This window comes from Plesiomonas shigelloides (assembly GCF_900087055.1).
GTDB lineage: Bacteria > Pseudomonadota > Gammaproteobacteria > Enterobacterales > CAMTGL01 > Plesiomonas > Plesiomonas shigelloides.
This window is the reverse complement of record NZ_LT575468.1, coordinates 2,245,437-2,360,779: the sequence shown is the minus strand read 5'-3', so window position 1 is coordinate 2,360,779 and position 115,343 is coordinate 2,245,437. Positions and strand designations below refer to the sequence as shown.

Annotated in this window: 94 protein-coding genes, 4 tRNA genes, 1 other RNA gene, 2 pseudogenes, 1 riboswitch and 1 other annotated feature (2 of these 103 cut by a window edge); of the genes and pseudogenes, 63 read left to right on the top strand and 38 right to left on the bottom strand. The window is 51.3% G+C overall.

From position 1 onward, the window contains the following. Positions 1–553 carry the 5' portion of an ATP phosphoribosyltransferase gene (gene hisG, locus NCTC9997_RS10450; protein WP_064978034.1) on the bottom strand. 347 nt of this gene lie to the left of the window's left edge, so only the first 553 of its 900 coding nucleotides appear in the window; the start codon lies at positions 551–553; the stop codon falls past the left edge of the window. Between the two features lie 156 nt (positions 554–709). After that, positions 710–844, bottom strand: a sequence feature (His leader region). Positions 845–1,393: 549 nt separating this feature from the next. Here hisG and NCTC9997_RS10445 point away from each other — a divergent pair. The 5 genes from NCTC9997_RS10445 to rnd all read left to right on the top strand — a co-directional run bounded on the left by NCTC9997_RS10445 (position 1,394) and on the right by rnd (position 8,452). Beyond that, positions 1,394–3,313: an ATP-dependent DNA helicase gene (locus tag NCTC9997_RS10445; RefSeq protein WP_064978033.1), complete on the top strand. Its 1,920-nt coding sequence runs from the start codon at positions 1,394–1,396 to the stop codon at positions 3,311–3,313. 164 nt (positions 3,314–3,477) lie between these two features. Beyond that, positions 3,478–4,179, top strand: a complete 702-nt coding sequence (gene tsaB, locus NCTC9997_RS10440; RefSeq protein ID WP_064978032.1) for a tRNA (adenosine(37)-N6)-threonylcarbamoyltransferase complex dimerization subunit type 1 TsaB — start codon at positions 3,478–3,480, stop codon at positions 4,177–4,179. A gap of 655 nt (positions 4,180–4,834) precedes the next feature. Next, positions 4,835–5,038 (top strand): hypothetical protein, encoded by a 204-nt coding sequence (locus NCTC9997_RS10435; RefSeq protein ID WP_156669263.1) that lies wholly within the window; start codon positions 4,835–4,837, stop codon positions 5,036–5,038. Between the two features lie 477 nt (positions 5,039–5,515). After that, a complete protein-coding gene (gene fadD, locus NCTC9997_RS10430; RefSeq protein ID WP_010864171.1) occupies positions 5,516–7,228 on the top strand; it encodes a long-chain-fatty-acid--CoA ligase FadD in 1,713 nt (570 codons plus the stop codon). A gap of 87 nt (positions 7,229–7,315) precedes the next feature. Then, positions 7,316–8,452, top strand: a complete 1,137-nt coding sequence (gene rnd, locus NCTC9997_RS10425; protein WP_010864170.1) for a ribonuclease D — start codon at positions 7,316–7,318, stop codon at positions 8,450–8,452. Positions 8,453–8,471: 19 nt separating this feature from the next. On the opposite strand, the gene minE is transcribed toward rnd, so the two are convergent. The 3 genes from minE to minC are packed head-to-tail and all read right to left on the bottom strand — an operon-like array spanning position 8,472 to position 10,280. Then, entirely contained in the window at positions 8,472–8,732 is a 261-nt protein-coding gene (gene minE / locus NCTC9997_RS10420; protein ID WP_010864169.1) for a cell division topological specificity factor MinE, read from the bottom strand. Positions 8,733–8,735: 3 nt separating this feature from the next. Continuing rightward, positions 8,736–9,548: a septum site-determining protein MinD gene (minD, locus tag NCTC9997_RS10415; protein WP_010864168.1), complete on the bottom strand. Its 813-nt coding sequence runs from the start codon at positions 9,546–9,548 to the stop codon at positions 8,736–8,738. 30 nt (positions 9,549–9,578) lie between these two features. Continuing rightward, positions 9,579–10,280: a septum site-determining protein MinC gene (minC, locus tag NCTC9997_RS10410; RefSeq protein ID WP_064978030.1), complete on the bottom strand. Its 702-nt coding sequence runs from the start codon at positions 10,278–10,280 to the stop codon at positions 9,579–9,581. 126 nt (positions 10,281–10,406) lie between these two features. Between minC and NCTC9997_RS10405 the strand changes: the two genes are divergently transcribed. From NCTC9997_RS10405 to NCTC9997_RS10395, 3 genes are all read left to right on the top strand, one after another. Further along, positions 10,407–10,700, top strand: coding sequence for a YcgL domain-containing protein (locus NCTC9997_RS10405; RefSeq protein ID WP_064978497.1), 294 nt, complete (start codon positions 10,407–10,409; stop codon positions 10,698–10,700). 118 nt (positions 10,701–10,818) lie between these two features. After that, positions 10,819–11,880, top strand: coding sequence for a lytic murein transglycosylase (locus tag NCTC9997_RS10400; protein ID WP_064978029.1), 1,062 nt, complete (start codon positions 10,819–10,821; stop codon positions 11,878–11,880). Between the two features lie 96 nt (positions 11,881–11,976). Beyond that, positions 11,977–12,636, top strand: coding sequence for a fumarylacetoacetate hydrolase family protein (locus NCTC9997_RS10395; RefSeq protein ID WP_064978028.1), 660 nt, complete (start codon positions 11,977–11,979; stop codon positions 12,634–12,636). A 118-nt stretch (positions 12,637–12,754) separates the two neighbouring features. On the opposite strand, the gene NCTC9997_RS10390 is transcribed toward NCTC9997_RS10395, so the two are convergent. Continuing rightward, positions 12,755–15,223: a YgiQ family radical SAM protein gene (locus NCTC9997_RS10390; RefSeq protein WP_064978027.1), complete on the bottom strand. Its 2,469-nt coding sequence runs from the start codon at positions 15,221–15,223 to the stop codon at positions 12,755–12,757. Between the two features lie 217 nt (positions 15,224–15,440). Here NCTC9997_RS10390 and NCTC9997_RS10385 point away from each other — a divergent pair, with 217 nt between their 5' ends. Then, a complete protein-coding gene (locus tag NCTC9997_RS10385) occupies positions 15,441–15,887 on the top strand; it encodes a YcgN family cysteine cluster protein (protein ID WP_064978026.1) in 447 nt (148 codons plus the stop codon). Positions 15,888–16,025: 138 nt separating this feature from the next. After that, on the top strand, positions 16,026–16,994 hold the full coding sequence (gene dusC / locus NCTC9997_RS10380) for a tRNA dihydrouridine(16) synthase DusC (protein ID WP_064978025.1): 969 nt from the start codon (positions 16,026–16,028) through the stop codon (positions 16,992–16,994). 68 nt (positions 16,995–17,062) lie between these two features. On the opposite strand, the gene dsbB is transcribed toward dusC, so the two are convergent. Both dsbB and nhaB read right to left on the bottom strand, forming a co-directional pair. Beyond that, entirely contained in the window at positions 17,063–17,593 is a 531-nt protein-coding gene (gene dsbB, locus NCTC9997_RS10375) for a disulfide bond formation protein DsbB (RefSeq protein WP_039045574.1), read from the bottom strand. 168 nt (positions 17,594–17,761) lie between these two features. Beyond that, positions 17,762–19,360: a Na(+)/H(+) antiporter NhaB gene (nhaB, locus tag NCTC9997_RS10370; RefSeq protein ID WP_010864159.1), complete on the bottom strand. Its 1,599-nt coding sequence runs from the start codon at positions 19,358–19,360 to the stop codon at positions 17,762–17,764. Positions 19,361–19,706: 346 nt separating this feature from the next. On the opposite strand from nhaB, the gene fadR reads away from it, so the two are divergent. Further along, positions 19,707–20,426, top strand: coding sequence for a fatty acid metabolism transcriptional regulator FadR (fadR, locus tag NCTC9997_RS10365; RefSeq protein ID WP_010864158.1), 720 nt, complete (start codon positions 19,707–19,709; stop codon positions 20,424–20,426). 211 nt (positions 20,427–20,637) lie between these two features. Here the strand turns inward: fadR and NCTC9997_RS10360 are convergent, their stop codons facing one another. The 5 genes from NCTC9997_RS10360 to gap all read right to left on the bottom strand — a co-directional run bounded on the left by NCTC9997_RS10360 (position 20,638) and on the right by gap (position 27,864). Further along, positions 20,638–22,164 (bottom strand): SpoVR family protein, encoded by a 1,527-nt coding sequence (locus NCTC9997_RS10360; RefSeq protein WP_039045606.1) that lies wholly within the window; start codon positions 22,162–22,164, stop codon positions 20,638–20,640. Between the two features lie 12 nt (positions 22,165–22,176). Continuing rightward, positions 22,177–23,448, bottom strand: a complete 1,272-nt coding sequence (locus NCTC9997_RS10355; RefSeq protein WP_010864156.1) for a YeaH/YhbH family protein — start codon at positions 23,446–23,448, stop codon at positions 22,177–22,179. A 60-nt stretch (positions 23,449–23,508) separates the two neighbouring features. Then, positions 23,509–25,443 carry a PrkA family serine protein kinase gene (locus NCTC9997_RS10350; RefSeq protein WP_010864155.1) on the bottom strand — a complete coding sequence of 645 codons (1,935 nt, stop codon included), beginning with the start codon at positions 25,441–25,443 and terminating at the stop codon, positions 23,509–23,511. A gap of 461 nt (positions 25,444–25,904) precedes the next feature. Then, on the bottom strand, positions 25,905–26,783 hold the full coding sequence (locus tag NCTC9997_RS10345) for a D-hexose-6-phosphate mutarotase (protein WP_064978024.1): 879 nt from the start codon (positions 26,781–26,783) through the stop codon (positions 25,905–25,907). Between the two features lie 85 nt (positions 26,784–26,868). After that, positions 26,869–27,864, bottom strand: a complete 996-nt coding sequence (gap, locus tag NCTC9997_RS10340) for a type I glyceraldehyde-3-phosphate dehydrogenase (protein ID WP_010864153.1) — start codon at positions 27,862–27,864, stop codon at positions 26,869–26,871. A 545-nt stretch (positions 27,865–28,409) separates the two neighbouring features. Here gap and msrB point away from each other — a divergent pair. Together msrB and NCTC9997_RS10330 are read left to right on the top strand one after the other, a co-directional pair. Further along, positions 28,410–28,814 (top strand): peptide-methionine (R)-S-oxide reductase MsrB, encoded by a 405-nt coding sequence (gene msrB, locus NCTC9997_RS10335; protein WP_039045607.1) that lies wholly within the window; start codon positions 28,410–28,412, stop codon positions 28,812–28,814. 107 nt (positions 28,815–28,921) lie between these two features. Beyond that, the gene (locus tag NCTC9997_RS10330) at positions 28,922–29,203 is read left to right on the top strand and encodes a YeaC family protein (protein WP_010864151.1); all 282 of its coding nucleotides are present in this window, start codon (positions 28,922–28,924) and stop codon (positions 29,201–29,203) included. A gap of 155 nt (positions 29,204–29,358) precedes the next feature. Here the strand turns inward: NCTC9997_RS10330 and ansA are convergent, their stop codons facing one another. Both ansA and sppA read right to left on the bottom strand, forming a co-directional pair. Further along, positions 29,359–30,372 (bottom strand): asparaginase, encoded by a 1,014-nt coding sequence (ansA, locus tag NCTC9997_RS10325; RefSeq protein ID WP_010864150.1) that lies wholly within the window; start codon positions 30,370–30,372, stop codon positions 29,359–29,361. Positions 30,373–30,589: 217 nt separating this feature from the next. Then, positions 30,590–32,440 carry a signal peptide peptidase SppA gene (gene sppA, locus NCTC9997_RS10320; protein ID WP_064978023.1) on the bottom strand — a complete coding sequence of 617 codons (1,851 nt, stop codon included), beginning with the start codon at positions 32,438–32,440 and terminating at the stop codon, positions 30,590–30,592. Between the two features lie 202 nt (positions 32,441–32,642). Between sppA and NCTC9997_RS10315 the strand changes: the two genes are divergently transcribed. From NCTC9997_RS10315 to NCTC9997_RS10290, 6 genes are all read left to right on the top strand, one after another. Continuing rightward, positions 32,643–34,658 carry an NADPH-dependent 2,4-dienoyl-CoA reductase gene (locus NCTC9997_RS10315; RefSeq protein ID WP_064978022.1) on the top strand — a complete coding sequence of 672 codons (2,016 nt, stop codon included), beginning with the start codon at positions 32,643–32,645 and terminating at the stop codon, positions 34,656–34,658. A gap of 156 nt (positions 34,659–34,814) precedes the next feature. Continuing rightward, the gene (locus NCTC9997_RS10310) at positions 34,815–35,363 is read left to right on the top strand and encodes an NAD(P)H nitroreductase (protein ID WP_064978021.1); all 549 of its coding nucleotides are present in this window, start codon (positions 34,815–34,817) and stop codon (positions 35,361–35,363) included. 105 nt (positions 35,364–35,468) lie between these two features. After that, a complete protein-coding gene (gene selD / locus NCTC9997_RS10305; RefSeq protein ID WP_064978020.1) occupies positions 35,469–36,515 on the top strand; it encodes a selenide, water dikinase SelD in 1,047 nt (348 codons plus the stop codon). After that, complete coding sequence (mnmH, locus tag NCTC9997_RS10300; RefSeq protein ID WP_039045612.1) at positions 36,503–37,606, top strand: tRNA 2-selenouridine(34) synthase MnmH; 1,104 nt, start codon at positions 36,503–36,505, stop codon at positions 37,604–37,606. The genes selD and mnmH overlap by 13 nt, the downstream gene beginning before the upstream one ends. A 34-nt stretch (positions 37,607–37,640) precedes the next feature. Then, the gene (locus NCTC9997_RS10295) at positions 37,641–39,692 is read left to right on the top strand and encodes a DNA topoisomerase III (RefSeq protein WP_071849699.1); all 2,052 of its coding nucleotides are present in this window, start codon (positions 37,641–37,643) and stop codon (positions 39,690–39,692) included. A gap of 53 nt (positions 39,693–39,745) precedes the next feature. Next, on the top strand, positions 39,746–40,240 hold the full coding sequence (locus NCTC9997_RS10290) for a DUF1496 domain-containing protein (RefSeq protein WP_010864143.1): 495 nt from the start codon (positions 39,746–39,748) through the stop codon (positions 40,238–40,240). Between the two features lie 177 nt (positions 40,241–40,417). On the opposite strand, the gene NCTC9997_RS10285 is transcribed toward NCTC9997_RS10290, so the two are convergent. Beyond that, on the bottom strand, positions 40,418–40,831 hold the full coding sequence (locus NCTC9997_RS10285) for a (deoxy)nucleoside triphosphate pyrophosphohydrolase (RefSeq protein ID WP_082935545.1): 414 nt from the start codon (positions 40,829–40,831) through the stop codon (positions 40,418–40,420). A gap of 310 nt (positions 40,832–41,141) precedes the next feature. Here NCTC9997_RS10285 and NCTC9997_RS10280 point away from each other — a divergent pair, with 310 nt between their 5' ends. The 4 genes from NCTC9997_RS10280 to NCTC9997_RS10265 all read left to right on the top strand — a co-directional run bounded on the left by NCTC9997_RS10280 (position 41,142) and on the right by NCTC9997_RS10265 (position 44,444). Further along, on the top strand, positions 41,142–41,912 hold the full coding sequence (locus tag NCTC9997_RS10280; RefSeq protein ID WP_010864141.1) for an ABC transporter ATP-binding protein: 771 nt from the start codon (positions 41,142–41,144) through the stop codon (positions 41,910–41,912). Between the two features lie 164 nt (positions 41,913–42,076). Further along, positions 42,077–42,871 carry a transporter substrate-binding domain-containing protein gene (locus NCTC9997_RS10275; protein WP_064978019.1) on the top strand — a complete coding sequence of 265 codons (795 nt, stop codon included), beginning with the start codon at positions 42,077–42,079 and terminating at the stop codon, positions 42,869–42,871. A 111-nt stretch (positions 42,872–42,982) separates the two neighbouring features. After that, positions 42,983–43,684, top strand: a complete 702-nt coding sequence (locus NCTC9997_RS10270; RefSeq protein WP_010864139.1) for an ABC transporter permease — start codon at positions 42,983–42,985, stop codon at positions 43,682–43,684. Between the two features lie 25 nt (positions 43,685–43,709). Then, the gene (locus tag NCTC9997_RS10265) at positions 43,710–44,444 is read left to right on the top strand and encodes an ABC transporter permease (protein ID WP_064978018.1); all 735 of its coding nucleotides are present in this window, start codon (positions 43,710–43,712) and stop codon (positions 44,442–44,444) included. Between the two features lie 150 nt (positions 44,445–44,594). On the opposite strand, the gene xthA is transcribed toward NCTC9997_RS10265, so the two are convergent. The 5 genes from xthA to NCTC9997_RS10240 all read right to left on the bottom strand — a co-directional run bounded on the left by xthA (position 44,595) and on the right by NCTC9997_RS10240 (position 46,200). Continuing rightward, positions 44,595–45,401: an exodeoxyribonuclease III gene (gene xthA / locus NCTC9997_RS10260; RefSeq protein ID WP_064978017.1), complete on the bottom strand. Its 807-nt coding sequence runs from the start codon at positions 45,399–45,401 to the stop codon at positions 44,595–44,597. 260 nt (positions 45,402–45,661) lie between these two features. After that, a tRNA-Tyr gene (locus NCTC9997_RS10255) sits at positions 45,662–45,746 on the bottom strand. Between the two features lie 59 nt (positions 45,747–45,805). Continuing rightward, positions 45,806–45,890: transfer RNA gene (locus NCTC9997_RS10250), tRNA-Tyr, on the bottom strand. 60 nt (positions 45,891–45,950) lie between these two features. After that, positions 45,951–46,035 (bottom strand) — tRNA-Tyr (locus NCTC9997_RS10245). Between the two features lie 80 nt (positions 46,036–46,115). Next, positions 46,116–46,200, bottom strand: a tRNA-Tyr gene (locus tag NCTC9997_RS10240). A 184-nt stretch (positions 46,201–46,384) separates the two neighbouring features. Here NCTC9997_RS10240 and NCTC9997_RS10235 point away from each other — a divergent pair. Then, entirely contained in the window at positions 46,385–46,888 is a 504-nt protein-coding gene (locus tag NCTC9997_RS10235) for a VC2046/SO_2500 family protein (protein ID WP_010864136.1), read from the top strand. 252 nt (positions 46,889–47,140) lie between these two features. On the opposite strand, the gene purU is transcribed toward NCTC9997_RS10235, so the two are convergent. Continuing rightward, entirely contained in the window at positions 47,141–47,974 is an 834-nt protein-coding gene (purU, locus tag NCTC9997_RS10230; protein ID WP_010864135.1) for a formyltetrahydrofolate deformylase, read from the bottom strand. Between the two features lie 152 nt (positions 47,975–48,126). Further along, complete coding sequence (locus NCTC9997_RS10225; RefSeq protein ID WP_064978016.1) at positions 48,127–48,678, bottom strand: YchJ family protein; 552 nt, start codon at positions 48,676–48,678, stop codon at positions 48,127–48,129. 100 nt (positions 48,679–48,778) lie between these two features. Here NCTC9997_RS10225 and rssA point away from each other — a divergent pair, with 100 nt between their 5' ends. Beyond that, a complete protein-coding gene (gene rssA / locus NCTC9997_RS10220) occupies positions 48,779–49,693 on the top strand; it encodes a patatin-like phospholipase RssA (RefSeq protein ID WP_064978015.1) in 915 nt (304 codons plus the stop codon). 105 nt (positions 49,694–49,798) lie between these two features. After that, positions 49,799–51,028, top strand: coding sequence for a response regulator (locus tag NCTC9997_RS10215; RefSeq protein WP_064978014.1), 1,230 nt, complete (start codon positions 49,799–49,801; stop codon positions 51,026–51,028). A 30-nt stretch (positions 51,029–51,058) separates the two neighbouring features. Here the strand turns inward: NCTC9997_RS10215 and NCTC9997_RS10210 are convergent, their stop codons facing one another. Both NCTC9997_RS10210 and NCTC9997_RS15250 read right to left on the bottom strand, forming a co-directional pair. After that, positions 51,059–52,195, bottom strand: a complete 1,137-nt coding sequence (locus NCTC9997_RS10210) for a peptide MFS transporter (protein ID WP_230403586.1) — start codon at positions 52,193–52,195, stop codon at positions 51,059–51,061. After that, on the bottom strand, positions 52,171–52,437 hold the full coding sequence (locus NCTC9997_RS15250; protein ID WP_197665199.1) for a hypothetical protein: 267 nt from the start codon (positions 52,435–52,437) through the stop codon (positions 52,171–52,173). Before NCTC9997_RS15250 ends, NCTC9997_RS10210 begins: the two co-directional genes overlap by 25 nt. Positions 52,438–52,873: 436 nt before the next feature. Between NCTC9997_RS15250 and galU the strand changes: the two genes are divergently transcribed. From galU to NCTC9997_RS10190, 4 genes are read left to right on the top strand one after another with little or no spacing between them, the layout of a single operon-like run. Next, complete coding sequence (galU, locus tag NCTC9997_RS10205; RefSeq protein ID WP_064978013.1) at positions 52,874–53,782, top strand: UTP--glucose-1-phosphate uridylyltransferase GalU; 909 nt, start codon at positions 52,874–52,876, stop codon at positions 53,780–53,782. Between the two features lie 22 nt (positions 53,783–53,804). Continuing rightward, entirely contained in the window at positions 53,805–54,818 is a 1,014-nt protein-coding gene (gene galE / locus NCTC9997_RS10200; RefSeq protein WP_010864129.1) for a UDP-glucose 4-epimerase GalE, read from the top strand. A gap of 32 nt (positions 54,819–54,850) precedes the next feature. Further along, on the top strand, positions 54,851–56,200 hold the full coding sequence (locus NCTC9997_RS10195; protein ID WP_010864128.1) for a UDP-glucose dehydrogenase family protein: 1,350 nt from the start codon (positions 54,851–54,853) through the stop codon (positions 56,198–56,200). A gap of 47 nt (positions 56,201–56,247) precedes the next feature. Continuing rightward, on the top strand, positions 56,248–57,255 hold the full coding sequence (locus NCTC9997_RS10190) for an NAD-dependent epimerase (protein WP_064978012.1): 1,008 nt from the start codon (positions 56,248–56,250) through the stop codon (positions 57,253–57,255). A 161-nt stretch (positions 57,256–57,416) separates the two neighbouring features. Here NCTC9997_RS10190 and NCTC9997_RS10185 read toward each other — a convergent pair whose 3' ends face one another. Then, positions 57,417–57,827: an H-NS family histone-like protein gene (locus NCTC9997_RS10185; RefSeq protein WP_010864126.1), complete on the bottom strand. Its 411-nt coding sequence runs from the start codon at positions 57,825–57,827 to the stop codon at positions 57,417–57,419. A gap of 327 nt (positions 57,828–58,154) precedes the next feature. After that, positions 58,155–58,342, top strand: a riboswitch (Lysine riboswitch). A gap of 82 nt (positions 58,343–58,424) precedes the next feature. On the opposite strand from NCTC9997_RS10185, the gene NCTC9997_RS10180 reads away from it, so the two are divergent. Together NCTC9997_RS10180 and NCTC9997_RS10175 are read left to right on the top strand one after the other, a co-directional pair. Next, entirely contained in the window at positions 58,425–60,011 is a 1,587-nt protein-coding gene (locus NCTC9997_RS10180; protein WP_010864125.1) for a Na+/H+ antiporter NhaC family protein, read from the top strand. Between the two features lie 114 nt (positions 60,012–60,125). Next, entirely contained in the window at positions 60,126–60,707 is a 582-nt protein-coding gene (locus NCTC9997_RS10175) for a thymidine kinase (protein ID WP_064978011.1), read from the top strand. Between the two features lie 140 nt (positions 60,708–60,847). Here the strand turns inward: NCTC9997_RS10175 and NCTC9997_RS10170 are convergent, their stop codons facing one another. After that, entirely contained in the window at positions 60,848–61,354 is a 507-nt protein-coding gene (locus tag NCTC9997_RS10170; RefSeq protein ID WP_047707786.1) for an exonuclease domain-containing protein, read from the bottom strand. Positions 61,355–61,569: 215 nt separating this feature from the next. Between NCTC9997_RS10170 and NCTC9997_RS10165 the strand changes: the two genes are divergently transcribed. Together NCTC9997_RS10165 and NCTC9997_RS10160 are read left to right on the top strand one after the other, a co-directional pair. Continuing rightward, positions 61,570–63,339: a SmdA family multidrug ABC transporter permease/ATP-binding protein gene (locus tag NCTC9997_RS10165; protein ID WP_064978010.1), complete on the top strand. Its 1,770-nt coding sequence runs from the start codon at positions 61,570–61,572 to the stop codon at positions 63,337–63,339. Further along, the gene (locus tag NCTC9997_RS10160; RefSeq protein WP_064978009.1) at positions 63,333–65,087 is read left to right on the top strand and encodes a SmdB family multidrug efflux ABC transporter permease/ATP-binding protein; all 1,755 of its coding nucleotides are present in this window, start codon (positions 63,333–63,335) and stop codon (positions 65,085–65,087) included. The genes NCTC9997_RS10165 and NCTC9997_RS10160 overlap by 7 nt, the downstream gene beginning before the upstream one ends. A gap of 200 nt (positions 65,088–65,287) precedes the next feature. Here the strand turns inward: NCTC9997_RS10160 and NCTC9997_RS10155 are convergent, their stop codons facing one another. The 4 genes from NCTC9997_RS10155 to tesB all read right to left on the bottom strand — a co-directional run bounded on the left by NCTC9997_RS10155 (position 65,288) and on the right by tesB (position 69,007). Next, positions 65,288–65,698, bottom strand: coding sequence for a DUF6691 family protein (locus tag NCTC9997_RS10155; RefSeq protein WP_039045627.1), 411 nt, complete (start codon positions 65,696–65,698; stop codon positions 65,288–65,290). A 24-nt stretch (positions 65,699–65,722) separates the two neighbouring features. Further along, positions 65,723–66,160 (bottom strand): YeeE/YedE family protein, encoded by a 438-nt coding sequence (locus tag NCTC9997_RS10150; RefSeq protein ID WP_010864119.1) that lies wholly within the window; start codon positions 66,158–66,160, stop codon positions 65,723–65,725. A gap of 167 nt (positions 66,161–66,327) precedes the next feature. After that, the gene (locus NCTC9997_RS10145; RefSeq protein ID WP_064978008.1) at positions 66,328–67,980 is read right to left on the bottom strand and encodes an FAD-dependent oxidoreductase; all 1,653 of its coding nucleotides are present in this window, start codon (positions 67,978–67,980) and stop codon (positions 66,328–66,330) included. Positions 67,981–68,137: 157 nt separating this feature from the next. Continuing rightward, complete coding sequence (gene tesB / locus NCTC9997_RS10140) at positions 68,138–69,007, bottom strand: acyl-CoA thioesterase II (RefSeq protein WP_010864117.1); 870 nt, start codon at positions 69,005–69,007, stop codon at positions 68,138–68,140. 339 nt (positions 69,008–69,346) lie between these two features. On the opposite strand from tesB, the gene NCTC9997_RS10135 reads away from it, so the two are divergent. The 10 genes from NCTC9997_RS10135 to NCTC9997_RS10090 all read left to right on the top strand — a co-directional run bounded on the left by NCTC9997_RS10135 (position 69,347) and on the right by NCTC9997_RS10090 (position 78,948). Beyond that, on the top strand, positions 69,347–70,081 hold the full coding sequence (locus NCTC9997_RS10135; protein ID WP_039045629.1) for a VP0952 family biofilm-associated protein: 735 nt from the start codon (positions 69,347–69,349) through the stop codon (positions 70,079–70,081). A gap of 88 nt (positions 70,082–70,169) precedes the next feature. Further along, positions 70,170–70,266, top strand: an RNA gene (gene ffs, locus NCTC9997_RS10130) — signal recognition particle sRNA small type. A 502-nt stretch (positions 70,267–70,768) separates the two neighbouring features. Further along, on the top strand, positions 70,769–72,340 hold the full coding sequence (locus NCTC9997_RS10125) for an autotransporter domain-containing protein (RefSeq protein ID WP_064978007.1): 1,572 nt from the start codon (positions 70,769–70,771) through the stop codon (positions 72,338–72,340). A gap of 370 nt (positions 72,341–72,710) precedes the next feature. Beyond that, a complete protein-coding gene (locus NCTC9997_RS10120; protein WP_010864114.1) occupies positions 72,711–73,214 on the top strand; it encodes a L,D-transpeptidase family protein in 504 nt (167 codons plus the stop codon). Between the two features lie 138 nt (positions 73,215–73,352). Then, on the top strand, positions 73,353–74,342 hold the full coding sequence (locus tag NCTC9997_RS10115; protein WP_370586011.1) for a sulfate ABC transporter substrate-binding protein: 990 nt from the start codon (positions 73,353–73,355) through the stop codon (positions 74,340–74,342). A 301-nt stretch (positions 74,343–74,643) separates the two neighbouring features. After that, positions 74,644–75,483 (top strand): sulfate ABC transporter permease subunit CysT, encoded by an 840-nt coding sequence (gene cysT, locus NCTC9997_RS10110; RefSeq protein WP_010864112.1) that lies wholly within the window; start codon positions 74,644–74,646, stop codon positions 75,481–75,483. Further along, positions 75,480–76,325 (top strand): sulfate ABC transporter permease subunit CysW, encoded by an 846-nt coding sequence (gene cysW, locus NCTC9997_RS10105; protein WP_064978005.1) that lies wholly within the window; start codon positions 75,480–75,482, stop codon positions 76,323–76,325. Before cysT ends, cysW begins: the two co-directional genes overlap by 4 nt. Beyond that, on the top strand, positions 76,325–77,449 hold the full coding sequence (locus NCTC9997_RS10100; RefSeq protein ID WP_039045633.1) for a sulfate/molybdate ABC transporter ATP-binding protein: 1,125 nt from the start codon (positions 76,325–76,327) through the stop codon (positions 77,447–77,449). Before cysW ends, NCTC9997_RS10100 begins: the two co-directional genes overlap by 1 nt. Beyond that, positions 77,446–78,402 (top strand): LysR substrate-binding domain-containing protein, encoded by a 957-nt coding sequence (locus NCTC9997_RS10095; protein ID WP_064978004.1) that lies wholly within the window; start codon positions 77,446–77,448, stop codon positions 78,400–78,402. The genes NCTC9997_RS10100 and NCTC9997_RS10095 overlap by 4 nt, the downstream gene beginning before the upstream one ends. Before the next feature lie 222 nt (positions 78,403–78,624). Next, entirely contained in the window at positions 78,625–78,948 is a 324-nt protein-coding gene (locus NCTC9997_RS10090; RefSeq protein ID WP_064978003.1) for a hypothetical protein, read from the top strand. 221 nt (positions 78,949–79,169) lie between these two features. Here the strand turns inward: NCTC9997_RS10090 and amt are convergent, their stop codons facing one another. The 3 genes from amt to NCTC9997_RS10075 form a co-directional block, all read right to left on the bottom strand. Further along, positions 79,170–80,567: an ammonium transporter gene (gene amt / locus NCTC9997_RS10085; RefSeq protein WP_369795317.1), complete on the bottom strand. Its 1,398-nt coding sequence runs from the start codon at positions 80,565–80,567 to the stop codon at positions 79,170–79,172. Between the two features lie 25 nt (positions 80,568–80,592). After that, positions 80,593–80,931, bottom strand: coding sequence for a P-II family nitrogen regulator (glnK, locus tag NCTC9997_RS10080; protein WP_010864106.1), 339 nt, complete (start codon positions 80,929–80,931; stop codon positions 80,593–80,595). Between the two features lie 610 nt (positions 80,932–81,541). After that, positions 81,542–83,068 carry an amino acid permease gene (locus NCTC9997_RS10075; protein ID WP_064978002.1) on the bottom strand — a complete coding sequence of 509 codons (1,527 nt, stop codon included), beginning with the start codon at positions 83,066–83,068 and terminating at the stop codon, positions 81,542–81,544. A gap of 402 nt (positions 83,069–83,470) precedes the next feature. On the opposite strand from NCTC9997_RS10075, the gene mscK reads away from it, so the two are divergent. Beyond that, on the top strand, positions 83,471–86,890 hold the full coding sequence (gene mscK / locus NCTC9997_RS10070) for a mechanosensitive channel MscK (protein WP_064978001.1): 3,420 nt from the start codon (positions 83,471–83,473) through the stop codon (positions 86,888–86,890). Between the two features lie 141 nt (positions 86,891–87,031). Here the strand turns inward: mscK and rsmS are convergent, their stop codons facing one another. The 4 genes from rsmS to dinG all read right to left on the bottom strand — a co-directional run bounded on the left by rsmS (position 87,032) and on the right by dinG (position 90,478). Continuing rightward, entirely contained in the window at positions 87,032–87,196 is a 165-nt protein-coding gene (gene rsmS, locus NCTC9997_RS10065; protein ID WP_064978000.1) for a pleiotropic regulatory protein RsmS, read from the bottom strand. Positions 87,197–87,239: 43 nt separating this feature from the next. Further along, positions 87,240–87,488, bottom strand: coding sequence for a GlsB/YeaQ/YmgE family stress response membrane protein (locus tag NCTC9997_RS10060; protein ID WP_010864102.1), 249 nt, complete (start codon positions 87,486–87,488; stop codon positions 87,240–87,242). Positions 87,489–87,785: 297 nt separating this feature from the next. After that, a complete protein-coding gene (priC, locus tag NCTC9997_RS10055) occupies positions 87,786–88,325 on the bottom strand; it encodes a primosomal replication protein PriC (RefSeq protein ID WP_064977999.1) in 540 nt (179 codons plus the stop codon). A gap of 92 nt (positions 88,326–88,417) precedes the next feature. Beyond that, positions 88,418–90,478 carry an ATP-dependent DNA helicase DinG gene (gene dinG / locus NCTC9997_RS10050; RefSeq protein ID WP_064977998.1) on the bottom strand — a complete coding sequence of 687 codons (2,061 nt, stop codon included), beginning with the start codon at positions 90,476–90,478 and terminating at the stop codon, positions 88,418–88,420. A gap of 563 nt (positions 90,479–91,041) precedes the next feature. Between dinG and NCTC9997_RS10045 the strand changes: the two genes are divergently transcribed. Both NCTC9997_RS10045 and NCTC9997_RS10040 read left to right on the top strand, forming a co-directional pair. Beyond that, a complete protein-coding gene (locus NCTC9997_RS10045; RefSeq protein WP_064977997.1) occupies positions 91,042–92,112 on the top strand; it encodes a porin in 1,071 nt (356 codons plus the stop codon). A gap of 734 nt (positions 92,113–92,846) precedes the next feature. Further along, positions 92,847–93,203 carry a DUF454 family protein gene (locus tag NCTC9997_RS10040; RefSeq protein WP_010864098.1) on the top strand — a complete coding sequence of 119 codons (357 nt, stop codon included), beginning with the start codon at positions 92,847–92,849 and terminating at the stop codon, positions 93,201–93,203. Between the two features lie 239 nt (positions 93,204–93,442). Here NCTC9997_RS10040 and dtpA read toward each other — a convergent pair whose 3' ends face one another. Continuing rightward, positions 93,443–94,903: a dipeptide/tripeptide permease DtpA gene (dtpA, locus tag NCTC9997_RS10035; protein ID WP_047707805.1), complete on the bottom strand. Its 1,461-nt coding sequence runs from the start codon at positions 94,901–94,903 to the stop codon at positions 93,443–93,445. A 432-nt stretch (positions 94,904–95,335) separates the two neighbouring features. Here dtpA and apt point away from each other — a divergent pair, with 432 nt between their 5' ends. The 16 genes and pseudogenes from apt to ppiD form a co-directional block, all read left to right on the top strand. After that, a complete protein-coding gene (apt, locus tag NCTC9997_RS10030) occupies positions 95,336–95,881 on the top strand; it encodes an adenine phosphoribosyltransferase (RefSeq protein ID WP_010864096.1) in 546 nt (181 codons plus the stop codon). A gap of 192 nt (positions 95,882–96,073) precedes the next feature. Next, on the top strand, positions 96,074–98,326 hold the full coding sequence (gene dnaX / locus NCTC9997_RS10025; RefSeq protein WP_064977996.1) for a DNA polymerase III subunit gamma/tau: 2,253 nt from the start codon (positions 96,074–96,076) through the stop codon (positions 98,324–98,326). An 84-nt stretch (positions 98,327–98,410) separates the two neighbouring features. Then, positions 98,411–98,743 (top strand): YbaB/EbfC family nucleoid-associated protein, encoded by a 333-nt coding sequence (locus tag NCTC9997_RS10020; protein ID WP_010864093.1) that lies wholly within the window; start codon positions 98,411–98,413, stop codon positions 98,741–98,743. An 11-nt stretch (positions 98,744–98,754) separates the two neighbouring features. Continuing rightward, entirely contained in the window at positions 98,755–99,363 is a 609-nt protein-coding gene (gene recR / locus NCTC9997_RS10015; RefSeq protein WP_010864092.1) for a recombination mediator RecR, read from the top strand. A gap of 302 nt (positions 99,364–99,665) precedes the next feature. Continuing rightward, positions 99,666–101,549 (top strand): molecular chaperone HtpG, encoded by a 1,884-nt coding sequence (htpG, locus tag NCTC9997_RS10010; RefSeq protein ID WP_064978495.1) that lies wholly within the window; start codon positions 99,666–99,668, stop codon positions 101,547–101,549. A 236-nt stretch (positions 101,550–101,785) separates the two neighbouring features. Beyond that, entirely contained in the window at positions 101,786–102,430 is a 645-nt protein-coding gene (adk, locus tag NCTC9997_RS10005) for an adenylate kinase (protein ID WP_010864090.1), read from the top strand. 313 nt (positions 102,431–102,743) lie between these two features. Further along, positions 102,744–103,727: a ferrochelatase gene (gene hemH, locus NCTC9997_RS10000; RefSeq protein WP_064977995.1), complete on the top strand. Its 984-nt coding sequence runs from the start codon at positions 102,744–102,746 to the stop codon at positions 103,725–103,727. Positions 103,728–103,961: 234 nt separating this feature from the next. After that, positions 103,962–105,272, top strand: a complete 1,311-nt coding sequence (locus NCTC9997_RS09995; protein WP_010864088.1) for an inosine/guanosine kinase — start codon at positions 103,962–103,964, stop codon at positions 105,270–105,272. 349 nt (positions 105,273–105,621) lie between these two features. Beyond that, positions 105,622–106,809, top strand: coding sequence for a dicarboxylate/amino acid:cation symporter (locus NCTC9997_RS09990; RefSeq protein ID WP_010864087.1), 1,188 nt, complete (start codon positions 105,622–105,624; stop codon positions 106,807–106,809). Between the two features lie 381 nt (positions 106,810–107,190). Beyond that, positions 107,191–108,060 (top strand): annotated as a pseudogene (locus NCTC9997_RS09985) (L,D-transpeptidase family protein); the annotation flags it as partial. A gap of 489 nt (positions 108,061–108,549) precedes the next feature. Next, positions 108,550–109,854 carry a trigger factor gene (gene tig, locus NCTC9997_RS09980; protein ID WP_010864085.1) on the top strand — a complete coding sequence of 435 codons (1,305 nt, stop codon included), beginning with the start codon at positions 108,550–108,552 and terminating at the stop codon, positions 109,852–109,854. Between the two features lie 102 nt (positions 109,855–109,956). Continuing rightward, positions 109,957–110,580 (top strand): ATP-dependent Clp endopeptidase proteolytic subunit ClpP, encoded by a 624-nt coding sequence (gene clpP, locus NCTC9997_RS09975; protein ID WP_010864084.1) that lies wholly within the window; start codon positions 109,957–109,959, stop codon positions 110,578–110,580. An 83-nt stretch (positions 110,581–110,663) separates the two neighbouring features. Continuing rightward, entirely contained in the window at positions 110,664–111,938 is a 1,275-nt protein-coding gene (gene clpX / locus NCTC9997_RS09970; RefSeq protein WP_010864083.1) for an ATP-dependent protease ATP-binding subunit ClpX, read from the top strand. Positions 111,939–112,121: 183 nt separating this feature from the next. Further along, positions 112,122–114,478, top strand: a pseudogene (gene lon, locus NCTC9997_RS09965) (endopeptidase La). Between the two features lie 242 nt (positions 114,479–114,720). Beyond that, positions 114,721–114,996, top strand: coding sequence for a nucleoid-associated protein HU-beta (gene hupB / locus NCTC9997_RS09960; RefSeq protein WP_010864081.1), 276 nt, complete (start codon positions 114,721–114,723; stop codon positions 114,994–114,996). 129 nt (positions 114,997–115,125) lie between these two features. Beyond that, positions 115,126–115,343, top strand: the start of a protein-coding gene (gene ppiD, locus NCTC9997_RS09955) for a peptidylprolyl isomerase (protein ID WP_010864080.1). The gene runs 1,651 nt beyond the window's last position; 218 of the gene's 1,869 nt are visible here — the first part of the coding sequence; the start codon lies at positions 115,126–115,128; its stop codon lies beyond the right edge, outside the window.

Sequence of the window (115,343 nt, the reverse complement as noted above, 5' to 3'; positions counted from 1 at the left end):
CTTCACGCAGGCCATTGGCTTCGAGAGTGGCTCCGGTCGACACCAGATCGCAGATGGCATCGGCCAAACCGGCGCGCGGCGCAACTTCTACCGAACCGTTAAGCAGGCAGCTTTTAAAGGCGATGCCGCGCTCATCCATGTAACGCTTGAGCAAATTGGGGTAAGAGGTGGCAATGCGCGCATTGAGTAGGCTGGCTGGGCCGTCATAACGGGTATCAATAGGCACCGCCAAAGAGAGGCGGCAACCACCGAAATCTAAACGGCGCAAGGTGCTGTATTGCGGGTCTTCCCCACGGGCTTGGCGGCTCAGCACTTCTTCTTCCAGCACGTTTTCGCCGATGATGCCCAGATCTACCACGCCATCCATCACCAGCCCGGGAATATCGTCATCGCGCACGCGCAGCAGATCAATTGGCATGTTTTCGGCAAAGGCAATCAGGCGTTGTTGTTGCAGGTTGATTTTGACCCCACAGCGGGCCAGCAGCTCGCGCGAGTCATCACTCAGGCGACCGGATTTTTGGATAGCGATACGCAGTCGGTTGGCGTTCAGCATGGCAATGTCCTTTTAGTCTGATTTTGTCCCAGCGCCGATAAGCGGGGCTGGATAAATTGCGGGGCTACTCCGATGTTGCTGGCGGCGGAGTAGGCCGTTAAATCGTTACGTCATCCGTTGACGTTTTGCCTGTGGCCAGTTTGCACCGGCGTATACAGTAAAAAGCCCCCGGAAAAGTGATCTTCCGGGGGCTGGATTGTGTACCTTGACTGTCGTCCACCGGAAGAACTCTCTGAGCGTCTTCCACGGACCAGCGTCCTGAAAGACTAATCAGGATGATGGTGATGATGGTGGTTACGAACGGTGAAAACAGTCATGGTGAAATCTCGTGTCTGGTTAATGATCGCTGCTGTTATGGATTGAGCATGTATACAGCCAGTGATGCCTAGATAGACTTAGTGTGAATTCAACTTAAACCAAAGCGCCAACCAAAAGCAACAGTAAATTTTGCTGTAGTGAATAACACGCTGAGTCAGCAAAGTTGGTTGTATTTTATGCTGCATCTAGCGTGAAAGGCTGGTTATTTGTGATAGGCATGTTTTCGCATTCTTGGGGCTTGCTGCGCATAGACAACATCGAACATGAATAGGGAAGAGTATGGCGCGATGTTCAAAGTGTCGCGAAAAGTGCAGTGATGAAAAGTCCCGTAATAAAAAGTGCAGAGAAAAACACATGACAAAAAGGATAACGGAGCCCTAACCAGACGGCGAGTGAAGCCAATATCCCCATTTTGCATAACACTTTGCACAGCAGATTGCACAGATCCGGTTGGCCGCCACGCCAGCGGACAGGCATAATGACCGCTTCACTCACTCAATTTTCGATGGCAGGCCGGCGCGCGTGACAGACAACTATTTTGCAGACGATGGCATTCTGGCCCGTAACATTGAGGGCTTTCGCGCCCGTGAACCGCAGCGTCAGATGGCGCAAGCAGTCGGTGAGGCCATTGAGCACAAATCCGCGCTGGTGGTGGAAGCGGGAACCGGCACCGGGAAAACCTATGCCTATTTGGTGCCGGCACTGGCCGCCAAGCGCAAAACCATCATCTCTACCGGCTCGAAAAACTTGCAAGATCAGCTGTTTCGCCGCGATTTACCTACTATCGAAGGCGCGCTCAATTTCACGGGCCGAGTCGCATTGCTCAAAGGGCGGGCCAATTACCTGTGTCTGGATCGCCTCGATCGGCAAATGGCGGAAAGTCATCTGACCGATAAAACGGTGCTGGCGGATCTGGTGCGGATCCGCACCTGGTCATCATCCAGTGACAGTGGCGATCTGAGCGATTGCGATGCGGTGGCCGAAGACAGCCCAGTGCTGCCGATGGTCACCAGTACCAACGAGTCTTGTCTTGGTACTGAGTGTCCACAGTATCAAGAGTGCTACGTGTTGCGGGCGCGTCGCCGTGCGCTGGAAGCCGATGTGGTGGTGGTAAACCATCACCTGTTTTTGGCTGATATGGTGGTCAAAGAGACCGGTTTTGCTGAGCTAATTCCGGAAGCGGAAGTGATCATCTTCGATGAAGCGCACCAGCTGCCGGATATCGCCAGTCAGTATTTTGGTCAGTCACTGACCTCGCGCCAATTGCTGGACTTAGGTAAAGACATGCTGCTCGGTTATCACCTTGAAGTGCGCGATGTGGCGCAGTTGAGTAAGTGTGCCGAGCGGTTAACCCAGACTGCGCAAGACTTATGCATTGTGTTGAACGGTGGCATCGGGCGAGGAAACTGGCGCGATGCGTTGAAAAATCCGCTGATCCAACGCGAATTATCACGTTTAAATGACGCGCTGGATTTTGCGGCCGAAGTGCTGCGCTTGGTGGTGGGGCGCTCTAAATTGCTCGACGCCGCGTTTGAGCGGGCTGAGCAGTTTCGCGCGCGTCTCAAGCGCCTGAGCGACACCGATGTTACCGGTTACAGTTACTGGTATGAAAGCTCGGGGCGACATTTTAGTTTGAATCTGACGCCGCTCAGTGTAGCGGACAAATTCAGTGAACAAATGCGCTTGCATCCGGCGGCGTGGATTTTCACCTCTGCCACCTTGGCGGTGGGGGAGAATTTTGACCACTATTGCCAGCGTCTGGGCATCGCCAAGGCACGCCAGCTGACGCTGACCAGCCCGTTTGATTATCCTTCGCAGGCATTGCTGTGTGTGCCCCGTTTTCTGCCGGAGCCGAATCGTCCTTATACCGCGGAGGCGCTGGTGAACTTGCTGACCCCAGTGATTGAGGCCAGCCAAGGGCGCTGTTTTTTCCTGTGCACCTCGCATCAGATGATGCGTGATTTAGCCGAGCGATTTCGGGCGCGCTTAAGTCTGCCGGTGTTGGTGCAAGGGGAAACCGGCAAGCAAAAATTGCTCGAAACCTTTGTTGAGCACGGCAATGCCTTACTGGTGGCGACGGGCAGTTTCTGGGAAGGGGTGGATGTGCGCGGTCAAGCATTGTCTTGCGTGATTATCGACAAACTGCCGTTTACCGCGCCCGATGATCCGCTGTTAAAAGCGCGCATGGAAGACAGCCAGCGCCGCGGTTGCGATCCCTTCAGTGATGTGCAGTTACCGGATGCGGTGATCACCTTAAAGCAAGGGGTGGGTCGTTTGATTCGAGATACCCAAGACCGTGGTGTGGTAGTGATTTGCGATGCCCGTTTGGTGTCGCGTCCTTATGGGCAGGTGTTTTTGGAAAGCTTGCCGCCGCTGCCGCGCTCGCGTGATGTCGGACAGGCAATTGCGTTTTTGCATCAGATTGCGCCGCACGGGGAATAGCCCGGATGGGCAATCGCCTGTATCGGAAAGTGCCCGTATCGGAAAGAGCTGTGGTATGAAAGCGCAATGGTATGGGGATGAAAGTGCTGTGGTCTGAAGGTGCTATGGTATGATGTTGGGCTACTCTGAATTAGCTCGTTGTTATTGATTGATCCGAGGTCTGGATGTCAACCCGAATTCTGGCGCTAGATACCGCCACTGAAGCCTGCTCTGCTGCCCTGTGGGTAGACGGAGAGGTATATGCCGTTTCCGAAGTCTGTCCGCGTGAGCATACGCAGCGTATTTTACCAATGGTGCAGCAGATGCTGGCTGAAGCCGGCTTGAGTCTGAATCAACTGGATGCGCTGGCTTTTGGCCGTGGACCGGGCAGTTTTACCGGCGTGCGGATTGGCGTTGGCGTGGCGCAAGGTCTGGCGCTGGGCGCGGATTTGCCGATGATCGGGGTTTCGAACCTGCTGGCGATGGCGCAGGGTGCGTACCGTGTACAGCAACATCAGCAAGTGCTGGTGGCGATTGATGCGCGTATGGGCGAAGTTTATTGGGGTCAGTATCTGCGTGCCGATAATGGTCAGTGGCAGGTACTGGGCGAAGAAGCGGTGCTCGAGCCTCAAAATGTACAGGTGATCATTGCGGGTGAGTCTAACCAATGGGCGACGGCTGGTACCGGTTTTACTGCTTATCCGACCTTGGCCCAACAAGACGGCGTGGTACTGACCGACAGCGGTATTTTGCTGCCTGAAGCGCGCGATATGTTGCCACAGGCACTGGCTTGCTGGCAGCGCGGTGAAGTGGTGGCGGTCGAGAATGCTGCGCCGGTATACCTGCGTAACAATGTGGCCTGGAAAAAGCTGCCGGGCCGCGAATAAGCGGTGAGTGGTGCTTGTCTTATCGGGTGAGTGTTATTCGCTCCCCTACGTATGCGGCGGTCCTGGTGGCCGCCGTATTGTTTATGCGGCATCTGTATAGCCGTCTTTTTGGGCTACATTTGGTCTTCGTGTTATCTCTGTTGCGCGCTATTGTTCTTATCCCTTATCCCTTATCCCTTATCCCTTATCTCGTTGTCGCTCATGTTTGTGTAGTGTTGGTTGGTTTGTCGCTCGTGTCGGAGAGGTTGTATTAGCAACTTCGAGTTGGTGAGAGAGTGCGGATAAGTATATTAGCGCACGTTGCAAAGAACATTTGAGCGTGAGGCGTGCGCTGCAAGGCAGCAACTCAGTGCATACACTATGCTCATAGTAGATACCTACCGCGCGGGGTATCGACGCTGCGATGTGGCTGGTCGGCGTTGGCGATGGACCCACTGATATAGCCGTGGGTTACATCAAGTATGTGCGCTATCGCGTTATCGCGGAGGCCATTATGCGGATCACCTCAGGGCACCGGCTAACCACAACCCGCACAAGTAAAGTTGTCGCTGCCGATGCTATCAACATGCGCTCGGTGATATTGCCCGCGCCGCGAGTCGAACGATTAGGTGCGGTCAATCTTCCGGTTGCGGCCGTGCGGGCAAGTCCCGCACTTATGCCATCAGATGATCACCCCGTGCCGATGCTGTTAGGGGATGCGGTACGCGTATGTGAAGGCGAGTGGCTTCCGGCGGGCTGCGCTGATACAGGATACGCACAACATGGCCAACCGAGCGCCATTCAGCATTATCAGCAAATGTTAGCTTTGGCTCGTACAGGTGGGCGACGTTGGACGCCGTCGATTGATGAACGGGTGTAGGCTATGCCGCGCTGAGGCTCTTCAGGTTCAGAGTCCTCACACATAATGATTTTGTACAAAGTTCGCACACAGTCGGGTTTGCACAAAGTCTGGCTGGTGCGGTTATTTGTCATATAAAACGCTGTGATTTTCGGCAGCTGTAAATCATTACCGAATATATCCGGATGTAAATTCAGCATAAGATACCGCTCTTTGCCGACAACATGCTATTATCTCCGACCTTTGTCGCAGAATCTCTGATAAATACGGCAACACCATCATCCTATACAGGCGGTCGCTGAGCGCCGAATGGCAATAAATAAACGCCTGTTTGAAAATGTGTTGTTAATCCATTGTTAATAATGCGGTGGCGATGTAAAGTAGTCTTGCTATTAGAGCATTTATCCTACGTACCCGTCATACCCGTATTCGTAAGGCCGGCCCGGGGTGCTCCTCCTGAGGTGTGGCATACAACAAAATACATTGAGGAGACTTACCGTGGAAAAGGTTTGGCTTTCCAGTTATCCGGCTGACGTGCCGGCTGAAATCAACCCTGATCAATACTCATCTCTGGTAGACATGTTCGAACAGGCCGTGCAGCGTTATGCCGATCAGCCGGCGTTTATCAACATGGGCCAGGTGATGACCTTCCGTAAGCTCGAAGAAAGCAGCCGTGCCTTTGCCGCTTACCTGCAAAATGAACTGAAACTGCAAAAAGGGGAGCGGGTGGCGCTGATGATGCCAAACCTGCTGCAATACCCGATTGCACTGTTCGGTATTTTGCGTGCCGGTCTGATTGCCGTGAATGTTAACCCGCTGTATACCCCGCGTGAGCTGGAGCATCAGCTGAACGATAGCGGTGCTAAGGCGATTGTGATTGTCTCCAACTTTGCCCATACCTTGGAAAAAGTGGTGTACCAGACCAGCGTCAAGCATGTGATCTTAACGCGCATGGGCGATCAGCTGTCGATGGCAAAAGGCACCTTGGTGAACTTTGTGGTTAAGTACATCAAGAAGATGGTGCCAAAGTACAATTTGCCGGATGCGATTTCGTTTCGTGGTGCGCTGCGTAAAGGGCGTGCCCAGCAATACGTGAAACCACTGATCACCGCGCAAGACATTGCCTTTTTACAGTACACCGGGGGTACAACTGGGGTGTCGAAAGGGGCGATGCTGGCGCACAGCAATATGGTGGCTAACGTACTGCAAGCCAAAGCCGGTTATTCACCGATTTTGGAAGAAGGCCGTGAGCTGGTGGTCACAGCGCTGCCGCTGTATCACGTGTTTGCGTTGACCGTGAACTGCTTGCTGTTTTTGGAGATGGGCGGAAGTAACCTGCTGATCACCAACCCGCGTGATATTCCAGGCTTTGTTAAAGAGCTGGCGCGTTATAAAGTGACCGCGATCACCGGTGTGAACACCCTGTTTAATGCGCTGATCCACAACGAAGATTTCCGTGAGCTGAATTTCAGTACCCTGCGTTTGACTGTGGGCGGTGGAATGTCAGTACAGCGCGCCGTTGCCGAGCAGTGGCAAAAGCTGACTGGCACCAAGCTGCTGGAAGGTTATGGCTTGACCGAATGTTCTCCGCTGGTTGCTGGCTGCCCGTATAATCTGGCTGGTTATAATGGCGCGATTGGTTTGCCGGTGCCGTCTACTGACATCAAGTTGGTGGATGATGACGGCCACGAAGTGGCGCACGGTGAAGCTGGCGAGTTGTGGGTTAAAGGCCCGCAGGTGATGCAGGGTTACTGGCAGCGTCCAGAAGCCACGGCAGAAATTCTGCAAGATGGTTGGCTGGCGACCGGCGATATCGTGCGCATCGATGATGAAGGCTTTATGCGCATCGTGGATCGCAAGAAAGACATGATTCTGGTGTCGGGTTTTAACGTCTATCCGAATGAAATCGAAGACGTGATTGCCCATCATCCGAAAGTGTTGGAAGTGGCCGCGGTGGGTGTGCCGAGTGAAGCGTCTGGCGAAGCGGTGAAGATTTGCGTGGTCAAAAAAGACCCGTCATTAACCCGTGATGAGCTGATGGCGTTTTGTCGTAAAAACCTGACCGGTTACAAATGCCCGAAAATTGTTGAGTTCCGGGATGAGCTTCCGAAGACAAATGTGGGTAAAATACTGCGGCGAGTACTGCGTGAAGAACAGCAGACAGCCGAACCTGCCGCCGCTGAGGTGAGTGTGCAGGCCAAAGCATCCTAATTCGGATGCCCCGCTGACTGATGAAACGCCGGCTGCTGCCGGCGTTTTCTTTATGTGTTGTTGAAAAGTTTTAAAGAGAAGAATGTTGTGGATTACCGACTGATTACCACTGATGAAGCCTTGCGGCAGGTTTGTCTGCGCGCATCCGGAGCATCACGGGTTGCGATTGATACTGAATTTGTACGCACCCGGACGTTACATCCACAACTCGGGCTGGTACAGCTGTATGACGGACAGGATGTATCGCTGATTGACCCGATTGCCATTTCCGATTTGAGCCCGCTGCGCGATCTGCTGTGTAACCCGCAGGTCGTCAAAATTTTGCATGCGTGCGGCGAAGATCTGGAAGTGTTCCAGCATGCGCTGGGGATTATGCCGTCACCGATGTTAGATACCCAAGTTATGGCCGCCTTCTTAGGCCACCGCATCTCGACCGGTTTCGGTGCATTGGTTGCCGAGTATTTGGGTGTTGAGCTGGATAAAGGCGAAGCGCGTACCGATTGGCTGGCGCGTCCGCTGACTGAAAAACAGTGTCACTATGCGGCGGCGGATGTGTATTACTTGTTGCCGATGTATGAGCGGTTACAAGAAAAACTGACCGCAGCCGGTTGGCAAGATGCTGTGGATGCAGAGTGTCATCAGATTGTGGTGCGTCGTTCGCACGTAACGCCACCCGATGAGCTGTACTGCGATATTGGCAACGCATGGCAATTGCGTCCGCGTCAGCTGGCCGTGCTCAAATTGCTGGCTAAATGGCGTTATCACGAGGCTGAACGTCGCGATCTGGCACTGAACTTTGTGGTAAAAGAAGCGAACTTGTGGAAAGTGGCGCGCTATATGCCACAGTCGCTGAGCGATCTGAATAATCTGGAGCTGGAAAATCCGGAAATCCGCTTTCACGGCAAAACGATGTTAGCGATGGTGCAAGCCGCCAAAGCGCTGCCGGATAGCGAATGCCCTGCGCCGCTGAGTCGTCTGGTGGATAACCCAGAATACAAAGCGACCTTAAAGCGCGTGAAAGCCTTTATCACCGAGCAAGAAGGGGTGACCGGCTTGAGCAGTGAATTGTTGGCGTCGCGTCGCCAAATTCACCAGCTGCTGAGCTGGACGTGGAATTATACGCCTGAAGAGAGACAGCACCACGAGCAACCGGAGTTGTTATCCGGCTGGCGCGGTGCTCTGATGGGTGAACGTTTGCAACAGCTACTGGAACAGCCGGCCTAAGCCGGCAGTTGCCGACTGTTTATTTGGCATCTTCCGGCAGGGTGACGTTCAATTCCAAGATGGAAATGTCGTCACCCTTTTGCTCCAGCTGAACGGTGACATGTTCTGGGTCAATTTGCACATACTTGCAAATCACCGCCAGAATGTCTTGCTTCAGTGCCGGCAAATAGTGCGGTTCACTATCGCCACGGCGACGTTCAGCAACAATAATCTGCAAACGCTCCTTGGCGATACTTGCCGTCTGTTTTTTACGGGACAGGAAAAAATCGAGGAGCGCCATGAGTTATCCCCCAAACAGTCGTTTTAAAAAGCCTTTCTTCTCTTCCTCAAGGAAACGGAAAGGTCGCTCGGTACCCAGCAGGCGTTCGACCGTATCAAGATAGGCCTGACCTGCTTCAGATTCCTTATCAAGAATGACCGGTTCACCTTGGTTCGATGCACGCAGCACCGACGGGCTTTCCGGGATCACCCCTAACAGCGGGATACGCAGGATCTCTTCCACGTCCTGCACACTCAGCATATCGCCACGGGTCACGCGGCCAGGGCTGTAGCGAGTGAGCAGCAGGTGCTCTTTAATCGGATCTTGGCCTTTTTCGGCGCGGCGAGATTTGGAGGACAATATCCCCAAGATGCGGTCAGAGTCACGCACTGAAGAGACTTCAGGGTTCGTGGTCACAATGGCTTCGTCGGCAAAATAGAGTGCCATCAGGGCGCCGGTTTCGATACCTGCCGGTGAGTCACACAGCACGTATTCGAATTCCATTTTATCCAGCTCTTCCAGCACTTTTTCGACGCCTTCACGGGTCAGTGCTTCTTTATCACGGGTTTGGGATGCGGGCAGGATGTATAGATTGTCGACGCGCTTATCCTTAATCAGAGCTTGGTTCAAGCTGGCATCGCCATGGATGACGTTTACAAAGTCATACACCACGCGGCGCTCACAGCCCATGATTAAGTCCAGATTACGCAGGCCGATATCAAAGTCGATCACGACCGTTTTCTTTCCCTTCAATGCTAAACCGGTGGCAATGGCTGCGCTTGAAGTGGTTTTGCCAACGCCTCCTTTACCAGAGGTTACAACGATGATACGTGCCATGAGGGGGTTCCTTGTCAAAAAGGGTCTATATCAAAGGGCTTCAAAATGAATGTTATTATCTCGTAATACCACGCGGGTGGCTTTTTTCCAGACTTCTGTCGGAATTTGCTCACTGAGAGCATATTGTCCTGAAATCGACAGCAACTCGGCCTGCATATTGAGACAGAAGATGCTGCTGTCTGGTCGACCATCTGCGCCGGCAGCGGCGCGTCCGCGCATGATTCCGTAGACATGGATATGACCGTCCGCTATCAGCTCGGCACCCTCGCTGACATGGTTATTCACGATCAAATCGCAATTCTTGGCATAGATACGTTGTCCTGAGCGAACCGGGGTATTAATGACCTTGGTGGCAACCGCCGTCATCATGGGTTCGGGCTCGATAGCTTCCGGGGCCGGTTTGCTTTCGGGCTTTGGCTCTTTGGTTTTACCTTCGGTGAGAATAGGCAGACCCGCTTTGCGGACTGTCTCGCGCTGTTTTTCATTAATACAGCCACTGACACCCACCAAAAATAAGCCGGCTTCTCGGATCACTCGCTTTAAACGACGAAAGTCTGCCTGCTCTGCCAGATCAGCGACATTCAACACCACTGGCGCGCCCTGAAAAAAAGCAGGGGCTTGCTGCACTTTGGCAGACAATGCTTGTTTGAGTTGATTCGGATCTGAAGTGTGTGGATGAACCACCGTAAGAGTAAAGTTGCTTCCCTTCAGATCGACAAGGTGTTGTGACATAAGTCGGATTCGTTTCCCCGGTGCGTCCTGGCAATATTCGGCACGACAAGAATATAATTTATTTATCCTTAACATGTTATAGTCACAACCCTGCTTACGCAAGAGAACATGAGGGATTCAGTCGAGATGTGGTGCGCAATCTACAAAAGTTTAAGACGCGAAGAAACCTATTTATATGTAGAGAAAAGAGACGACTTTTCTCGTGTTCCTGAGGAATTATTGCGAGGTTTTGGAAAGCCGCAATTAGTCATGCTTTTTCCTCTGGATGGATCAAAGCGTCTTGTTAATATCGATTTAAATAAATTGAAAACCTGTCTGACTGAACAGGGTTTTTATTTACAGTTACCGCCGCCAAAAGAAAACTTATTAAAACAGCATTGTTTAGAAAATAATCACACTGAAAAACAACACGACGACTAGACGACGCCTAAAAAACTCAGTGAACTGATTCATTCAGGCATAAATCTCCGCGTGCCGGAGTAGGATCTCTTCGCGGCCGCGGATATTGCTCACCATCGAGCTGTGAGGACGGCTGCACATGAGAAGAACGATTCTGTCTGTTATGGCTTTGAGCCTGATCTTATCCGGCTGTGCGGCGACCACGGCGGCTGAAAATACGGCCCAACAGCGCGCGCCAGCCACCACCAATGCCGGTAAAACCAATTCCTCATCGGCTGAACAAATGCCCGTTCCCGAAGGATTTGCCCCTTTTATCGAACAACTCAAACAGCAAGCCATTGCCGAAGGGCTCGCGCCGGAGACCGTGGAGCGCGGGTTTGCCAACGTGTATTTTCTGGAGCGTGCGGTGCAATCTGATCGCGGCCAGCCAGAATTTAAGCTGACCTTATCGCAATACCTGCAAAAAAGCCTGACGCCGGCCAAAATCAAAAAAGCCCGTGAGATGTATCAGCAATATCAACCGCTGCTGACGCGCATTGGCCGTGAATATGGCGTACAGCCGCAATACATTGTGGCGTTGTGGGGCTCGGAGAGCAGTTTTGGCCGTTATACTGGCAACGAAGATGTGATTTCGGCGCTCTCCACACTGGCGTTTGAAGGGCGTCGTCAAGCGTTTTTTACCAAACAGGTGATGGCTGCGCTCAAAATTCAGCAACAAGGTCATATCGCACCGGAGCTGATGAAAGGCTCATGGGCGGGGGCGATGGGGCAGTGCCAGTTTATGCCGACCTCCTTTTTGACCTATGCCGCAGACGGTGATGGCGATGGTCACAAAGATATCTGGAACAATGTGGCTGATGTGTTTGCCTCGACCGCCAACTATCTGGCCACCGAAGGCTGGAACGATCAGCAAAGTTGGGGGATGAAAGTGCGCTTACCGGCGGGATTATCATCGGCATTGGCAGGCACCAAGACTGAGCAGGGGAAAACGGTGGCCAAGTGGCAGGCTCTCGGCGTGCGTTTAGCGGATGGTGCGGCCTTGCCTCATCCACAGCGAAAAGCGTGGTTAGTGATCCCGGATGATGACAGCGCCCAAGCAATGCTGGTATACAACAATTATCGCACATTGATGCACTGGAACCGCTCGTACTATTTTGCCACCAGCGTTGGCATGCTAGCCGATGCGATTGTCGCGCCTTAAGCGGCACTGTTATCGGTTCAGTTAGCGTTAAAGCACGTTGGGCATGACATGCATGCGGCGTAAGGTTGCAACGGCCACATCATTTAAGGAGGCATGATGTATCAGCATACGGACTGGCAGGGAAATCCGATTGATTTTCCGGTCGGCAAGGTGGTTTGTGTCGGGCAAAACTACGCCGCGCATATTCAGGAGATGGGCAGTGTTGCAGCAGCTGAGCCGGTCTTGTTTTTAAAGCCGGATACCGCGCTGTGTGATTTGCGCCATCCGCTGACCTTGTTGCAAGGGTATGGCGAGGTGCACCATGAAACTGAGATGGCGGTATTGATTGGCGCGACTTTACAGAAAGTTACCCCTTCGCAAGCAATGTTAGGCGTTGCCGGTTACGGGTTGGCACTGGATTTGACGCTGCGCGAGCTGCAAAGCGAATGTAAGCGCACCGGCCGACCGTGGGAAAAGGCCAAAGCCTTTGATGGCTCTTGTCCTGTATCGGGTTTTATTCCCGCCTCAGATATCAGCGAGCCAATGGCCGTGGCGTTTTCCTTAACCGTTAACGGCGAGCTGCGCCAGCAAGGCAATACCGCGCGTATGCTCACTCCAGTGGCAGAGCTTATCAGTTATATGAGCCGTTTTTTTACCCTCAAAGCGGGGGATGTGATTTTAACTGGCACGCCTGAAGGGGTGGGGCCATTGCTGGTGGGGGATGTGCTGAATTTCACCTTTGCCGGACGCACATTACAGACCCGCGTGCGAGCCTAAGCTCTGGCGGTATGTTCCGTCTTGCCGGTTAACCCGTAAGCTAGCCGACAATAAAAAAGCCCGCAACTGCGGGCTTTTTTGTGTGCTGAGTTTGTCGCTCACTCCGGCTAATCTGTGCTTAGGCGCGGCCTTGACGACGTTGACCTGCGGCACCTTTAGCGGCCGGCTTACCACCTTGACGGTTGGCCGGTGCTGACTTGCCATTCTTGCTATTGGCGCGTGCGCCATTGGCATTGCGTGGCGCTTGACCCGCAGACTGCGCGCCTTTTCCGTGTGACGCGCCTTTGCCTTGCGGTGCGGGCTTGCCAGACTGTCCGACCGGTTTACGTCCGTTCGCGCCTTTGGGTGCTGCTGATGCACCTTTCGTGGACGCAGATGCGCCATTGGCCGGACGGCCTTTACCGGCTTGCTCTTGGCGGTTACCACGTTGCTGGCTATTACCGGCTCCGTTACTGCGCTGATGGCTGATATCGGTATGTTTGGTCAGCGCGGTACGCACCCCTTTGGCGCCAGTTTTGCCGTTTTGCTGGATCTCACGCGCGGAAGCCGGCGGGATCAAATGTTGTGGACCGGTACCAATCAGACGCATCAAGCCCATTTCACGCAGCGCTTCGCGGATCATCGGCCAGCCGGCAGGGTCATGATAGCGCAGCAGCGCTTTGTGCAGGCGGCGCTGACGCTCACCACGCGCTACGGCAACATCTTCACTCTTGTAATCCACTTTCCCTAACGGGTTTTTACCGGAGTAATACATGGTGGTGGAGTTAGCCAGCGGTGATGGATAGAAGTTTTGCACCTGATCCAAACGGAAACGGTTCTTCTTCAGCCACAGCGCCAGATTGACCATGTCTTCATCGCGGGTACCTGGGTGCGCCGAGATAAAATACGGGATCAGATATTGCTCTTTACCGGCTTCTTTGGAGTACTGTTCAAACAGCTCTTTAAAGCGGTAATAAGAGCCCATCCCCGGCTTCATCATCTTGGACAGCGGGCCTTCTTCGGTATGCTCCGGGGCAATCTTCAGATAACCACCGACGTGGTATTTCGCCAGCTCTTTAACGTAGCGCGGATCTTGTACTGCCAGATCGTAACGTACCCCTGAGGCAATCAGAATTTTCTTGATGCCTTTCAGATCGCGGGCGCGGCGATACAGCTTAATGGTCGGCTCATGGTTGGTATCCATGTGCTGACAAATATCCGGGTAGACGCAAGAGGCGCGGCGACAGGTTTGTTCTGCGCGCGGGCTTTGGCAGCGCAACATATACATGTTGGCGGTCGGGCCACCCAGATCGGAAATCACGCCCGTAAAGCCCGGCACTTTATCGCGGATCTCTTCAATCTCGGAAATGATGGAGTCTTCCGAGCGGCTTTGAATGATGCGACCTTCGTGCTCGGTAATAGAGCAGAAAGAGCAACCACCGTAGCAACCACGCATAATATTGACCGAGAAACGGATCATGTCATAGGCAGGGATCTTGGCCTTGCCATACGCCGGATGCGGAATCCGCTGGTAAGGCAGGGCAAATACCCAGTCCATCTCTTCGGTGGTGAGTGGAATGGCTGGCGGGTTGATCCACACATAGCGGTCGCCATGTTTTTGCATCAGCGCGCGGGCGCAGCCTGGGTTGGTTTCATGGTGCAAAATCCGCGAGGTGTGAGCGTACATCACTTTGTCGCTCTTCACCTTTTCGTAAGACGGCAGCAGGATATAGGTTTTTTCCCACGGTTTTGGCCGTGGCGGCTGTACGACTACGGCTTTGGCCTGAGGCTGCGCGGACTGCGCACTGTTATCTGCGCCGTTATCGCTGCAAGGCGCATCTTCCATATATGGATTAGGAATAGGATCGATATGACCTGGTTTGTCGATGCGGGTTGAGTCGACACCTTTCCAGTCATACAGCGCTTCTTTGCGCATTACCGCGCTGCCGCGGATATCCTGCATCTGCTCGATGGTTTCACCGGCCGCAAAGCGGTGGGCGATATCAATCAGTGGGCGCTCGGCGTTACCGTAGATCAGCAGGTCAGCTTTGGAGTCGACCAATACGGAACGGCGCACGGTATCAGACCAGTAATCATAGTGTGCGATACGGCGCAGGCTGGCTTCGATACCGCCAATCACGACCGGCACATCTTTATAGGCTTCTTTACAACGCTGGCTGTACACCAATACCGCGCGATCTGGGCGCTTACCGCCTTCATTATTTGGCGTGTAGGCATCGTCATGACGCAGTTTGCGATCGGCGGTGTAACGGTTGATCATCGAGTCCATGTTACCGGCGGTCACCCCGTAAAACAGGTTCGGTTTGCCGAGCTTCATGAAATCGTTTTTATTGGTCCAGTCCGGTTGTGCGATAATACCGACGCGGAAACCTTGCGCTTCCAGCATTCGGCCGATAATGGCCATGCCGAAGCTCGGGTGATCCACATAGGCATCACCGGTGACGATAATGATGTCACAACTGTCCCAGCCTAGCTGATCCATCTCCTCGCGGGACATGGGAAGAAACGGTGCGGTTCCATAACACTCCGCCCAATAACGTGGGTAAGAGAATAAAGAACGTTCCGGCTGGATCAAACTGGTACTCATGGTGACTTATCGCTCCGGTTAGTCAAAGACGTGCGGCGTATGCAAAGCGCGCGATTATACTCTGTTTATTGCACAGGCGCGAATCACCTTTTGGCCTTGGGCGTGGAATCTCGGGCAATGGCTTGCAACTTGGCAGCCAAGCCGTTATAAACGTCCACCCGGCTGAGCCTGAGTAATTTTTCATCTGATTAAAGATAAACCATAAGTAATTAAAAATATGACTGAGCAAGCGTTCTGGCAAACCAAAACCCTCGATGAAATGACCGACGCAGAGTGGGAAGCCCTGTGTGACGGCTGTGGGCAGTGCTGCCTGCATAAGCTGATTGATGCGGATACGGATGAGCTGTATTACACCAACGTGGCCTGCGATCAGCTGGATCTGCATACCTGCCAGTGCCGCAACTACGCCACCCGTTTTGAGCTGGAGCCGGATTGCATCAAGCTTACTCGTGAAAATATGAATACTTTTGAGTGGCTGCCGGCAACCTGTGCCTATCGTCTGTTGGATGAGGGGAAAGGGCTGCCTGCGTGGCATCCACTGGTCTCCGGTACCTCGGAAAGCATGCATGATGCCGGTATTTCGGTGCGTGACCAGTGTGTGTATGAAATTGATGTGATTGATTGGGAAGAGCACATCACGAATAAGCCTAAATGGGTTCGTTAAGTTATGCACGGCTCACTCACTGAGCGTTCGTTAACAGAGCGCTCTTTAACAGACGGTTCTCTAACAGGCAGTTCTCTAACTGACAGCCCGCTCACGTCAACTTGCACGGGTATTGACGCAACGCAAGAGACAGCATGGATGCAGGATGAGTTCATCAGCGTTGGGCGCGTGGTGTTGGCCCCGATGGAAGGGGTACTCGATCCGCAACTGCGAGATTTGCTGACGCGGCACAATGATTACGATCTGTGTGTCACCGAGTTTGTGCGCGTGGTGGATTCGTTGCTACCGGAGCATGTCTATTATCGCTTGTGTCCCGAGCTGCATCAGGGCGGGTTTACCTCATCGGGTACACCAGTGCGGGTGCAGCTACTCGGTCAGTCACCGCAATGGCTGGCGGAAAATGCGGCGCGCGCCGTCGCGTTGGGCTCACAGGGCGTGGATTTGAACTGCGGCTGTCCGTCGAAAAAGGTCAACGGTAGTGATGGCGGTGCGTCATTGCTCAAAGATCCCGACCTTATTTATCGCGCGGCCAAAGCGATGCGCGAGGCGGTGCCGATGACTCATCCGGTGACGGTAAAAGTCCGTCTGGGGTGGGATAGCACGGCGCACAGTCTCGAAATCGCCGATGCAGTGCAGCAAGCCGGTGCTACCGAGATTGCCGTGCATGGACGCACCAAAGCGGATGGCTATAAAGCGGATCGCATTGATTGGCCGGCGATTGCTCAGATCCGTCAACGGCTGTCGATCCCGGTGATTGCTAACGGTGAGATCACCGATTACGCCAGTGCCCAGCAGTGTATGCGGGTGAGCGGTTGTCGCGATCTGATGGTTGGACGTGGGGCGCTGAATCTGCCTAATCTGGCCAATGTCATTAAATATGATGCGCCGGCTTTGCGCTGGGTGCAGGTGATCCAGCTTCTGCTAGCGTATACCGCCTTGGAGAAAGCGGGCGATAAAGGCTTTTATCACTCGGCCCGCATTAAGCAGTGGTTTAGCTATTTACGCCGGCAGTATCCACAAGCTGATAGCCTGTTTAGCCAGATCCGCACCGCGCAAAGTGTCGGTGATATGAGTCAATTACTGCAAGATGCACTGCACGCGCAGTAATCCAGCGTCTGGTAGACATAAAAAATGCCGCATTTAGTGCGGCATTTTTTTCATCGCAGAGTCAGTGATTAACGCCACATGGAGCGTTTTTCTTTGCCAATGGCCATGCCCAGTGCAATCACAATGGCTACAATCAGGTAAGCGGCAAACACCACAATCAGCCAGCCCGGCATCGTCAGACCTAACCAGTGCCACTGATCTTGCGCGCAATCGCCGTAGGCTTCAAAGATCCCCGGCATCCACTTATTCAGCGGTAACCAGCTCGGGAAACGCACCATAAAATCACAAGTCTGGAATGGGGAAGGGTTTACTTGCAGCTGATTGTGCTCCCAAGCCAGCAGTAATCCCTGCCATGCACTGTAAATCCATAACACTAATGCTGACCAGCGAATAGCCGGTTGTTTCGGGTTACACAACCCCAGCAGCGCCGCACCCATGATGCCGAACAGGGCAACCCGCTCATAAATACACATCACACACGGCTCCAGCAGCATGATGTGCTGGAAAAACAGCGCGGTCAATTCCAGCCCGAGCGTGGTTAAAAACATCAGAAACCATGCCAGACGACCGGTAGAAAAGCGGTATAAACTATCCCACATTGTTGTTGATTCCGTCCGAAGAGATGGCAGCAGTTTACACATAAAAAAGGCTCTGAAAACAGAGCCTTTAGATAAAATATTGTGCGAATCTGCCTGTGGGGCAGGTTTTCCCTACCTGATGCTAGGCGCTCAAGCTATGCGCTAGCGCCTCGCGGTAAGCTTTCGCCATTAATGACCGCTGACAGCCGGCGCGGCATTCAGCAGCAGGCTGGCCGCTTCGTTAGACAGCCATCCCCAGTGATAAAACAGTTCGGTCATTGGTTGTAGAGCAAACTCCACGCAGAACAAACCAACCAGTGTCAGTACGATGGTATACGGCAGCGCCATGACTACCATCCGGCCATATGACAGTTGGATCAGTGGCGCCAGTGCAGAGGTCAGCAGGAACAAGAACGCGGCTTGTCCGTTTGGTGTGGCCACTGACGGCAGGTTAGTACCGGTGTTAATGGCGACCGCCAGCAGCTCAAACTGCTCCAGATTCACTACACCGTGTTGCAGCGCCGCTTTCGCTTCGTTGATATACACCGTACCCACAAACACGTTATCAGAAACGGATGACAGCAAACCGTTGAACAAATAGAACAACGTCAGCTGGTTAGACGGTGAGGCTTGCAGTACGAAGTCGATAATCGGCTTGAAGAGATCTTGCTCGATAATCACCGACACCACAGCGAAAAACACGGTCAGCAGGGCAGTAAACGGCAGCGACTCTTGGAATGCCTTACCCAGCGCGTGCTCATCGGTGATACCGCACAGTGAAGTGGCCAGAATAATCACCGACAGGCCAATCAGTCCTACGGCCGCCAGATGCAGCGCCAGACCCAAAATCAACCAGACCCCGATCAATCCTTGTACGATCAGTTTCATGGTGTCTTGCTTGGTGCGGCGTTCATCTTGCTGGTGGGCGTAATCGGTCAGGATTTGACGCACGCTTGCTGGCAGCTCTTCGCCGTAGCCCAGCACTTTAAAGCGCTCGACCATGTAGCAAGTCAGCATCCCACAAAAGAATACCGGTACGGTCACGGGGGCCATACGGATCAGGAACTCACCAAAGTGCCAACCTGCGCGTTCAGCAATAATCAGGTTTTGCGGTTCACCCACCATGGTCATTACGCCACCAAGGGCGGTACCGATGGCCGCATGCATCATCAGGCTACGCAGGAAGGCACGGAAGCGATCCAAGTCGGCCTTACGTTCTGCGGTAGTCAGTTGACTGTCATTGCTGGTGTCGTGTTCGCCAGAAAAATTGTCGCCTGATGCCACGCGGTGATAAATCGAATAGAAGCCGACCGCCACACTGATAACCACCGCAACCACGGTCAGTGCATCGAGAAAAGCAGATAAAAATGCCGCTACAAAGCAAAATGACAGCGAAAGCGTAATTTTTGATCTGATATTCAACAGCAACTTAGTAAACACAAACAGCAGCAGCTGTTTCATGAAGTAGATACCGGCCACCATGAAGACTAGCAGTAACAGGACTTCAATATTGGAAACCAGTTCGTGCTTGACACTGTCAGCACTGGTCATGCCGATGGCTACCGCTTCAATGGCCAGCAAACCGCCTGGCTGCAACGGGTAGCACTTCAGCGCCATTGCTAGGGTGAAGATAAATTCGGCAATCAGCGCCCACCCAGCAACAAACGGGTTAACGAAGAAGAACAAAATCGGATTTAGGATCAGGAAGCAAATAATGGCTAACTTGTACCAGTCAGGAGCTTTGCCTAAGAAGTTCTTAAGGAATGCTCGAGAAAACGTGATTTCCATTGATATTTTCTCGTAATCAAACGGTGCGTAAAAAGGGTCAGATGAAAAAATGTAACAAGGGTTAATTGTATAACGTTATTAGCATGGCAAATTGACATAGCTCAGTCTAGCGGTGTATTGGACAGGAGGTTAATAAAAACAAATTGTTACATTGTGTTTTGCGGGATAGGCGAGGTAGAGGCAGTGACTTGCACTCATCATGATGCATAAGTAGTCATTTACCACTGAACCTGCGGGATAATGCATAAATCTTGTACTTTTCGTATGCAGAATAGCTATTACATTCGCCGTCATCTGGTATGATGAGATGGTAAGCAAAAAATATAATAGATGGATAACGCATATCATGGTAATTAAGGCTCAAAGCCCCGCCGGATTCGCAGAAGAGTATATTGTTGAAAGCATCTGGAACAACCGTTTTCCGCCCGGCTCGATTTTACCGGCAGAGCGCGAGTTATCTGAGCTGATCGGGGTCACCCGTACCACACTGCGTGAGGTATTACAGCGGCTGGCGCGTGATGGCTGGCTGACTATTCAGCATGGTAAACCCACCAAGGTGAATAACTTCTGGGAAACCTCCGGCCTGAATATTCTGGAAACATTAGCTCGGCTTGACCATGACAGTGTCCCGCAACTGATTGATAATCTGCTGTCTGCCCGCACTAACATTTCATCCATTTATATCCGCAGTGCACTGCGCAATAACCCTGAGCGCGCATTAGAGCTGCTGCGCGAAACCGATACGACTGCCGATACGGCGGATGCCTATACCGATTTGGACTACCGTATTTTCCAAGGTTTAGCATTTGCATCCGGTAACCCAATTTATGGTCTGATCATCAACGGCCTGCGTGGGTTGTATACCCGTGTTGGCTTGTACTACTTCTCTAATGTGGATGCCCGTCGTCTGGCGGCCAAGTTCTACGGTGAGCTGGCGGACATGTGTGAGCGCAAAGAGCTGGAAAGCATCTTTACGCTGGTGCGTCAGTATGGCATCGACAGTGGCTTGATTTGGCACGGTATGCGCGCTGATATCCCATCAGATATCGCGGAATTGCGCCGTTAAACAACGCGGAATCAGTAAACTGCGCCAGAAGATGCAAGACCGATAAAGAAGAAAGTTAAACAAGAAAGCGAAACAAAAAAGGTGAGTCACAGACTCACCTTTTTTATATTTTACGTTTTATGCCGGTCAGTGACGATGTTCGCGAATCTTTGCGATAAGCTGCTTACAGCGTTGCTTGCACGCGATCTATTAGCTTGGCATTGGTCTCAAGTTAAATCTGAAACCCGCTTTCACCGGTACGTGGCGGACAGCGTTCGATAATATCGGCTTTACCATCTAGCCCCACTTCTTCCAGATAGACATCAAAGCCCCATAATCGGTAGATATGCTTCATCACCTCTTTGCGACTTTTCGCCAGTGGGATCCGATCGTGCATCACATGACGCAGGGTGAGTGAACGATCGCCGCGCAGTGCCACATTCCAGATTTGCACGTTCGGCTCCAGATTGCTCAGGTTGTATTGCGCCGATAATGCCTCGCGAATATGACGATAACCTTCATCATTGTGGATCGCTGGGATCTCCAGATAGTTATTGCGATCGTTATCCAGCACGGCGAAGAACTTGAAGTCACGCATCACTTTCGGGGACAAAAACTGGCTGATAAAGCTCTCGTCCTTAAAGTTGTTCATGGCAAAGTGCAGGGTTTCCAACCAGTCACTGCCGGCAATGTCAGGGAACCAGCGTCGATCTTCCTCGGTCGGCTCCTGACAGATGCGTTTGATATCTTGGAACATGGCAAAACCGAGCGCATACGGGTTGATGCCACTGTAGTACTTACTGTTGTAGGGCGGTTGATACACCACATTGGTGTGGCTGTGCAAAAACTCAAACATGAAGCGATCAGTGAGTTTTCCCTCATCGTACAGATGATTCAAAATGCTGTAGTGCCAGAATGTGGCCCATCCCTCATTCATCACTTGCGTTTGTTTTTGCGGATAAAAATATTGGCTGACTTTCCGCACGATCCGCACGATTTCACGCTGCCATGGCTCTAGCAGTGGGGCGTGCTTTTCAATGAAGTAGAGCAGGTTTTCTTCCGGCTCGGGCGGGAAGCGTGTTTGAATCAGTTCACTGTCTTTTTCCCGCCGCGGAATAGTGCGCCACAGCTCATTGACCTGACTTTGCAGATACTCTTCGCGGTTTTTCTGGCGCGCCTTTTCCTCTTGCAGAGAGATTTTCTGCGGTCGTTTATAGCGGTCGACCCCGTAGTTCATCAAGGCATGACAGGAATCGAGGATTTTCTCTACTTCATCGACGCCATATTTCTCTTCGCAATCAGAAATATAGTGTTTGGCAAACAGCAGATAATCAATGATAGAGCTGGCATCCGTCCAAGATTTGAACAGATAGTTGTTTTTGAAAAACGAGTTATGTCCATAGCAGGCGTGAGCAATCACTAATGCCTGCATAGTGATGGTGTTCTCCTCCATCAAGTAGGCAATACATGGATTGGAGTTAATCACGATTTCGTACGCTAACCCCATATAGCCGTGCTTATAGTTTTGCTCGGTTTCGATAAATTTGCGCCCGAATGACCAATGGTTGTAGTTAATGGGCATACCGATGCTGGAATAGGCATCCATCATCTGTTCGGCCGTAATAATCTCAATCTGGTTAGGATAGGTGGATAGCCGATACAGCTTAGCCACCCGATCAATCTCTTGGTGATATTGCTCCAGCAGATTGAATGTCCAGTCCGGCCCGTCGGACAGCGGTTGTTCTGTATAGTTTTGCATCCGCACCCCCTGTTAAGCGGCTTGCTTGCGGAAGAGCTCCCGGAATACCGGATAAATGTCTTCAACTGCCCGGATATGCTGCAGCGCAAAGTTCGGAAACTGAGCGTGCAACTGTTCGTATTCGCGCCACAAGGTTTGGTGAGCGCGCCGGGTAATTTCGATGTAGCTGTAGTAGCGAACAAACGGCAAGATTTTCTGCTGCAACAGCTCACGGCAGTGCGGCGAATCATCGGCCCAGTTATCGCCATCCGAGGCTTGGGCGGCATAGATGTTCCACAATGACGCGGGATAGCGTTTTTCCATGATTTCCTGCATCAGGCGCAAGGCACTCGAAACAATGGTGCCGCCGGTTTCTTGCGAATAGAAAAACTCGTGTTCGTCCACCTCTTTGGCTTGGGTGTGATGGCGGATATACACCACCTCCACATTTTTATAAGTCCGCGATAAAAACAGATACAGCAGGATATAAAAGCGCTTGGCGATGTCTTTGGTGGCTTGGTCCATCGAACCGGAAACGTCCATCAGGCAGAACATCACCGCTTGGCTGGAGGGTTCAGGACGGCGCTCGTAGTTTTTGTAGCGCAGGTCAAAGGTATCGATAAAAGGAACGCGGCGAATTTTATCGCGCAGCTCGCTAATCTCGCGCCGAACTTGCTCTTCCTCCAGTGGACGTGCTGGTTCAGTGCGCTCCATGTCGTCGAGCTGTTGCTCGAGCACGCGCAGCTGCTGGCGTTTTACCGCAGTCATAGCAGTGCGCCGAGCCAGTGAGTTACGCAACGAGCGGATAATACTGATATTGGCCGGTACGCCGTTGGCAGTAAATCCGGCGCGATGCGTTTTGTATTCGATCATTTGATTGATCTGGTTTTTCTGCAAATTCGGCAGCTCCAGATCTTCAAACAGCAGATCTAAATACTCATCTTTGGAGATTTGGAAGACAAAATCGTCCTGACCTTCGCCGTCTGGACTGGCTTGCCCCTCACCACCGCCGCCGCCACCTCCGCCGCCTTGTGGACGGTCAATGTGGTCGCCGGCAATAAATTGGTCGTTGCCGGGGTGCACGCGCTCGTGCACCCCGCCTTTGCCTTGGTGTAAAAACGGTTCGCTGATGTCGCGCGACGGAATCGAGATCGATTCTCCACTGTTCACATCAGTGACCGAACGTTTGTTGACTGCGTCTGAAATCGCTTCCTTGATTTGCGACTTGTAACGGCGCAAGAAGCGCTGGCGGTTCACCATGCTCTTGTTTTTGCCGTTCAGTCGGCGATCAATAAAATGCGCCATACGTTCCCCCAACCTTATTCCGCATACGAATTAAGCGGATTTATTAAGCGTAGCTGGTGATCAGGATGATTTGCGTACCCGCAGATACCATTCGCAGAGCAGGCGTACCTGTTTCTTGGTATAGCCTTTCTCCATCATACGGTGCACAAAGTCATCGTGTTTCTTCTGCTCTTCGGTCGAGGTTTTGGTGTTAAATGAAATCACCGGCAACAGCTCTTCAGTGTTGGAGAACATTTTCTTCTCAATTACGGTGCGCAGTTTTTCGTAACTGGTCCAGTTCGGGTTGCGACCACCGTTATGCGCGCGCGCCCGCAGTACGAAATTGACTATCTCGTTACGGAAATCTTTCGGGTTGCTGATACCGGCCGGTTTTTCAATCTTCTCCAGTTCTGCATTTAAGGATGAGCGGTCAAACAGCTGGCCGGTTTCAGGATCGCGGTACTCTTGATCTTGAATCCAGAAATCAGCGTACACCACATAGCGGTCAAAAATGTTCTGGCCGTATTCAGAGTAGGACTCCAGGTAGGCGGTCTGGATCTCTTTGCCGATAAACTCGACATATTTCGGGATCAGGTAGCCTTTGAGGTGCTCCAGATATTTCTCAGCAATTTCTTGCGGGAACTGTTCGCGCTCGATTTGTTGCTCCAGCACGTAGAACAGATGTACTGGGTTGGCGGCCACCTCGCTGTGGTCAAAGTTGAACACGCGAGACAAAATCTTGAACGCAAAGCGGGTCGACAGGCCGTTCATCCCTTCATCGACACCGGCGTAATCGCGGTACTCCTGATAGGACTTGGCTTTCGGATCGGTATCTTTCAGGCTCTCACCGTCATACACCCGCATTTTCGAGTACAGGCTGGAGTTTTCTGTTTCTTTCAAGCGCGACAGGACAGTAAAGCGCGCTAAGGTTTCCAATGTGCCCGGGGCGCAAGGTGAACTGGTCAGCTCGCTATTACGCAGTAATTTGTCATAAATCCGTATCTCATCGGATACACGCAAGCAGTACGGCACCTTGACGATGTAGACACGGTCAAGGAACGCTTCGTTATTCTTGTTGTTACGGAATTGCACCCATTCCGATTCGTTGGAGTGCGCCAAAATAATGCCTTCAAACGGCAGCGCTGACAGACCTTCGGTGCCGTTGTAGTTACCTTCTTGGGTCGCGGTCAGCAGTGGGTGCAGCACCTTAATCGGCGCTTTGAACATCTCCACGAATTCCATCAACCCTTGGTTTGCTCGGCACAGTGCGCCTGAGTAACTGTAGGCATCGGGATCGTGCTGGGCAAAGTGCTCTAACTGGCGAATATCCACTTTACCGACCAGTGAGGAGATATCTTGGTTGTTCTCATCTCCCGGCTCGGTTTTGGCGATGGCGATTTGATCCAAAATGGACGGGCGCACTTTGACCACTTTGAAACGGGTGATATCTCCGCCGAACTCATGCAGGCGTTTAGCCGCCCATGGCGACATGATGTTGCGCAGGTAACGCTTCGGAATGCCATATTCTTCCTGCAAAATGCGGCCATCTTCGTTCACATCAAACAGGCAAAATGGGTGATCGTTGACAGGGCTGCGCACCCCGTTGGCCGTCAGCACATAAATCGGTGTTTGCTGCATTAAGCTCTTTAAGCGCTCGGCCAGTGAGGATTTACCACCACCGACAGGACCCAATAAGTAGAGGATCTGTTTCTTCTCTTCCAGACCTTGCGCTGCGTGTTTGAGATAGGACACGATCTGCTCGATCGACTCTTCCATCCCATAAAACTCTTCAAAAGCCGGATAACGCGCGATCACGCGGTTGGAGAATAAGCGCGACAGGCGTGAATCGGCCGAGGTGTCGATCATGGTAGGCTCACCGATAGCCATCAGCAGCCGTTCAGCCGCATTGGCATACGCACTGTGGTCGTTACGGCAGATATCCAGAAACTCCTGTAAGGAGAATTCTTCATCTTTAGCGGCTTCATAGCGTTGACGGTAGTGATCGAAGATACTCATGGCGATACCCCTCAAGGATGGATGCGAGATGGGAACGCTCTGATTCACTCGCTCTGATTCACTATTGTTACGTTCCCTTCACTAAGCTTAGACGGGTCTGCCGGAATTTCATGCAAATAAAACTAAGTTTTTTAACGCGTTTTTAACACTGTGCTTTAACCAGCGTTATCAGCTGCTTTGGTACAAAATGCAGGCGCGGTCAGAAAACTGCCATAAAAATGTCAGATTGGCAGTAAATCCAAGCATAAAAATGATGTGACGATGAGTAATAAAATCTTCGGCTACAGAGCAGAGCCTGCGATAAAACAGAAAATAGCTTATGAATGACTGCGACAGCTAAACGTGGCAGCTAGATGAGGGTGATGTGTGCGTGGTTCAAGACGGTGGCGGGGAAGTACTAACATAACGCTGCCGATACCTGTGGGTTAAGCAGCGTTACTGAGAAGGCGATATTCGGCCAGTTAGGCGATGCGAATACGTGCCAGCAGCTGGTGGCTATGCTGCGCATTGATGATGGTTGGTGTACCGGCCAGAACGGTTTCCACACACAGCATGGTTTGATAACCGTCATCGGCCATATCGGCCATACCGCGCGCCCCTTCTTTGCCAGGGTTCCACGCTACCACACAGTTATTGCCTTGGTGCTCAACCACAATGACACGCTGGTTGGCTTCATCGTGGATGAACGAGGCTTCTTCGGCGGCCGTGTAGATGCGGTCAATGGCTTCACCCTCTTCGATGGTCAGAACCGGTGCATCTTCCACTTTCTGGCCTTTATTCAGGCTATCAGTGTATTCGCTACCGAGCGCTTCTACGCTAGTTTTACCGATATCACCCACCGCAAAATAGGTGTGCAGAGCACCGGTCAGACGGACTTCTTCATTACTGCTACTGTTCAGACTCAGCGTCAGTTGCTCGCCCACAGAGATCTCTAAGGTCAGCGAGAACGCATGTGGCCAGTAGGCATCGGTTTCTGCGCTGTCCGTCAGGTTTAAGCTCAGGCTCAGCGTCTCATCGCTTTCCTGATGCTGTTGTAATTGCCACGGCAAGTTACGGGCAAAACCGTGCGCCGGTTGGGCAACACGACCAAACCACGGCCAACAGATAGGAATACCGCCACGCAGGGCTTTACCGCTGACAAAAGCTGCCTTTTCGCTTAGCCAAATTACCGGTTGTTGCCCTGTTGGTTGCCACAACAGCAACTGTGCGCCTTGCAGACTTACGGCCGCTTGGGCTTTGGGGTGATCAATAACCAGGATATCCAGCTCCGCATTACGGCGCAGGCTTAACGACGGGGAGAGTTGTTCAATAACAGGCAAAGATAAGAAACGATCCATCATCACATTTCCGTCAGTACAGGGTGTGAGAAAAACCTATAAAAAAAGGCGGCCAGCGCCGCCTTTTTTTCGCTCAATCAAGTATAGATTACTTGGAGATGTGAGCGATCAGATCCAGAACTTTGCTGGAGTAACCCATTTCGTTGTCGTACCAAGATACAACTTTAACGAATTTGTCGGTCAGCTGGATACCAGCTTTAGCGTCGAATACAGAGGTCTGACGCTCACCCAAGAAGTCAGTAGAAACAACTTCGTCTTCGGTGTAGCCCAGAACGCCTTTCATCGCGCCTTGAGAAGCAGCTTTCATTGCTTCACAGATTTCTGCGTAGGTAGCAGCTTTCTTCAGGTTAACGGTCAGGTCAACTACAGATACGTCTGGAGTTGGAACACGGAACGCCATACCAGTCAGCAGGCCTTTCAGCTCAGGGATTACTACGCCTACTGCTTTAGCAGCACCGGTAGAAGATGGGATGATGTTTTGAGCCGCGCCGCGGCCACCACGCCAGTCTTTCGCAGATGGACCGTCAACAGTCTTCTGAGTAGCAGTAGTCGCGTGAACGGTAGTCATCAGACCAGATTCGATACCGAAGGTGTCGTTCAGTACTTTAGCGATTGGTGCCAGGCAGTTAGTGGTGCAAGATGCGTTAGAAACGATGTCTTGGCCAGCATAAGTGTCGTGGTTAACACCCATTACGAACATTGGGGTAGCGTCTTTAGACGGGCCAGTCAGAACAACTTTCTTAGCACCAGCAGCGATGTGCTTACGTGCAGTTTCGTCAGTCAGGAACAGACCAGTTGCTTCGGCAACAACGTCAACACCGATTTCGCCCCAACGCAGGTTAGCAGGATCACGCTCAGCGGTAACGCGAACAGTTTTGCCGTTTACAACCAGGTTGCCGTCTTTAACTTCAACGGTACCGTTGAAGCGACCGTGGGTAGAGTCGTACTTCAGCATGTAAGCCATGTACTCAACGTCGATCAGGTCGTTGATACCAACAACTTCGATGTCAGAACGCTCACAAGCCAGACGGAATACGAAACGACCGATACGGCCAAAACCGTTAATACCTACTTTGATAGACATATGCATTCACCAACTAAAATGTTCGTTGATTAAAAGATGGTTGTAAACTTACAAAAACCCTACAAACCGTCAAGAGGAAATGTGTCAAACTTTGCAGAAACTCATAAAGAAAGACAGATTTCTTCTTTTCCATCTCATTCATTCCTTGCTTATTTAAGCATGCTGAATCGATAGAGCTACCTAGTATAGTCAGTTTTGATTTGTTTATTGTGATTACAATCACGTTTCTTGGCGTGATAAGCAAATGTAACTCACTTTCACCTTATTTTTCAGTAAATTTAACCGCCAGTAATCGCGGGTAATGCGAGCGGGCATGCGCTTTCTGCCACGGTGTTGGGGTTACTCTCTGGGCTTCACAAGAAGCCATCAAAGCGCACCTATGGCAGCGGCGGGTAACCAGTATTTGCCGCTTCGCGTTGCCGAGCACATATCGCGCTTAATTTGCATCTTACGATGGGGCACTACGCGGCTGAGCCGACGGTCAAAAAAAGATAACGCTTCATTATGTACTATAAAATTCGATGAGTGAAAGTATGAGGGAAAATATGGCAGATAAGAGATCACCTTTGCGCAGCTTAACCCCGGAGCAACATCGGGTATGTCGCGAGCAGGGGACTGAAGCGCCGTTTTCCGGACGCTTACTGCATAATCGCAAAAACGGCGTATACCACTGTGTGTGCTGTGATCGCCCCTTGTTTACCTCGGATGCCAAGTTTGATTCCGGTTGCGGCTGGCCAAGTTTTAGTGCGCCGTTCAGTGAGGATTCGGTGCGCTATGTGAATGATTTTAGTCACGGAATGCAGCGGGTAGAGATCCGTTGCCGGCATTGTGATGCCCATTTAGGGCATGTGTTTACCGATGGGCCGGCGCCGCGCGGTGAGCGCTATTGTTTGAACTCGGTGGCACTGAGTTTTGTCGATAAAGATACCGGTGAAGTGACTGAAGGCTAAGCCACGGTTTTGCTGACAGTACCGCGTCGGCGATGTCAGCGCTGTATATCGGCCATGACGGATGTAAAGGATTTAACACAACAATCAGTGATTTCAGGAGTGAAAACATGCATGTGGACAGTCTGATTTCGGCGATGACGCCGGAGGTGTATGAACGCTTGCGGCAGGCGGTGGAAACCGGAAAATGGGCCGACGGTACGGCGCTGACCGAGGTACAAAAAGAGACCAGCTTGCAAGCGGTGCTGATTTGGCAGGCGCGCAACAACCCCGACCCACAGCACATGACCATTGGCCCGGATGGCTTGCTGGTGATGAAATCCAAGGCCGAGTTAAAGCGCGAATTTACGCCAGAGCAGGTGATCCCGACCTGTTCGGTGTCGGATGAGTAATTGATTACGGCGCGATTGTGTCGCCGTAAGTTGTTAATTGCAAGAAGCCGGTTAATGCCCTTAACCGGCTTCTTGTTTGTGCGGCGCTTTTACCTTTTCAATACGCAGAACTTCAACACGCGCAGCGGAAAGATAAGGCTTAGCGAGGTAGGGGATTAATCTGCGCTTAGCTCACCACGCAAATCTTGTTGCATCAGGTGGCGAATCTCATCGGCACTGAACTCTTGGCTTAGCAGGAAATGCAGTTTGGCCAAGGCCGCTTCCATGGTCATGTCATAGCCACTGATCACGCCCGCTTGCGCCAGCGCATTGCCGGTCGCGTAGCCTTCCATATTTACTTTGCCGGAGAAGCATTGGGTCAGGTTGACCACGATAATGCCGCGTCGCGCCGCTTCATGCAGTTCATCTAACAATTGGGCGTTTTGTGGCGCGTTACCAACACCGTAGGAGCGTAGAATCAGTGCTTTTACTGGCTGGCGTAGGAAGTTACGCACCACTTCATGTGAAATTCCCGGATAGAGGGATACCACTCCAATGGGTTGCGGCGTAATCGGGTGCAAACTTAAGGTGCTACCGCTGACCGTCAGGGTACTTTTGGTGATCTGACGGATGTTGATTCCCACTTCGGTTAAGATAGGGAAGTTTGGTGACGCAAAAGCATCAAAGCCATCGGCGTGGGCCTTGGTGGTACGATTACCGCGAAACAGCTTGTTGTTGAAAAAAAGCGTCACTTCATTGATTGGGTAATTGGCGGCCAGATACAGGGCGTTGAGCAGGTTGGTTTGGCCATCGGAGCGCAGCTCGGCCAGTGGGATCTGTGAGCCGGTAATGATCACCGGTTTATTCAGATTTTCCAGCATAAATGAGAGCGCTGAGGCGGTGTAGGCCATGGTATCGGTGCCATGCAGGATCACGAAGCCATCGTAGTTATCGTAATTGGCATAGATATCATCGGCGATCCGCTGCCAGTCAGCCGGAGTCATGTCAGATGAGTCAATCAGCGGACAATACTCATGGATACTAAATGCTGGCATTTCACTGCGGTGAAACTCCGGCATCTGTTCCAGTTGTTTTTGCATGTAACCCGATACCGGAATATACCCGTGATCAGAACGCTGCATACCGATAGTTCCGCCGGTATAGGCTACATAAATCGATTTCTTCTGCATAAAAATCCGCTGCTAACTTCTGCTAGGTAAACAGGCATCTGCTGCCTGCCTTAAGGGCTGACCTGATAATGTTCAGGAGAATACGCTTATTATCTGCCTGATTATAGAAGAGTCTATGGTGAAAAAAAGCCCGGAGAGTCCGGGCTTTTGCATTTATTGTGCGGGTCTTGCGGTGCGTCAATTAACGCACGCGAAAAGACCAAAGAATCGCACTCACTTAGGTCAAATTACCGCAGTTGAGGCAGAACGCATAGCGACCGTATGGATCGTTAAACTCGGTCAGCATGCGGGTTTGCTCTTGCCACATTTTTAGCGTCTGCATCAATGGGGCGGGTACACCGCTGGCTGACGGCAGCACGGCCTGCAGTTGTGCGGTGAATTGCGACAAAATCAGATCGCGAGTCGATGGCTGCTGTTGGATCCAGCTCAGCTGCACTTTATCCAGCTTAGCCAGTTCGGCAGCTTTTTCGATCGCGGTGTCGAAGTCACCGAGCTCATCGACCAGTCCGTTTTGCTTGGCATCCACACCCAGCCAGACTTGGCCTTGCGCGATTTTATCGACATTCGCCACGCTCATCTTACGGCCTTGCGCTACCAAGCTCAGGAACTGGCTGTAGCCACGGTTAATCGACATCTGGATCAGCTCACTCACTTGTGGATTGAGTGCTTTGGTCACTGAAAGGTCAGCTAACGGGCCGGTCGCGACACCATCGGTATTGACGCCGATACTGCCGAGGGTGTTTTCAAAGGTATTGAGCACCCCGAAAATCCCGATGGAGCCAGTAATGGTGTTCGGGTTAGCGACAATGTAGTTGGCATCGGCAGAGATCCAGTAACCGCCAGAGGCAGCCATTGAGCCCATGGAGATCACCACTGGCTTGCCGGCATTTTTCAGCGCAACCACTTCGTTACGGATGATTTCGGAGGCAAAGGCGCTACCGCCAGGGCTGTCAACGCGCAGAACCACAGCTTTGATTTTGCTGTCGGTGCGTGCTTGGCGCAGCAGATCGGCAGTACTGTCGCCGCCGATGGTCCCCGGCTGTTGGATACCATCCATGATGGCACCGCTGGCGATGATCACAGCGATATTACCGTCACGCGGGGTGCGATCCATTGGGTTCGCGGCCAGATAATCATTCAGCGTGGTGTAGTTGAAGTCCTGCGCCGTTTTGTCCAAGCCAAAGGTTTTGGTCAGAAGCAGATTCATTTGCTGACGGGTAACCAGCTTATCCACCAGCTTGTGTTGCAACGCGTATTCAGCTTGATCGCCGCCAAATTGGGCCAGATTTTTGATCAGCGTATCGGCATCCGGCACCAATGTAGACGGATGTTGATTACGGTTACCGGCAATGTCTCCGCGGATGTTTTGCCACATCAAGTTCAACCAGCGGCTGGTATTTTCGCGCGCTTCTGGCGACATATCGCTACGGATAAAAGGCTCCACGGCCGATTTGTAGGTGCCGACGCGGAAAACATGGGTGCTGACTTTGAGCTTATCCAACAAATCTTTGTAGTACAGGGCATTCATGCCAAGGCCATTGAGGGCTACGCCGCCTTGTGGCGACATATACACTTCGTTGGCATAACTGGCTAAATAATATTGAGTTTGCGAGTAGGTATCGGCGTAGGCGTATACCTTCTTACCGCTTTCGCGAAACTCTTTCAGAGCCTTACCGATGTATTCCACCGATGGCACGCTGGCCGCGTTAAGGTTATTCAAAAACATCACAATCCCTTTGATGTTTTTGTCATCTTTGGCTTGGCGAATTGCATCGACAATATCAAAGACCGAATTTTCTGCCAGCGGTGTGCTGCTACCCAGCAGTTCGCGACTCAGTTGTTGGAAGGGATTGGAAAAGCGCGGCTCTTCCACAATCACACCAGACAAATCCAGCAGCAGCGCACCTTGCTTGACTACTGGAGTACTAGGTTTGAGAAAGCCGTAAATCGCTACGCCGATCAGTACCACTACGACCAGCATCAGATTCAGTGCGGCCTGACGGATAAAGTTAATAATCCGCCAGGTCCAGGTAAACAGGTTGGCAACCAGTCGCCACAATAAGCGCATGGAGTCTCCATCAGGGTTAACATGAGGTATGAAGTGGCTATCCTATCGCTTTCTCACGTAAAGATCAGCTGACACGGCAGTGCTCACGTTTTAAGTAAGCATAGTCATACAGTGATTTGTTTAACGAATGTAAACAAAATGTTTGCCGTTATTCATTGCCTTTCGTAGACTGGTCAGACCATGACGAAAAGGACCCGACATCATGTCTCACTATCCTCATCTGCTTGCTCCCCTTGATTTGGGATTTACTCAGCTGCGTAATCGCGTGCTGATGGGCTCCATGCACACTGGGCTGGAAGAGATGCGCGGCGGTTTTGACAAACTGGCTGCCTTTTACCGGCGGCGCGCAGAAGGGGGTGTTGGCTTGATTGTAACGGGTGGCATGGCACCTAATTTTCGCGGCCGTTTAGTGCCGCACGGGGCGCAGCTGAGCTTCCCGTGGCAAATCAGTAAACACCGCCGCATTACTCAAGCTGTGCATGAGGGCGGAGGGAAAATTTGTCTGCAAATTCTGCATGCTGGCCGTTATGCGATGCATCCGTTTGCGGTTGCGCCGTCGGCGCTGCAAGCACCGATTACGCCGTTTAAGCCCAAAGCGATGTCGGAGCGACAAATCCGCGGCACCATCCGTGATTTTGCCATGACTGCGTTGCTGGCTCGTGAGGCCGGTTACGATGGGGTGGAAGTCATGGGGTCGGAAGGCTATCTCATCAATCAATTTTTGTGCACGCGCACCAATCAGCGTCAGGATGAGTGGGGCGGGAGTTTCGCCGGTCGTAGCCGTTTCGCGGTAGAGATTGTCAAAGCGATCCGTGAACGGGCGGGGCACGATTTCATCATCATCTTCCGCTTATCGATGCTGGATTTGGTCGAGCAAGGCAGCAGTTGGAGTGAAGTGATTGCGCTGGCCAAAATGCTGGAGCAAGCAGGCGTGACCTTGCTGAATACCGGTATTGGTTGGCATGAAGCGCGGATCCCAACCATTGCCACCAGCGTGCCACGGGGCGCGTTCAGTTGGGTGACCGCACGTCTGCGATCGGAAGTGTCTATTCCACTGATCACCACCAACCGAATTAACACGCCGGAAGTGGCGGAGTCTATTTTGCAGCGCGGCGATGCCGATATGGTGTCGATGGCCAGACCGTTTTTGGCTGATCCTGATTTTGTTAAAAAAGCCGCACAGGGCGAAAGTCAGCGTATCAATACCTGTATCGCCTGTAATCAGGCCTGTTTGGATCATATCTTTGCCGGTAAGCGCGCGACCTGTTTGGTCAACCCACAAGCTGCCTATGAAACCGAGTTGGTGTATGTGCGCAGCGCAAAACCGAAAAAAGTGGCGGTGGTTGGTGCCGGTCCGGCGGGATTATCCGCCGCCTGTGTAGCGGCGGAGTGTGGTCATGCGGTGACCTTGTTCGAGCAAGACAGCGTGATTGGCGGGCAATTTAACTATGCTAGCCAAATCCCCGGTAAAGAAGAGTTCAAAGAAACATTGCGCTACTTTGCCCAGCGCGTGCAAGAACTCGGCATTGATGTGCGCTTAGGGCAACGGGTCTTAGCCGAAGCCCTCAGTGATTTTGATGAGGTGATCATCGCCACCGGTATTGTGCCGCGCATTCCGAAAATTGCCGGGATCGCGCATCCGAAAGTGCTGAGCTATCTGGATGTGCTGCGCCACCATCGCCCGGTCGGACAGAAAGTTGCCATCATCGGTGCCGGAGGTATTGGCTTTGATGTCGCGGAATATTTGGTGTCGGGCGGAGATTCGGTGACCTTGAGCCCGGATCGTTGGCTACGTGAGTGGGGGGTGGATAAAGAGGTGCGCGAGCGCGGTGGTTTGCTACCGGCCGAAGCGCCACATCCTGCGCGCGAAATTTGGCTCTTGCAGCGTAAGAGCAGCAAAGTCGGTGCGAGCCTTGGTAAAACCACCGGCTGGATCCACCGCGCTAGCTTGCAAAAGTATCAGGTCAACATGCATTCGGGTGTCGAGTATCAGCGTGTGGATGATGATGGGCTACATGTGGTGATGAATGGCCAAGCGCACGTGTTGCCGGTCGATAATGTGATTTTGTGTACGGGGCAAGAGCCGTTACGCGAGCTGGCCGATCAGCTGATCATGCTTGGCGGTAGACCACATGTGATTGGTGGCGCGGATGTAGCGGCTGAGCTGGATGCTAAACGCGCAATTCGCCAAGGAGCGGAAGTGGCGTCGCGTTTGTAACGGTTCGGACAGCGGTGGCGATAGGGTGCTGGCGCGGTAAAAATGACGCTGGCTGATGCTAGTAAGAACTATTCGTACTGGTGGTTATTCGTGTTAAGCTGCGAATCATTATCATCAAGCATGTATCGCTTTCATTTTTGAAGCAGGGAGTATTCTATGCTGGCTCTGGATTTGCTGCTTAACCGTCGTTCTTCATCACGCCTGCAAGCGCCGGCACCGTCGGGGGAAGCGCTGGAGAATATTATTCGCGCCGGTATGCGCGCGCCGGATCATGGCGCATTGCAGCCGTGGCGTTTTACCCTGATTCAAGATGCGGGATTGCAGCGGTTCAGTGATTTATTGGTACAGATAGCGCAAGAAGATGGCGAGCCTGCCGAGGTGATCGATAAATCGCGTAATGCGCCGTTTCGCGCGCCGCTGATTATTGCCGTGGTCGCCCACTGTACCGAACACCATAAAGTGCCGCATTGGGAGCAGGTTTTATCAGCTGGTTGCGCGGTACAAGCGATGCAGATGGCCGCCTTTGCGCAAGGTTTTGGTGGGATCTGGCGGAGCGGCAAGTGGTGTGAAGATGCTCGCATTAAAGCGGCGTTTGATTGCCGCGAGCAGGACGAAATTGTCGGTTTTTTGTATCTCGGTACTCCGCTGATTGCCCCGCAAAAGGTCAAATCACCAGACATTAGCCCGTTTATCAGACAATTCTAGTCATCATTTTTGAGCATCTGACGCGGTGCGCGCTTATAATGGGCGCATTGCGTGTTTGCACACGCCTGTCATTATTGGTCTTTTTGGTGATAGGACGCCTTTCCCATGGAAAAAATCCGTTTAACCCAGTACAGCCACGGCGCGGGCTGTGGGTGTAAAATCTCGCCTAAAGTGCTGGATACCATCTTGCACTCGGAACTGCAAAAATTCACTGACCCTAATCTGCTGGTCGGTAACGAAACCAAAGACGATGCCGCCGTGTATGACATCGGTAATGGGGTCGGCATTATCAGTACCACTGACTTTTTCATGCCGATTGTCGATGATCCGTTTGATTTTGGCCGCATTGCTGCCACTAACGCCATCAGTGACGTGTATGCCATGGGCGGTAAGCCGATCATGGCTATCGCCATTCTTGGCTGGCCAATTGCCAAACTGCCGGCGGAAGTCGCGCAGAAAGTGATCGACGGTGGTCGTCATGCTTGCCAACAGGCAGGTATTGCCTTGGCCGGTGGTCACTCTATCGATGCGCCAGAGCCCATTTTTGGTCTGGCGGTGACCGGTATGGTTGATACGGCGCTGGTGAAGAAAAACTCCGCCGCAGAAGCCGGTTGCCAGCTGTTCTTAACTAAACCGCTGGGCATCGGCGTGCTGACGACCGCAGAGAAAAAAGGTCTGCTGCGTCCTGAGCATGTGGGTTTGGCCACTGAAACCATGTGCCAGATGAACAAGCCGGGCGCTGATTTTGCGCACATTGATGGCGTTACCGCGATGACCGACGTCACCGGTTTCGGTCTGTTGGGTCATTTAAGCGAAATCTGCCAAGGCTCTGGCCTGCAAGCGACCGTATGGTTTGATGCCGTACCTAAGCTGGATGCAGTAGAAGAGTACATAACTGCCGGTTGTGTACCGGGCGGTACAACCCGCAACTTTGACAGCTATGGCCATCTGATTGCCCCGATGACCGATATGCAGCGCAGCTTGCTGTGCGATCCACAAACCTCCGGTGGTTTGCTGCTGGCGGTGCGCCCAGATGCGGTGGAAGCGGTACAGAAAGTGGCTGCGCAACATAACCTGACGCTGAGTGCGATCGGTGAAGTGCATGCGGGTCAAGGTGAACATCTGATTGAGGTCACGTCATGCCGCGGTTAAATGCAGCCGAAGTGGATTTTCGCGCGCTGTTTTTAGCCGATACCCCGCTGATGGATGTGCGGGCTCCGGTAGAGTATTTGCAAGGGGCATTTCCGACTTCGGTCAATTTGCCGCTGATGAACGATCGCGAACGTGAAGCGGTCGGGATTTGTTATAAAGAAGAGGGGCCGGATGAGGCCCTGCGCCTAGGTCACAAGCTGGTTCGCGATGATGTGAAAGCCGCACGTCTGGCGGCGTGGACGGCGTTTTGCCATACCCACCCGACCGGTTACATGTACTGTTTCCGTGGCGGCCAGCGTTCGCATATCACCCAAGCGTGGCTCAAAGAAGCCGGCGTTGACTACCCGCTGATTGAAGGGGGTTACAAGGCGCTGCGCCGCTTTCTGATGGAGCAAACCGTGGAAGCCGCTAAGCTGCCGATGATGCTGATTGGCGGTAATACCGGTAGCGGTAAAACCCGACTGATCAAGGCGCTGCCAAACGGCGTGGATTTGGAAGGGGCGGCACGCCATCGTGGTTCGTCGTTTGGTCGTATGGTGGCCGAGCAAGCCACGCAAATTGGTTTTGAAAACCAGTTGGCGGTGGATCTGCTCAAGTGTCTGGATCGCGGTCTGGGCTCGCTGGTGCTGGAAGACGAAGGCCGTATTATCGGCTCGGCGCATGTGCCGCTGGAGCTGTATCAGTCGATGACCGAAGCCAAGATTGCGGTTATTCACGATCCGGTGGATGTGCGTTTGATTCGTCTGCGCGAAGAGTATGTCGATTTCATGCTGGACGGTTTTTGTAAAGTCTACGGCGAACAACACGGCTGGATGCAGTTTGCCGATTACTTGCGCCATGGTCTGTTTGGCATTCGTAAACGTCTGGGCATGACTCGTTTCCAAGAGATCACCGAGTTGCTGGAATCGGCGCTGGTCGAGCATCAGCAAGGGCAGTCCGCCGATGTTCACTTGCGTTGGCTGGAGCCTCTGCTGGTGGAATATTACGATCCGATGTACCAGTATCAGTTGTCGAAAAAAGCCGATCGGATCGGTTTTACCGGCACCTATCAGGAAGTAGAAGATTTCCTGCGCAGTAATACCGCTCCGTAAGCGGCCTTGTACACCGATACCGATAAGGAAGTGAATGCGTCTTTTCATTGCAGAGAAACCGAGTCTCGGTCGGGCAATTGCGGATGTGCTGCCCAAGCCGCACCGTAAGCAGGATGGTTACATTGAGTGCGGCGAGGGCAATGTGGTCAGCTGGTGTATCGGTCACCTGCTGGAGCAAGCTCCGCCAGATGCCTATGGCGAGCAGTACGCGCGCTGGAATCTGGCGCATCTGCCGATTGTGCCGCAAAAATGGCAACTGTTGCCGAAAGCCTCGTCGCGCAAGCAGCTCAATGTGCTTAAGGCTCTGGTCAAAAAGGCCAGTGATATCGTGCATGCTGGTGACCCGGACCGCGAAGGGCAACTACTGGTGGATGAGGTGCTGGAATATCTGGCGTTGCCGCAAGAGCAGATGCAGCGCATCCAACGCTGCTTGATTAACGACCTCAACCCGTCGGCCGTGACGCGTGCGATTGGCCGTTTGCGCTCTAACCGCGAGTTTATTCCGCTGTGCGTTTCCGCACTGGCACGCGCGCGGGCCGATTGGCTGTACGGCATGAACATGACCCGCGCCTATACCCTGCTGGGCCAGCGCGCCGGTTACCAAGGCGTGTTGTCGGTTGGTCGAGTGCAAACCCCCATCTTAGGCTTGGTGGTGCGCCGTGATGAAGAGATAGAGCATTTTGTCCCGCGTCCGTACTATGAAGTGCGGGCGCACATTATTACGCCGGCCGAGGAAACTTTTACCGCGCAGTGGCAGCCTAGTGAAGCCACTGAGCCGTATCAAGATGAAGACGGCCGGATCATCAGCCAGAAATTGGCTGAGCATGTGGCGCAGAAAATTAGTGGCCAACCGGCGATTGTGGATGAGTATGAAGACAAGCGGGAAAAAGAGCTGCCGCCGTTACCATACTCATTGTCGGCGTTGCAGATTGATGCGGCCAAAGCGTTTGGCATGAGCGCCCAGCAGGTGCTGGATGTCTGCCAAAAACTGTATGAAACCCACAAACTGATCACCTATCCACGTTCTGATAGCCGCCACTTACCGACCGAGCATTTTGCCGATCGGCATAGCGTATTGGGGGCGATGGAAGTGCATGCGCCAAGTCTGAAAATCGATGGCGCCGGTTTTGACCCATCGCGCCGAGGGCGTTGCTGGGATGACAGCAAAGTGGATGCGCACCATGCGATTATCCCGACTTCGCGTAACAAACCGGCGTCCTTAAGCTCGGATGAGCATAAAATCTACACGCTGGTGGCACGTCAGTATCTCATGCAGTTTTGCGCCGATGCAGAATATCGCAAATGCCGGATCCGGTTATTGATTGATGGCGGCCGCTTTCAAGCGCAGGCGCGTAACTTGCAAATTGCTGGTTGGAAGACCTTGATTGGCAAGCAAGATGACGACGGAGATGAAGAGAGCAGCGCGCCATTGCCGCAGGTGAGCAAAAACGATGAGCTACTGTGTCAGCGTGGTGAAGTGCTGAGCAAAGAAACGCAGCCGCCGCGTCCGTTTACCGATGCTACCTTGCTCTCGGCCATGACCGGGATTGCCCGTTTTGTGCAGGATAAAGAGCTGAAAAAAGTGCTGCGCGCTACCGATGGCTTGGGTACGGAAGCGACCCGCGCAGGGATCATCGAGCTGCTGTTTAAGCGTCAGTTTCTGCATAAAAAAGGGCGGGTGATCAACTCCACCCCTGCCGGACGGGCGCTGATCCACAGTCTACCGGATGTTGCCACGCGGCCAGATATGACGGCGCACTGGGAATCGAAGCTCACTGCCATCAGTGAGAAACAGTGCCGCTACAGCGATTTTATGCAGCCACTTGAGCAGCAACTGTATGCCATGATTGAACAGGTGCGTCATGCCTCTCCACCGGCAGCGATGCGGGTCTTGGCCTCGGTGTCTGCAGCGTCATCGGCCGGGAAACGCCAGACCACCGCTAGTCGGCGCACCAGTCGCACGAGTACGAGTCAACATTCTGCCTCGGCGGCCGATACCGATAAGAGTGATAAGGCGATAACGAGCGCCGCAGCGAAAAAAGAGAGCGTTAAGCGTCCTCGTAAGCGTCGGGAGCCCAAACAATAACACGCTGTTGGCGCGATATTCTCAGTCGGCCAGCAACCGTTAAGGAGTTAGGAATGACAATGCGGCAGAGCAATACTCGAAACAACGTGCTGTCACGTGGATTGGCCTTAGCGTTGATGCTAGGCGGCAGTGTGCTGGCTTCGGCACATGCAGAGAGCACGGTGATCAGCACCGGTTCATTGAGCGATGGCGGCGTGTCGGTTAGCAGTGGCGCATCGGGTACTACGATTATCACGTCGGGTAATAGCACCATCTCCTCGGACGGTACGACTATCAGTACATCTGGCATCACTAGCTCGGGGATCAGTACCGGTTCGTTGACTAAACCCGGTCAACCGAGCTGGAATAATGACAACACTCGGCTGAAAGTCGATGTGGATGCCGGAGCCTTGATGCAAGGGCAAGCCTGTTTCTATGCCGATCAGCGTTACTCGCAAGGGGCGGTGTTATCGGTGGGGAATATTTTGATGCGCTGCATCCCGCAAGACCCACAATTTAATAACAGCCCACTGGAATGGCAGGTTTTTACGGGGAATAAAGCACGCTAATTATGTGCTTATCAAAAGCGGTCATTGGGCTTTTGGCTTTGCGTGCTTCAGCGAGCCGGCATCGCCTCAGTGCATTAGTGCTCCAGTAAATTAGAGCATCAGCTAAAACAAACCAGCCTCGTGGTTAATGGCGACTACGAGGCTGGTTTATTTTCAGCTGGAATTATTATTCGTTCTTTATTGGGGATCCGCCTGCATATACTGGCGCAGTGCCGCCACCAGCGGAATATCTGCTGCCGGCATGGCGTAGTCCGCTAATTCGGCGTAGCTGACCCAATGCGCCGCATCATGGCAATGCAATACCGGAGTAATAGCGCTTGGTAAGGTGGCGATATAGCCATGCAGGCGGATAATGCAGTGCTCTTTTTCCACCTCCGCGCAGCCCAGTGATACGCCAATTTCACAGGTTAACGCCAACTCTTCTTGCAGCTCACGACGTAGCGCCTGCTGATGACTTTCGCCTGCCTCAACTTTACCGCCGGGTAGCTCCCACAATCCGCCATCTTGGGCATTTGCAGCGCGCTGTGCCAACAGAACTTGGTTCTGAGCGATGATAGCGGCAGCGACCACTTCAATAATCTTTTTCTCCACCGTACGGCCTTATATCTCCAGAAAGAGGCGGTAATGGTAAGAGATAAAATTAAGACAGAAAATCTTAATTTCCTCCCATCCTTAAATCGTAGTCGACATTAATGGTGAGCGGGCAGTAATACCCACGCCTGATGTGCGTGCTTAATAGTGCAATATGCTGTTACTCGACGGCCAAAATAGCCCAAATGTTTTACCTGATATTAACAAACGATAAAACATACAGTAGTTTTAATAGCGATGGTATCGGGAAGCGAGACGCCCCGTTACCTTAGGATTCACTGCAAGCCCGTAAATGATAAGGATGTTCCGGATGTCTGACGTACCGGCCTTACAGGTTGATGATTTATATAAATCTTTTGGCGCTAATCAGGTGTTGTCAGGAGTCAGTCTGACGGCGCACAAAGGCGATGTGATTTCGATTCTCGGCTCATCGGGGTCTGGCAAGTCGACGTTTTTGCGCTGCATTAACTTATTGGAAATTCCTTCAGCGGGTGAGGTGCGCATTGCCGGTGAATTGATTGCCATGCGAACCAATCGCCGAGGCGAACGACTCCCCGCCGATGACAAACAGGTGCAGCGTTTACGCGCCAAACTGGCCATGGTTTTTCAGAGTTTTAATCTGTGGTCGCACATGACCGTGCTGCAAAACATCATCGAAGCACCGGTGCATGTGCTCGGGGTTCCGCGAGCTGAGGCGATCAGCCGCGCTGAAGCCTTGTTGCAGCGGGTTGGTCTGTATGAGCGACGCGATTACTACCCAGGCCACTTATCGGGTGGACAACAGCAGCGTGCGGGTATCGCTCGCGCCTTGGCGGTGGAGCCTTCGGTATTGTTGTTTGATGAGCCAACCTCGGCATTAGACCCTGAGTTAGTGGGGGAGGTGCTCAGTGTGATGCGTTCGTTGGCCGAAGAGGGGCGCACCATGCTGGTGGTTACGCACGAGATGGCTTTCGCGCGTGAGGTATCCAGTCAGGTGGTCTTTTTGCATCAAGGGCGTATTGAAGAGCAAGGCACGCCAGAAGAGGTTTTTTTACAGACCCGCTCTGAGCGCCTGCGCCGTTTCTTATCGCCTAAGTATTGATTCAAGAACGAAGAACAACGGCGCGCAGGAAATATCCGCAACACAAAAAACCAGCAGACGCGTTGGCAGCATAAGACGCGTCTGACATGTATGACACCGATGCGCTGTGTTTTACCTATTTATGTATGGCGTAAACCGCGCGAGTAAGGGGAAGGAGACGCACGATGGCATGGCTGAATAACAATACTCGACAATCCAAAGGGTTGGTAATGGCGCTGGCGATCGCCGCCACAATGAGCAGCGGTGCGGCGCTGGCTAAAGACTGGAAAGACGTGCGCATTGCGGTGGACGTACCGTATGAGCCTTTTGAATATAAAAAGCCGGATGGCACTCTGACCGGTTTTGAAATTGATTTAGGCAATGCGGTATGTGAGCAAGCCAATCTCAAGTGTGAGTGGGTGGTGCAAGCGTGGGATGGCATTATCCCCGGTCTGCTGGCGCGTAAATACGATGTGATTTTCTCATCCATGTCGATCAACGAAGAGCGCAAAGCCAAAGTGGCGTTCTCTGAGCCGTATTACAACACCCCAAGCGCTTGGTTTGCGGCGAAAGGCTCATCGATTGATCCTGCTAAGCCAGATACGCTGGCTGGCAAACGCATTGGTGTACAGCGCGGAACCATTCAAGACGGCGCGGCGACCAAACAATTTGGCAAAACTGCGCAAATTGTCCGTTATAACACCGGTGACGAAGTGGTTATGGATCTCAAAGGCGGACGCTTGGATGTCGTGCTGCTCGATTTCCCGGTGGGGGAAAGTACGTTGCTGAAAACCGCTGACGGCGATCAGTATGCGCAAGTTGGCGAAAAACAGCAGCTAGGTGACGGAGTAGGCGCGGCGTTTCGTAAAAACGATAACGAGTTGCGCGAGAAATTTAACCAAGCTTTGCAAGCGGTTAAAGATAACGGCACCTACGACAAGATCATGAAGCAATACTTTGATTACAGCGTCAAAAAATAACGCGCGGTAGCGGTTAAGTATTTCACGTAAATGTATCTCATGTAATACACCACGTAAGCCGGGCGGGATGCCCGGCTTTCCACGTCGTCCGTCAGGACAGGGAGACGCAGTATGTTGGATCTCCACGGCTACGGGCCGTCTATCTTCGCCGGTGCCTGGCTGACGCTTGAGTTAGCGTTCCTTTCCTTAGTGATTGCACTGTTACTTGGTTTGCTGACGGCCAGCGCGAAACTCTCGAGGCAGCGCGGTTGGCGTTGGCTAGGCCAGCTCTATACCACGGTAATCCGTGGCGTGCCGGATCTGGTGCTGATGTTGCTGATTTTTTTCGGGATCCAGATTATCGCCAACAGCATCGGTGATTGGTTGTATGCGCAGTATGACGTGGAGTGGTACGTCAATATTGATGAGTTTACGGCTGCGGTGATGACCATCGGTTTTATTTTCGGTGCCTACATGGGGGAGACGTTTCGCGGGGCGTTCTTGGCTGTTGAGCGCGGACAGCTAGAAGCTGCGCGGGCCTTTGGCATGAGTGGTGGACAGGTGTTTCGCCGCGTATTGTTCCCACAAATGATGCGCCATGCACTACCGGGAATCGGCAATAACTGGCAGGTGCTAATCAAGACCACCGCGCTGGCGTCAGTGATTGGTTTGACGGATATGGTGAAACTGGCTAAAGAAGCGGCAGGCGCGGTGCATGAGCCGTTTACTTTTTTCATTCCGGTGATCTTGGTGTATCTGGCGCTGACCACCGTCTCGGAAATCGGCTTGTATTATCTGATGCGCTATTACAGTGCTGGCGTTGTTCGAGAGTAGTGCGAGAGTAGCGCGGGAGTCAGTCATGATGGAAAAATGGTCGCTTACGATACAGCAGTGGTTGCAAGGCAACACAATTTTTACGTCAGAAACGCTGCTGCATTATTGGGATGGATTTGTCACCACGGTGCAGTTGCTGATTGTCTCGGTGTGGGTCGGGTTGTTACTCGCCATTCCACTGGCGATTATCCGTTGTAGCCGTTCACGCATCGCCTCATCATTGGTCTGGATGTTTACCTATCTGTTTCGCGGTACGCCATTACTGGTGCAGCTGTATTTGGTTTACTACGGCCTGACCATGATTGAGGGTATTCAGCACACGGTTTGGTGGCGTTGGCTGCAAGATCCGATTTATCCGTGTTTACTGGCCTTTGGTTTAAATACCGCGGCCTATACCACCGAAATTTTGCGCGGCGCCATGCAAGCCACTTCGCGTGGTGAGCGTGAGGCGGCGCGTGCCTTTGGTATGTCACCTTGGCAGATGACGCGGCGGATTATATTGCCCTCGGCGTTTCGCCGTGCACTGCCGGCTTATGCCAATGAAGTGATTTATATGCTGCATGCCACGGCGTTAGCAAGTGTGGTGACCGTGATTGATATTACCGGCGCGGCGCGTGATGTGTATGCGCAGTTTTATGCACCGTTTGAAGCGTTTAGCTTCGCTGCGTTGTTATATCTTGGCCTGACATTTTTGTTGGTGTGGGGATTTCGGCGTTGGGAAGATCATTGGCAGCGTCATTTACGGCCACTGGCGAGCTGACATCAATCGTTATCGGCAAGTAAGCTGGCATCTAACAACAAAACGGGTCGCATCAGCGACCCGTTGCTATTTAAGGCGATTATGTACTCATGCGGATCTCGCATATCAGCGAAGGGAAAAAGTCCACATGAGATCACTCGATCGCAGCGATTAGAGCGAAAAATTAGCCCAGATAGGCGCATGATCAGACGGTTTTTCCATCCCACGCGTTTGATAATCAATACCGGCTTCGTTGCAGCGCTCGGCCAGCATCTGGGTGGCCAAGATCTGGTCGATGCGCAGACCACGGTTATCATCAAAGCCCTTCGAGCGATAATCAAACCATGAATAGCGATCATGGGTATCTGGATGCAGGGCGCGGAAGGTATCCACCAGACCCCATTGCAGCAGGGTATCCATCCACTCGCGCTCTTCTGGCAAGAAGGAGCATTTGCCGGTACGCAGCCAGCGTTTACGATTCTCTTCACCAATGCCGATATCCAAATCGCTGGCACTGATGTTCATATCGCCCATGATCACAATCGGTTGATCCGGTGAATGATGCTCGCTGAGATAATTCATCAGATCGGCGTAGAATTTTTGTTTGGCCAGAAACTTAGTTGGGTGATCGCGGCTTTCCCCTTGTGGAAAGTAGCCGTTTAAGACGGTCAATGTACCGGCTGGCGTTTCCAGATCTGCCATGATCATGCGGCGCTGGGCGTCTTCATCATCGGTCGGAAACCCTTTGCGCACTGCCAGTGGCTTGGTTTTGGTCAGCAACGCGACGCCATAATGGCTTTTTTGGCCATGGTGGAAGACGTGATAGCCCAGTTTAGCGACGTCTTCCAGCGGAAACATGTCATCGTGAACCTTGATCTCCTGCAGACCAATTACATCGGGTTGATGTAGCGTGACTATTTCTTCCAGCTGATGTGGTCTAGCCCGTAATCCATTGATGTTAAAGGAGATGAACTTCATATTCTGCAGTCACTTATCGTCAGGCATAAAAAATGAAGCTTCGATGCTAGCAACTCAGCGGTGAGTTTGAAAGCGAGAATTCGCTGAAAATCAGCGATGAGCATGTGAGGTGTTCGATTGGGTTTACGCGATAGCAGAAACCGATCAGGATGAGAAACAGAAACGCACAAAGCAATAGAGGATTTAAAAATCGAGGAAGCTATATGAAAAAAACTAGATGAGAAAAGCGATACGAAGAGGATATGAAAAAGAAGGAAGAATGGTGGAGAGAGAAGGATTCGAACCTTCGAAGGCTGAGCCGTCAGATTTACAGTCTGATCCCTTTGGCCGCTCGGGAATCTCTCCACACGGGTATTGCGTATATAGCAGCGTAATGAAAACTCATCACGATACATTGTAATAAATGGTGGAGAGAGAAGGATTCGAACCTTCGAAGGCTGAGCCGTCAGATTTACAGTCTGATCCCTTTGGCCGCTCGGGAATCTCTCCACACGGGGTATTGCTTATATAGCAGCGTAATGAAAACTCATTACGATACGTTGTAATAAATGGTGGAGAGAGAAGGATTCGAACCTTCGAAGGCTGAGCCGTCAGATTTACAGTCTGATCCCTTTGGCCGCTCGGGAATCTCTCCACACGGGGTGTCGCTGAGTATTACTAAATTGTATGCTGCTTTTGCATTATCTACACCGCTTAGCGCCGTGTAAAGCAAGATGGTGGAGGGGGAAGGATTCGAACCTTCGAAGGCTGAGCCGTCAGATTTACAGTCTGATCCCTTTGGCCGCTCGGGAACCCCTCCTAAGCAAGCGGGGCGCATCATATCAAATGACCGCATTCTGTAAAGGTTAAATTGCGAAAAAACCACTTAGGAGATGTTTTTTTATGCGGAGTGCTGAAAATAGCTGCAATCAACATCAAAACGCTAAAGAAAATGCTTCAGATGTCGTTATAAACAATGTTGATAACACAGGACATTCTTTGTTGTGATTGATCGTATTGATACCCGCGTACTAACGGATGAGCTGCAGCTAAACGGCCGCCTTCCGACAGCTATCGAGCAGGGACAGCGTAAAGACTTTGCGCTGCTGCTGGCGATGCTGTCTGCTAACGTGTGCGATCAAGCCCAATTTCAGATGCCTGCGCCAGAAACGCAGACGGCCAGTTTAAATCTGCCAGTGCCACCGAAAAGCCGTCTGTACGGTCATAACGTGGATATGCAGTGGGCCGATCAACGAACCCAAGCTTTCCATCAGGGCGGATTAGCATCGACGTGGTTGCTGGAGTGCTTGCAGCCAGATCCACTGATTTACCCACCGCAAAATACCGCCGGTCTGAAACCAGAGGTGTATCACAACCTGTCATTGACTGAGCGCGATGAAGTGCAAGGCAAGAAAAGCCGTGCGCCACTGGATAGCCGTACACAATTGTTTGTTTCTTGTATGCAAGCGGCACGCACTCAAGCTGAGTTACTGCGCGCAGCCGCGTAACGTCACACTGACGTTGATTCTCTTTTTCTTATCTCTTATTGCTTCATTTTTCTTTTGCCTATTTTCTTCTGTCTATCGATTGTGTTTTATCTCGTCTTCTTTTTATGTCTTGTGGCTTTTCCCTGTCGAATTGTTTTTTGCTGGCAATAAAAAACGGCAACCACTGAGGCTGCCGTGAAGAATACAGATTGGCGAACGAATACCGGTGATACCACAAGCGATACGTATGAGTGACTGACCATCGGTGCGGGATTACAAAATAATCGTCCGATTGCCGTGTACGAAGACGTGCTGATTGAGCACCAAACGCAGGGCACGACTGAGTACGTTTTTTTCCACATCACGACCGGCCAGCATCATGTCGTCAGCAGAGTAGGTGTGATCCACGTTAATCACGCTTTGCTCGATAATCGGGCCTTCATCCAGATCGTTATTCACAAAGTGCGCGGTAGCACCGATGATTTTTACCCCACGCGCATAGGCTTGATGATACGGCTTGGCACCGATAAACGCCGGTAAAAACGAATGGTGAATATTGATAATCTGATTTGGATAGTGGCCGACGAACTCGGGTGTTAAGACGCGCATGTATTTGGCCAGAACCAGATAATCTGGCGCATAGCTGTCAATTTGTTCGCACATTTTGGCATCGTGCTCCGCGCGGCTTAAACCTTCGTGGCTGACGCAGTGGAAAGGAATATCAAAGCGTTCCACCAAGGTGCGCAGGGTTTCGTGGTTGCCGATCACCGCGGCGATATCCACTTCCAGTCCGCCGTAATAAGCCTTCATCAACAGATCGCCGAGGCAGTGCGCCTCTTTGGTCACCAAAATAACGATTTTCTTACGACTTGCCGAGACCAGTTGGCGCTTGGTGCCTTCCGGTAACGCGTCATCCAGATCGGCCAGTAAGGTGGTGTCGTTAAAAATCCCTTCCAGCTCGGTACGCATAAAGAAGCGACTGCTGCGATGATCCACGAACTCGTTGTTCTGAATGATATTAAGCTGGTGCTTGTAACAAATGTTGGTGATCTTGGCGATCAGCCCTTTGGCATCAGGGCAGTCGGTTAACAGAATTTTGCGTTCCATACTGAATCCGTGTCGTTAACATGAGGCCGGTTAAGCGGTTTTACTCCGAAACCTTTCAGCCGTCAAAGTGAATCCTTGAGCGGCTATGATTTACGTGAGCTGACTGCTCACGTAGGGGATTGCAACTGGTGATGATTGTGTGGCCGCCGCGGTTAGCCGCAGCACTTCTTGTATTTTTTCCCCGAACCGCATGGGCAAGGATCATTACGGCCCACGTTGACACTGTTGCGTACTGGCGTTTGCCGTTCCGCAGGCTGCGTGGTTTGCGATGTATCATGCTGATTCATCGTGCCATCAATATAGCGCCAAAGACCTTGTTCACGCACAAAGCGCGAGCGTTCGTGCAGCTGGCCTGGATGACCTTCTTCGCTAAAGTGGGCAATAAACTCAACCCATCCTTCTTGATCATCATCGGTGATCGCGCGGCTGGCCGGCGTGGTCTCGACAATCTCTAAGGATTGCCAGCACACATCATGGCAAGCCTGCTCAATATCCTCACGAAACTCTGCAGCGTGGCGGCTGCTGTGATAAGTTGCAATCACATACTCAGGATTTCCCGTGGCGTGCGCGCTGTAGCGTGAACGCATCAACGCTTCGGGGGTGGCGGCCTGCTGCGCACCGCTTAGCAGCGGTTGGCAACAGTCAGTAAAGGCGCGTTGACTGCCGCAAGGGCAGCGATCCGGCGTGGCTTGATGTTCGGTCATGATATTCAGACTACGTATAGTGATAAGTACAGTGATAACGGTAATGCGAATTTCTCTGACGCGATTGTAGGACACACAAAATAAGGGTGTATAGCAGAAAATGGAGAAGATCAAAGTAGGCGTAGCACTCGGTGCGGGGGCGGCCAAAGGCTGGGCACATATTGGTGTCCTGCGGGCGCTCACGGATTTAGGCATTGAAGCCGATATCGTGGTGGGAACCTCTATCGGCGCCTTTGTAGGCGCGGCGTATGCCAATAACCGCTTGGCTGAGTTGGAAAACTGGGTCAAAGAGTTCAGTTATTGGGATGTGTTGCGACTGATGGACTTTGAGTGGGGCAAGGGCGGCTTGATCCGCGGCGAAAAAGTGTTTGATATCGGCGCTGGCATGATTGGGCGTAAAAACCTCGAAGAGTGTGTTCGGCCGTTTGCCGTGGTAGCGACCGAGTTAGAAACCGGTCGTGAACGTTGGTTGATGAAAGGCGATCTCAAGCAAGCGGTGCGCGCTTCTTGCAGCATGCCTGGGTTGCTGTCGCCGGTGCAGCTTGATGGTAAATGGATGGTTGATGGCGCGGTGGTCAATCCGGTGCCGATCTCTCTTGCGCGTGCCATGGGCGCAGATTTTGTGATTGCGGTGGATTTGGGCCGTGAACATCACCTGGCGCAAATTGATTTGTTGTCTGCCTATCCGCTCGATTTACCGCACCCAGAAGATCACAGTTGGCAGGCCAAATTGAAGCAAAAGCTGGAGAATCTCTGGCCGTCACGCCGCCGTCAGGTGCCATCGGTGCTGGATGTGATGACATCTTCGATGCAGATTTTGGAGCATCGTTTGAAAAAAAGCCGGATGGCTGGCGATCCGCCAGATGTCTTGATTCAGCCGGCAGTGGCGCAAATTTCGACGCTGGATTTTCATCAAGCAGCGGTGTCTATTGAAGCAGGTTACCGCGCCGTCGAGCGAGTGGCGGACCAATTAGAACCGATTGTTACTTTTTTGCAAATGCAGGCAGAAAAATAAGAAGCGGTCACAAAAATTGGGGTAAAGATGGGGAGAAAAAGGGCATAAATCACGATTGTGCATCACACTAGAGGCAGAGCTTGATATTTCGATGAGGACAACAGCATGCAGCCGGAAGAGGGCAGTTTCAGCGGATACCGTTTTATGTTGGTGGACGATGATCCAGTATTCAGGCAGCATCTGATTCACTTTTTGACTCACTATGATGGCACTGTCATCGAAGCACAAAATGGCCAATATGCGCTGGATAAGCTGGCGCATTATCAGCCCGACATCATCTTGTGCGATCTCAATATGCCGCAAATGGGTGGCATTGAATTAGTGACCATTTTACGAGCCCACGGTAATCAGACCCCAGTCATTGTTATTTCTGGCTCGGAGCGCTTTTCGGATGTTGCCGAAGCGCTGCGTGCAGGTGCGACGGATTATTTGCTCAAACCGCTGGATGATTTGTATGTATTGCATAGCACGATTAACGATGTGTTGCAGGCCCGTAAAAATCACGCGTTGGAAGTGGAAGAATTAGGCGAATATTTCCAGCAGCTACAGGCCGAGCCGGAAGGCGCGCTGCAGTTGATTCGCGCTTTACTGCCGCCAGCGCAGCAGATCATCAGCCACGCTCGCGTCCGCTATCGACAATTAGGCAGTAGCACCCAAGCAGGCTTGGTATTTGACTTAGCGCCAATGCATTCGCACCGCTTCGGATTTTATGTGTTTGATATGGGCGCCGCCGGTCGACATGGGCCGATTGCTGCACTGCTACTGCGCACCTTGTTCAATGGATTTCTCAGTCAGCCGGACAAGATTAACTATGTGCTGACTCATCAAGATATTCTGCGCAAAATCTACCAAACGTTCCGCCAAGCGGGTCTGACATTCAATCCGCGTTTACTGATTGGCTCTTATGACAGCGAACAACGGCAGTTGCAAATTTCGGTTGCGGGGTTGAGTGCGGAAATCGAAACATCTGCGGGGATCCAGCGAGTGCATTCGTTATATCCCTTGGGAATGCAAAGTGGGTCTCAAGGCAGTTCGCAGCAAGGCATTTTGCAAGTCGAGACGGTTCGTCTAGAAACAGCACAGTGGAATGCGGTGGTAACCTCCCAGCGTCAAGGGCAGATGGTGCTTCATGTCCAATCCGAGGTGCAGCAAGCGCAAGCAACAAGCGCGGTATCAGCGGTTGCGGCAAACCAAGCGCTCAATTCAGTGTCCGAAAAAGACATAAATGGAAAAGAACGTTCAGGTGAAAAAAATACCGGCGGGGAAAACCTGCCGGCATCAGTAGTCAACTTATTTGCTCCTGAGTTCCATTGCGGTACGGATACCTTGAGCTAATAGAGCCTGAACTAATCGATATCGATTTAATTAGTTGGCCTGAGGTTTGATATCCACTTTTTCCAGTGTTGGACGTTTACCTTCAGCGCCATGCATCCATGTCAGCAGTTTACCGGCGCTCAGCAGCAGGATGATCCCCGCGATAGTTGCGGCGATTGCGATACCACCAAAGATAGCCAGTGGGCCGGCCTCTCCGACAAAGGAGCCAATGATCCCTGCGGTATAGTTCGCCAGCGCGTTAAAGCCAAACCACGCCCCCATCATCAGGGAAACCAGACGCATCGGCGCCAGCTTGGTCACCATGGACAGACCAATCGGTGACAAGCACAGCTCACCTAAGGTATGGAACAGGTAAGCCCCAACCAGCCAAACCATACTGGCCTTACCGGTCTGCTTAGCTTCAAATACAGCACCAATCATGAACAGGAAGCCGAGCGCCAGCATAAACATCGCCATAGCAAACTTCACTGGTGAACTCGGTTCACGTGGACCCATCTTCACCCAGATAGCGGCAATCAGTGGTGCTAAGGTGATAATGAAGAACGGGTTCAGGGATTGGAACCAAGCGGTCGGCACCTCAAAGTTACCAATCATGCGGTTAGTGTGCTCGGCCGCATAGATGTTCATCAGACCGCCGGCTTGTTCAAAGCCTGCCCAGAACACCACGGTAAACAGACCCAGAAACAGGATAACCTTCATGCGGTCAGCTTCTTCGGCAGTCAGCGGCGTTTTACGGTTGGTGTTGAGTGCTTTATCACGTTTAGCTGCCGGCACTGTACCGATATCACCCAGCAATTTACGGGCAAACGTCAGCTGAACCACCAGCGCTATCAGCATACCGACACCGGCACAGAAGAAACCGGCTTTCCAACCAAAGCTGGCAGACACAGAGCCTGCAACCAGACCGGCAATCAGCGCACCTAAGTTGATCCCCATATAGAAGATGGTGAAGGCACCGTCACGGCGATGATCGCCATCATGGTATAAATCACCCACCATGGTAGAAATATTTGGCTTAAACAGACCATTACCACAGATCAGCAAACCGAGACCCGCATAGAATGTCACCAGATCGGAGCCACTTAGCAAACCGTGTGGCAGAGCGAGGGTAAATTGCCCCAGCGCCATCAGCGTACCACCGATCAAGATAGCCTTTCGCTGCCCCAGAATATTGTCAGCCAGCCACCAATCAGTGGAGTGATATATACTAAACCGGTATACAAACCGTAGAGTTTCAGAGCGTCTTGGGTTGACCAGCCTAAACCACCATTGATTGTTTTATCAGTGAGATACAGAACCAAGATGGCTCGCATCGCATAGTAGGAAAAACGCTCCCACAGTTCAGTACTGAACAGAAGGAACAGTCCTTTGGGATGACCCAAGAAAGTTGATTGTTGTGTGTTGTTCATCACTTACCTTTATATTGTTCTTTATAAGCACCCGCTAATTTTTATATACACTTTAGTGATTTCATCTGCAATCTAAAACATTTCAGACACAATTGGTTGTAACGCTAACTTGTTGTATCTTCAGCGGCTATTGCAATAGGTTGTGGTGCCATTAGTGCTTTTCGAACATATAAAAACAATGTTAAACATTAAAACTGTGGATTTTTATAGTTTTTTTATCTAATTATTCAGGTCATGTTTAGACGATCCGTTTAAATGTCAGCTAAAGTGCGATGTTGACTAAATGTGATCTGGATTAACATGTGTGGTGTAGAGCATATTCTGCTAGCAGCTGCTGCTGACGCAGTGGTTCGGATTTCAGCTTAATTACCTGATATAATTACAAGAGAACCAGCATCTTGGCTGGTAAAGCAACATTTTTATGCGAGGGTGCAGCATGTCTCAATTCCAAGTTCATAAAGCCGTAATCCCAGTGGCGGGGCTGGGAACCCGAATGCTTCCTGCGACGAAAGCCATTCCCAAGGAAATGTTGCCAATTGTAGATAAGCCGTTGATTCAATACGTTGTGAATGAATGTATTGCGGCAGGGATTACCGAGATCGTGCTGGTTACCCACTCCTCCAAAAACTCCATTGAAAACCATTTTGATACCAGCTTCGAGCTGGAAGCGACCTTGGAAAAGCGGGTAAAACGTCAGTTGTTGGCCGATATTCAGTCTATTTGCCCAAAACACGTTACTATCATGCACGTGCGACAAGGGCACGCTAAAGGTTTGGGGCATGCGGTGCTGTGCGCTAAACCGCTGATTGGCAACGAGCCGTTTGCGGTTGTGCTGCCAGATGTCATCATCGACGAATATGACGCTGATCTGCACCGAGAGAATCTGGCTGAGATGTTGCAGCGCTTCGATGATACCGGTGTTAGCCAGATCATGGTCGAGCCTGTACCGCATGAAGAGGTGTCGAGCTACGGGATTGCCGATTGTGGTGGTGCGCAGTTAGAGCCGGGCGAATCGCATGCTATGCACGCCGTAGTTGAAAAACCGGCCCGTGAAGAGGCGCCATCGAATTTAGCGATTGTTGGTCGTTACGTGCTGCCTGCACGAATTTGGCCATTGCTGGAAAAAACCCCTGTGGGTGCCGGCGATGAGATTCAGTTGACCGATGCGATTGCTGCCTTAATGGAAGAACAACCGGTGGATGCTTACCATATTCGCGGGCGTAGCCACGATTGCGGTAGCAAGCTCGGCTATATGCAGGCCTTTGTTGAATACGGCATGCGTCATTCGGAGCTGGGAGAAGAGTTTACTCGTAATCTCAAAGCATTGCTGGCCACAGCCAAATAATTGATTGAAGGATACCAAGAGCATGGCCATTCTGGTTACCGGTGGTGCCGGTTATATTGGCAGTCATACCGTGTTGGAGCTGCTAAACAGCGGCAATGATGTTGTAGTCATTGATAACTTGTGCAACTCCAGCCGCGAATCATTACGTCGTGTGGAAGCGCTAACTGGCCGTAGCGTGACGTTCTATGAAGCTGACGTATGCGATCGCAGTGCACTGCAGACTATTTTTGCGCAGCACGCGATCGATGCGGTGATCCATTTCGCAGGATTGAAAGCGGTAGGGGAATCGACCCAAATTCCGCTCAAGTATTACCAGAATAATATTGCGGCAACACTGGTGCTGTGCGAAGAGATGGAGCGCGCTGGCGTGTTTCGCTTGGTGTTCAGCTCATCGGCGACCGTGTATGGCGATCCGCACACCGTACCGATTCAAGAACATTTTCCGACCAGTGCGACCAATCCGTATGGCCGCTCTAAACTGATGGTTGAAGAAATGTTGCGAGACATAGTTGCCGCGGATCCGCGCTGGTCAGTGGTCTTGTTGCGTTACTTCAACCCAGTCGGGGCGCACATTAGTGGCCAGATTGGTGAAGATCCGAATGGTATTCCGAATAATTTACTGCCATACATTGCTCAAGTAGCGATAGGTCGTTTGAAGCAGTTGTCAGTGTTTGGGAATGATTATCCAACGCCGGATGGTACTGGGGTGCGTGATTATATTCACGTGGTGGATTTATCTCTTGGCCATTTGAAAGCGCTGCAATACATTGCCGATCGTCATGGGGTGTTTACCTTTAACCTCGGCACAGGGCAGGGCTATTCTGTTCTGGAGATGGTGAAAGCATTTGAACAGGCAAGTGGCCGAGCGGTGCCGTATCAGGTGGTTGCTCGTCGTCCGGGTGATATTGCCGTGTGCTATGCGGAGCCTGACTTGGCTGCACAAGAGCTGGGATGGCGTGCCGAGCGTGGGTTGCCAGAGATGATGGCAGATACCTGGCGCTGGCAAAGCCAGAACCCTAATGGCTATAAAGATTAATTTTTCGTAGTTCGATTTACAGAGAGACAGTAATGAAGGTTACCGTATTTGGTATCGGGTATGTGGGGCTGGTTCAGGCAGCCGTACTCGCTGAGGTCGGTCATGACGTGATGTGTGTCGACGTTGATGCCCGCAAAGTTGAGAATTTGAAAAACGGCATTATCCCAATTTATGAGCCGGGTCTAACTCCGCTGGTAAAGAGTAATTATGCTGCAGGTCGCCTGACCTTTACTACCGATGCCAAATCCGGTGTCGATCATGGCGAGATTCAATTCATTGCTGTGGGTACACCGCCTGATGAAGATGGTTCAGCAGATCTGCAATATGTGTTGGCGGTAGCGAAAACCATCGCCACTCACATGCAATCACACAAAATTGTGGTGGATAAATCCACGGTTCCGGTCGGTACCGCAGATAAAGTGCGTGCCGCGATTACCGAAGTTCTGCAAGCGCGCGGTTCAGAGCTGGCCTTTGATGTGGTATCTAACCCAGAGTTTCTCAAAGAGGGCGCAGCGGTTTCTGACTGCATGAAACCCGATCGCATAGTGATTGGTTCTGATAACGCCGATGCGGTTGAAATGATGCGTGAACTGTACGCGCCATTTAACCGTAACCACGATCGTTTGATCTGCATGGATGTGCGCAGCGCCGAGCTGACCAAATATGCAGCCAACTGCATGTTGGCGACCAAAATCAGCTTCATGAACGAGATGGCGAATCTGGCAGAGCGTCTGGGCGCCGATATCGAAATGGTACGTAAAGGGATCGGCTCTGATCCGCGTATTGGCTACCACTTTATCTATCCTGGTTGTGGCTACGGCGGCTCTTGCTTCCCGAAAGATGTGCAGGCTCTGGTGCGGACTTCCGAATCAATTGGCTATCAGCCACAGTTGCTGCAAGCGGTTGAGGCGGTGAACAATCGTCAGAAATACCGTTTACCAACTCTGATTAAGCAGCACTTTGGTGAAGATCTGCGTGGCAAAACATTCGCTCTGTGGGGGCTGTCTTTCAAGCCGAACACGGATGATATGCGCGAAGCTTCTAGCCGCGTATTGATGGAGGAGTTGTGGCAAGCCGGCGCCAAGGTTCAGGCCTATGATCCAGAAGCGATGGAAGAAACGCAGCGCATCTACGGTCTGCGTGATGACTTGCTGCTGCTGGGAACGAAAGATGCTGCGCTGAATAATGCCGATGCACTGATCATCTGTACCGAATGGCAGAATTTCCGGGCGCCAGATTTTGATTTGCTCAAAGACAAGCTGCGTCATCCAGTCATTTTTGATGGGCGTAACCTGTACGAGCCAGAGCGTATGCAAAAACGTGGTTTCACCTACTACGCCATTGGTCGTGGGGCGTCAGTACAGGCCGGTCCATCCGCATAAGGGCGATGGATAGGTGACATAGTGAGTTTTATCAGTAAGGCAAGACAATGAAATTTCTGGTTACCGGCGCGGCCGGTTTTATCGGAGCTAGTCTGAGTGAGCGTCTGTTGGCGCTCGGTCATCAGGTGGTCGGTATTGATAATCTTAACGATTATTACGATGTGAGCCTGAAACAAGCGCGCCTAGCTCGCTTAACCCCACATGCACAGTTCAGTTTTTATCCACTGGATTTGGCTGATCGCGATGGTATGGCGACGTTGTTCGCCCGTGAGCAGTTTGATCGCGTGATTAACTTAGCGGCGCAAGCCGGTGTGCGTTATTCGCTGGAAAAACCGATGGAGTACGTAGACTCCAATCTGGTGGGCTTTGCCAATATTCTGGAAGGTTGCCGACACAATAAGGTTCAGCATCTGCTGTATGCATCCTCCAGCTCCGTGTACGGCTTGAACCGTAAGATGCCGTTCTCGACGGATGATTCGGTCGACCACCCGATCTCGCTGTATGCGGCCACTAAAAAAGCCAATGAGCTGATGGCGCATACCTATTCCCATCTGTATGGGATCCCAACTACAGGCCTGCGTTTCTTTACCGTGTATGGTCCGTGGGGACGCCCTGATATGGCGCTGTTCAAGTTCACCAAAGCGATTTTGGCCGGTGAACCGATTGATGTGTATAACTACGGTAATATGCAGCGTGATTTCACCTTTATCGATGATATCGTGGAATCGATTGTGCGTTTGCAGGATGTGATCCCACAACCAAACCCAGAGTGGACGGTGGAAACCGGTTCACCAGCTACTAGCTCTGCGCCGTATAAAGTGTACAACATCGGTAATAATGAACCGGTGATGTTGATGGAGTATATCGAAGCGCTGGAGTCGGCACTGGGTATGGAAGCACAGAAAAACATGCTACCAATTCAGCCCGGCGATGTGCTAAATACCAGCTCTGATACGTCTGAGTTGTACAAGACTATCGGCTTTAAGCCGAAAACGACGGTACGTGATGGCGTTCAGCAGTTTGTTGACTGGTATCGTGAGTTTTATCAGCAATAAATATAAATAGAGTAGGTTTGAGTCAGACAGAAAGCACAGAAACTGAAAACGCCAAAAATGCAGTCTGACATAAAAAAAAGCGCCGATTATCGGCGCTTTTTTATTGGAGTCATGACTCTCGAATCCATCCGCAGTGAAAAGCGTGATGGGCCGAAATAAACTTAAGCGGTGATGGCAAAGCTTTCCAGGCTAGCACCTTCTTCCAGTGCTTTTTTGATCAGCGCTGGCGTGCGGCCTTGGCCTGTCCAGGTTTTTAACTCACCATTTTCATCACGGTATTCGTATTTGGCTGGGCGAGCTGCGCGCTTAGATTTTTTCGCTGGTGCATTATCAGCCAGCAGATTCAGCAGTTCGTTAGGATCAATGCCGTCAGCAATCAGCATTTCGCGGTATTGCTGCAATTTACGCTGACGCTCTTCATTTTCAGCCCGATTTTGTTCGGCTTCATGACGGCGCTCTTCCACCACAGTGGTCAGCTTTTCCAGCATATCATCCAGTTGTTCCATAGGAAGCTCGCGGGCCAGAGCTCGCATGTTACGAATATTGGTTAACAGCTTAATCATGTCGCTCATCGTATTTATCTCGGAGAAATTTATTGTTTCTTATGCTGTATTAAATGCGCACAGCAAATCTAATTGGATCAGTAATCAAAGATAAATAAATGCGATTTAAAAGTACATCATTAAAAGATGAAAAATAAAATTAATAACAAATATTCGGATCTGTCATCAAAAAATCTATTTAATGTCCCTGTTATCCATAAGTAGATTGCAAACAGAATCTGAATATCTGTCATTCTTTCTTATTTAATTGTGTGATTTTTAAGTGAAAAATTCTTGGCGGAAAACCGAATTTTTGCATTGCATCACTGAAATAAATTGTTACTATGGATTTCGCTACAGAAAAGTAGAGGTGCGCTGTTTATCAGTAACTGTCAGGAGGGTGATGCCAGAGATTGACAGCGAAAGGAGCCAGCGCCGAAGTCAGAACCGCTATCGAAGCCTTCTGGCTGGTGCAATTCTCGAACAGGGCTTGCACTGCCATAGTCATAAGTTTGTTTATTACACTATGGAGCGCTACTGGTTGGTTTTGGTGCACATGTTCGTTGTTCCGTACCTTTAGTCATTTGACTGTCAGTAGATCTTCGCCGTACTTTTAAGGTAAAGATCATGAATATTGTTGATTATTCCAATTCATTTTGGGCGGTTTTGCCCCCTTTCACTGCACTGGTTCTCGCTGTTGTTACCCGCCGCGTTCTTTTTTCGCTAGGAATGGGGATTGTTCTGGGTGCGCTGCTATTAACGCAATTCTCACCATTAAATGCACTGGGCTATTTACAACAAAAAGCCACGGCATTGGTGTGGGATGATGGCGCGCTGAACTGGTGGAACATTCATATTCTGCTGTTTTTATTCTTGCTGGGCGGAATGACCGCGATGTTAACGCTTTCTGGTGGTAGCCGCGCTTTTGCGCAGTGGGCCAGACAGCGGATTAAGACACAACGTGGCGCTAAGTTGCTGACCGTATTCTTAGGTGCCTTCATCTTTATTGATGACTATTTTAACAGTTTGGCCGTAGGCTCGATTGCTCGCCCAGTAACCGATCGCGCTCATATTTCGCGTGCCAAGCTGGCCTATATTCTGGACTCCACCGCCGCACCGGTGTGCGTGATGATGCCGGCGTCTAGCTGGGGGGCGTACATTATCACCATTATTGGTGGTATTTTGACCACACACGGTGTGACCGAATACACCCCGTTGGGCGCGTTTGTTGCTATGGTGCCGATGAACCTGTACGCCATTTTTGCGCTGGTGATGGTGCTGGTGGTGTCTTGGTTGTCACTGAATATCGGTCCGATGCGTCGTCATGAGCGCATGGCCAGCGAAGGGATCTCCCTGACCGGCCGTGAGATGGAAGAGCAGAGCAACGATCACGGCTTTAGCGTGCGTGAGCTGGAGTCCGGTCGAGTTTCTGATCTGCTGATCCCGATTATTGCGTTAGTCGTCGTGACCGTTTCGGCGATGCTGTTTACCGGTTATCAGGTACTGGCCGCCAATAATCAGCCATTTGGCATTATCGGTGCGTTTGAAAATACCAATGTTGGCCTGTCACTGGTGAGCGGTGGCTGTGTGGGTCTGTTGTTATCGGTGTTGACCACCGTGCGTCAGCGTGTGGCGATGGCCGATCTGCTGCAAGCACTGCTCAGCGGTATGCGCTCAATGTTGCCTGCAGTCTATATCCTGCTGTTTGCTTGGACTATCGGTGCGGTGATCAAGGATATGTCGACCGGTAAGTACCTGTCGTCGTTGATTCAGGGCAACTTGCCACTGAGCCTGCTGCCGGTGCTGCTGTTTATGGTGGCGGGTCTGATGGCGTTTTCCACCGGCACTAGCTGGGGTACATTTGGGATCATGCTGCCGATTGCGGCGGATATGGCGGCTGCGGCGGATATCGCCATGCTGTTACCATCCATGGCTGCGGTTATGGCGGGCGCGGTATTTGGCGATCACTGTTCACCGATTTCCGATACCACTATCTTGTCCTCCACTGGCGCGCACTGTAATCACTTAGATCACGTGACGACGCAGTTGCCATACACCTTAGCGGTTGCGGGGGTGTCGGCGGGTGGCTTTATTGCGCTGGGCATGACGCAGTCAGCGTGGGTCGGGTTGGCCGTGACCGGTGTCCTGTTCACTACCATGATTGGCATCTTTTATTTCCTGCAGCCACGACCTGTGGCGATAAAAGCAGTATGATAAGAAGGGGCGGGTAACCGCCTCTTTTTTTATCTGTGTGTTGTGGTTTTATTTTCCGCTGCTGTTCGTTCTTTGGGTTTGAATTTTTAGTGTTACACAGGAGTAGTTTGGCGCATGGCGCAGCTCTATTTTTACTATTCAGCGATGAATGCGGGGAAATCGACCGCGTTGTTACAGTCGTCTTATAACTATCAGGAGCGTGGCCTGCGTACCCTGATTTTCACCGCCGAAATTGATAACCGCTTTGGTGTAGGGAAAATCAGCTCCCGCATTGGTTTATCGGCTGATGCGTTACTGTTTTCTCCGCAGACAGATCTGTTGGCCTGCATTGATGCCGAGCATCAAACGCAGCCGATAGATTGCGTGTTGATTGACGAATGCCAGTTCCTCAGTCGTGAACAAGTCGAGCAGTTGACCGATGTGGTCGATCGTTTGGACATCCCAGTATTGTGCTATGGCTTACGTACTGACTTCCAAGGTGAGCTGTTCCTTGGCAGTAAATACCTGTTGGCGTGGGCAGATAAGCTGGTTGAGCTGAAAACTATCTGCTATTGCGGACGCAAGGCCAATATGGTGCTGCGCCTCAATGCCGATGGCGTGGCGATGCGTGACGGTGAGCAGGTGCAGATCGGCGGTAATGAAAGTTACGTTTCGGTGTGCCGCAAACACTATAAAGCCGCATTCGATAACAAGTAATCGCCTCTGCTCTACGGCATGTATGTAGTGCGCGGTTGGTCCCTTGTGTGCTGCTGATGTTAGATTGAGATAAAAATGCCGGTCATGAAGATGTCCGGCATTTTTGCTTTTATTTTTATATAGTTAATGCGGATCGCCTGTTAGTTCGCCAACATGTGCGGCAATAAGGCTACCAACGCATCGATACGCGTTTGTATTGGCGCATTGGAAGATGGCATCTGGCCGTTATTGCCCATCACCCAGCGGCGCGCATCCAGGTAGGCTAAGTCATCAGGCAGTGGCCACGGCGCATCGGTTCGGGCGCAGTCGGCGCTCAGCAGCACAGCATCGGTTTTTCCCCAGCTCATCCAGCCACTCACCGGATAATCTGCCAGCCAGTGCATCAATTGCTGCATGACATCGGGAAAGGTGTCCGCATCGTCAATCTGCTGCTGACTCAGGCCGGAGTGCTGTATACACTCTTCGCTAAGCTCCGGCTCCAGTTTAGGCTGGATGAGGGCATGGAAAGATGCAGTGGATTGTCCTTCAGGCGTCACAATCTTTGCCATCAATTCAATGATTTCATTATCAATTTCACAGGAGAAATCCTGCTCGTGGCAGGAAACCTGCAGGGCGATGGCAAGGTAGCAACTTGATGGTGCGCTCATGGTGTGATCCACTCTGTTTTGCATACAATGGAAGGCCGGAACCCGAAGTGCCGGAGACGCAGGATGCTGCGTTTTTACGCAAACACATAACTCGCCGCCCTGATTTTAAATGAAAATGGTTATCATTTCATTGTGGCTGTTATATGCTATCCGGCTCTCGACAATACATATATTAACGTATTGATTTCTGATGTGAAAAAAATAAAGGATGTCGTGTGGGATTGTTCAGGCAACTGAGCTGGTTTTTTCGTCAGCAGTGGCGACGTTATGCTGGGGCCATCGGGCTACTGGTTTCTATCGCGTTGCTCGAATTATTGCCGCCAACCATTGTCGGGCGGATTGTCGACGGTATTGATAAACAGCAGATGGATGCTGCGCATCTGCTGCGTTGGATTGCTCTGCTGCTAGGCTGTGCCGTGTTGGTATACGGCCTGCGGGTGGTGTGGCGAGTGTTACTTTTTGGTGCTTCTTACCGGTTGGCGGTAGAGCTGCGCCAGTCGATTTATCAGCAGCTCAGTCGTCAACACAGCCGTTTTTATCTGCGTCACCGTACTGGCGATCTGATGGCGCGCTCCACCAATGATATCGATCGCGTGGTGTTTGCCGCGGGGGAAGGGGTGCTGACGCTGGTCGACTCCATGGTGCAGGGATTGGCGGTGCTGTTCATCATGAGCACTCAGCTCAGTTGGCAATTGACGTTACTGGCGTTGCTACCGATGCCGATTATGGCGTGGTTTATCAAAGGCTATGGCGATCAGCTGCATCATCGGTTCCGTCATGCGCAAGCCGCGTTTTCCAGTTTGAATAACACGGTGCAAGAAACCCTGACCAGTATTCGGATGGTGAAAGCATTTGGCTTAGAAAAACGCCAGCAAGGACATTTTGCGCAGGCGGCTGCCGATGCGAATCAGCGCAATATGTCGGTGGCCAAAGTCGATGCGAAGTTTGACCCGACTATCTATGTGGCTATCGCGATGGCCAACCTGCTGGCGGTAGGCGGCGGTAGCTGGATGGTAGTGCATGGCAGCATGACGTTGGGTCAGTTGACCAGCTTCATCATGTATCTGGGCTTGATGATTTGGCCGATGTTGGCGATGGCGTGGATGTTCAATATTGTTGAGCGTGGCAGTGCGGCGTATGTGCGGGTTCAGGCGCTCTTGGCCGAAGAGCCGGATGTGCCGGATGGCCATCTGGATCTGCCTGCCGAGCGCGGTGTGCTGGATGTTAACGTCCAGCGCTTTGCGTATCCGGAAGGCAAGCACCCCGCGCTGCAAGCGGTGCAGCTGCAAGTCAAACCGGGCCAGATGCTGGGGATTTGTGGCGCGACTGGCTCGGGAAAAAGTACGTTGCTGGCCTTGATCCAGCGTCAATTCGCGTTGACCGATGAACAAGGTACTATTTGCTTTCACCAGCTTTCGTTAGCCGATCTAAAGTTGCACGCGTGGCGTGAACGGCTGGCGGTGGTGAGTCAAACTCCCTTTTTGTTTTCCGCTTCGATTGCGGAAAATATCGCGTTTGGGCGTCCGCAAGCCAGTATGGAGCAAATTCGCTATGTCGCCGAATTGGCCTGTGTGGCGGAAGATATTGAGCGTTTACCACAGGGCTATGATACGCCGGTGGGGGAGCGTGGGGTGATGCTCTCGGGCGGACAGAAGCAGCGTATCGCCATTGCACGCGCCTTGTTACTGGAAGCTGAGATCTTGATTTTGGATGATGCGCTGTCTGCCGTTGATGGCCAAACCGAGCACCGCATTTTGCATAATCTGCGGCAATGGCGCCAAGGGCGTACCTTGTTGGTTACTGCGCATCGTCTTTCCGCCTTGGCAGAAGCCGACGAGATTGTGGTGTTGCAACAAGGTCAGGTTGCGCAGCGTGGCACCCATGCGGCGCTCAGTCAGCAGTCAGGATGGTATCAGGAGATGTACCGTTATCAGCAACTAGAACAAGCGCTGGAGCGGGACGATGAGGAAGACGTGGTATGTTAAATCGTTCCGAACAGTGGCCGACTCTCAAGCGTTTATTAGGCTATGGTCAGCCTTATCGCCGCGATTTTATTCTGGCGACCGCGATGCTGTGGTTAGCGTCTGCGGCGGAAGTCGGTGGGCCGCTGTTGGTCAGCTATTTCATTGATCATTTTTTGGCGGCTGGACGTTTACCCCTATGGCCGGTTTTAAGCTTATTGGTGGCGTTTTTATTGCTGCAAGTGGCGGCGGGGACGCTGCACTATTTTCAATCTCTGCGCTTTAACAAAGTAGCGTTGAAAGTGGTGCAGGATATTCGGTGTGATGTGTTTAATGCCGCAGTCATGCAGCCGCTGGCCGTATTTGATACTCAGCCGGTCGGGCAATTGATCTCGAAAGTGACCAATGACACCGAGGTGATTAAAGATCTGTACGTTACGGTGTTGGTGACATTGCTGCGCAATATCGCGCTGATCAGCGTCATGTTGGTGGCGATGTTCTCGCTGAACTGGAAGATGGCGCTGGTGGCCTCAGTGATGTTCCCTGTGGTGTTGACCGTGATGGCGGTGTATCAAAAGCGCAGTATTCCGGTGGTGCGTGCGGTGCGGGAACGGTTAGCGGGGATCAATGATGGCTTTAACGAAACCATCAGCGGGATCCATGTGATCCAGCAAATGCGACAAGAAGCGCGCATGGGTGAAAAACTGGCGGCGCAAAGTCATGCCCACTATCGCTCGCGTATGCAGGCTTTGCGTCTGGATGCGGTGTTATTGCGCCCACTGTTAAGCCTGATTTCTGCCTGTATTCTGAGCGGCCTCCTGATGGTGTTTGGCTTTTCAGCAGCCGGCAGTGTGGGGGTTGGCGTACTGTATGCGTTTATCAGCTATTTGGGGCGCATGAATGAGCCGCTGATTGAGCTGACCTCACAGCAATCCATGTTGCAGCAATCAATTGTAGCGGGTGAGCGGATTTTCTCGTTGATGGACGCTCCAGCGCAGCACTACGGTGAGCATGCGCAACCGCTGCCGGACGGGCGTATCGCCATTGAGGATGTCTCTTTCGGTTATAAGCCGAATGAACCGGTGTTGCAGCAGATCTCGTTGCAGGTGCCGGATGGCGATTTTGTGGCCTTGGTCGGTCATACTGGCAGCGGTAAAAGTACCTTAGCCAGCTTGCTGATGGGCTATTACCCTGTCGCGCAGGGGCAAATTGCCTTAGGTGGACAGCCGATTGCTCAGTTATCCCATGACGTGCTGCGGCGCGATATCGCGATGGTGCAGCAAGATCCGGTGGTGTTGGCCGCCTCGGTACGTGATAACGTCACCTTGGGGCGCGAAGTGAGCGATAGCCTGATTTGGGAGGTACTGGAGCAGGTGCAGCTCGATGGCGTGGTTCGCGCCATGAATGCAGGACTGGATACCTTGCTGGGCGAGCAGGGCAACAATCTGTCGGTGGGGCAAAAACAGTTGCTGGCGCTGGCGCGGGTATTGGTACAGCAACCGAAGATTCTGATCCTCGATGAGGCGACGGCCAATATTGACTCCGGTACTGAGCAGGCAATTCAAACCGCGCTGGCTGTGGTGCGGAAACATACCACCCTAGTGGTGATTGCCCACCGTTTGTCGACTATTGTGGAAGCCAGTCAGATTGTAGTGTTGCACCGTGGCCGGATTGTCGAGCAGGGTACCCATGAGGCGCTGTTGGCGCGTAATGGCCGCTACACCCAGATGTGGACGTTACAACAAACGGGGACGTCAATGTCGGTTGCATGATTTGTATGTGGTGTGCGCTGATTTTTGGCCGTGCTTTTTTGCTCATAAAGATTTTTTGCTCATAAAGTCGCCCGATAGAATAGCTTAATATAAAGCTCAATATAAAAAGAAGCGCAGATATCCAGTGTTCGGGTATCTGCGCCTCTTTGTCTTGTTAGCTTACAGTCAAAGACGGTGTTGACCTGCGTTGTGGGCGATGATCAACGCGCCATCCAGTCGCCAACCCACAAGCCTATCAGCATAGCTGCGACAAATAACAATACGCCAAGCGAGGGCGCGGCCAATAAGGTGATGGCCGGTCCTGGGCAGATCCCTGCCAGTCCCCAACCAATACCGAATACCGCAGCGCCGCCAATCAATTTTACATCCAACTTTTTAGCCGGAACGGGCGGAATGGGATCGCCACACAGTGCTTGTGGACAGCTTTTCACCCACCGGAAATAACCGATACCGAACACCACTAACGCGCCGCCCATCACGAAGGCCAGTGTTGGGTCCCACGGTCCGGCCAAGTCTAAAAAGCCCTGTACCCGTGCCGGCTCATTCATTCCGGAAACAGTCAGTCCGCTGCCAAACAACAGGCCACATAACAGGCTGAACAGATAACGCATGATATCTCCTTAAATCCGGCCGGATTAACCGCCAAATACATGCTTTAACAGATACACAGTGATAAAACCGGTCAGCATAAAGGTGCTGGTGGCGATGATGGAGCGTACTGAGAGGCGTCCCATGCCGCAGATCCCGTGGCCGCTGGTACAGCCATTGCCTAAGCGTGCACCAAAACCGACCAGAAAACCGGCGATGATCAGCAGTGGCCACGATGCGCTTAACGTTGCACCTAAGGTGATCCCCATCAGCTTGGCGGTGTAGCCCCCACCGGCGACCATGCCGACAATAAACAGGGCGCGCCACAACCAGTTTTTATCGGGATGCAAAAGGCCGTTCAGGATCCCACTGATCCCCGCGATCCGGCCTGCACCTTTGAGCAGCAGCAGTGCTGATAAGCCGATCATCGCGCCGCCCGCGAGTCCTAGCAGGGCACTAGCAAAAGTAAAGCTCTCAGAAAGCATACTTATATCCTTGTTAGTAGCGTCGTTATTCGTAGGTGGCTGTTACGTTTATCCCTCGCCAGTGGATTATGCTGACTGGCAAGGGATGTAAGGCGCACCTCTGGTGCGGTTGGCACCATACTTTTCACGCGGCTTAACGCTTTACGTGGTTTAACGTTTCACACGGCTTAAAAGCGGCGCGTAGCGGCTGCAAATTGAATATAGCCACCGCTTAAGTTACGGCAACGTAAGCCATGATGTTGCAAGATGCGGCAAGCAACGGTGCCACGCAAACCACTTTGGCAGATCACCAAGATCTCTTTGTCCTGTGGCAGCTCATGCAGGCGTTGGCGCAGATCATCAACCGGAATATTCATCGCACCTGGGATCGCCCCAATGTTAGTCAGCTCGGCCGGATTACGCACATCCAACAGGAACTGCTCGGCCGTTGGGTTGAGAATATCGGCAGGATGGCAAACCGGTACATCGCCTTTGAGCTGGTTGGTAGCGACAAAAGCTGCTTGGTTGATGGCGTCTTTGGCTGAGCCAAACGGTGGTGCGTAGGTCAGCTCCAGATGCTGCAAATCATACACGCTCATACCCGCGCGCAAGGCAACGGCGAGCACATCGATACGCTTGTCGATCCCATCACGCCCCACCGCCTGTGCACCCAACAGGCGTCCACTTGGCACTTCATAAATCAGCTTGAGGCTCACTGGATGTGCGCCGGGATAATAGCCGGCATGACTGCCGGTATGCACATGCACCGCTTCGATGTTAAAGCCATTGTTGCGTGCCAGTCTCTCGCTCAAACCGGTACTGGCGGCGGCGAGGGTAAAGATTTTGCAAATGGCCGTGCCTTGGGTGCCGCGATATTGCTCGCTGTGCCCTAACATATTGTCGGCGGCCATGCGACCTTGACGGTTGGCCGGACCGGCCAGAGGGATCAAACCGGCTTGGCCGGTCACTAGATGACGGGTTTCCACCGCATCACCCACTGCATAAATATCCGGATCGGAAGTCTGCATCGTGTCGCTGACCTGAATACCACCACGCGCGCCGAGCTCGAGCCCTGCTTGGCGGGCTAATTGGGTATCCGGTGACACACCGATGGCGGCGATCACCAGACCGGTTTCCAAACGCTGCCCATCAGATAATTGCAGCAGCAGGCTATCGCCTTGCTCTTCTACCGCGCTCAGACCTGTGCGCAGACGCAGGTCAATACCGTGGTTGACCAGATCTTGGTGCAGAAAGCCGGCCATGTCCTCGTCCAGACTGGTCATCACTTGCGGTGCCAGCTCCAGCAGTGTCACGGGGATCTGGCGTTCACGCAGCGCTTCGGCCACTTCCAATCCGATAAACCCTCCCCCAACCACGGTCACATGCTGACGTGACAGCGTGGTGAGGGCGGCAATGATTTTGTCCATATCCGGAACATTGCGTAGCGTCAGCACTTTAGGGTTGTTAAAGCCAGGAATCGGCGGACGAATAGGCGACGCGCCTGGGCTGAGCAACAATTTATCGTAGCTTTCTTGATAGGTTTCGCCCGTTTGCAGGTTGCGTACAGTTAACTGTTTCGCCTCACGATCAATGCTCATCACTTCATGGCGCACGCGCACTTCCACATTGAAGCGGCGCTTGAAGCTTTCGGGTGTTTGCAGCAATAACGATTGGCGCTCAGGGATGGTGCCGCCGATATGGTAAGGCAACCCACAGTTGGCAAACGAAATATATTCACCACGCTCGAGCATGATGATTTGCGCCTGCTCACTGACCCGGCGAGCTCTGGCTGCTGCGGAAGCGCCACCGGCGACACCGCCGACAATCACAATCTTGGTCATGGGTTACCCTCATAATTTAGGTTTATTTAAATTAGTATTATCTAAAATAAAGCCGATAACAATACTTATGAGGATAACGAGGTGAAAATAAAAAACCGAACCTAAGGTCCGGTTTTGATGATTCGTGCGGAAAAAGAGTGGTAAACCCCGTCAGGTTTCAGGATTTCTGTGGCCGTTGACGAATTAAGCCTTCTTGAACTGTAGTGGCGATCAATTTGCCGTCGCGGGTAAAGAAGCGGCCACGAACCAGCCCACGGGCACCGGATGCCGATGGGCTTTCCACGGCGTACAGCAGCCAGTCATCCATTCTAAATGGGCGATGGAACCACATTGAGTGATCCAGCGTAGCCACTTGCATATCCGCTTCAAGAAAGCCTTTGCCGTGTGGCTGTAGCGCTGTCGGCAGGAAGTTAAAGTCAGAGGCGTAAGCCAGCAGATATTGGTGTACCCGCAGATCATCGGGCATTGTCCCGTTGGCTTTAAACCACACATAACGCACCGGCTCTTCCACATCGCCTTGCAGAGGGTTGTGGAATTTCACGGGGCGCATTTCAATGGGGCGTTCACACAAGAATTTATCGCGCACGCTGGCCGGTAGTAGATGGGCCATCTTGCGCGCAATATCCAGCTCTGACATCAACTCTTCCGGTTGTGGTACGGCAGGCATCACATCTTGATGCTCAAAGCCTTCTTCTTGTGTTTGGAAAGAGGCGGTCAGATAGAAAATAGGGCGACCATTTTGGATAGCGCTGACACGGCGAGTGCTGAAGCTGTGGCCATCGCGCAGATTTTCCACGTCGTAAACAATCGGTTTATGGCTATCACCGGGCAGCAAAAAGTAACTATGGAACGAATGCACCAAACGTTCGGCCGGAATAGTTTGCTTGGCGGCGTGCAGGGCTTGTCCGATCACTTGGCCACCAAATACTTGGCGTAACCCCAGATCCTGACTCTGACCGCGGAATAATCCTTCTTCAATTTTCTCCAGATTCAGCAGCTGAAGCAGCCCTGCTAAAACATCACTCATTGCTCTACCTCTTATAACACTGCGAGACAGACAGCATTCTTTGTCTCTGCGCTGTGGTATGTGATTTGATGAGCAAAGGATAGCATCAACCGGCCGCACTCCGGTAAACCGCTATGCAATGAGCGAACAATCGGCTGCCGAAAGGCCATCATTTTTTATCAGAATCTGTCGAAATGTGACCAATTTGCCGTGGCTGTTGTCGTTTAACCGCACAATTTCAGGATTAGGGCAAGAATGCGGCCTAGGCAGTTTGACAAAAGTCGCATTTATTAACATAAGTAAAAAGAATCAACTGATAAGGTGAACGATGTACTGAGGATTTAACACGGGAGGTGAAGTATGCGCGGAATCATTCTGTCACTGGTAGCGTTAGCGCTGGCAGTTATTTGTGTAATGGCCGGAACGCATTCTGTTACTGAGTTTAATCCTGTGTTAGCCATCTTGCTGGTGGTCTGGTTGCTTCCGCAAGCCGGGCTGCGCGGTGGGTTGCTGGTGGCGGTGATCACCTTATTTGCCGGCACCTTGGCCGAGCAGCCGATTAGTCTGACCGCCGCTACCTTGATGGCGTATCCGATGTTGGCTGTATTATTTTCGCGCCATGCCCCACTGAGCTTGAAATTTGGCCTGTTTATCCCTTGGGTGGCGATGCCGAGTGCCATAATGGCGTTGCAAAATGCCGGTGGCATTCCTGGCTCACCGTGGGTCACGCTGTGCCAATTTTTGGCCGTGGCGGCGGTGTGGCTGATTTGTCGCGGTTGGCGTGCGCCGGCCGGTAATTTCATGGCGCTGCTGGTGGTCGCGATCCCATTTAGTTTGTGGCTGCCGATGCAGACGTTGGCGGTGTTGTCGCTGATCGGTCTTATCGCGGCGGTACAAATGCTACAAAAAGGCCATTATGCGGTGCATTTATACCGTTTAGGTTGGTTACTGCCGACCCTGCCGTTTGCGGTTCTGGCACTTTATCCGGTCGAGCAGATCTCTTTGCCCATCTTGATGATGTGGTTAGTTTTATTACTGGTTGAGTTGATGGGCGAATCTTTATTGGAGGAGAATGAGCAAGAAAACAACATCTAAACCGCTAGGGGGTTGCATTCTCTGCTCGCATCTCCGATAATCACCGCGCTTTCACGGCAACACGGTGAAAGTTTGTCAATGGAGGCTCTATTGGTCCTCCCGCATTGATACTATGTCGACCTGGTCAGGTCCGGAAGGAAGCAGCCAAGGCATAGGACTCGAGTGCCGGGATGTGGCTGGTAGGGCCTCCACCCGTTTTAGCGCCTACCAATCCTACCTGTCAAAACTCTCCAGTTAAAAATCGTCCAAATCCACAGTTATCTGAGTCGGTGCTGTTGGTTTTTTGTTTTTATCCATACACGCTTATTTTTTGTTTTTCCGCAGCGATGAACACTTCCAATAAATAGACAATCTTGTCAGAGGTTGTTTTGTTATTACCTGATAAAGATAGAGCAATAGAGCCATTCCCTGCGGCAAATAATCTTGCGCTTTAGACGTTGCCCCTAAGATGGCAATTATTCAATTTCCTCTCATAATTGCTGTGATAGAGCGCGTCGCATGTTCTTTACTCGAGTGGGTATCCTTTGTTTTTTGATTAGGCGTTGGTGTAAAAGCAATAAGAAAATGTTTAGGGGTAACTAGTTAGGATTGATGTACTCAAGTGGCAATACTTGGGGCAGCATCAGCAGTTTGTGTGACTAGTGAAATAACTATATGTATTTCATAGAATAATAGGGAGCCATTCCCATGAGTCACAGAGCTAAATATTCAGCTATAACGTGGTATCACCTTATTCTGGTTACTATCGCCGGAGGTATTGTTCAGCCATCTCAAGCTGCAGATTGTCCGGATAGATTTGAATCGACAGCGTTAGATTATTTAGGGCGCAATGCCGATAGCTCCAAGTCATATTGGCTTATTTTAAGTAATCGCCCAGACTCATTTCGCCTCAGTGCGCCGGGAGTGGCATCTATCGATCAATGGCAAACGGAGAGTGCTTCAATTCACATCAGCGCTTCTGACATTGTACGGGATGATGTGAATGGTACGCATAAATTAGATCGGTTGAAGGCCGATGGCTCTTTTGATTGCTTCTTGCAGTCGCGTAATCAATTAAATCCGCTCTTGCCGCCCACATGGCGACCTCCGGTGAAACCCGAGCGTCCTGAAGTTGTTCGGCCAGAAAAGCCGAGTTTGCCCGAAGTCATTCGACCAGGAAAACCAGAGTTACCGGTTGCGGTTAGGCCTGAGTTGCCACAGCGACCCGTGGTGGTGTTACCGGCTCGTCCGGAGCTACCCAATGTCGTCTTGCCTGAGCTGCCAGAACTGCCGATTGTGAACAAGCCTACGCCGATTCAACCGATCGAGATTAAGGTGAATGAGCAGTCGTATATGGTGGCTAAAGCAGATTTGCTCCAGTACTGCCCCATGTTACAGCCAGATAGCAAGGGAGGCTTTAGTGCCGAATCCCTATCGCGTTGTGAAAATCTCAATGCACTGTTAGCGCAGGCTCCACTAACGCCTGGACGTGACTTGCTTGAGCCTACCGAATGGAATTCGTGGGTTGATTTTCAAGTCGTACATTCTTCGAATCAGCGCGGTTTTAGTGAAATTGATGAGCGAGTGAAAACGGTCACATTGGGGGCGGATAAACAAATATCCCCCGATGTGGCATTGGGATTGATGTTATTGGTCAGCGACCAGAAAAACGAGAGCTTTTCCGGGCAAATTAGCCGTGATAGCCGGAATATCATGGCCGGCCCCTATCTGGCTTATCGTCTGTCAGACCACTGGTCTGTATTTGGCCAAGCCACGGTAGGTGAAGTACAGCATCGCTACAAACTTCTGGCCCTTTCAGGGGAAAATAATCCGGTTCAGTATGGTGCTGGTGTCAATGTGCTCGGTGAATATCCATTGAGTGAAAACACTACATTACGACCCAAACTAGGATTTTCCTACTTGTATGAGCAAGGAAAATCCTACCGACTGTCTGGCAACTTACGCAATACACCGTTAGCCATATATGTTGCAGGCCAAAGCAGCGAGTCAGGTCAATTGCAGGCAAGCACGGAAATTAACACTCGATTGGAAACCGCAGATGGGCATCTGTTGGTACCGTATGGCGAGCTTGGTGTTTATTACAATACGATAAATCAAAACAGTGACTTACAGCCTGATGCGCAAGGATTTGTGCGGGGAGGTGTGAGAACCTTGGCTGGCAAGAACTGGCAAATTGATCTCAATGTGGGTTATCAAAGTGTGGGGGTTAATCAGTTGGATACGTGGGATTACGCGCTTTTCATCGCTTATTCGTTTTGAACAGTAAGCCCGCGCGTGAAGCGTAATATTTATGCTTGCTGTAGCCATGAATGCTGATGTGTTTACAGTTAATGCTTGGAACGCTGCCTATAACACAGGGAAGCACACTAAAAGTTGATCGGGTTAACGAACTGGAAATAGAGTTAAATGCTGACTCATTGTGTATTTGCTGGATAGAAATACTGGTAAGTAATTTTAATTCAACAGGATATGCATCTATGCAAATAAAACAGCACGCAATTTAATGATCACATAAAAACATGACAATAAAACGCCTATTGCAAGTTTGATACGGCTCTTTATGATACGCACAAAATATCCCCTATTTTACGTTTCGCCTTATTAAATCGTTAGAGAGTAAAGAGTCAAAATGCGCTTGTTGTCTGTGTTGTGCCTGTCGGTGGCTGGCTTGTTATCTGCTGCCCCGGCCGCTGCCAGTTTGTCGCAGGAGCCGGCGAAAGCCGATCTGGTAGTGGTAAAAAAATCGCAGTACCGTCTGGCATTAATGCGGGACGGCAAAGAGATCAAAAGTTTTTGGATCGCTCTCGGGGCTAACCCTGTGGGACCGAAACTGATGAAAGGGGATAACCGCACCCCTGAAGGTCGTTATCTTCTTGATTATAAAAAGGAAGATTCACAGTATTATCGAGCTATTCATATCTCGTATCCCAATGTGGAAGACATGAACCGCGCGCAGCAAATGGGGGTTCACCCCGGCAGCATGCTGATGATTCATGGTCAGCCGAATGCGGTGTTGAATAGCAAAGTACAGCGCTCTAACTGGACTAACGGTTGTATCGCGCTGCTAAACCATGACATGGATGAATTATGGCGCTCGGTTGAGCCGGGTACACCAATCGAAATTTATCCGTAATTGCGCGGTCACGGCTATTTCAGTTTTTTAGCTATTCATAGCACCTTTTCTTGTTTTTTATTCCGGCGTGCTCCGTTTACAACATGACGTATTACTTCGTCAGTGGAACACGCAGGAGCAAACAACATGAAATTACGAGTGCTGTCATGGATGATGGCTGCCGGGCTGGTATTGAATACCGCGTCGGCAGCTGAAATTACCTTACTGAATGCCTCATACGATCCCACCCGTGAATTATTCACCGAATACAATGCGTTATTTTCCCAGCATTGGAAAAAACAGCACGGTGATGAGGTGACTGTTAAACAATCTCATGGCGGTTCCGGCAAACAAGCCCGCGCGGTATTAGACGGCTTGGAAGCCGATGTCGTCACGTTGGCGTTGGCCTATGATATTGACACCATTGCTAAACGCGGCTTGGTGGCCGATAACTGGGCCGAGGCTTATCCGCATCATGCCACTCCGTTCAACTCCACCATTGTCTTTTTGGTGCGTAAAGATAACCCTAAGCAGATTAAAGATTGGAATGATCTGATCCGAAACGATGTTGAAGTGATCACGCCCAATCCAAAAACTTCCGGCGGAGCGCGCTGGAATTATCTGGCAGCATGGGGTTATGCGTTGAAGAACAATGGCCAGTCACAAGAGGCGGCGCGGCAATTCGTCAGTCAGCTGTATCGCAATGTCAAAGTACTGGACTCCGGTGCGCGCGGCGCGACCACCACGTTTGTGGAGCGCGGAATTGGCGATGTGCTGATTACGTGGGAAAACGAAGCCTATCTGGTACTCAAAGAGCTTGGCAGTGATCGCTTTGAGATAGTCACGCCATCAGTCTCGGTGTTGGCTGAGCCGCCGGTGGCGGTGGTGGATAAAGTGGCGCAAAAACGTGGGACTGAGGCAGTCGCAAAAGAGTATTTAGCCTATCTCTACTCGCCAGAAGCCCAGCGCGTGGCGGCCAAAAATTACTATCGCCCAACTGATCCGCAAGTTGCCAAAGAAACCGCGAACCAATTTGGTACCGTTAATCTATTTACGGTGCGAGACCTGTTTGGCAATTGGGAGCAGGCGCAAAAAGTGCATTTCGCACGCGGCGGCGTTTTTGACCAAATTTATACGCCGGGAGGTTAACGGCAGTTCGTTTCTTCCTTTTCGGTCAACTAACAAACGCAAGGTTCTCTGTCAGGCATACACGATAGGTATACATTGCTGGCGTAAGTAGCATTACGTCAGCCAGTGTTTGAACAACCAAATCGTTATATCTCATTCCACGGCGCGATAACGCGCCGTTTTTTATGGCGATTCCCGCCTTTAGCTGAAAACAGGGAAAAGAAAGATATTTTCCTTATTTCTCCCCCGATAAGCCGCGCGCGATAGTAGCGTGACAGGAGCAGGGGCCACAGGGTGTGGCAGCATAGCGCGGGAGAGTTTGATGGCCGTTCGTTCATTTACCGTAATTCCAGGGATGGGGCCCACACTGGGTTTTACCTTGTTGTATCTGGGGCTGATAGTGCTGTTACCGCTGTCAGCGTTGGTGATCTATAGCTTTACACACCTGTCATTGAGCGAATTCTGGGCGGTAGTAACCGAACCGCGCGTACTGGCTTCCTATCGACTCAGTTTTAGCGCTGCATTTATTGCCGCCACCCTCAATACCCTGTTTGGGGTTTTATTGGCGTGGGTGTTGGTGCGTTATGAATTTCCCGGCAAGAAGCTGGTGGATGCCTTAGTGGATTTACCGTTTGCGATGCCAACGGCGGTATCTGGCATTGCATTGACCGCGGTATTTGCGGGCAATGGTGTGATTGGTCATCTGCTGGAGCCGCATGGGGTGAAATTGACCTTTAACCCAACCGGCATAGTGATTGCACTGATTTTTATCGGGCTGCCCTTTGTGGTGCGCACCTTACAGCCGGTGCTGCGCGAGCATGAAGCCATGTTAGAGGAAGCGGCTTCTTGCTTAGGGGCTACCCGCGCTCAAACATTTATCCGCGTGATCTTCCCAGCCTTGTTACCGGCCATTATTACCGGTTTTACCTTGGCGTTTGCCCGCGCCATTGGCGAATACGGCTCGGTGATTTTTATTGCAGGGAATATCCCGATGGTATCGGAAATCGCCCCGCTGATGATCATGAGCCATCTGGAAGAATATGACTATGCAGGGGCCAGTGCCATCGCCGTAGTGATGCTCGGTGTGTCGTTCATCCTACTGCTGCTGATCAATCAACTGCACGCATGGAGCCGTAAAGGGATCAAGGAGGATCGTTTATGAGTGCGCGCCAATCTGAATCACCGTGGGTGCGTTATGCTCTTATCGGCATCGCATTACTCTGGTTTACGTTGATCTTGGTGATCCCGCTGGTAACCATTTTTGTCTCGGCGCTGAGCAAAGGGCTGGGTAATTATTGGGCCGCGTTAAGTGACAGCGATGCGATATCTGCTTTGCTATTAACGCTTTCGGTGACGTTACTGTCGGTACCGCTGAATATTGTGTTTGGGGTGGCGGCGGCATGGGCGATTGCGCGTTTTAGTTTTCCGGGTCGACAAGCACTGCTGACGTTGATTGATCTGCCTTTTTCAGTCTCGCCGGTAGTGGCTGGCTTGATGTTTGTGATGCTGTTTGGCAGTCAAGGCTGGTTTGGTTCCTGGTTGGAATATATGGATTGGAAAATTATCTTCTCCACCCCAGGGATCGTACTGGCGACCACCTTTATTACGGTGCCTTTTGTGGCGCGTGAAGTGCTGCCGTTACTGCAATCACAAGGCGTGGACGAAGAAGAAGCGTCCATCATGTTGGGTGCCAACGGTTGGGTGATGTTTTGGCGCGTTACCTTACCGGGGATCCGCTGGAGTTTACTGTACGGCGTGTTGCTCTGTACGGCCCGTGCGGTGGGTGAGTTTGGCGCGGTGTCAGTGGTTTCCGGCCATATTCGCGGCATGACCAATACCATGCCACTGCATATCGAAATTTTATACAACGAATACCAGTTCTCCGCTGCCTTTGCGGTGGCCAGCTTGTTGGCCGGATTTGGCCTGATTACGTTGGCAGTAGAAACCGTGATTGATCGGCTGCGTGAGCGGCAAAAAGCCCAGTTGCTCAAAGGAGCGCAATGATGAGCGTTGAAGTCAGACATATTCAAAAAGCGTTTAATGGTTTTGCTACGTTGCATGATATCAACCTGACCTTTCCCTCCGGTGAATTGGCTGCGTTACTGGGGCCATCTGGGTGCGGGAAAACCACGTTATTGCGCATTATTGCCGGCTTAGAGCAAGAAGATAGCGGCCAGATTCTGCTCAATGGGCAGGATGTATCGGCGTTGACAGCTCGTGATCGCCAAGTGGGGTTCGTTTTTCAGCACTATGCGCTGTTCCGTCATATGTCGGTGTTTGAAAACGTGGCGTTTGGTTTGCGCGTTAAGCCGCGTAAATTGCGTCCTGATGAAGCAACGATTCGGCGTAAAGTGAATACTCTGTTAGAACTGGTGCACTTGGGCCATTTGGCAGGGCGTTATCCGAATGAATTATCGGGCGGGCAACGTCAGCGTGTAGCTCTGGCGCGTACCTTGGCGGTTGAGCCGCAGGTTTTGTTGCTGGATGAGCCGTTTGGTGCACTGGATGCGCAGGTGCGCAAAGAATTACGCCGCTGGTTGCGTCAACTGCATGATGAATTGCATGTCACCAGTTTGTTTGTGACTCACGATCAGGAAGAAGCGTTGGAAGTGGCTGACCGCATCGTGGTGATGAATAAAGGGCAGGTGGAGCAGATCGGCTCACCGGAAGAGGTGTATGAAACACCGGCTACACCGTTTGTGCATCAATTCCTCGGTACGGTCAATCTGCTACCGGCGCAAATTCAGGGCCAGCAGATCCACTTTGATGGTCATGTGTTGCCTGCCAGCAGTGCCCTTGATTATGCGTTTGGCTCGCAAGCGGTGGCGTTTGTCCGGCCACATGATATTGAAGTTTTACCGGCAGATGTTAACGTAGGCACTCCGGCGCGCGTCAGTCGTTTGTTGCGTTTGGGCGCTGTGACTCGGGTGGAATTTATCACTGAGGTAACAGACAGCCGTCAGGCGGTGATTGAGGTCGAGATGAATCGCGATCAGCTCAGCCGCCTCGGTTTGGCCTCGGGGAGTCGGGTGCGTTTATGCCCGCAGCGAGTACATATTTATCCGGACAGTAACGCTCAGGATGTGAGCCGTTCTGCCGCTGGCACACAGGGAGAAAAAGCCGCATGAATTTCCAGCAACTCAGGATCATCCGCGAGGCGGCCCGTCGTAATTACAATCTGACCGAGGTGGCCAATTCGTTGTTCACCTCGCAGTCTGGTGTTAGCCGTCATATCAAGGATCTTGAGGAAGAGCTGGGGATCGAGATTTTTATCCGGCGCGGTAAACGCCTGCTCGGCATGACCGATCCGGGTAAAGAGCTGTTGGTGATTGTCGAGCGCATGTTGACTGATGCCGGAAATATCCGGCGTCTGGCTTCGTCGTATTCAGCTACCGATAGCGGTTATCTGCGTGTCGCCACTACGCACACGCAAGCCCGTTTTTCATTACCTGGGGTGATTAAAGAGTTTCGTCCGCTGTTTCCGAAAGTGCAGTTGGGCGTCAATCAAGCTAGTCCTGATGAGATAGTCTCATTATTGCTAAGCGGTGAAGTGGATATTGGCATCGCCAGTGAACGGGTTAATGAGCATCCTGATTTGGTGTGCTTTGAATATTATCGCTGGTATCACTCAGTGGTGGTGCCGAAAAACCATCCTCTGGTGCATGAGCCGGTACTGACTCACGAAGTGCTGGCAGCGTATCCGTTGATCACCTATTACCCCGGTCTAACGGGGCGTTCCCGTATTGATGCGGCATTTGCCCAAGCTGGCGTAACCGCCGATGTGGTGCTCAGTGCGCAAGATGCCGATGTCATCAAAACCTATGTCGAGCTGGATATGGGGGTTGGGATTATGGCCTCGATGGCCTTTGACCCACGTAAGGATATCGATCTGGTGCAGCTCAATGCCAGCCACCTGTTCACCCCAAATACCGCATGGTTAGCGGTACGCCGCGCGCAGTATCAGCGCGCTTATGTGCTGCGCTTTATGCAGATTTGTAATCCGTCGTTAAGTATCAGCGATATCAAAGAAGCTATCTGGAAAGAGCCGCAAGACGAGCACGTTTTGCAGTTTGATATTTAACCCGTCATTTAAGACGAAATATTCAACGCTTAAAACCTCATAACCTCACCGCTGCCGTAAGCTTGTGCTACGGCAGCGAGACCGTGAACGCCTGCGTGGCCCAGATAAATCCGCACATCATCACTTATCATTTATAACAATTCACAGAGTCTAAGAGTGCACTCCGGCGGCGTATACTGCTTATAGAGTCAATGATGAGTGTAAATACGAGCATAAGTGCCGATGATGTTAACTATCGAGTTGGAAGACAATAAGTACCTGCAGCGTTTTTTCAGAAAATATGCGCAGTACGAAGCGGCCGTAAAACACAATGTGCACACGGTATTACCGGAGATCATTTTGCATCGTCCGCATAAAATAAAACCGGCTTACGATTTGAAAAGACACCAGCTGACCATTCAGGAATATAAAGTGGTGGTCGATAAGGTCAACTTTCGTGCTGCCTACATCCAAAGCGGTGATACCGTGACCGTGTTCTACATTACTCCGACCACCATCAAACGCGAATTTGTGCGTGAGTTAGCATCAACTTCGCTCTGCGACTAGCGGTTACCTGCAATGGCAGTGTGCGCGAGTGATATGCGTACCAGTGGAATAGTAGATAGAGTCTGAGCTGCAAAATAGAGCAGAGATGCCGGATAGGGCATCTCTGCAGGTAGAGCGAAGCATAGATTTCGCTTAATGAAACATCATGTAAGGTAACTGAAAGCGCGTCGCTGGTAAGTCACCACTTACATACAATCTTACGCCCTCCATGACCGGTTAAATCACTGGTTATAAGCATTCTCGCCATGGGTAGTGACATCAAGCCCAATGCGTTCGTCTTCTTCTGCCACGCGCAGGCCTACCACCAAGTCGACCAGTTTGTAGCAAATCAGAGCCACTACGCCAGACCATAAGATAGTGATGCCAACACCCAGTGCTTGGATTTTCACCTGCTCCCACATTGCATATGGGGCAACGCTATTAGTGACATAATCCCACACACCGGTTCCGCCAAGTGCAGGATCTGCAAACACGCCCGTTAAAATAGCGCCCAGAATACCGCAAACACCGTGCACGCCGAACACATCCAGCGCATCGTCCACACTCAGCCAGCGTTTGAGCGCATGGACACCCCAGTAACCGGCAATACCAGCCAGCAAACCGATAATCAGCCCACCACCGACACCGACGAATCCGCAGGCCGGTGTAATTGCGACCAGACCAGAAACTGCGCCTGACGCTGCGCCCAGTAAAGAGGGTTTGCCCTTTAATATCCACTCAGCAAACAGCCATGACAGAGTAGCCGCGGCGGTTGCACCCCATGTGTTCACAAAGGCCAAGGTTGCGGTGCCATTCATTTCCAGTGCTGAACCGGCGTTGAAACCAAACCAGCCAAACCACAGTAAAGAGGCTCCAATCATGGTCATCGTCAAACTGTGTGGCTTCATGGCTTCACGCCCGAAACCTACGCGCCGTCCGACCATGTAAGCGCCCACTAATCCAGCCACTGCAGCGTTGATATGTACGACCGTGCCTCCGGCAAAATCCAGCGCGCCATGACGGAACAGATAACCGGCCGTTGCGGTTGCGGCAGTCGCCGCTTCTGCGCTGGTATAGGCATCAGGACCCGCCCAGTACCAGACCATGTGCGCCATCGGCAGATAAGAGAGGGTGAACCAGACTACGCAAAACAGCAGTACCGCGGCAAATTTCATGCGCTCGGCAAACGCACCGACAATCAGACCGCAGGTGATTGCGGCAAACGCGCCTTGGAATACCACATACAGCAGTTCATGTACGGCGACGCCTTTGCTGAAGGTTGCCGCCAACGAATCCGGCGTGACCCCTTTAAGTAGCACTTTATCGAATGAGCCGAAAAAGCCATTGCCTTCGGTAAAGGCAATCGAGTAGCCGTACACAATCCACAGTACGGTGATCGCAGCAAACACGGTAAACACTTGTGCCAGTACCGATAACATATTTTTAGAGCGCACCAGCCCACCGTAAAACAGGGCCAGACCGGGCAGTGACATCAGGATCACCATCGCACTGGCGACCAACAACCAAACATCATCGGCCTTATTAATCACTGGCGCGGCAGTTTCGGCCATGGCGGCCGGTAGGGTGAGCAAGCCGGTGAGACCGGCGGTCGCTGTGAGCATGCGTGTAGAGAGCGTCATCATCTTTTTCTCCTTAACAGCGCACTTAAAGTGCAGCGTCGTCAGTTTCACCGGTACGGATCCGGATCACCTGTTGTAATTCGCAGACAAAAATTTTGCCGTCACCAATTTTTCCGGTGTAGGCCGATTTTTGAATGGCATCCAGCACCGCATCCAGCTGGTCATCGGAGATGGCGATTTCAATTTTTGCCTTTGGCAGAAAATTCACCACATACTCGGTGCCACGGTACAACTCGGTATGGCCTTTCTGACGACCAAATCCCTTAACTTCAGTGATAGTTAGCCCTTGAACTCCTAATGCAGAAAGAGCCTCACGGACATCCTCTAATTTGAACGGTTTGATGATCACAGTAATAAGTTTCATGCTGTTCCCTTCTTGTTAACAGGATGACCTGACTACGGTGATATACGCACAATGTATGCCAAAGATGAACGTGGTGTTAAATATGTTTTATTTATGAGTGGCGACCTGTTCAGATGCAAAGGCAGTTAAGCGGATAAAAGATGGAGTAGCAGACATTCTTGCTCTGTCATGCCGGTGAATGTGTGGTAAATATCGCCATAACCCAACTCACGCGAACATCATGGCGTAGCCCATTTTGAACTACGTAGACATTATGTTGAGCTGAATGGCGGGCTGATTTTATCTGTGTTTAAGTGGGGAGAGGGTTGAACTGGCTGGATAAGTGAAGTCTGCTTGTGTGAGAGCGGTGCTGATGATCACGCCTATGCACCTTTATGGTGCATACATGCAACACATTGCACCATCTATACAGGTAGCACGCTATTGCGCCTACCTTTTACAAGCGCGTGTACATATCACTTATCTGTTGGTGAAATTCATCGTCGAGAGCTAATCAAACGTTGAATCATTAAAGAGAACAAAATAGAGCAATATAAAGATGGATGAGAGGAAAACATAAAGGCCGCATGAGCGGCCTTTATCGTTAGCTTAGCAAGGGCAACACGTACACTTATTTGGTCGCGTTGCTATCCACAGTGTGTGGTTGCTCACTTTGTGGTTGCACCGCACGTACACCTGGGAAGCGCATATCTTCGTAGCGTACCAAGCGGCTCTTGTTCTTAATCCGATAAATCAGCCATACCAGCACAAACAGCGGGATCCCGATATAAGTGGCGGCCAAGCTTTGTACGTCGACATGCGTCGCGCTGAAGGCCTGGTAGTCTTGGCCTAAGGTGACGAACAAGCACAGGGCAAAAGCGAAAATCGGACCAAATGGGAACCATTTTGCTTTGTACGGCAGTTCATCTAAAGAATGGCCTTGAGCCAGAAAACCTTTACGGAAACGGTAGTGACAAATTGAGATCCCTAGCCAAGCGATAAAGCCACTCATGCCGGAAATATTCAGCAGCCACAAGTAGACTGTTTGGTTACCGAACATGGAGCTGAAAAAGCACAGACCCGCGACCACCGTTGTGGCATACAGCGCATTACGTGGTACACCGTTCGGTGTCAGTTTGCCGAAGACTTTCGGTGCCATACCGCTCAGAGCCATGTTGTACAGCATACGGGTGGAGGCATACATCCCCGAGTTACCGGCGGACAGAATAGCAGTCAGAATCACTGCGTTCATCACACTTGCCGCGAATGCTAAACCCGCATTTTGGAATACCAGAGTAAATGGACTCATGCCCACATCTTGTACGTTATTTTGCAGCAGGCTTGGGCTGGTATACGGGATCAAACAGCCAATCAGGAAAATGGCCAGCACATAGAACAGCAAGATCCGCCAGAAAATTTGTTTGATGGCGCGAGGAATATTGCGGCCTGGATTATCAGATTCACCGGCGGCAACCCCAACTAACTCGGTGCCTTGGAAGGAGAAACCGGCAATCATCGCAACACCGATAATCGCAGGCAGACCACCGGCAAACGGGGCATCGCCCATGGTGAAGGTCGCCCAACCGGCATCGGCGCCACGGTCAGTCAGAATGCCGAAAATCATCAGCAGACCCACGATAATAAAGATAATGACCGTAGCCACTTTTACCATCGAGAACCAATATTCCCCTTCACCGAATCCTTTTACGGAGAAGAAGTTTAGGAAGAATATGATGGCCAAAAAGATCCCACTCCAGACTGTGCCGGGGACCGATGGAAACCAATACGCCATCACTATCGAAGATGCTGTTAACTCAACCGCAATGGTCACTGCCCAGTTGTACCAATAGTTCCAACCGAGCGCGAAACCCATGGCCGGAGAAACAAACTCAGTGCCGTACGTCGAAAAAGAGCCGGAGACGGGCATAAACGCCGCCATCTCACCCAGACTCGTCATTACAAAGAAAACCATCATGCCGATTACGGCATAAGCAACTAACGCACCACCGGGACCGGCTTGCGCAACCGTGGCCCCCGAGGCAACGAATAACCCGGTACCAATTGCACCACCAATAGCAATCATGGTCAGGTGACGTGCTTTTAGATCACGCTTTAGACCGGTCCCAGGTTCTTCTTTTGTAGTGTTGACGTCGTGCATGGCTTGTTAGCACTCCTCTTAAAACGTTGTAGCTTGTGGCTCTTTAAAGACGCATATAAAACGAATTTGTGATGCCCAACACAAGTGTTAATTATCGTAATTGAATAGATCCCCATAAAGACAGGATATTTTTGTGTGATAAAATGTCTCATCTTTTTGATTTTTAACATTATTGCTTAACGCTTAAAAACGTAACTGGATATTTCGAGTGTGGGGCTAAATTCGCACTGCATTACCATGCCTAATACTGCCTTTAAGTTTACATCGTGTTTTGATTTCGCGGCGGTTTTGTTGCCATAACATAGCGGTCACGGTGACACAAAATGATTACCGGATGTCCGATGAGTTCTGGTATTCTACGTAGTCATTCTTTGTTTGTGTTGATGGTGTTCTGAAGAGGCTATGACCTTGAATCTCCGCCCTTTTTCTCTATCGGATACCCGTGCGCTACGCTATGGCGCTGGGATCATGATTATGCTATTTGCGCTGCTGTGGAGTGCTGGCAGCGTTGCTGCATCAGTCACTGCATCAGTGGCATTTGAGTTACCCAAGGAGTCTGAAGTCCAGACCAAACTAGACGCTTTGTCTAAAAAGGAAAAGCTGACGCCAGCGCAAACTGCTCAGAAAACGGAGTATGAGCAGGTTTTGTCATTTTTGGACAAAATAGACAAAGAAAAAGAAAAGATCCGTGATATCCAAACCCAATACGACAAAGCGCCGGCACAGATTAAACAACTGATGTCTGAGCTGACCGCATTGCGCAGTGGCATGGATAAAGAAGAGCAGCAAAAGCAGCTTGAGCGCATGAGCTTGTCTCAATTAGAGAAAAAGCTCACCAGTACCTTGAGCGATACCCAGCGTGACCAAGAGCAGCTGTCGGCGGTCAATAGCCAGCTGATCTCTATGCAGACGCTGCCAGAGCGGGCGCAGGCGGCCATGAGTAAGGCCTACCAGCGAATTCAGGATATTCGTAACATCCTCAATGGCGTATCTGCCGATCAAGAACAGCTGTCGAGCAGCCGCAAACTGCTGCTGAATACTGAAATGGCGTTGTTGAACGTTCAGTTGGAGCGTCGACAAAAAGAGCTGGATACCAACACTACGTTGCAAGATATCGCGCAAAAACAGCGGGATATCTTTACAGAAAAGCTCAACCAGTATGAAGCTCTGGTGCAGTTGTTACAGCAGCAGATTAACAGCAATCGCCTGACGCAATCTGAGCAGACTGTGGCGGATGCCGGTGTGACTGACAATGCCTCCGCTAAAGCGCTTAATCCGTTGGTGGTAAAAGAGCAAGACAAAAACCAGCAACTGAGCCAGAACCTAATCAGCGCAACCCAGCAAGTTAATACCATGGTGCAAGAGAACATCAAGGTTAAAAACTGGCTGGATAACGTGACTCAGACTGAGCGCAACCTCAACGAGCAAATTTCGGTTCTGAAAGGCAGCTTGTTGTTATCCCGTATTTTGTACCAGCAGCGCCAAATGCTGCCAGATGCCGCATTGGCGAAAAACCTGGAAGAGAAAATTGCAGATTTGCGTTTGCAACAGTTCGAGGTTAACCGCCAGCGTGATGAGCTGTATCAACCGAAAACCTATGTTGATCAGTTGCTGCAGCAAAACGGTGATGCCAACGCTAACGAAGTGATCCGCAAAGATCTGATGATGGTGCTGGATGCGCGTAAAGAGCTTCTGGACCAACTGAATAAGCAACTGGGTAATCAGCTGAATCTGGCGATTAACTTACAGCTTAATCAGCAACAGCTGATTCGCGTGAACAGTAGCCTGCAAAACACCCTGCAACAGCAAATTTTCTGGGTAACCAGTAATAAGCCACTGGATTGGGCCTGGATATGGGGTCTGCCGGCGGCCATGTTCTATCAGGCGCAGGGCATTATTGATGATGTGCATGTGGGTAAATGGATAAGCCAACAGTTACCGCTGCTGTTTATCGTGATCCCGATGTTGATCATGGCGGGCTTGATCATTTGGCGACGTAAAGACATCGTCAAACATCTGCAAGGGTTGGAGTCTGACATCGGCCAGTTACGGCGCGATACTCAGCTGCACACGCCAAAAGCCTTGTTGTTGACGCTGCTGCAAGAGATCCCTGGCACGCTGATTGTTCTTAGCATCGGCATGCTGTTTATCTACAGTAATCTGGCCAGTCCGCAGATTATCTGGCACCTGACGTTGCGTTTTGCCCTGGCCTATCTGGCCTTTGGGATGTTGGCGCGGATTTTAAAGCCGGGTGGAATTGCCGAGACACACTTCAATCGGCATGAGTCGGAAATCAATCACTTCCGCCGTTCATTGCATTATATCGCGATGGCTGTGGTGCCGTTGATTTTGGTTTCCACCATTGGTGAATTGGATCCGTCAACGCTGGCCGACGATGCGATTGGACAGGTGATCACTATCTCGATGCTGATCGTAATGGTGTTCCTGATCTATCCAATCTCCCGTTCGCGCATTGATGAAAATGGAAATAGCCTGCTGCGCTTGTTGGTGATGTTCGCCATCATGCTGGCGCCAGTAGCGCTGATTGCCTTGGTTGCGTTGGGTTACTACTACACCGCGCTGAAACTGACCGCCAAGCTGATCGATAGCTTCTATCTGGTCATGTTGTGGTGGGTGGTACACGAAACTGCGCTACGTGGTTTGGCCGTTGCGGCTCGCCGTTTGGCCTATCGCCGTGCGATGGCGCGTCGTCAGCAAAAAGTGCATGAAAATGCGGAAGGCGGCGAAATCATTGATGAACAGCCAATGGCGCTGGAGCAAATTAACCAGCAGTCATTACGTTTGTCTAACATGGCGCTGTTCTTGGTTTTCCTCGGCGCGTTTTACTGGTTATGGTCCGATTTGGTGACCGTGATTTCCTACCTCGACAGCGTGACCTTGTGGCATAACGGCGTTGACGCGAATGGCGTGGCAGTGTCGATCACATTGCGTGATGTGCTGATTGCGATAGTGTTTGCGGTGGTGGCCTACGTCTTGACCCGAAACTTACCGGGCTTGCTAGAAGTGCTGGTGCTGTCCAAATTGCAATTGGGGCAGGGCGCGTCTTACGCCATTACGACCATGCTGTCGTATGTCATCACTGGCCTTGGGGTGATGCTGTCGCTGTCCGCGATTGGTATGTCGTGGGATAAGCTGCAGTGGATTGCAACCGGTCTGTCGGTTGGTCTGGGTTTCGGTTTGCAGGAGATTTTTGCGAACTTCGTGGCCGGTCTGATTTTGCTGTTTGAGCGTCCGATCCGTATTGGCGACACCATCACCATCGGTAACTTCTCCGGCACAGTAAGCAAAATTCGCATTCGTGCGACCACAGTGACGGACTTTGATCGTAAAGAAGTGATCATCCCGAATAAAAACTTCGTGGTTGAGCGTCTGCAAAACTGGTCTCTGACCGATACCATTACGCGCGTGATTGTGCGTGTTGGGGTCGCGTATGGTTCAGATTTGGAGTTGACGCGCAAGTTGCTGCTGCAAGCGGCACGTGAAAATCCACGGGTGATGAATGAGCCTGAGCCAATGGTCTTCTTCCTGACCTTCGGGGCTAGCACATTGGATCATGAATTGCGGGTGTATGTACGTGAACTGCGCGATCGCAGCTTTGCGGTTGACGAGTTGAACCGCCGTATTGATCAGTTGTTCCGTGAAAATAACATCGAGATTGCCTTCAATCAGATGGATATTTACGTGAAGAACTTGAACTCACCGGCTCAAGAAGAGGTGAAATTCCATTCCACCACAGAGTGTTTGCCTCAAGGCAACCCTGCGAAAAAGGTAGATGGAAGTCAGGATTCAGCGGCACTCTAAAGCGTCTTACGGCGTATGGCGTATGAAGTGCGCATAGAGATATACCGTTAAACGCTAAATGTAAAACGGCCAGCAATCATCATGCTGGCCGTTTTTGTTGATACCGATTGTCAGATACCGCTATCACTCAGTGTTGGATGATTAAACCGTTGATGTCGCTGAAGTGACGGCCAGTTTGGCCAACAAATCTTTTTTCACAAACTCCAGCGCGGCCAGCGCAGTTTTGGGATCGACCTCATTGGTTTCCAGCAGATAAATCAGATCAACTGCCAGTTGGATCTCTTCCGGTGCGTTTTCCAGACTCATTGTTGCTCCCTGTCGGCTGGCAATCGGAGCTTGCCGGCCAAAATTAACCTTTAACTTTGCGGTAGATAAACAGTACTAACAGCGCACCTATCACGGAGAATATCAGGCTCTTGATATTAAATCCGGTCATGGTGGCGATGCCGAGAATTTGGCTCAGATAGCCACCGACCAGCGCGCCGATGATACCCAAAACCACGGTAATGATAAAACCACCTTCATCTTTCCCTGGCATAATCCATTTGGCCAGAATACCGACGATCAAGCCGAGAATAATCCACGAAATGATGCCCATGATGAACCTCGCAACCACAAATTAAGTCACTATACCCTTCCTACTTGAAGCTGCAGCGGTGTTGGCTACGTTCGTTCACCCCAATCACATCGTTTGCCTATGCTCATGGGGATGCACTCACTTGCCGCCTACCTGCAACTTCACGTTGTTTGGGTATACAAATCGATAGGCTATGCCATTGATGTTGTAGATCGGCGTAATGCGTTGATCTCGCAAGCGCCAATGGCAAAGGAAATAGCCTTAGGCTATAGGCTGTAAGTATAGTTGCTGATGAATAAATGTGAGGTGCCTGTCAGGTTAAGGCATCAGTTTTTCTTCGCGGCGTTGAATGCGTAATTCGATTTTTTTCAATGCTTGTCGGCAGCGAAATAGACGACCTTCATACGCTGCAATCTCCTGCTGCAGCGTTTGCTGTTGTTGCAAGGTCACGCAGCTACCTAATTTGGTTTCCCGTACTCGGATCATGTCATTGAGCCGGCGTTCATAATCTTGATGACGTGCCAACTCATCATACAGATCAATATGTTTGCCGGTATTGGTTCGTTTAGCCGCTGCGACCTCTTTTTTACGCAGTGATTGCGTCGACAGCTCCCGTTGTAATGCCGAGAACTGTGCTGTGATGGTTTCAGCTAAAAATCCTGCTTGTTGCGCAGAGTGCAGCTGTTCCAGCTGATTTAAATTCTGCTCCAGCTCACGCACACAATCGGTCAGACGTGGGCTGTGGCATTTAAATAGTGCTGGTGCAAAACGTGGACGCTCTGTTTGCAAGCGATCGGCTTCGATGGCGGCCTTTTCAAGCTCGGATAACGCATTTTTCAGGCGGGCTGTTAACGACATACCGTCACTCTCTTCGCATTCAGGTCAGCATAATAAAGAAGCCGTATGGTAGCCTCTGCAACACAGCGACCACCGCATGTAATATTCCACTATTAATATTCTACTACGCGCTTTAATGGTGGTAAGGCATCGAGCAGGGCTTTACCGTAGCGGCGCGTGATCACCCGCCGGTCGAGCAGGATCACCCGTCCGCTATCTTCTTCGGTGCGGATCAGGCGTCCGACCGATTGTACCAGCTTGCGGCTCGCTTCTGGCACGGTGATTTGCAAAAACGGATTGCCGCCTTTATGCGTGATGTACTCGGCATAAGCCTGCTCCAGTGGTGATGTGGGCACAGCAAACGGCAGCTTAGTGATAATCAGGTTCGTCAGATAATGGCCGGGTAAATCCAGACCTTCGGAGAAACTGCCCGTGCCGAGTAAAATACTGGGTTTGCCGCCATCACACTGCATTTTATGTAAGGTTAATAGTGCATCACGGGATGCTTCACCTTGAACCAGCAGGCTCAAACCTTTGTCACGCAAACCGGCGGCCACTTGATTCATTTGCCAATATGACGCGAACAAAATCAGACTGGCCGATTGCCCATTAAGGTAATTTGGCAGCATCTCAATCAGCATTTTGGTGAAGTTTTCATCCGCAGGATCGGTGGTGATATTGGGGATCAGTAACTGACTACGATTAGGGTAGTCAAACGGTGATGCCAGCGCCAAATGCACCACATCGTGGGCATTACCTAATCCGGCCTGACGGCAAAAATAGTCAAATTTTCCTAATGCACGCAGGGTCGCCGAGCACAGTACGGCCCCCGCGCAGCGGCTCCATAATAAGCCGTCTAACTTGCCACCAATTTCTAGCGGAGAGGCGGCCACCAAAATGTCATGATTTTCGGTATCACGTGCTAGCCAACGGGCAAAAGGTGCGGCTGAAGGATGCTCTTCTTTATTCATGGCCGTCCAACAGCGTTCCAGCATATTCATCCGCTCTAGATAAGGCGAAAACTCCGCTAATATCGGCTCTACACGGGCATTTTGTGATGCGTCATTGCGCACCAGCTCTGTGGCTTGATCGAGTAAAATACCGAGCGTCTGATTTGCTTTGCGGCTAGAGAGTTTGAGCTCGTCAAATAGCGGCCGAAACCCTTCCGGTACTTCTCCTAAAGGAAAGCGCCAAATGTTATCTGCACTAAATTGCTGCTCTGAATGCTCAATAATTTGCATAAGCTGACGTAATGCGGGGATCATGTCGGTCAGGCTTTGCCGCAGTCGATTCACTAGCTCTTGAGCTCGGCCAGTGGTTAGGATGCTGAGTAATTTACTGCTTTGCTGATTGAGCCGCTCAGCCCATAGCGCACTTTGGCGCAGTGGGAGCTGTACAGCAAAAAACTCACGCGCCACATCAGGTAAATGATGTGCTTCATCAATGACATACAGGGTATCTTCTGGCTCAGGCAAAATTGCGCCGCCGCCCAGATCCAAATCAGCCATCAGTAGACTGTGGTTTGCCACGATCACATCGTGGGTAAGCAGATCGGCGCGTGCGCGCTGAAACGGGCATTGACGGTGCGCCGCTAGTGACATGTTGCAATGATGGCGCTCCGAGGCTATTTGTTGCCACAAACTGTCTGCTACCGGTTCAGGCCAGCTATCGCGATCGCCGTTCCAACTGCCATCTTGCAATGCATCATGCATCGCTTGCAGTTTTTTCACCTCTTCTGGCTGCGGTGGCGTTTCCCACATCGCGAGTTGAGACTCGGCTTGGCTGCTGTTGGCGAGCTTGTGGGCGCAGCAGTAACGCGTCCGACCTTTTGCCAACGTGTAATGAAACGGTAACTTACTGTACGTAGCATAAAACGGTAAGTCCTTGTTAACCAGCTGTTCTTGTAGCGCAACTGTAGCGGTTGAGATCACCAATTTTTTATTATTGGCTTGCGCGTAGGGAATAGCCGCGACCAAGTAAGACAGCGATTTACCAATACCGGTAGCCGCTTCGGCGACCAAAATTCGTGGTTTAGGGGCATGTTCGCCGGCCAGCGTTTTGGCAATTTCAGCGATCAGTTGTAGCTGCCCTTGGCGCGGTTTAAAGCCGGGCATCGCGCTAGATAAGGCGCGATAAACATTACGAATAGTAGCTTTGGTATCAGGGCTTAGCATGCACAGGTACTCCGTCATTGAGCCGCTAGTTTAGCAAAAGTGAGCCGTATCACGTGTATGAAATGAGAGAGGCTGCATCGGGTGGCTTTTTCCCGAGCTAAGTTCGACTTTTGAATGGATATGTGAAGTTCGTCACGACTCATTCAATGGGTGCAATAAAAGCCCTGAAAATGTGTTCATTTAGTGAATAAATAGTGAGAGTAAATTATTGTAAATGAATTACTCGATATAATATCCTATATAGGATAGGAAAAATAATGATAATACGAATAATGTTCTGCATTAAAAGTTCCTGACGAACTTCAAAAAATTTGATTTTTGTATGACGCCAACAGGGCTTTTAATGCAGGGGATTTGGATTATCTAAATGAATTTAAAACGATTTTTCGATTTTTCTGCAGGGGTTTGACAGGAAAAATCCTTTCTGTCAGCATTGCTCGCGAACCAAAGAATGGTGTTGCATGCTCAGCCTTGGAGCTTGTGACAGGGATCATCCGGTGACGGTAAAAATACCGCGCTGAGATATAAAAATTAACCAAAGAAAAGGCAGTGGACTAAATAATATGAAAAAGACAATTCTGGCTCTGGCAGTTCCAGCTCTGCTGGCTGCAGGCGTAACCAACGCAGCAACCGTATACAACAACGACGGCACCAAGATTGACCTGAAAGGTTCTATCCGTCTGCTGGCTGAAGATGGCGCACGTCGTGATGCAGATCTGAGCGATGACAGCTCCCGTATCGGTCTGGGCATCAACCACGATCTGGGCAACGGTCTGAGCGGCCTGGGCTACATCGAAATGGGTTATGACACCCAGATGCCTGAAACTAACTCCAAGTCTACCATCAAGAACCGTCAAGCTTACGCTGGTCTGTCTCTGGATGGCGTTGGTACTATCACTGCCGGTCGTATCACTGCTCCGTTCGATGACGTAGCGGTATCCGACTATACTTGGACTTACGGTGGTGTAATGGATTTCGGTAAAATGCAGGATTCTGCAGACCGTGGTCCATTTGGTCAAAAGAACACTTTCCTGGCTCGTACTTCCAACTCTGTGAAAGTTGAGTCTGCTGAATTCAACGGCTTCAAAGCTGCTGGTTCTTACACCATGCAAACTGGTGACAACACCAGTGATGTTAAGAATGCCTATACTCTGGCAGCATTCTATACTTCTGACTTCGGTCTGACTTTTAACGCTGGTTACGGTCACGGTAAGTCTGTAGGTCAGGAAGCTAGCCTGAATACTGCAGCAATCAACGCTGTTGATGCTGACATCTGGGGTATTGGTGCGCAGTACCAAATCGCAGACTTCTCTATCGGTCTGGACTATGGTCAAGCTAAGCTGGACTGGAACACTGCTGGTGAGTCTAACTCCAAAGCTGACCTGCTGGGTGTTGGTGTGAAGTACCAGATCATCGAGCAAACCAAAGTATACGCGGGTTACTATAGCCGCGATTACAGCGATTACAAAAACTGGGACCGTCATGACCTGTACGTAGTTGGTACTGACTACGCGTTCTCTAAGAACGTCGTGACCTTCTTGGAATACGCGCATGACGACTACAAGTACGTTAAGCCAACTACTGACGTGAAGAACGACGACCGTATCGGTCTGGGCTTCCGCGTATACTTCTAATTTGAAGTTATACCCGTCTATAAAAAACCGGTGCTTGCACCGGTTTTTTTTATGTCTGTTGCTGAGCTTATCTTCTCATTTTTTGCTTACTTTTCCGACGCTCGATGCGTTGTACTACTGCTTTTCTCGCTATCCCTTCCTTCGATGCTTTTCTGCCGGTGGTAAACGGCCAAAATATCTACGCTGTGGAGTGCGAATAACCTTACGCTTTGTCGGTTGTTATTCGGTGGCTGCTCCGTACAATCCTCTGACAGAGGCTGTGCGATTCTGCTTCGTGGCTATAGCTGGGCGACCATATCAAGAGACATGCGGCAATATGACGTTGTAATATCACGCAGCTAAGGCACGCGTACCGAGCCAATTCGGCTTATGCTTATAGAGAGTACTAACGCGCTCTTGTGGATAGGATGAGCCATCCATGTTTGCACGTGATTGTTCTATTGGCTGTTCTATTCCCAAAAGCGCGCAGAGCGCGTGATATTGGCTATCATGCGATTTAGTCACTCATTTAGCATTAGTAACGCTCACCGAATAAACCAATCAAGGTCAAAGAGGGCTGGTGTATGGGTTCCGAATTTAAAGATCCACTCAATGCATTGTATGTCGTGGTCTTTTTGCTGCTATTTTTAGCCACTATGCTGCCCGCTTGGTTGGCATGGATGAAGGTACTGGCATAAACGTCTGGCGATGCGGTGTGAGGGCATTGTGCGTGTATTGACCACACAGGAGAGCCTGTGCGCTGGGTGTATTTGATTGTTGGCTGGCTGGCAATAGTGTTAGGGGCGTTGGGCGTGGTGCTGCCTTTGCTGCCGACGACACCGTTTTTATTGTTAGCGTGTTTTTGTTTTGCGCGTTCATCCCCGCGTTGGCATGAATGGTTGATGTACCGCTCGCCGTTTGCCGCTTTATTACAGCAGTGGCATGCACGGCGCAGTATTCCACGTAAGGCGAAACAACGGGCGACCTTGTTTATTATCGTTAGTTTTGCGGTCAGTATTTCGCTGGTGACATACTGGTGGCTGAAAGTGGCACTGCTCGTGATGATGCTGGTGTTGTTACTGATGTTTCGCCGGATTCCGGTTGAAGATTAGCTTTTTTATATCGCCTCTTTATCACATCAATAATGCCTTACTTTTTACTCATCCTCCGAGATTCTTGGTGAGTGCATATGGATGAGAGTCATAGAGATAAAAAAACGCCGGTAAAATACCGGCGTTTTTGTTGTGGTCGTTTGTCTCTATCCTTTCGCTTATTCGCCCTTTCCTTATCAGAACAGCGCTCGTCATAAAAAGACTTGAAAGGATAAAGTCGAGAAGCGTTTACCTACATCTTAGGCGGCTTTGACTTCCTCGGCGGTGCTGTGAGTCATGCGGTTCAGACGCGGTGCTGTGAGCACCATCAGTACAGCAATGACTGCGGTGACAATACCGATTTGCAAGAACACATGGCCGTAAACATGCAGTGACACCAGTGGATCTTTCACTTCACCCGGAGTAGCAGTCAGGCTTGCCACATAACCGGCAATGACCGATGCACCCGCTGAAGTCAGGAACCATGCCCCCATGATAAAGCCCATCAGACGCTGTGGAACTAATTGTGCCACCATCGCCAAGCCTAAGCCGGAAATCAGCAATTCCCCAACACTTTGCAGCAAGTAGCTCAGTACCAGCCAGTTGGCGGAAACCAGACCGGCGGCATTGGCGTACAGAGTACTCATGTACAGGATCAGGAACGCACCGGAGCACAAGATCATACCGATTGCGAATTTGTGTGGCATCGGTAATTTATCGCCTAAGCGGTGATAAATGATGGCTAAGATTGGGCTGGCCGCCATGATCCAAAATGGGTTCAGTGACTGGAACTGCTCAGGCTCAACGGCAATACCGAACAGACTATGCACGGTGTTGTGAATGGCAAAGAAGTTCAACGACAGCGGCATTTGGCTATACAGCACAAAGAAAATGACCGCTTCCAGCATCAGCACAAAGGCCACGATCATTTTGCGGCGCGCCGCACCGGTCAGTGCAAAGGTTTCACGGATGAAAATCAAGATGATACCGGCAGAAACCAGTGCCAGCGCAATGTGCGCCACAATGATGTGCTCCAGTACCCAACCAGAAACGAAGCAAGCAATCACAGTACCGATAATCACATACAGCAGGTGACGACGGTTAACTGGTGCGAAATCCGGTGTTGAGCCGTATTGCTTAACCCAACCTTTCATCAGCAAGAAGTTGATGATGGTAAGCAGCAGACCCAATACGCTGAGCGAGAACGCCACATTCCAGCCATAGCGAGAGGCCAGATACGGGGTGATCAGCATAGAGACAAAGGAGCCGATGTTGATCGACATGTAATACAGGGTGAAAGCACCGTCGAGACGCGGGTCATGCTTGTCATAACATTTGGACAGCAAAGACGACGGGTTGGCTTTAAATAGCCCGTTACCAACGGCAATGGTACCCAGGCCAAGATAAACCCACATCAGATGATTTCCAGAAAAGGCAATCATCGCGTAGCCAACCATCAGGGTGAGTGCACCCAAGATAATCAGACGTTTAGTGCCCAGCACTTTATCACCCAACCAGCCACCAACGGCAACCAGACCGTACACCAGCGCGATGAAGGATGAAAACAGTGCAAATGAATGCGTTTCACTTAATTTCAGTTCTTGGACCAGATAAACAGCCAGAATGCCCTGTAAGCCATAAAAGCCGAAGCGTTCCCAGAGTTCGACCGAAAAAATCAGATAAAACGATTTGGGTTGTTTGAGTGATTCGCTGATCGACACGTTAACCTCTGTGTATAAATTATTGTGTTGTGCAGGACGCGTATTTTTTTTTAGACACCATCGTTTACACGTATGAGACCCAAATCACAACCTGCTGCAAGATAGTGTTACAAATCAACTTTCGGCGCGCGTTAATGAGGTTGCGCGTAATGGTGGTTTGTTGCGCCATTGTGGCGTTGGTTATCTGAAAGCGATCAGGTCGCAATCAAAGTTTAGTTGCTATGGGTAAGATGTAGACAGAAGGCCGGAGATTTAATTTAACCCATTGCAATCTGCTTCCGGTTTGTCTAGATTCTGCTCTTTTGAAATTCATTCTGCGCGCACGCGGTCAGGCTCAATGGTGTCAACGGCCTCTTTTGTCAGGGGACGGGGCGGGAGCCGGCATGCCGAGTGTGGTTTTGTGGATCCCTCCTGTACAGCGGACTAACTGATATGACCGAGCAAACACGTCAATTAATTAAAGACAGTATTAAAACTATTGCGGATTACCCGAAGCAGGGCATTTTGTTCCGTGATGTGACCAGCATGCTGGAAGTTCCAGAGGCATTTGCTGCCAGTATCCGTCTGATTGTTGACCGCTATCGTGATCAAGGCTTCACCAAAGTGGTGGGCACTGAGTCACGCGGTTTTATCTTCGGTGCGCCGGTAGCGTTGGAGATGGGTGTTGGTTTTGTTCCTGTGCGTAAGCCGGGCAAACTGCCACGTGAAGTGATCGCGGAAAGCTATGCGCTGGAATACGGCACTGACACACTGGAAATGCACGTTGATGCCATTGTTCCGGGTGATAAAGTGCTGGTGATTGATGATCTGCTGGCGACTGGCGGTACCATTGAAGCGACCGCGAAGCTGATCCGTCGTCTGGGCGGTGAAGTGACTGATGCTGCATTCATCATCAACCTGCCAGATCTGGGTGGCCAGAAGCGTCTGGAAGGCATGGGCATCAATACCTTCAGTCTGGTTGACTTCGAAGGTCATTAATCCGGATATGCGGCGGTAACTAAACCGTGCGCGTTAGGATAAAAATCTAGAAAACAGGGGCTTTCGCGAGAAAGTCCCTGTTTTTTTATCGTGAATATCACTTGAGTGAGAAGCCTGTCTGCGGTTGGGACACGGTTTTTCCGCTTTCTGTGATAGTATTACTGTCTCGTTTTATTCAGTCTTCCGGTGCCGATGAGTTATCAGGTTTTAGCCCGTAAGTGGCGTCCACATAATTTTGCAGAAGTAGTGGGTCAGGAGCACGTACTGACCGCGCTGGCGAACGGTTTATCGCTGGGCCGTCTGCACCATGCATATCTCTTTTCCGGTACGCGCGGGGTAGGGAAAACCTCTATCGCCCGTTTGTTCGCCAAAGGGCTGAACTGCGAAACCGGTATCACGGCTACGCCATGTGGCGTGTGTGAAACTTGCCGCGAAATTGATGAAGGGCGTTTTGTTGACCTGCTGGAGATTGACGCCGCTTCCCGCACCAAGATCGAAGATACCCGTGAGCTGCTAGATAATGTGCAGTACACCCCGGTGCGAGGCCGCTTCAAGGTCTATCTGATCGACGAAGTGCACATGCTCTCGCGTCACAGCTTTAACGCGCTGCTTAAGACGCTGGAAGAGCCGCCGGAGTACGTGAAATTCTTGCTGGCGACCACGGATCCGCAAAAATTACCGGTGACGATCTTATCGCGCTGTTTGCAGTTTCATCTAAAAGCACTGGATCCGGATCAGATCCGTGCCCAATTGGAAAAAGTTCTGACCGCCGAAGCCATCCCGTTTGAAGCGCGTGCATTGCTGCAACTGGCGCGCGCAGCGGAAGGCAGCATGCGTGATGCGCTCAGTCTGGCTGACCAAGCCATTGCCATGGGCGGTGGTGATGTGACCGCCACGGGTGTTTCCCATATGTTGGGCACCTTGGATGCCGATCAGCCGTTGGCGTTGGTGGAAGCCTTGCATCGCGGCGATGCCGAGCAGGTTATGCTGCTGTTGCAGCAAGCAGCCGAGCGAGGTACCGATTGGGAAGCTTTGCTGGTGGAGACATCAGCGATTTTACATCGCGTGGCGATGGCGCAATTGCTGCCAGGTACGCTGGAAGAGGCCGACCCGTATGCCGTTCGCTTGCGTGAGTTGGCGCGAACCGTTTCGCCGCAGGATATTCAACTGTTTTATCAGACCTTGCTGGTGGGCCGTAAAGAGCTGCTGTTAGCGCCGGATCGTCGCAGTGGCACTGAAATGACTTTCCTGCGCGCATTGGCTTTTCATCCAAAAAAAGTGAGCACGCCGGTAGCGTCTGGTACTTTTGATGCCATGGCGGCAGCCGGTCAGAGTCCAAGCCGTGCACCGGTATCCAATGCCGCACCTACTCACATTGCGCCAACGAATGCAGCGCCAGCGCATCACTCCGCACCAGTGAACACGGCCGCCATGCCAGCCGCATCGGCGATGCAAAGTGGGCATATGCCTGCGCAAGCGCCAATGCAAATGCAGCAAACGCAGCAAGCACCTATGCCACCCTCACAAGCGCCGTCGTATCCAGCATCGTCGCATGTCGCTGCGGGGCGTGTAGCACCGAGTATGCCACCAGCGGCTGCGCCTGCGGCAATGGAGCCTAGCGCTACCGTACCTGCACCAATGGGAGATAGCGCGCCAGTTGCTGGCTTCCCTGCAGGGAGTGCTGATTCGCCAGCGTTACAGGCCTTGCAAGCCCGTGCGCAACTGCGCCGTCAGCGGCATGCCGAGCCTTCGGCGGGTGAGGGCACTAGCACAAAAAAAACGACGCCGGTTGCAGCAGCCGTAACCCTGCGACCGGCCGGGAATAAACCTTCGCCACTGGAGCGCTTAGCCGCCGCCGGTGAGCAACGTGTGCGTCCGAGTGCGGGGCCGCGAACGGCAGATAGCGCCGTGAGCAGCAAAGCCAAAAAGCCGGAAGCTTATCGCTGGAAGCCGGTTAATCCAGTAGAAGAAGCACCAGAGGTGGTGACACCCGATGTCGTGCGCTCGTCACTGGAGCACGAAAAAACGCCAGAAATGGCGCTGAAGCTGGCGCACGAAGCCTGTGAGCGTGATAGCTGGTCGGCGCAAATTGAAAAGCTGAACGTGGCGAAATTGGTGGAACAGCTGGCCTTAAATGCGGTAAAAGAGGAGCCTGCACCCGGGCAGGTTCGTTTGTTACTGCGCTCATCGCAGCGGCATTTGAACACCGATCGCGCCAAAGAACAGTTAAGCGAGGCGCTGAGCCAATTGGCGGGCGCACCGGTAACGCTTGAAATTATCGAAAATGATGATAAAACCCGTCTGACTCCGCTTGAGATTAGACAGGCGATTTATGATGAAAAGCTGGCGCAGGCGCGTCAGTCGTTACAGGATGATAAAAATATCCTGCAACTGCGCCGTTTATTCGGCGCAGATTTGGAAGATGACAGCATCCGACCGTTGTAAGCTTACAGCGGTAATGTGGCTATAATTTCGCAATTTGTAATTCTGCCGCTTTTGGCTTAACCCCTGATTAAAAGAGAGAGCACTATGTTTGGTGGTAAAGGTGGTCTTGGCAACCTGATGAAGCAAGCCCAGCAAATGCAAGATCGTATGCAGAAAATGCAAGAAGAGATTGCCCAGCTGGAAGTGACCGGTGAATCTGGTGCCGGTCTGGTCAAAGTCACCATCAACGGCGCACACAACTGCCGTCGCGTGACCATTGACGAAAGCCTGATGGAAGACGACAAAGAGATGCTGGAAGACCTGATCGCAGCAGCATTTAATGATGCCGCTCGTCGTATCGAAGAAACCCAGAAAGAGAAAATGGCGCAGGTTACTGGCGGTATGCAACTGCCACCTGGCTTCAAGATGCCATTCTGATTGGCGGACTGATGGCAAATACCAGCCCGCTTTTAGATTCACTGATGGAAGCCCTGCGTTGCTTGCCCGGGGTGGGGCCGAAATCCGCACAGCGGATGGCGTTCCACCTGTTGCAGCGTGATCGCAGTGGTGGCATGCGTTTAGCGCAGACGCTCACTCGCGCGATGTCGGAAATTGGCCACTGCAACGATTGCCGGACCTTTACCGAAGCGGATGTGTGTACTATCTGTAGCAATCCGCGTCGGCAAAAGAGCCAGCAGATTTGCGTGGTGGAAAGTCCGGCCGATATTCAGGCGATTGAACAGACCGGGCAATACTCCGGTCGTTACTTTGTGCTGATGGGCCACTTGTCGCCACTTGATGGCATTGGTCCAGACGATATTGGTCTGGATCGGCTGGAAGAGCGTTTGGCGCAAGAGCAAGTCAGTGAAGTGATCTTGGCAACCAATCCGACCGTGGAAGGGGATGCGACAGCGAACTTCATCGCCGAGCTTTGTGCGATGCACGGCGTCTTAGCTAGCCGGATCGCCCATGGCGTGCCGGTGGGCGGCGAGCTGGAAATGGTGGATGGCACTACGCTGTCCCACTCTTTAGCCGGACGTCATCCCATCAAGTTCTGATTGTGTTGATTATGTAAAAGGAAGACTTCGGTCTTCCTTTTTTCTTGTCTTATTTTCTTGTCGGTATCTATACCGGCTTGCTTACCCCGTACTCGTCACGCGCCGGCAAAATTCTGCAAATCTGTACGCCATATCTTTACGCTATAGTGCGTTAGCGCGTATTAATTCGCCAATTGCAGATGAAATTTAATAATCCAGCAAAATTAGCCCCTTGAAATTGATTTTCCTGTCCCCACTTATTTCACATCGAGGTTTTTTGCTATCTGTTGATACGAGGATTTGCAATGTCACAAGATACCACCATGAAAGCGCAAGAAACGCGCGGTTTTCAGTCAGAAGTTAAGCAACTGCTGCAACTGATGATCCACTCACTCTATTCCAATAAAGAAATCTTCCTGCGTGAGCTGATCTCCAACGCCTCCGATGCGGCGGATAAATTGCGTTTCCGTGCGCTGTCTCAGCCCGATCTGTATGAAGGTCAGGGCGACTTGCATGTACGTTTGTCAGTAGATAAAGACGCGGGCACCATCACTATCAGTGATAACGGCATCGGTATGACGCGTGCTGAAGTGATTGATCACTTGGGCACCATTGCCAAGTCCGGCACCAAAGCGTTTTTGGAGTCTATCGGCTCTGATCAAGCGAAAGACAGCCAGCTGATTGGTCAATTCGGTGTGGGCTTCTACTCTGCCTTCATTGTGGCCGACAAAGTAACCGTACGCACCCGCGCTGCCGGCGCTAAGCCGGAAGAGGGCGTATTCTGGGAGTCTAGCGGTGAAGGTGACTATACCGTTGCCGATATCACCAAAGCCGATCGCGGTACTGACATCATTCTGCACCTGCGTGATGATGAAAAAGAGTTCTTGGATGACTGGCGTCTGCGCACCATCATCGGCAAATACTCTGATCACATCAGCCTGCCGGTTGAGATCCAAACTCGCGAGCATAACGAAGATGGCAGCGAAGGCGAGCTGAAGTGGGAGAAAATCAACAAGGCACAAGCCCTGTGGACCCGCAGCAAAGCCGACGTTTCTGACGACGAGTACAAAGAATTCTACAAACACATTTCGCACGACTTCTCCGAACCAATGATCTGGAGCCACAACCGTGTGGAAGGTAAGCAGGAATACACCAGCTTGCTGTATATCCCATCGCACGCACCGTGGGATATGTGGAACCGTGATCATAAACACGGCCTGAAGCTGTACGTACAGCGCGTGTTTATTATGGATGACGCTGAGCAGTTCATGCCAACCTACCTACGCTTCGTGCGTGGTCTGATTGACTCTAACGATCTGCCGCTGAACGTATCGCGTGAAATTCTGCAGGATAACCGCATTACTCAGAACTTGCGTAGTGCTTGCACCAAGCGTGTACTGCAGATGCTGGAAAAACTGGCCAAAGATGATGCTGAGAAGTATCAAACCTTCTGGAACGAGTTTGGTTTGGTGCTGAAAGAAGGCCCAGCCGAAGATTTCAGCAACAAAGAAGCGATTGCTAAGCTGTTGCGCTTTGCCTCTACCCACAACGACAGCGATGTACAAAATGTGTCACTGACCGATTACGTCAGCCGCATGAAAGAAGGTCAGGAGAAGATCTTCTACATCACTGCCGACAGCTACGCTGCCGCGAAACACAGCCCGCATCTGGAGCTGTTCCGTAAGAAAGGTATCGAAGTTCTGCTGCTCTCCGATCGTATCGACGAGTGGATGATGAGCTACCTGACCGAGTTCGATGGCAAGCAGTTCCAGTCTGTTACTAAAGCTGATTTGGATCTGGGCGCACTGGCGGACAAGGAAGAAGAAGCGAAGCAGAAAGAAGCCGACGCTGAATTCAGCTCCTTTGTTGAGCGCGTGAAGGGCTATCTGGGCGAGCGCGTGAAAGACGTGCGTCTGACTCACCGTCTGACCGATACTCCAGCGCTGGTTACCACTGAATCTGATGAAATGACCACTCAGATGGCAAAACTGTTTGCCGCTGCCGGTCAAAAAGCGCCAGAGATTAAATACGTGTTCGAGATTAACCCAGAGCACGCATTGGTGAAAAAAGTGGCGGATACCGCTGACGAAGTGCAGTTTAATGACTGGGTTGAGTTGCTGCTGGAGCAGGCCATGCTGGCTGAGCGCGGCAGTCTGGAAGATCCAAGTGCGTTCGTGCGCCGCATGAACCAACTGCTGATGGCATAATAGCGCCAACTTGCTGGATTAAATCCGTATAAGCTGAAAAACGCCGCTTGTCTGAGGACGGGCGGCGTTTTATTTTAAAGGGATGCTGAATATTTCAGCAAACTAACCGCTTTTCTATCCCCCTGAGCTGCGATAGCAGGCTTCGTTCTTGAGATCCGCTTGCTGGGAGTGGTATGGTTTATCCCTAAAAAATTACTACCCTTCACTGAATTTATTGCTAATTAGAGGAATCATCCATGCGCATCATTCTGCTCGGTGCTCCAGGTGCAGGTAAAGGAACTCAGGCTCAATTCATCATGGAGAAGTACGGGATCCCGCAAATCTCCACCGGTGACATGCTGCGTGCTGCAGTAAAAGCGGGCACTGAACTGGGTCTGCAAGCAAAAGCCATCATGGACGCCGGTCAGCTGGTTACTGATGAACTGATCATTTCTCTGGTTAAAGAGCGTATCGCGCAAGAAGATTGCCGTAACGGTTTCCTGCTGGACGGTTTCCCACGTACCATTCCTCAGGCTGATGCCATGAAAGAAGCCGGTATCGATGTTGATTTCGTTCTGGAATTCGACGTGCCGGATCAAGTGATCGTTGAGCGTATGAGTGGCCGCCGCGTACACCCAGCTTCTGGCCGTGTGTACCACGTGGTATACAACCCGCCGAAAGTGGAAGGCAAAGATGATGTAACCGGTGAAGACCTGATCATCCGTGCGGATGACGAAGCGGAAACCGTGCGTAAGCGTCTGGCCATTTACCACGAGCAAACCGAGCCATTGGTGGCTTACTACACCAAAGAAGCTGATGCGGGTAACACCCGTTACTTCAAGCTGGACGGTACCCGCAATGTTGACGCGGTAAGTCAAGAGCTGGCGCAAATTCTGGGTTAATCCCCTAGTGCGCTTGAGCCTCTACGCGTGATTGACGCGTTATCGGGGAAAAGCCGCAGCGTAAAAAAGTAGCATACCAACGGCCTGTCAAATGACGGGCCGTTTTTTTGTTTACAGCACCACCTAAGTCACCGCAATTCCCGTCATCAACACATCGAATAAATACAGCCTTAGCCTTTCGAAAATCAGAATAAAACCCGTGAAAATATAGGGATATCAACGTACTAATAAATTGCCGCGTCCTTAGCGGTTTGTGCTGCATCCGCCTAGCCGGCAGGGCATAATAGCCATAGACCTATGACAAGGAGTGGCAATGAGCGAGAAACAGCACGGTATCTTACTGGTTAACCTTGGCACGCCGGATGCACCAACTCCAGCGGCCGTCAGACGTTATCTGAGCGAGTTTCTGCATGATCATCGTGTGGTCGACATGAGCCGTTGGCTGTGGTGTCCGCTACTACATGGGATCATTTTGCCGTTGCGCTCCCCGCGCGTGGCGCGTTTGTACCAATCGGTGTGGACAGACGACGGCTCGCCGTTGTTAGCTTTTTCCCGTCGTCAACAAGCGGCGCTGATTCAGCTCTTGGCCGAGCGAGAGATGGCCTGTCCGGTGGAACTTGGCATGACTTACGGTCAGCCTTCAATCGCACAGGCCTTAGATGCGTTGCAAGCGCAAGGTGTCACTCATCTCACGGTGTTACCGCTATTTCCGCAGTATTCGAGCTCAACCACCGCTGCAGTGTGGGATGGGCTGAGTAAGGCGCTGCGTACGCGTCGTAATCTGCCTGCGATTCGTTTTATTCGCGATTACCACGATAACCCGCACTATATTGCTGCGTTAGCTGAAAAGTTGCGTCGCAGCTTACCGGCGCAAGATTCGGGGGATTGGCCGGATAAACTGCTGTTTTCGTTCCACGGTTTGCCGCAGCGCTATGTTGATGAAGGTGATGAGTACGCACGTCAATGTGAAGTGACGGCGCAGGCGGTCGCCGATGAGTTGGGGTTGACGCCAGAGCAATGGCAGCTGAGTTACCAATCACGTTTTGGCCGCGAAGAGTGGTTAAAGCCCTATACTGATCAGACTCTCACCGCTTGGCCAGCGCAGGGCGTGCGCAAGATTGCCGTAGTTTGTCCGGGTTTCGCGGCGGACTGTTTGGAAACCTTGGAAGAGATTGCTGAGCAAAATCAGCATACGTTTTTGCAAGCCGGCGGCGAGCAGTTTACTTATGTGGCGGCACTCAATGATGATCGGGCACACATTGAGCTGATGTATCACCTCGTACAGAACGAGATGTAGTGTAAAAACGGTATCGCGCAGCCCTAAGTGCGGTATAGGTGAACAATCAAGCGTTGGGGATTAAAGTGAAGAGGGGATGTGAGCGTCCCCGTATCGGGTCTGACAGCGTCTGTACGGCCTTTGCCTTGGTTTAGCTTGTTGCGCGATCCGTGCTTTCATCATTTTGTTTGCAGCTTTCTGTGATAGAATTCGCGTTCTAGCTGATTGTCCAACGCCTCTTTCTGGATCTGAACGATGAAATTTCCCGGTCAACGTAAATCCAAGCATTACTTTCCTGTCAGTGCCCGCGATCCGCTGTTAATCAACCAGATGCGAGCTGCTGAAAGTGAAATCAGCACCGCCTATGTGGTCGGTATTGACCAGACGCTGGTTGATATTGAAGCGCGAGTCGATGAGGATTTTCTTAGCCGTTACAACCTGAGCAAAGGTCACTCTTCACTGATTGAAGATGATGTTGCTGAAGCCCTGTACAAAGAACTGAAAGAGCGTGATCTGATCACCCACGAATTTGCCGGCGGCACGATCGGCAATACGCTGCACAACTACTCCGTTCTGGCCGATGATAAATCCATCATGCTGGGCGTCATGTGCAGTCACATCGAAATCGGTGGCTATGCGTACCGTTATCTGTGCAACACCTCCAGCCGCTTGGATCTGGACTACCTGCAACCGGTTGATGGCCCTATTGGTCGCTGCTTTGCGCTGATCTCCGAAAATGGCGAACGTACATTTGCGATCAGCCCAGGCATGATGAACCACCTGAATCCAGAAAGCATTCCTGAGGAAGTGATTGCTGGCGCTTCAGCGCTGGTACTGACCTCTTACTTGCTGCGTTGCAAGCCGGGTGAGCCGATGTCTGACGCTACTATGCGTGCTATCGGTTATGCCAAGCAGTACGGTGTGCCAGTGGTATTGACGCTGGGCACCAAGATCTTGATTGAAGAAAACCCTCAGTGGTGGCGTGACTTCCTGCGTGATCACATTGATGTGGTGGCGATGAATGAAGAAGAAGCGGCAGCGCTGACCGGTATCGAAGATCCGCTGGCGGCCTCAGATAAGGCGCTGGATTGGGTTGATCTGGTGCTGTGTACTGCCGGTCCTGTCGGCCTGTACATGGCCGGTTATACCGATGAAAGCACGCTGCGTCAGACTCAGCATCCGCTGCTGCCAGGGGTGATCCCTGAGTTTAACCTGTACGAGTTCAGCCGTCCGATGCATCGTGAGGCGTGTGAAAATCCAAAGCGGATTTACTCGCACATCTCCCCGTACATGGGCGGCCCAGAAAAAATCATGAACACCAATGGTGCCGGAGATGCCGCGCTGTCATCGATTTTGCATGACATGGCCGCAAATCAGTATCACCGTAATAACGTTCCGAACTCCAGCAAGCATATGCGCACCTTTATGAGCTATTCCTCACTGGCTCAACTGTGTAAATACGCTAACCGCGTGAGCTATCAAGTGCTGAACCAGCACTCACCACGTTTGACTCGTGGTCTGCCAGAGCGCGAAGACAGCTTGGAAGAGTCCTACTGGGAACGTTAATCGACATTTAGATTGTACGCATCCCACCGATCAGGCCAGCATAGTTATGCTGGCTTTTTTTATATTCATGCTGGGTTCGTACATCGTGTTACATATGAAGCTGTTTTATATGACACGGTGACTAGCGATGGCCTATGGGGCGGCCAGCCGGCCTTTTTTAAATGCAATATAAACACGGTTTAAAATCTTCATAAATTTGAGCTGAAACGTTCATATTTAGCGTTTAGTGATAAACTTTATGATTAAACCGAATTTTTTCACTATTTAAGGCAGATTTAATTTTTCCTGCATGCTAAAAAGGCGCCCTAAATCCGATGCCCCACATGCTGTTATTATTAGAGAGGGAACGATGAAGTTGATTTTACGCTTGCTGGCAGGTATTGCTTTCGGTGTACTTTGCGGCCTTTTTGCACCAGATCTGTTTATCCGTGTACTGATCACCGCCAAGGTGCTGATCAGCCAGATGATTGGTTTTACCATCCCGCTATTGATCCTGTTTTTTGTTACCAGCGGTATTGCCAGTTTGCCGAAGAACTCCGGTAAATTGCTCGGCAAAACCGTTGGCTTGGCCTATGCCTCCACGGTAGGTGCGGGTTTCTTGGCTTACTTTGCTTCAATCCAGATCCTGCCATCATTGCTGAGCCATGCTGGTACGCTGGCGGAGCCGGTACGTAAGTTAGAGCCACTGATGACTCTGCAAATCCCGCCAGTGATGGGCGTGATGAGTGCACTGGTGCTGGCATTCGTGTTCGGTCTGGGCATTGTGTCCACCGGCAGCAGCGAAATGAAAAAGCTGAGCGACCAAGGCCGTGACATCATTGAACTGCTGCTGAGCAAGTGCATGATCCCGGCGCTGCCGTTCTATATCGCCGGTGTTTTTGCCGATATGACCGTACAGGGCACCGTGTTCGCCACATTGAAGACATTCAGTCTGGTACTGGTGCTGGTGGTTGTGCTGCACTGGTTGTGGCTGGCATTCCAGTTCATTACCACTGGCGCTATCGTTAAGCGTTCACCGCTGTTCCTGCTGAAAAACATGATGCCGGCTTACTTTACCGCGCTGGGAACCATGTCTTCGGCGGCAACCCTGCCAGTAACGCTGCGCCAAGCGCAAGTGGCCGGAACCAGCAAAGGCATTGCGAACTTTGTGGTGCCACTGTGTGCAAATATCCACATGGCGGGCTCTGCTATCAGTATCGTGACTGTAGCTTGTGCTGTGATGCTGATGAGCGGTTATGCTCACCTGCCATCTTTGAGTGAGATGCTGCCATTTATTATGATGCTGGGTATCACCATGGTGGCTGCACCAGGTGCGCCGGGTGGTGCGGTGATGGCGGCGCTGGGTCTGCTGGGTACCATGCTCGGCTTTAGCGAAGCGATGCTTGGTCTGCAGATTGCGCTGCACTTGGCACAAGATGGTTTCGGTACTGCATGTAACGTAACCGGTGATGGTGCGCTGGCGATGTGTGTCGACAAGATGGCTGCTGGTGACAGCGTGGAAGATGCTGAGCCGGAAGTGGCGGAAGATATCGCCTAATTGATGTCAGGTTGTACTGATTAATCCTTCTGATTCAGTGGATCAGAGATACAAAAAGCCCGCTTAGCGGGCTTTTTTACGTCGGTTAGGCCGGATAGGGGCGCAGTGTTGCGTAATCACATGATGTAAAAGCAAAGATCAAAAAAATCTGAACAAAAGGTTTATTGTTTTTTGTAGACATAATTTAATATGTGCCCCTGATGTTGTTAGCCGCAGACCGGTTCAGGTCTGATCCTATGCTACGCCTCTGGTTACAATCTTGTTAATTTCGCACTAGCCATATGGTATGGATTGTCCATACTGATATGAAACTAGGCTCTTTTGGGGTCATCAATGAAAGCTGTTCGTGTATTTGCCGGCCTGCTGGTGTCTGCGCTGGCAATGATGACAGTGCCTTCGGCACTGGCTGCGTCTTATCCTTTGCCGCCAGCGGGTAGCCGTCTGGTTGGTACTGAAGAAACCTATGTTGTTCCAGGTAACGGTGAGTCGCTCGAAGCGATTGCCGCACGTTATCAAGTAGGTCTGATTGCGATGTTGGAAGCGAATCCTGATGTGGATCCGTTCCTGCCACAAAAAGGGATGACCCTGCGTATCCCAACTCAGATGCTGCTGCCAGATACGCCACGTGAAGGTATCGTTCTTAACTTGGCAGAACTGCGTCTGTTCTACTATCCAAAAGGCTCTAATACCGTTGAGGTTTACCCAATTGGTATCGGCCGTGTGGGCCGCTCGACACCAACCATGGTGACCAGCATCATCTCCAAGCGTGCAAACCCTACGTGGACGCCAACAGCGAATACTCGTAAAGAGTACGCAGCCCAAGGTATCTCCTTGCCAGCCGTAGTACCGGCCGGTCCAGAAAACCCAATGGGTCTGTTTGCCCTGCGTTTGGCGCACGGTAAAGGCGAATACCTGATTCACGGCACTAACGCTAACTTCGGTATCGGCATGCGCGTGAGCGCCGGCTGCATCCGTCTGCGCCCAGATGACATCGAAACCCTGTTCAACACCGTACCAGTAGGTACCCGTGTGCAGGTGGTGAACGAGCCAATCAAAGTTTCTGTCGAGCCAAATGGCCAGCGTTATATCGAAGTACACCAGCCGCTGTCTAAGAATGAAAGCGATGACCCACAGACTATGGTGATCCCATTCACCAAGCCGGTTCAATCTTTCATTCTGAGCCCACTAACTAACAGCACTGATGCTGAGAAAGAAGTGGCGCGTCGCTCTGGTATCCCAGTGAATGTGACCGCAGGCGAAAGCAACTGAGAATAATTTTTTCTTTCTTGGTGGCTGTTAGCGCGAGCATACAGTTTTGGAAACCCCGCTTATTACCGCGGGGTTTTTTATACCAATGGTGCAGCGATAACGCTCAGTGAATATGCACAGAACAGCAGAGATAAACCGTTAATTTCTGTAAATCACAGTGTATCTGATATTCACATTCCCTCTGCGTGTTAATAACTGATGCGTTTAGACAAGTTTACAGACAATTAAACTGCGACAGGTTGCGGGAAAATTGAGCGCAAGCACATCTGTTGCCCTCTGTTAACTCGACTCCCCCCCCTAGCACCGCTATAATGCCCCGTCTAGTTTTCCAAACTGTACTCGGGATGTTCCGATAACAGGATATATCGGTTGTGTTCGGCGACTGATTGTGTCGTTGAGTTTTATTGAGTGTAACGCTACAACCACACCGCTCAGCAATTCCGAGCACTGAGGATTTTTTTGAGGTAAAAGATGCAAGTTTCCGTTGAGACTACTCAAGGCCTTGAGCGCCGCATGACCATCACTGTAGCAGCTGATGCTATTGAAACTGCTGTTCGTAACGAACTGCAGCGCGTTGCAAAGAACGTACGTGTAGATGGCTTCCGTAAGGGTAAAGTACCGATGAGCCTGGTAGCCAAGCGCTATGGTCAGTCCGTACGCCAAGATGTACTGGGTGAAGCAATGCAACGCAACTTCATCGAAGCTATCATCAAAGAGAAAGTAAATCCGGCTGGCGCGCCAACTTTCGTTCCAGGTGAAGCGACTGAAGGTCAGGATTTCACTTTTACTGCTACTTTTGAAGTGTACCCAGAGATCGCTCTGCAGGGTCTGGAATCTATCGTAGTTGAGAAGCCGGTAGTTGAAGTGACCGACGCTGACGTTGACAACATGATCGACGTTCTGCGTAAGCAGCAAGCGACTTGGAAAGCAGCTGATCGCGCTGCAGAAGCTGAAGACCGCGTAACCATCGATTTCACCGGCTCTGTAGACGGCGAAGTATTCGAAGGCGGTAAAGCGACTGATTTCGTACTGGCAATGGGCCAGGGCCGTATGATTCCTGGCTTCGAAGAAGGTATCGTAGGTCACAAAGCGGGCGAAGAGTTCACTATCGAAGTGACTTTCCCAGCTGAATACCACGCTGAAAACCTGAAAGGTAAAGTTGCTCAGTTCGCTATCGTTCTGAAGCAAGTTGAAGAGCGTGAACTGCCAGAACTGACTGCAGAGTTCGTTCAGCGTTTCGGTGTAGCGGACGGTTCTGTGGAAGGCCTGAAGGCTGAAATCCGTAAGAACATGACCCGTGAACTGACCAACGCAGTGAAAAACCGCGTGAAGACTCAGGTTCTGGAAGGTCTGCTGGAAGCAAACCAGTTTGACATTCCTGCTGCTCTGATCGATGGTGAGATTGATGTTCTGCGTCAGCAAGCGGCTCAGCGTTTCGGTGCTCAGGCTAACAAAGCATTCGAACTGCCACGTGAACTGTTCGAAGAACAAGCTCGTCGTCGCGTACAAATCGGCCTGCTGCTGGGTGAAGTAATCAAGTCCAGCGAACTGAAGGCTGATGATGAGCGCGTTAAAGCACTGATCGCTGACATGGCTTCCGCATACGAAGATCCATCAGAAGTCGTTGCTTACTACGAGAAGAACGAAGAACTGATGAACAACATGCGCAATGTTGCTCTGGAAGAACAAGCAATTGATGCCGTTCTGGCAAAAGCAAAAGTTTCTGAAAAAGCAGCAACTTTTGATGAGCTGATGAACCAAGCACCGGCAGCCTAAGAACTATGGGCCGACCTAAGTATTTGACTTAATTTCGGCTCTTCTGCTATCTATGGCTCGGGTGAAGCATCACTCGGGCCATTTTTCTATGGGGAGAAGGCAATGTCATACAACGCAAAACAGGATGATTTCACCACCCGTATGGCTTTAGTGCCGATGGTTGTTGAGCAGACATCACGCGGCGAACGCTCCTATGATATCTATTCCCGCCTGCTAAAAGAGCGCGTCATTTTTATGACCGGTCAGGTGGAAGATCATATGGCGAACCTGATCGTGGCTCAGCTGCTGTTCCTTGAGTCAGAGAATCCGGAAAAAGATATCTACCTGTACATCAACTCACCAGGTGGCTCGGTGACTGCCGGTATGTCTATCTATGACACCATGCAGTTCATCAAGCCAGACGTGAGCACCGTATGTATGGGACAGGCCTGTTCGATGGGCGCATTCCTGTTAGCCGGTGGTGCTAAAGGGAAACGCTTCTGTTTACCGAATGGCCGCGTTATGATCCACCAGCCTCTGGGCGGTTTCCAGGGACAAGCTTCTGACATTCAGATCCATGCGCAAGAGATTCTGAAAACCAAACAGAAACTGAATGAAATGCTGGCCGCGCATACCGGACAGCCACTGGACAAAATTGAACGCGATACTGACCGCGATAATTTCATGTCGGCTGAAGAAGCGGTGGAATATGGTCTGGTTGATGCAGTACTCAGCCATCGCGAGTAATAGCGGCAACATTCCGGGGGCTGATATACACTGAAAACAGGTTTATCAGGTTCCGGGGCTGAGCCCCGATAAGAGGTTTACGAATGACAGATAAGCGCAAAGACGGGTCAGGCAAATTGTTGTATTGCTCCTTCTGCGGCAAGAGCCAGCATGAAGTGCGCAAGCTGATTGCCGGGCCGTCCGTGTATATCTGCGATGAATGTGTCGATCTGTGTAACGACATCATCCGCGAAGAGATCAAAGAACTGTCACCACGCCGTGATCGCAGTGCACTGCCTACTCCCCACGAGATCCGTAACCATCTGAATGATTACGTGATTGGGCAGGATCATGCCAAGAAAGTTCTGGCTGTTGCGGTATATAACCACTACAAGCGCCTGCGTAATGGCGATACCAACAATGGTGTGGAACTGGGCAAGAGTAATATCCTGCTGATCGGTCCTACCGGTAGTGGTAAAACTTTGCTGGCCGAAACGCTGGCTCGTTTGCTGGATGTTCCTTTCACCATGGCCGATGCCACTACACTGACCGAAGCCGGTTATGTGGGTGAAGACGTAGAAAACATCATCCAGAAATTGCTGCAAAAATGCGATTACGATGTGGCCAAAGCCCAGCGCGGTATTGTCTACATCGATGAAATTGACAAAATTTCCCGTAAGTCTGACAACCCGTCAATCACCCGTGATGTATCCGGTGAAGGCGTACAGCAGGCCCTGCTGAAGCTGATTGAAGGTACCGTTGCGGCCGTTCCACCACAAGGTGGTCGTAAGCATCCACAGCAGGAGTTCTTGCAGGTTGATACCTCCAAGATCCTGTTCATCTGTGGCGGTGCATTTGCTGGCTTAGATAAAGTGGTTGAGCAGCGTCTGAATACCGGTACGGGTATCGGTTTCGGTGCGCAGGTGAAAGGTAAAGATGACAAGATTGGTCTGAGTGAGCTGTTTACTCAGGTCGAGCCGGAAGATTTGATCAAGTTTGGTCTGATCCCGGAATTCATCGGTCGTCTGCCGGTTGTCGCCACGTTGACTGAGCTGGATGAAGCGGCACTGATTCAGATCCTGCAAGAGCCGAAGAACGCACTGACCAAGCAGTATCAAGCGCTGTTTGATCTGGAAGGCGTACAGCTGGAATTCCAGCAAGATGCGCTGATCGCCATTGCGAAGAAAGCACTGGCGCGTAAAACCGGTGCGCGTGGTCTGCGCTCTATCGTTGAAGCCGTATTGTTGGATACCATGTATGACCTGCCGACATTGAGCGGTGTGGAGAAAGTGGTTATCAACGACGCGGTTATTAACGGTAACGCTTCACCGATCCTGATTTATTCCAAACCGGAAGCTCAGGCATCGAATGCAGATTAATCCCGCTTGACGGTGATTTAGACAGAAAATGTCTGCAGAAACAGCGTAATATAGAGGGAAGGGTAACCTTCTCTTTTTCTTTACTAAGTTATAGTGTCAGACGTTGAATCTGGTTTTTCCGTCCCCATATACTCAGATAACAACTAAATTTTGGCGGAAGCTAAGTCTTTAAGAGAGAGTTCTATGAACCTGGAGCGTTCCGAGCGAATTGATGTTCCCGTTCTTCCGTTGCGTGATGTGGTGGTATATCCGCATATGGTCATTCCCCTGTTTGTAGGGCGGGAAAAATCCATCCGTTGTTTAGAAGCAGCAATGGAAAATGACAAGCAGGTCCTGCTGGTGGCGCAAAAAGATGCGAGCACCGAGGAGCCGACTGCGGCGGATCTGCATCCGGTCGGTACGGTTGCGACCATCTTGCAGATGCTGAAACTCCCTGACGGTACCGTTAAGGTATTGGTTGAAGGTCAGCAGCGCGCCAAAATTAATTTGGTATCTGACAGTGATGAGTTTTTTGTCGCGCAGGTTGATTTCCTGACGACGCAGCCGGTCGACGAAGCTGAGCAGGAAGTGCTGGTACGTACCGCCACCGCTCAGTTTGAAAACTACATCAAATTGAACAAAAAGATCCCGCCTGAGGTGCTGACTTCTCTGGCCGGTATCGACAATGCTGCGCGTCTGGCGGACACCATTGCCGCGCACATGCCATTGAAGATGAAAGACAAGCAAGCGGTGCTGGAAATTACCAGCGTCTCTGAGCGTCTGGAATATCTGATGGCGATGATGGAATCTGAAATCGATCTGCTGCAAGTGGAAAAGCGTATTCGCAACCGCGTGAAAAAGCAGATGGAAAAGAGCCAGCGTGAGTACTATCTGAATGAGCAAATGAAAGCGATTCAGAAAGAACTCGGCGAGATGGAAGATGTTCCTGATGAATTTGAAGGCTTAAAGCAGAAGATCGATGCGGCAAAAATGCCGAAAGAGGCGAAGGAAAAAACCGAAGCCGAACTGCAAAAGCTGAAAATGATGTCACCAATGTCGGCCGAAGCCACCGTTGTGCGCGGCTACATTGATTGGATGCTGCAGGTGCCTTGGCATCAGCGTAGCAAAGTGAAAAAAGATCTGGCGAAAGCGCAACAGATTCTGGATCAAGACCACTACGGTCTGGCACGTGTTAAAGAGCGCATCTGGAATATTTGGCGGTACAAAGCCGAATCAACAAGGTGAAAGGTCCAATCCTGTGTCTGGTTGGTCCGCCAGGGGTAGGTAAAACCTCTCTGGGGCAATCCATCGCGCAAGCGACTGGCCGTAAATACGTGCGTATGGCGCTTGGCGGCGTACGTGATGAAGCTGAGATCCGCGGTCACCGTCGGACTTACATCGGCTCCATGCCGGGCAAGCTGATCCAGAAAATGGCCAAAGTGGGCGTGAAAAACCCGCTGTTCCTGCTGGATGAGATTGACAAAATGGCGTCCGACATGCGTGGCGATCCGGCCTCGGCATTGCTGGAAGTGTTGGATCCAGAGCAGAACTCAACGTTCAACGATCACTATCTGGAAGTGGATTACGACTTGTCCGATGTGATGTTTGTGGCGACCTCGAACTCCATGAACATCCCAGGTCCTTTGCTGGATCGTATGGAAGTGATCCGTCTGTCTGGTTATACCGAAGACGAGAAACTGAACATCGCTCAGCGCTATCTGCTGCCAAAACAAATTGAGCGCAATGCGCTGAAGCCAAACGAGCTGACGGTAGAAGAGAGTGCCCTGATTGGCATTATTCGCTACTACACCCGTGAGGCCGGCGTGCGTAGCTTGGAGCGTGAAATCTCCAAACTGTGCCGTAAAGCGGTGAAGAACCTGTTGCTGGATAAGAGCCTGAAGAGCATTACCATCAACGACAAGAACTTGAAAGAGTACTTGGGCGTGCAGCGCTTTGATTATGGCCGCACCGATGGTGAAAACCATATCGGTCAGGTCACCGGTTTGGCGTGGACCGAAGTGGGGGGCGATCTGCTGACCATCGAAACGGCCTCTATGCCGGGCAAAGGCAAGCTGACCTATACCGGTTCGTTGGGTGAGGTGATGCAAGAATCCATTCAGGCCGCGATGACCGTGGTGCGGTCACGTGCCGAGAAGCTGGGCATTAACCCAGACTTCTACGAAAAACGTGATATCCACGTCCACGTGCCAGAAGGGGCAACGCCAAAAGACGGTCCAAGTGCTGGTATTGCCATGTGCACCGCACTGGTATCTTGCTTGACCGGTAATCCGGTACGCGCTGATGTGGCGATGACGGGAGAGATCACCTTGCGTGGTCAGGTGCTGCCAATCGGTGGTTTGAAAGAGAAACTGCTGGCCGCTCACCGTGGTGGCGTGAAAGTGGTGCTGATCCCAGAAGAGAACCGTCGCGATCTGGAAGAGATCCCAGAGAACGTGATTGCCGATTTGCAGATCCATCCGGTCAGCAAAATTGATCAGGTTCTGACTCTGGCGCTGGAAAATAACCCGTTCGGCGCAGAGCTGCCAGCGGCGAAAGCGTGATCTGCTGCAAGAAGCGTAGATAAATGTGAGACTGGCAGGGTCAGATGACCTTGCCAGTCTTTTTTTGTCCCGTTACCGTATTACAGTCAAAGCTGCTCAGCCCTTGTGCTACGTGGCTTGCAACTTAAACAGACCGGCGTGATGTCAGCTTGCCAAGCAGTATCAAGACTGATATAAAAGCGCCATCGTAGCCCTGAAGGACATCACCGGGCACGATATGAGATTCTTAGAGGGGATGAAGAGTGAATAAGTCTCAACTGATTGACAAGATTGCGGCGAATGCTGACATTTCTAAAGCCGCAGCAGGTCGTGCGTTAGATGCTTTAATTGAGTCTGTAACCGAATCACTGCAGGCCGGTGATGATGTGGCTCTGGTAGGTTTCGGTACTTTCGCCGTGCGTGAGCGTGCAGCCCGTACTGGTCGTAACCCACAGACAGGCAAGGAAATTGCCATCGCTGCTGCTAAAGTGCCAGCGTTCCGTCCGGGTAAAGCACTGAAAGATGCCGTTAATGGCTAATTAATCTCAATGCCGGGTGTTGGCGCGTCAATTAACAACCAACATACAGTGGCACTGATTTCAAGGCGCATCCTATGATGCGCTTTTTTTCTTATTTGACAGCGTAACAAGACGGAGCATTGTCAACTCATGATGGACAAATTGCGCAGCGCTCAACATAGCATCGCGCTGAAAGTTGTGCTCGGTATCATTATTCTGTCGTTCGTTCTGACCGGTGTGCAGGGCTTCCTCAGCTCCTCCGGCAACTATGTTGCTAAAGTGGATGGCCAGGAAATTACCAACCAGCAGTTCGAGCAGGCGTATCAAAGTGAGCGTAATAACTTACAACAACGCCTCGGGGATAATTT

Coding starts and splice junctions, on each gene's coding strand:
- glnK (WP_010864106.1), bottom strand. CDS start 80,931: ATGAAACTTATTACTGTGATCATCAAACCGTTCAAATTAGAGGATGTC.
- selD (WP_064978020.1), top strand. CDS start 35,469: ATGGAAAAAATCCGTTTAACCCAGTACAGCCACGGCGCGGGCTGTGGG.
- tig (WP_010864085.1), top strand. CDS start 108,550: ATGCAAGTTTCCGTTGAGACTACTCAAGGCCTTGAGCGCCGCATGACC.
- nhaB (WP_010864159.1), bottom strand. CDS start 19,360: ATGGAAATCACGTTTTCTCGAGCATTCCTTAAGAACTTCTTAGGCAAA.
- cysT (WP_010864112.1), top strand. CDS start 74,644: ATGGCCGTTCGTTCATTTACCGTAATTCCAGGGATGGGGCCCACACTG.
- dinG (WP_064977998.1), bottom strand. CDS start 90,478: ATGCTAAGCCCTGATACCAAAGCTACTATTCGTAATGTTTATCGCGCC.
- minE (WP_010864169.1), bottom strand. CDS start 8,732: ATGGCGCTCCTCGATTTTTTCCTGTCCCGTAAAAAACAGACGGCAAGT.
- msrB (WP_039045607.1), top strand. CDS start 28,410: ATGGCAGATAAGAGATCACCTTTGCGCAGCTTAACCCCGGAGCAACAT.
- amt (WP_369795317.1), bottom strand. CDS start 80,567: ATGACGCTCTCTACACGCATGCTCACAGCGACCGCCGGTCTCACCGGC.
- NCTC9997_RS09995 (WP_010864088.1), top strand. CDS start 103,962: ATGAAATTTCCCGGTCAACGTAAATCCAAGCATTACTTTCCTGTCAGT.
- galU (WP_064978013.1), top strand. CDS start 52,874: ATGTCTCAATTCCAAGTTCATAAAGCCGTAATCCCAGTGGCGGGGCTG.
- NCTC9997_RS10075 (WP_064978002.1), bottom strand. CDS start 83,068: ATGCACGACGTCAACACTACAAAAGAAGAACCTGGGACCGGTCTAAAG.
- dnaX (WP_064977996.1), top strand. CDS start 96,074: ATGAGTTATCAGGTTTTAGCCCGTAAGTGGCGTCCACATAATTTTGCA.
- dusC (WP_064978025.1), top strand. CDS start 16,026: ATGCAGGATGAGTTCATCAGCGTTGGGCGCGTGGTGTTGGCCCCGATG.
- NCTC9997_RS10045 (WP_064977997.1), top strand. CDS start 91,042: ATGAAAAAGACAATTCTGGCTCTGGCAGTTCCAGCTCTGCTGGCTGCA.
- NCTC9997_RS10435 (WP_156669263.1), top strand. CDS start 4,835: ATGCCATCAGATGATCACCCCGTGCCGATGCTGTTAGGGGATGCGGTA.
- mnmH (WP_039045612.1), top strand. CDS start 36,503: ATGCCGCGGTTAAATGCAGCCGAAGTGGATTTTCGCGCGCTGTTTTTA.
- NCTC9997_RS10160 (WP_064978009.1), top strand. CDS start 63,333: ATGTTAAATCGTTCCGAACAGTGGCCGACTCTCAAGCGTTTATTAGGC.
- NCTC9997_RS10180 (WP_010864125.1), top strand. CDS start 58,425: ATGAATATTGTTGATTATTCCAATTCATTTTGGGCGGTTTTGCCCCCT.
- NCTC9997_RS10390 (WP_064978027.1), bottom strand. CDS start 15,223: ATGAGTACCAGTTTGATCCAGCCGGAACGTTCTTTATTCTCTTACCCA.
- fadR (WP_010864158.1), top strand. CDS start 19,707: ATGGTAATTAAGGCTCAAAGCCCCGCCGGATTCGCAGAAGAGTATATT.
- NCTC9997_RS10275 (WP_064978019.1), top strand. CDS start 42,077: ATGGCATGGCTGAATAACAATACTCGACAATCCAAAGGGTTGGTAATG.
- hemH (WP_064977995.1), top strand. CDS start 102,744: ATGAGCGAGAAACAGCACGGTATCTTACTGGTTAACCTTGGCACGCCG.
- NCTC9997_RS10185 (WP_010864126.1), bottom strand. CDS start 57,827: ATGAGCGACATGATTAAGCTGTTAACCAATATTCGTAACATGCGAGCT.
- NCTC9997_RS15250 (WP_197665199.1), bottom strand. CDS start 52,437: ATGAACAACACACAACAATCAACTTTCTTGGGTCATCCCAAAGGACTG.
- NCTC9997_RS10020 (WP_010864093.1), top strand. CDS start 98,411: ATGTTTGGTGGTAAAGGTGGTCTTGGCAACCTGATGAAGCAAGCCCAG.
- NCTC9997_RS10395 (WP_064978028.1), top strand. CDS start 11,977: ATGTATCAGCATACGGACTGGCAGGGAAATCCGATTGATTTTCCGGTC.
- ansA (WP_010864150.1), bottom strand. CDS start 30,372: ATGCAGAAGAAATCGATTTATGTAGCCTATACCGGCGGAACTATCGGT.
- NCTC9997_RS10345 (WP_064978024.1), bottom strand. CDS start 26,783: ATGATGGATCGTTTCTTATCTTTGCCTGTTATTGAACAACTCTCCCCG.
- NCTC9997_RS10175 (WP_064978011.1), top strand. CDS start 60,126: ATGGCGCAGCTCTATTTTTACTATTCAGCGATGAATGCGGGGAAATCG.
- NCTC9997_RS10315 (WP_064978022.1), top strand. CDS start 32,643: ATGTCTCACTATCCTCATCTGCTTGCTCCCCTTGATTTGGGATTTACT.
- NCTC9997_RS10190 (WP_064978012.1), top strand. CDS start 56,248: ATGAAATTTCTGGTTACCGGCGCGGCCGGTTTTATCGGAGCTAGTCTG.
- NCTC9997_RS10215 (WP_064978014.1), top strand. CDS start 49,799: ATGCAGCCGGAAGAGGGCAGTTTCAGCGGATACCGTTTTATGTTGGTG.
- NCTC9997_RS10400 (WP_064978029.1), top strand. CDS start 10,819: ATGAGAAGAACGATTCTGTCTGTTATGGCTTTGAGCCTGATCTTATCC.
- NCTC9997_RS10120 (WP_010864114.1), top strand. CDS start 72,711: ATGCGCTTGTTGTCTGTGTTGTGCCTGTCGGTGGCTGGCTTGTTATCT.
- NCTC9997_RS10270 (WP_010864139.1), top strand. CDS start 42,983: ATGTTGGATCTCCACGGCTACGGGCCGTCTATCTTCGCCGGTGCCTGG.
- adk (WP_010864090.1), top strand. CDS start 101,786: ATGCGCATCATTCTGCTCGGTGCTCCAGGTGCAGGTAAAGGAACTCAG.
- purU (WP_010864135.1), bottom strand. CDS start 47,974: ATGGAACGCAAAATTCTGTTAACCGACTGCCCTGATGCCAAAGGGCTG.
- NCTC9997_RS10310 (WP_064978021.1), top strand. CDS start 34,815: ATGCTGGCTCTGGATTTGCTGCTTAACCGTCGTTCTTCATCACGCCTG.
- NCTC9997_RS10280 (WP_010864141.1), top strand. CDS start 41,142: ATGTCTGACGTACCGGCCTTACAGGTTGATGATTTATATAAATCTTTT.
- priC (WP_064977999.1), bottom strand. CDS start 88,325: ATGTCGTTAACAGCCCGCCTGAAAAATGCGTTATCCGAGCTTGAAAAG.
- NCTC9997_RS10060 (WP_010864102.1), bottom strand. CDS start 87,488: ATGGGCATCATTTCGTGGATTATTCTCGGCTTGATCGTCGGTATTCTG.
- NCTC9997_RS10385 (WP_064978026.1), top strand. CDS start 15,441: ATGACTGAGCAAGCGTTCTGGCAAACCAAAACCCTCGATGAAATGACC.
- clpX (WP_010864083.1), top strand. CDS start 110,664: ATGACAGATAAGCGCAAAGACGGGTCAGGCAAATTGTTGTATTGCTCC.
- gap (WP_010864153.1), bottom strand. CDS start 27,864: ATGTCTATCAAAGTAGGTATTAACGGTTTTGGCCGTATCGGTCGTTTC.
- NCTC9997_RS10135 (WP_039045629.1), top strand. CDS start 69,347: ATGCGCGGAATCATTCTGTCACTGGTAGCGTTAGCGCTGGCAGTTATT.
- sppA (WP_064978023.1), bottom strand. CDS start 32,440: ATGCGCTTATTGTGGCGACTGGTTGCCAACCTGTTTACCTGGACCTGG.
- mscK (WP_064978001.1), top strand. CDS start 83,471: ATGACCTTGAATCTCCGCCCTTTTTCTCTATCGGATACCCGTGCGCTA.
- NCTC9997_RS10265 (WP_064978018.1), top strand. CDS start 43,710: ATGATGGAAAAATGGTCGCTTACGATACAGCAGTGGTTGCAAGGCAAC.
- NCTC9997_RS10360 (WP_039045606.1), bottom strand. CDS start 22,164: ATGCAAAACTATACAGAACAACCGCTGTCCGACGGGCCGGACTGGACA.
- rsmS (WP_064978000.1), bottom strand. CDS start 87,196: ATGAGTCTGGAAAACGCACCGGAAGAGATCCAACTGGCAGTTGATCTG.
- NCTC9997_RS10330 (WP_010864151.1), top strand. CDS start 28,922: ATGCATGTGGACAGTCTGATTTCGGCGATGACGCCGGAGGTGTATGAA.
- tsaB (WP_064978032.1), top strand. CDS start 3,478: ATGTCAACCCGAATTCTGGCGCTAGATACCGCCACTGAAGCCTGCTCT.
- NCTC9997_RS10155 (WP_039045627.1), bottom strand. CDS start 65,698: ATGCGTTATCTGTTCAGCCTGTTATGTGGCCTGTTGTTTGGCAGCGGA.
- NCTC9997_RS10100 (WP_039045633.1), top strand. CDS start 76,325: ATGAGCGTTGAAGTCAGACATATTCAAAAAGCGTTTAATGGTTTTGCT.
- NCTC9997_RS10195 (WP_010864128.1), top strand. CDS start 54,851: ATGAAGGTTACCGTATTTGGTATCGGGTATGTGGGGCTGGTTCAGGCA.
- NCTC9997_RS10090 (WP_064978003.1), top strand. CDS start 78,625: ATGATGTTAACTATCGAGTTGGAAGACAATAAGTACCTGCAGCGTTTT.
- NCTC9997_RS10145 (WP_064978008.1), bottom strand. CDS start 67,980: ATGACCAAGATTGTGATTGTCGGCGGTGTCGCCGGTGGCGCTTCCGCA.
- NCTC9997_RS10225 (WP_064978016.1), bottom strand. CDS start 48,678: ATGACCGAACATCAAGCCACGCCGGATCGCTGCCCTTGCGGCAGTCAA.
- minD (WP_010864168.1), bottom strand. CDS start 9,548: ATGGCACGTATCATCGTTGTAACCTCTGGTAAAGGAGGCGTTGGCAAA.
- NCTC9997_RS10125 (WP_064978007.1), top strand. CDS start 70,769: ATGAGTCACAGAGCTAAATATTCAGCTATAACGTGGTATCACCTTATT.
- NCTC9997_RS10355 (WP_010864156.1), bottom strand. CDS start 23,448: ATGGCGCATTTTATTGATCGCCGACTGAACGGCAAAAACAAGAGCATG.
- clpP (WP_010864084.1), top strand. CDS start 109,957: ATGTCATACAACGCAAAACAGGATGATTTCACCACCCGTATGGCTTTA.
- tesB (WP_010864117.1), bottom strand. CDS start 69,007: ATGAGTGATGTTTTAGCAGGGCTGCTTCAGCTGCTGAATCTGGAGAAA.
- minC (WP_064978030.1), bottom strand. CDS start 10,280: ATGTCACAACACCTTGTCGATCTGAAGGGAAGCAACTTTACTCTTACG.
- recR (WP_010864092.1), top strand. CDS start 98,755: ATGGCAAATACCAGCCCGCTTTTAGATTCACTGATGGAAGCCCTGCGT.
- NCTC9997_RS10290 (WP_010864143.1), top strand. CDS start 39,746: ATGACAATGCGGCAGAGCAATACTCGAAACAACGTGCTGTCACGTGGA.
- rssA (WP_064978015.1), top strand. CDS start 48,779: ATGGAGAAGATCAAAGTAGGCGTAGCACTCGGTGCGGGGGCGGCCAAA.
- htpG (WP_064978495.1), top strand. CDS start 99,666: ATGAAAGCGCAAGAAACGCGCGGTTTTCAGTCAGAAGTTAAGCAACTG.
- NCTC9997_RS10150 (WP_010864119.1), bottom strand. CDS start 66,160: ATGCTTTCTGAGAGCTTTACTTTTGCTAGTGCCCTGCTAGGACTCGCG.
- NCTC9997_RS10350 (WP_010864155.1), bottom strand. CDS start 25,443: ATGAGTATCTTCGATCACTACCGTCAACGCTATGAAGCCGCTAAAGAT.
- NCTC9997_RS10095 (WP_064978004.1), top strand. CDS start 77,446: ATGAATTTCCAGCAACTCAGGATCATCCGCGAGGCGGCCCGTCGTAAT.
- cysW (WP_064978005.1), top strand. CDS start 75,480: ATGAGTGCGCGCCAATCTGAATCACCGTGGGTGCGTTATGCTCTTATC.
- dsbB (WP_039045574.1), bottom strand. CDS start 17,593: ATGTGGGATAGTTTATACCGCTTTTCTACCGGTCGTCTGGCATGGTTT.
- xthA (WP_064978017.1), bottom strand. CDS start 45,401: ATGAAGTTCATCTCCTTTAACATCAATGGATTACGGGCTAGACCACAT.
- apt (WP_010864096.1), top strand. CDS start 95,336: ATGACCGAGCAAACACGTCAATTAATTAAAGACAGTATTAAAACTATT.
- NCTC9997_RS10295 (WP_071849699.1), top strand. CDS start 37,641: ATGCGTCTTTTCATTGCAGAGAAACCGAGTCTCGGTCGGGCAATTGCG.
- NCTC9997_RS09990 (WP_010864087.1), top strand. CDS start 105,622: ATGAAGTTGATTTTACGCTTGCTGGCAGGTATTGCTTTCGGTGTACTT.
- NCTC9997_RS10170 (WP_047707786.1), bottom strand. CDS start 61,354: ATGAGCGCACCATCAAGTTGCTACCTTGCCATCGCCCTGCAGGTTTCC.
- NCTC9997_RS10405 (WP_064978497.1), top strand. CDS start 10,407: ATGTGGTGCGCAATCTACAAAAGTTTAAGACGCGAAGAAACCTATTTA.
- galE (WP_010864129.1), top strand. CDS start 53,805: ATGGCCATTCTGGTTACCGGTGGTGCCGGTTATATTGGCAGTCATACC.